Origin of the sequence: Posidoniimonas polymericola (assembly GCF_007859935.1) — a bacterium.
GTDB classification, from domain to species: domain Bacteria; phylum Planctomycetota; class Planctomycetia; order Pirellulales; family Lacipirellulaceae; genus Posidoniimonas; species Posidoniimonas polymericola.
This window is the reverse complement of the sequence record NZ_SJPO01000002.1, coordinates 1-115,343: the sequence shown is the minus strand read 5'-3', so window position 1 is coordinate 115,343 and position 115,343 is coordinate 1. Positions and strand designations below refer to the sequence as shown.

Below are 115,343 nucleotides of genomic sequence, written 5' to 3'. Positions count from 1 at the left end.
ACCTCGTACGCGATGTGTACCTGGACGGCAGTCATTGGGGCTCCACCGGCGACACCTTCGACGTGCTGTTCGACCTTCGAACGGGCGTCGTGCGTCAGGTCTTTGACGAGGTTCTTGCACTGGGTCCCGGCCCAATGGGCCGGGAGTCACGGCTCTACGCGCGTCAGGGAAACTCGATCATCGTCTACGATGAGGTGCTTACGTTCCAGGCACCGCAATTCAATCCGGCAACACAATTCAATCCGATAGCATCCTACCCGTTCCCCGCGAACACGCGAGAACTCGAACTCGCAAACGATGGCTTCTTCTACTTCGTGGGTCCCGAGTACGACGAGAATACCCAGCAAAGCATTCCGGATTCCGCGGCCATTCGTCGCATGGATCCGCTGACTGGAGAAGACCTTGGGGTGTTCGCTGTGAAGTCGCAGTTCGATCAAATTGAGATCAAGTACCCCTCCTTTAGCATCCCTACTTTGAGTAGCGTTCGCACTTCTACAGACGGGTTCCTATACGTGCAGCATGGGAGCATTGAGGGGGCCATCGAAGTCGGAACCGCATTCACGAAGTTCGATCTCACGACCGGTGAAAAGGTAGGCGGTTTCGTCGCTCCAAAGTTCAACTCGTACATCAGAAGCTGGGAGATCGTTGAGGGCATTCCCGAGCCGAGCAGCGTTCTGCTGTTAGCCTGCGGCGGCGTTACTGTGTTGGGCCAGTTGACTAATCGGCGGCGCAGTGTGACAACAGCCTAACTGGCATATCCCGCAACTCTCGAATGCCATGTTGCGCAAACCAAGGCCAATCCACTCTCGCAACCCCCGCGAGGAGAGATCCCCCTCATGACCCGACGGTCCTCGATGATCGCCGAAACAGCCGGCATCTTCGGCTTGGCGTTGATCCTGCTACAGGCGTCGCCCAGCACCGGGTTTGAACTCTTCCTGCCCGGTTTCTACGGAGAACGCATCTACCTGCTGGACGACAACGGCGAGGTTGTCCGCTACTACCCGCCAGGGCAGACCCAGCCCAACGACGCGATCAAGAGCTTGACAGACCTGAGCGACGACCAGACCTACTTCACAACCTGGGCCGCCTACGGGTCTTTTTCCTGGGGCTATGAGTACGACCTCGCTACGAGTGATTTCTTGGGGAAAACCCCGGACCGCTACCACCACCACTACGGAGTCGCGGCCGACCAGCCTCTCTACAACGCGTCGAGTGTGAGTGAGTTCGCGCCGCTAGACGCCCAGTCGGTGATGCTCCCGCATATTGACATCTCTCAACGGAGCTCGGCCCCCGCCGGCGGTGCCGACTACCTGGTGCGCGGGGTGTACGAGGACCCGGGCAATCTTGGTTCTTTCCGCGCGCCCCGGCACGATGTGCTCTTTGACAGCCAGACCGGCCTCGTGAGTCAGGCGTTCGACCAGATCTTCACCTTCGGGCCTGGGCTGCTGGGACCGCAGTCGCGCGTTTACGAGAAGAGCAATAGAACCGTGAATGTCTACGAAGAAGAGTACGACGGAGCAACCACCTTCTTCGACCCGATTGGATCTTACCCACTTCCGGAGAACTCGTTCGAGCACCGCCTCGGGCCCGACAACATCCTGTACTACGTGCAGACCGAATACGACAGCAACTCTGTTTTCAACCCGAGCAAGCAGACAATCCGAAAGATGGACGCGCTGACCGGCGAGGACCTGGGGGTCTTCGCCGAGCAGCCAGAGTTCAACTACCTCCACTTCCCGAGCGCGAGTACGAGCCTGCGGATCACCAGTACCGGAAAGCTATTCGTGCAGCACGGTATCGAAGAGGAAAACGGATTTACCTGGTTCGACCTCCACACCGGCGAGAAACTTGGTGCGATCTTTAACTCGTTTGAAGATCCGGCCCCCGGCACGATCCATTCCTACTACCAACTCTGGGACGTTGTAGAGACCGTTCCCGAACCGGGCGCCTTGCTGCTGCTCACTTGCGGCATCGTTGCGGCTGGCGGTATGCGTCGGCGGACAGGGGGCGTGTGAGCCTTCAACTCGCCGTTACGCGACCGCCGATTCAGAACGAACCGAGCCCCTAGCCGCACCGCGGCCTGAGCCACGGTGCGGCGTGCTGACTACACCCGCAGAACTAATCCTTGGTGCGGCGCCGCGTGGCGCCGACCATCGCCCCGCCGAATACACACAGCACGGCGCCCGCCGGTTCGGGGACCGGGGTCGTGAAGCTGAAGTCGTCGAAGAAGTTCTTGCCCCCTACGCCCGCGGACAGGCCGTCCTCTAGCTGCCAGCGGATGTGCGTGAAGTCGCCCATGGGCTGGCCCATCGCCGTGCCGGCTGGGACCAGGTTGGTCCACGTGTTGGCCGAGACGTCGTAGTAGTCCATCGAGAACGTGTCGGCGGTCAGGTCGAGGTCGAACTGCACGCCGTCCCAGTTGGTCTGGTCGGCGATAAACGAGGTGATGTTCCAGGCGCTCGTGGGACCATCACGCCAGGTGACCGAGTTGTCGCGGCCGTAGCCCCACTCCAGGCCGATGTTGCCGCCGCCGTCGACCAGCGACATCGTGAACTTCTCCCGCGGCGCCGTGCCGGGCTGCGGCGTGTCGCCCGGGTTCGGGCAGAAGTACAGGCCCATCTGCACCACGCCGCCGTTGATGGTCGAAGGCGTGACGCCGTTGAAGTCGAACGCGTCGAGGTCGTAGTTGTAGACGAGCGGGCCGGTGACGCCGAGCGGCGTGTCGTTGCGGATGGCGAGGCTGCTGGAGTCGGTCCGGCCGGGCGAGTGGTTGCCGACCACGTAGGCCGCCAGGGCGTTCGCGCCGGTGACCGGGTAGGGGGGCGTCGCCGCGGTGTAGTTCGCGCGGTCGGCGAGGGTGCTGAAGTAGCCGCCCACGGGGCTCGCTACCGACCACAGCCCCGAATCGGCCGCGATCTGATTCGGCCCCGCGCCGCCGCCGGCGTTGGCGCCGTACTGGCCGGCGTCGTAGTAGCTGACGTCGCCGTAGACGAGTCCGGACTGCACGTCGTAGCCGTCGGACGGCGAGAAGCTCCCAAGGTAGGCGCGGGCCGGGGAGACGAAAGACAAGACCGCGCACGCGCACACAAAACCCACCGATGTCGTTTTCACGAGACAGACCCCTTGTAGAAAAGGAACCCTTTGCCGCCCCCCATCTCCGGCGCCAAGAATCGCCTGATTGGTAGGAGGGGTGCATCGACCTGAATGGAAGAGCTCTTGGCGCAGCGCAGTAGATCAGTTCGCGACGCGTTTACAATAGCCCTTGAATCCGCGGCGAGCAGAATCCGCCAAATCGATTGTGCCTAGCGGTTTCTGGCAACAGGGCGGCGCCGGCGTTGGCAGAGGGTGTAGCCGCCCGATTTGCGTCCCGCGCCCCGCTCTGCGACCATAGCGGGCATGAACCTCTTCCAAGTCTTGCCGGCATCCGCCGCGTTGCTGTTGCTTGCCTCTCCTGCTACCGCGGCTAGCAGTGACCGACCGCCCAACATTTTGTTCCTGCTGGTCGACGACCTCGGCTGGGGGGCGCTCAGTTCGTACGGCGCCGAGCTGCACGACACGCCCAACTTCGACGCGCTCGCCGCCCGCGGGATGCGGTTCGACAACGCCTACGCGGCGTGCACGGTCTGCTCGCCGAGTCGGGCGGCGATCCTCACCGGCCGCTACCCGGCGCGGCTCCACCTGACCGACTGGATCCCGGGCCACGGGCGCCCCGAGGCGCCGCTGGCCGTGCCGGACTGGTCGCGGGAGATCGACCCGGGCCTGGTGACCCTGCCCGAGGCGCTGGGCGACCACGGCTACCGCACGTGGTTTCTCGGCAAGTGGCACCTGATGCCGATCTACGACGAGTGGTCCGACCAGCGGACGCGTCTCGAGCAGGCGAAGCACACGCCCCAGGCGCACGGGTTCGACGTCAACATCGCCGGCCGCGAGTGGGGCCAGCCGAAGGGCCGCGGGCGGTACTTCTACCCGTTCGACATGCCGGGCATCCGCTCGGGCGAAGAGGGCGAGTACCTGACCGACCGGCTGACCGACGAGGCGCTCAAGCTGCTCGACACAGCAGAGCAAGGGGAGAACGCGAAACCGTTCCTGCTGTACCTGTCCTACTACACGGTGCACACGCCGCTGATGGGCAAGCCGGCCGATGTCGAGCACTACCGCAGGGTGCTCGCCGACCGCGACAACCCGCCGACCGAGAACGAGCTGAGGACGCTGGCCAACTACGCGGCGATGCACCGCAGCCTCGACCAGAGCATCGGCCGGATCGTCGCCAAGCTCGACGAGGTCGGCTTGGCGGACGACACGATCATCGTGTTCACCGGCGACAACGGCGGCGACCGCCACGACGCGTGCGGCGGCCTCCGCGGCCGCAAGGGGACCGAGTTCGAGGGGGGCGTCCGCGAGCCGGCCTGCGTCGTATGGCCCGGCCGCATCGGCGCCGGCTCCAAGTCGTCGACGCCGATCATCGGCATGGACTTCTACCCGACGCTGCTGTCGCTGGCCGGGTTGCCGCTGCGGCCCGATCAGCACGCCGACGGCGTCGACTTGTCGCCGGTGCTAACCGGCAACGGCGGCATCGACCGCGAGGCGCTGTACTGGCACTACCCGCACTACCACCGCACGACGCCCTACAGCGCCGTGCGACGCGGCGACTGGAAGCTGATCCACATGCACGAGGACGACCGGCGGCTGCTGTTCGACCTGGCAGCCGACCCGCACGAGCAGCACGACCTGGCCGCCGCGCGTCCCGAGCGTGCGGCGGAACTGTTCGACGATCTCGAGGCGTGGAAGCGGCAGGTCAACGCGCAGATGCCGACGCCGCGGCCTGTGCTTGATCCAGGTGCCTCCAACACGTCGGACCAAGCCGCCGGCGTCGGGCGTTAGACACGGCGCCGCTGTGGATGGCGAGCAAGCGGTTCAGCCGCTAGCCAAACAGCTTCACGACTGCCGGCTTCTTGACTTTGCCCATCGCGTTGCGGGGGAGGCTGTCGACGCCACGCAGCAGCCGCGGGACCTTGTACGAAGAAATCCGCTGTTCGCTCCACTCGCGGAGCGAATCGAGCGAGAGCTCCGCGCCGTCGACCAGCACCACCGCGGCGGCGACGCGCTCGCCCCACTTGTCGTCCGGCACGCCGACGACGGCGCACTCGGCGATGGCGGGGTGGTTCAGCAGGCAGGCCTCGATCTCGAGTGCCGAAAGCTTGTAGCCGCCGCTCTTGATGATGTCGACGCTGCTGCGTCCCATAATCCGGTAGTAGCCGTCCTCGACCACCGCGATGTCCCCGGTGCGGAACCAGCCGTCCACAAACGCGGCGGCGGTCGCCTCGGGGCGGTTCCAGTACTCGCGGAACACGTTCGGCCCCCGCACGTGGATCTCGCCCGGGCTGCCTTCCTGGGCCACCACCACGTTGGACTCGTCCTGCAGCCGGACCTCGACGCCGGGCAGCGGCCGACCGACCGCGCCGGGACGGCGTTCGCCATCGTACGGGTTGGACAGCGCCATGCCGATCTCGGTCATGCCGTAGCGTTCCAGCAGCGGCTGGCCGGTGAGCTCGGCCCACTGGGCGTGCACGCTGCTGGGCAGCGCGGCCGAGCCAGAGACCATTAGCCGCATGCCCGCGAAGCCGCCCAGCACGGCGTCGCGCTGGTCGGCGGGCGCGTTCTCGAGCCAGTCGATCAGCTTGACATAGATGGTCGGCACCGCCATGAACAGCGTGTAGGCTCCGCCCGCAACCCGCTGCAGCACGGCTTCGCGGATGAACCACGCGAAGGCCTCGACCTGGGCGCCCGCCCACAGGGCGCACGACAGGATATTGATGATGCCGTGGATGTGGTGCAGCGGGAGGAACAGCGGGATGCGGTCGTCGGCGCTCCACCTCCAGGCCTGGATGAGCGACTCGACCTGGGCCTGGATGCACGCGTGCGTGGTGATCACCCCCTTTGGCCTGCTGGTGGTGCCGCTGGTGTAGAGGATCATCGCCCGGCGGTCGGTCGCCACCGTTGGGAGCGTCGCGGCCGGCCCGACGATTGCGGACTCGGCGGCGGCGGGCGACAGGCGCCGCAACCCCAACCGCTCGCACAGCGGCGCCACGCGTTCGGCGAGGTCGTCCGCAACCACGACCGCCTCGACGCCCGCGTCGGTCAGTGTGTACTCGAGCTCGTGCTTGGTGGCGGACAGACTCAACGGCGCCGCGACGCCGCCGGCCCGCCAGATCGCCCACAGTGAGGCAACATAGCCGGCGCCGGGAGGAACCAGGAACGCAACCCGCGCCTCCCCGAGGTCGTCACGGCCGTCGAGCAGCCGCAACGCCAGCCCCTCGGATTGGTCGAGCAGTTGCTGGTAGGTCGTGTTCTGGGCGGCACAAGAAACGGCGGTTCGCCCCGCGTGTGTCGACGCACGAGCGATAATAGGCAGCAGCGGACTCAGGGGAACCTCCAACGTTGACTCACGATCCAACAACAGCGCGGACTGCAATATACGCTACCGAGGGCCCCAGCAAGCAGCCCAAACCGGTGTAGAAGGTTGCGGTCATCGCACCGTAGGGGACGAGCCGCTCGTCGGTGGCGGCGAGCCCCCCCGCCACGCCGCTCGTGGTGCCGAGCAGGCCGCCGTAGATCATCGCAGCCCGCGGGTTGTCGAGACCGATCCAGCGCGCTGCCAAGGGGGTCAGCGTCATCACCAGCACCGACTTCACCAGGCCGGCGCCGACGCTCAGAGCGATGATGTCGCTCGAGGCCCCTAGCGCCGTGCCGGTGACTGGTCCGACGATGTAGGTGGCGGCTCCCCCGCCGATCGTGACCAGCGCGACGGGGTCGCGGAAACCGAACGCGTAGGCCACCGTGGCGCCAAATAAGAACGCCGAGAACACCCCCAGCAGCAGGCTTACCACACCGCTGAGGCCGGTCTTGATGAACTCTTCGAGCCGCACGCCGTACGCCGTGGCGACGATCGCCAGGTCGCGGAGCATGGCGCCCCCCATCAGCCCCACGCCCGCCAGCCAGCCGATGTCGGCGACCCCTTTGGCTCCCCCGGTGAACGAGCCCGCCACGTACGCCGCCGCGAGCCCCATCAGGATCGCGATCGCCGAGCCGTGCAGGCGACCGCCGGCGAGCCGACCCGCGATCGCGTAGGCCACCCACACCACCGCCCCGACGAGCGTGAAGGCAGTGACGAGCGAGTACTTGGTGAGCACCGCTTCGATGGATGGCCAGATGGCGTTCACCGCGGGTCCCCCGGCGGGGTCGGACCGGCCGGCCAGGACTCGTCGCTGTCCGATCGACCGAGCAGGGCGACCAGCGGGAGCATCGCCAGGCCGATGACCACGGCGCCCGCGCCGGCTACAATCGCGACCGCTCCGCTGCTAATCGCCGCGTAGACGTTCTGGGTGGCGGCCATCGCCACGACGATGGGAATGTAGATCGCGCTCCAGTACAACACCCCACGCTGCGTCGGCTCGGCCAGCACCCCGGCGGCCCGCAGCCGGTCCGACAACACGATCAGCAGCAGCATGGCAAAACCGACGCCCCCGACGTTGGCGTCGACGCCGATCGCCAAACCAATCAGCTTGCCAACGACCAGCCCGCAGATCAGGCAGAACGACAGCAGCGCGGTACCGTAGATGGCCATGGTCTTCGGCGGGCCCTAGGGGCGGCTTGCGGGGCGGCCCGCGGTGCGGTTGGCGTGGGCTTCGGCGCCGATCATGGCCACAAAGTCGGCGAAGCGTTCGCCCTGGATCAGCACATGGTTCTTGGCGTGCCGCTCGGCCCGACCGCCGTCGCCGGCCAGGATGGCGTCGACGATTTCCTGATGCTCGCCCACCGAGTCGTTGATGCGGCGCGGGAAACGCAGCTGCATCCGCCGGTACGCCTGCAGCCGACGGCGGAGGAGCCGCGCCTGCTCCACCAGGAATGTGTTCTGGCAGCCGCGGTAGATCACGTCGTGGAAGGCCTCGTTGCAGTAGTAGTAGTCGTCGGCCTCCTCCTGCTGCTGGCTGGCGTCGCCGCAGGCTTGGTGGGCGGCCTGCAGTTCCTTGGCAAGCTGCGGGGTGAGCCGCCGAGCACACAGCCGGGCGGACATCCCCTCGAGTTCGGCCATCACCTCGAACATTTCGACGAGCTCGGGCACGGTCATCTCCGCGACGAACGCGCCCCGGTTGCGGATCAGCCGGACCATGCCCCGCTCGGAGAGGAAGCGGAGGGCCTCACGGACTGGGGTGCGAGAAATCTCGAATCGCTGGCTCAGGCCCGCCTCGTCCAGCTTGGCTCCCGGCGCCAGCTTTCCGGTGACGATGTCGTCCTCGATAGCATCGCTGATTTGTCGAGAGCTGCGTGCTGGGGCGTCATTCATTGATTGGCAATTCCGTGAAAAGTCCGTCAGAAAGAGGTCCCTGACGACATTGTATACATAATGCTTGCAATTGCACGCGATCATTGCATACAATTGCTAATACCTGGCATGCAATTTCGACCCCATTCTTTTCTTACTGCTGCTTTCAACTGCTGTGAATCACGGCGATTTGCGTTGCTTCTCTAGCCGGTTCTCACGGATTTCCAACAACTGATAACGCTTCCGCATTCTCTTTTTCTGTCCCCGCGTCCGCGCGGGGGGTCTCCTTCGCCTCGTAGCATCTAGGATCCTGAACTAATGAAAACTACCACAACTGCGCTGCTCATGCTGGCACTCGCCGCGCCGGTCCTGCCCGCGAACGCCGCCCGCTACCTCGTCGACTTCGGTCGCAATGACGTCGCTACCGGCGGAGGCCAGGGCGCCATCACGCCGAGCCCCGATGTGAATGGCTACTACTGGAACAACTTCGACAAAGAGGCCTACAACTCGAACACCGGCAGCCTCGACGTGCCCGACGACGCGCTGCTCAGCGGCCTGGTCGACGACGCCAACAACGCGAGCACCATCGGCATCCAGCTGCTCGACTCTACCGGCAACAACGAGTGGGAAGCCAACGGCGCCCAGAACGGCGGCCTGCTCGGCCCCGACTCTGGGCTTCTTGGCGACTTCGCCATCGAGACCGCCACCCGCGACTACTTCTTCACCACCCAGTCTTCGGCCAGCTTCAGCCTTACCGGCCTGAACCCCACGTCGACCTACGACCTCGAGTTCTTCGCCACCCGCGACACTGGCGGCGCCCGTCGCACCCAGTACCGAGCGACGGACGCCAACGGCAGCGTGCTCTCGGCGATCCTGCAGACCTCGGGCGGCGGCGCCGGTTCTGCGGCCCACCCCAATGGCAACGACGACGACACCGTGTCGCTGCTGGGCCTCGTTCCCGGCGGCGGCAATTCGATCATGATCGACATGCTCACCAACGAGGGCGGCTTCTCGTACGTCGGCATCCTCGGCATCACCGAGCACTCGGTCCCCGAGCCGACCTCGGCGATGCTGCTCTCGCTCGGCGGCGTGCTCGCCGCCCGGATCCGTCGTCGCCGCTAGTCGGCGCCGCGTCCGGATTGCAGCTGGTTTTTCTCACGCCACTGGCGGCGCGTCCCGATCGGACCGCCGCCGGCGGCCCTCTTTCTTGCTCGAGGGTCTCATGTCCGTCACCTCCGCGGCGCGCGGCTGCGCCGCCTGTTTTTCGCTCCTCGTGCTCGGCGCCTGCCTCTCCCCGGCGGCCGCGCAGTACAACGCCGAGATCGCCCGCTGGAACGCCCAGGACGCGCTCGATCCCGTTTCAGACAACGGGTTGGTTTTTGTCGGCAGCTCCAGCATCCGCCGCTGGGAGCAGCTCACCCACGACTTCGCCGACTACAACGTTGTCCAGCGCGGCATCGGCGGCGCCCTGTTCGACGATGTGGTGGCCCAGGTCAACGACCTCGTGCTCGACTACTCCCCGCGCGGCGTCGTGGTGTGGGCCGGCACCAACGACCTCGCCTCCGGCAGTAATGGCGCCGAGGTGGCGGCCGACTACCAGAACTTCGTGTCGGCGGTGCACAACTCGCTGCCCAACACGCACATCTTCTACCTCGGCGTGATGCCCACGCCGGGCCGCCAGGGCAACCGCCCGCAGGAAGACATCGCCAACAGCACGATTGCGGCGGCCGCGGCCGGCGATTCGCGGCTGCACTACATCGACCTGCCCGCCGCGTTCGAAACGCTCAACCCCTACGGCGGCGCCGGCTTCACGTCGAAGTTCGTCGACAGCATCCACCTCAACCGCGACGGCTACGACTTTTGGACCACGATCATCCGCCCCCAAATCGAGGCCGCCTTCGCGCCCGACAAGCCGCTGGCGGTCAACCCGAACTCGCTGGCGATCGGCGAGAGCCTGCTGATGGACTTCGGCCCGACCGACAGCAGCAACGGCCTCCCCACCGCCAGCCCCGACTCCCGCGGCAACCACTGGAACAACTGGACCAGCCGCGCCTCCGGCGGCCTGACGGTGAACGCGGGCGAGCACATCGGCGGCCTGGTGACCACGTCCGGCGACGCCACGGAGATCGGCCTCGTGCTGACCGCGGGCTTCCAGCTGAACGGTTTTAACCACGGCGGCCTGCTCAACCCCGACGAGAACCTGCTCGGCGACTTTGCTGATCACAACGCCACCGGTGACTTCTTCTTCAGCACCGCCGACGGCCTGCAGGGGGGCGGCGACGACGACACCGGCGGCGGGTTCATGCTGACCGGACTGAATCCCGATTACCTGTACGAGTTCGAGTTCTTCGGCTCCCGCAACACCTCCGAGCAACGGATCACCGAGTACCGAGTGCATGGCGCCAACGAGTCGGTGATCCAGCTGGCGACCTCCGGCAACAACATCGGCGCCGACGGCATGTATGACGGCAACGACGACCAGACCGCAGTGCTGGTCGATGTGCAGCCGGACGAGTTCGGCCAGGTGTTTGTCGACCTGACCCTGATCCAGGGGCAGTTCGCCTACATCAACGCGATGCAGGTCACCGCCACTGGCTCTGTGGTCCCCGAGCCCTCGGCCGCCGCGGCGTTGCTGGGCTTGCTCGGCGGCGCATCCCGACGCTCTAGGCGCTAGCGCCTTCCGCCCGGCGGCCCACAACCCGATGGCAGGGGCACAGCAGGCGCCGAGCCGCAAGAAGCGGCCGGCGCCGCTCCTCCCGGCCGACCGCCCGCCGGCCAGCCTGGGGGAATTTCGACCAGCCTCGACCGTGCCACTGGGTCACCACATCGGCGATCTGCCTCACCGACGCATTGGCACGCTCTTTGCCATTCCCTTTCTCGAACGGGATGTTCCGAACAGCTGGAGGAGCCAGCGCATCGCTGCCGCTCGGAGGCCGGTGCGATTAGTTTATTTGCAAAGGGATTGATAAGACCGCGGCGACTACCCTCGCCGCGACTATCTAAGACAAAGTGTTTGGAGGACGAAAATGCGTTACTTGATCGTTAAGAAGATGTCGGCTGGCATGCTCACCGCCGCTTGCTGTATTGGCCTCGCGGGTTGCGACGTCGACGTGGAAGACTCTGGAGAACTGCCAGAAGTCGAAGTGCAAGAAGGTGAGATGCCCGAAGTCGACGTCACCGGTCCGGACGTGGACGTCAGCACCGAAAAGCAGAAGGTGACAGTTCCGGATGTGGACCTGGAAGAGACGGAGGTCTCCGTCCCCGATGTCGACGTTGACTTCCCCGCGGAAGACGAAAACTAAACCGGCTGGCGTACCACGCCCGCAGGATTCGATACAGCGTCAGCGCCAGCCACCGGCGCTGACGCTTTTCTTGTCGACCGCGCCGGTGCGTCCAGCCGCGGTTGGCGCCCGTGGTTCGGGATCGGATAGAATTGGGTCGCGCCCTTGAACCCCCGCGAGCCTCTCTATGCGACTGCCGACACTGCTACTCTTGCTCATTTGCTGCCCTCCCATCACCGCGGCGCCCACCACACCGGCGCCGTCCCACACGTACGACATCGTTGTTTACGGCGGGACCTCCGGCGGGATCGCTGCCGCTGTCGCGGCCCGTCGGCACGGCAAGTCGGTCGTGCTGATTGCTCCCGACCGGCGGATCGGCGGGCTGACCACCAACGGCCTGGGGCTCACCGACATCGGCAACAAGCACGTGGTGGGCGGGATCGCGCTGGAGTTCTACCAGGCCATCCACCAGTACTACCAGTCGCCCGACGCGTGGCGGCAGCAGCGGGCCGACGACTACAACTACACCGGCCAGGGCGTGAAACAGTCGGACGGCCGGGCGATGTGGACCTTCGAGCCGAGCGCCGCGCTCGCCGTGTACGAGCAGTGGCTCGCGCGGGACGGCGTCCCCGTGCTGCGTGACGAACGGCTCGTCCGGCCCGACGGGGTCGAGAAGTCCGGGGGGCGGATCCGCTCGATCCGGCTCGAGTCGGGCGCGGTCGTCTCTGGCCGCGCGTTCATCGACGCCACCTACGAGGGCGACCTGCTCGCCGCCGCCGGCGTCACCTACATCGTCGGCCGCGAGGCCAACGCCACCTACGACGAGACCCTCAACGGAGTCCAGACCAGCCACGCGGTTAAGCATCAACTCCTCCCCGACGTCAGCGCCTACGTCAAACCTGGCGACCCTGCCAGCGGATTGCTGCCCGGCGTCGACCCCACCGGCCCAGGCGACGAAGGCGCCCGCGACCACCGCGTGCAGGCGTACTGCTACCGCATGTGCCTGACCAACCACCCGGACAACCGCGTGCCGGTCGCAAAGCCCGCCGGTTTCGAACCGGCCACCTACGAACTGCTGCTGCGGAACTTTGAGGCCGGCCTCGCCAAGGCGCCGCTCACGCTCTCTCCGATGCCCAACCACAAGACCGACAGCAACAACAACACAGGCGTATCGACCGACTTCATCGGCCACAGCTACGACTACCCCGAAGCGAGCTACGACCGCCGCGACGAGATCCGCCGCGAGCACCTCGCCTACCAGCAGGGTCTGATGTGGGTGCTCGCCAACGACCCTCGCGTTCCCGACAAGGTACGCAGCCAGATGTCGCAGTGGGGCGTCTGCCGCGACGAGTTCACCGACACCGAGGGCTGGCCCCCCGAGCTCTACGTCCGCGAGGCCCGCCGGATGGTCGGAGCCACGGTCATGACGCAGCACCACTGCCAAGGCCGCGAAGTCGCCCGCGACTCGGTCGGCATGGCGGCCTACACGATGGACTCCCACAACGTGCAGCGCTACGCCGACGCCAACGGCCACGCCCGCAACGAGGGGGACGTGCAGGTCGGCGGCTTCCCCCCGTACCCGATCTCGTACCGTGCGCTCGTGCCCAAGCAGCAGGAGTGCACCAACCTGTGGGCGCCGTTCTGCTTGTCGGCGTCACACATCGCGTTCGGTTCGATCCGCATGGAGCCGGTGTTTATGGTGCTCTCGCAGTCGTCGGTCGCGGCCGCGTCGATCGCTATCGACCGCGACGTCGACGCCCTCGCGGTGCCGTACGCCGAGCTCGAGCAGGTGCTGCTCGACGAACAGCAGGTATTGACTCGTTAGCGGGCCCGCTCGCTCCTCTCCTCGGGCTGCGAATCGATCAGATTCTCGCCGTCGCTCAGCGGCCGGGCGCCGGCGGCCTGCTGCTGGATCTCGTGCTTCTCGGAAACCAGGTTGCCCTCGGCCTCGGTGGCCTCGAGCTCCGGCTCGCCCTCGTCGGCCGGCTCGGCCGCTTGGTCAGCGGCCGCCGCGTTGCTCTCGGTCGTCGCCGAGGCAGGACGGCCCGGGCCGCCCTCCTCCTGGATCAACCGCACCGGCACGCCCTGCGGGAAGATCATCTCACGCGACTCGTCCGGCAGCGTGAAGCCGCCCTGCTGCAGCCGGCGTTTCACCAGCCGCATCACCGCCGAACGGACCTTGATGTGGCTGTAGTGCGACGCGTCGACCCAGAAGTAGATCGCCAGGTTGACCGTCGACGCGGCGAGGGCGTCGACCAGCACCAGCGGCTCCGGGTCGGCGAGCACCGCGTCGTGGTCGCGGAGGGTCTGCAGCACCGCCTGCTGCGCCGCCGCGGCCGAGTCGCTGTAGTCGATGCCGACCGTGAAGCTGAGCCGCACGTTCGGGTTGGCGGTCTGGTTCTCGATCACGCTCTTGTACACCAGCGAGTTGGGGATCTGCACGTGGTTGCCCTCGAGCGTCATGATCTGCGTTCCGCGCGAGGTGACCGTCTGCACAAAGCCCTTGTGGTCGCCGATGGTCACCAGGTCGCCGATCTCGAACGGGCGCCGCATGCTGATCAGGATGCTCGCCAGGTAGTTCTCCGCGATGTCGCGGAACGCAAACCCCACCACGATGCCCAGCAGGCCCGTGCCGCCCAGCACGGTCGCCGCCAGCCGCGTCAGCCCCGCCACGTGGAGCGCCATGTACGCCCCCAGCAGCAGCACCGGCACGGCCGCGAACCGCCCGACCATGCCGCGGAGCAGCACGTTCTCGACACGACTCTGGGCCACGTGCTTGCCGATCCGCGCCGCGATTCCCGCGGCCCACCAGGTCAAGAGCAGCAGCAACGCCGCCACCAGGAAGGTCGGGGTCGCCTGGATGAACGACCGCACCATCCCGTCGAGCTGACTGGTGGCGGGCGAGAAGTCGAGCATGCTCGGCGTCACCACGCCCATCTGGTTCACCACCGCCACGACGTCCTCGGTCCGGCCGGCGAGCCGCTCGGCCCACGCCCGGTGCTCCTCGCTGTCGGCCACGCCGGACAGGAACGCCACGCCCTCCTCGACTCGTATCTCCGGAGACTCGAACCAGTCGGTCGCCCGCAGGATGCCGGTCAGCCGCTCGGCGATGTCGTCGTCCTCGGCGGTCGGCGCGACGCTCACCTCCTTGGTTTCGGCGGGGTCGGACTTGGGCTTGGCCTCCGCGGCGTCAGCGGGAGGCGAGCTCGCGTCCTCCTGCGCTACCGCCAGTGGAGCCGCACCAACAACCACCGAAACCAGAAGCAATCGACGCAACGTATCAAGCAGGGGCATAGCAGTCCGCGGGGTATTGGTTCGAAGCGAGTCGGCTCGACGCTGACTGCCGCACGACCAATCTGACCATCAACCAGTCAGGTCGATGAATCCAAATCAATAGTTGGCGGCTCGCTGGCGAGCAGCGTGCCTCAAACGCAAACACCGGGCCTAATCAAACCGCTACCGCGCTACTCGACAATATCCACAATCACCCGCTGGTAACGCGTCAGCGGCGGCACGCCCTGGTCGGTCACCTGCAGGATCACGTGCAGCGTCCCCACGCCGGGCGGCATCACCCGGCCCGCGGGCACGAGCAGCGTCGCCCGTGGCTGGTCGGCCGTCTCAATGGCGACCGGCTGGCCGCTGCTGCCGCTGGACGTGCAGAACGTGCCGGTCTCGTTGTAGGCGAACCACTGGTAGGTGAGCTCATCGCCGTCCGGGTCCGAAGAAGCGGTCGCGGCAAGCTCGACGCGATCCCCTTTTTTGGCGGTGAGCTTGGCGTCGTGGTCAAGCTTCACGACCGGCGGGTGGTTGGCCTCGGCCGGCGGCCTGATGGTCCAGTCCATCCGCGCCGAGAAATCGTTCTGGTACGCCGAGCGCCACCGCCAGATCGTGGCGTGGTTGCCGGTGTGCCACGCGCCGTCGACCCCCAGGACCTCGTCCTGCGCGGTCGCCCAGAACGGACGCGTCTCCTCCTGGGCGAACCACTTCTGCATCGGCGGCGTGTAGAACTCGTACCGCCCGCCCCAGCCGCCCCAGTTCGGGTGCTCGGGGTCGGCCAGCCCGTTGTCGATCAAATTGAGGAACGACGGCGTGTCCCCCTCCATCAGGAACTCCCACTCCGGGTACTCGCCGCCAAGCGGCCCCTTGCTGCGGACGTGCTCCTCCAGCCACTCGTTGGTCACCAGGCCAAAGTCGGCGCCGGTAAAGCGGCCGTGGAAGCGGTCGCCGCTGATGCCGCTCCAGGTGGCGTGGTGGTACGCGCCGCCCGCGTGGTAGCCGGGGCTGCAGACATAGAACAGATTCGGAAACTGCTCACGCAGCCACGGCCCGGCGTCGTCCTGGTCGGAGATCGTGTACACCCGCAGCTTGCTGACGAACTTCTCGAGCTCCTCTGCTGAGCGCGTCGCGCGGACCTTCCACAACGCCTGACCGAGCACGCTCGCGCCGCCCCACGCCGTGACCCACAGCGGCCGCGGGTCGTCACGGTCGACGGCCTTGATCAATTCCTCGGACCCCTCGGAGTCTTTTCCTTCGCCGACACCCTGCATGCCAAACACCGGCAGGCCGGTGTAGATCAGCTTGCGGAGCTCGTCGGCCGCCGGGTACCGATCGTCATGCTTCAGGAGGTTCGGCTGGACCTGGCCGTACGCGTCAACAATCCGCCGGATCCGCTCCGGCGCAACGCGGTTCTGCTGGTGCACCGAGGTAGTCGCCGTCAGGCCCTCGATGTCGATCTCGTTGGCGTAGACCAGCAGCCGCACCATCGACATCGCGTCGTCCGGCTCGTTCTCGATATCGGTCAGCACAAACAGCCGGTGCCGCTCGCCCGCCGAGGCCAGCGAGGCCGCCGCCACGATCACCAACAAACCTAAGCAACCGAAAAAGCGATGCATCACAGTTCCTACTAAAGCAAGACAAGAAGAGCCAACACGCCCGAACGGGCAGCCCCGATTCTATTCCAACGAGCCCACGGCGAGGCCGCATTCGGACCCCGCCCGCTTGCACCGCCCCCCCCTCGCTGGGGCCGCCGCGTTAAGTCCGAAATATCGATCGGAGGGGACAAAACCCCCGGCACGCCTAGCTCCAAGCCACCGCAAACCGCCATCAGCAAACAACTTACGACCACCGCAAGCAGCCACCCCGCCGGGTTTTGTCCGCCACGCCCCGCCCGGCAGAAACCGCCCCACGCTGCCTGCCCCACCGCAGCAACCTCCGGCGGAAGTCGGAGGGTCTCCGGCCAACTACGCGAATCGAGCCGACACTACGCCAACCCAAGACCGTGCGCAGACCCCTCATTGGACCATGAGGGGTGGGTGGTTTCTACAAGGAAATGGGAAGAAGGGCAGGGTGGCAGGCGAAGATGTCTCCGCGGAGTCAGCAAGGATCGCAGCGTCGGCGGATGATGCCGCCGCCCAGTTGCCGTACCGAGTGCTAACCGAGTTTGAGACAACCTCAGCGCGCTAGCTGCCTGCCCGATTGCCGCAGGAGATTGCCATCGCTGTCGAGAAGCAGGAAGCTTGAGAAGGCGCGCGGTAGCCCGCTAGAATGGCAGTCTGCTTACTGAAGGTCTCCTTCAATATGCCGGGCATACTGAAGAAGTTTCTGTCTAATAACAAGTTATGTGTCTAATCCAATGTCCGAAGACGATTCGAAATACGATGGGCTCTACCAACTGACGACACACGCAGATCATCTCAATTCAATCGACACACCCAATCCTTCTGCCACTGCAACGTACGAACTGATGTCGGGCGCGCTGATCTGGTCGGATGAAACCAATGCTGAAACTCCGGTTTATGTAATCTGGGCGCTCCGGCAACTATTCGCGTACCGCACGCGATTGATGCTCGATGACACCGATCCGGACAATGAATTCTGGGATCAATGTGTTAAACTATTTCCCAACTGGGTCGGATTCCTGCCTCAACGTCGTAAACCAACTCCGGAATTGCTTGCCGAATACCGACGGGGCGACATTTCCACAAAAGCATGTATTCGCAAACTTGAACGTGAGATGGACGCAAACGACACATAACAACCGGGTAAGGGCCACCGTTGCCGGTGACCCTCCCCACACCACCTAGCATGCGGGTCCGCACTAGGCGGTTCGACGAAGGGGAGCAAGCTCTGCCCAGAGTGTCTTGATGCTGAGGAGTCCCTGTTCTGCAAGCCACGCATTGTTGAGCCCCACGCCGCTGGCGATGGTTTTGGACATGTGCCAGTAGCCTTGGCGACTGCGTGCGTGGCGAATCGCTTGACGTCGCGGAACGCCGAGCCGAATGAGCATTTCGCGTCGGCGTTTCGGCCGACGCCACTGTTTCCAGTGACACATTCGAATGCGACGACGTATCCACTGGTCGAGTCTGTCGAACAGCTTCAACTGAGACGCCAAGCCGAAGTAGCCCATCCAGCCGCGAACGTATCGTCGCAGTCTGCCCAAGCGATCCTCCATCGAGATGCCCCGGCTGCGGCCGGTAATCTCGCGGATACGCTGCTTGAACTTCCGGACGGACTTCGCCGCTACGTTGATCGTCGCGCGCGATTTGACGAATGCGAATCCAAGGAACTCGAATTCTGTGCTGGCGACAACCTGGCTCTTCTCTTGGTTCACCACCAAGCGAAGGGCGCCAGTCAAGTAGCGCGAGACCGATGTCATGATTCGCTCGGCACTACGTTTCGATTTCGCAAAGACGGCGAAATCATCCGCGTACCGCACGAACGGCAGCCCTCGGCGTTCCAACTCCTTGTCCAGATCGTCAAGCAGGATGTTGCTTAAGATCGGGCTGAGTGGACCGCCTTGGGGCGTGCCAATATCGGTTGGTTGCAGAGCTCCATCGACCATCACGCCCGCTCGCAGGTAGCGGCCGATCAATCGCAGCAGCAGCTTGTCGTCGACTCGACGAGCGACACGCGTCAGCAGGACGTCGTGCTGAACTCGGTCGAAGAACTTCGACAGATCGATGTCGGCGGCATAGCGATGACCACGACGGATCGTACGCCCGACCTGCTTGGCTGCTCCATGAGCAGAGCGTTGGGGCCGAAAACCGAAGCTCGACTCGCTGAAATGCGGGTCGAAGATCGGCGTCAGGACCTGGACGATGGCTTGCTGAATCAGTCGGTCGAGCACGTTTGGGATACCGAGCAACCGCTGGCCGCCATCGGGTTTGTCGATGGTTTTGCGCCGCACCGGTCCTGGCCGGTACGTCCCACCGAGGAGCTGCTGTCGGACCTGCGGCCACCGTGTTCGGAACCAGTCGGGGAACTTCGTGATCGTGATCCCATCGGGGCCGGGGGCTCCGCGGTTCGCTTTCACGTTTCTCCAGGCGGTTTCGAGGTTGGCCTGGTCGACAACGGCCTCCATCAAAGACATCGGGAATAAGCTCAAGGCTGGCTGCTCGGCCCGCGCCGCTACGGTTCGTCCCGGTCGGGATAGTGAACGTGTGGTCTCGTCGCCTCGGCCAGCAGGGTGGTCCTGCTGGGTTGGCGCCGAGGGGTTCCCTCGTAGCGAGTTGGTCGATGGCTCCTCCTTGTTCTTCATCGTTCGGTCCTTCCCGTCTCGATTGGTTTTCGAGGGTCGGTACTACGACCTCGGCTGACTCCTGCCTCGCCCGCCGTGGATGGCTCCGCGGCGTTCCAGCCTTTCAGGCAAGCCTTACTCGCTGGAGCGACCGACGGCTCGCAGGCCGTCGGGCAGGTCTCCCCGGATAAGAGCGTGATGCTTCGCTGCGCAAGCTCGCCATTTACCTGAGCGACCGACTGGGAACGGCTTCGTGATGTTGTGCTCACTCGCCTGGTCGAACCGGCCTTGTATGGCGTTTCTGTTCGTAGCCTCGCAGCTTTGACGAGAATGCGACCGGCGGCGAAATCAGGCCGGTGCTTACGCACGCATTCGCAGGCTTCCTCCCCACGGTCGGTCGCCCTTCCGCAGTTGCCCTCGTCTAGTACTTTGTCGATCGGAGCCGGCATTTGGTAGACTGATCTCCGTGAGACTCCCAGTCTCGTACAGGGGACTTGCACCCCACAACAATCACGCCCGTGCCGGGCGTACACAATGCGATGCACAACGAGCGGCGAAGTCGCGTTGTTTAAAGTGGAAGATCGTTTGTCGCCGCCGTGTGATCGCCGGCGTTATCCCTCCTCAGCTTCATCATTCGACGCATTCTAGCCGATGTCCGTACGTGCACAGGTGTGGAACTCCTGAGCACCGAAGGCCGCCTGCCCAACCTGCATCGTCCTTCGCAGATTCCGCTGCTCGGAATGGGTGTCAGAATGCCCCGATGACTCCCCGTCCTCTACCGATTGAATGAACGGAGATGTTCGTCACAAAGCAGGCGCGAAAGGGCGCAAGAAGAGCACGGCCGCACGCTCCATCCCCTTGGGTGCTTTTTTGCTTGCCCCCTCCCGGCCGCCTAGTCCAGCACCGAGCCGCCGACCTCGTCGGCCCACTCGCTCTCGCCGGCGTCGATCACATCGACGAAGGTGGTGAGCTCGGCTTCGCTGAGCGTTCCCTTGGCGACCAGCAGCCGCAGCAGGGCCGCGAGGTAGAGCTTGAGCTGGGCGTTCTCTTCTTCCAGCCGGTCGAGGCGGTCGTCCTGTGCGTCGTCGACGCGTGACTGCGACCGCAGGCGGCGGCGGAGGTGGTTGATGTCGCGCTCGGTGTCGGCGATGTCGAGTCGGTTGCCGATGTCGCCTAGCAAGAGGGTGCGTCCCCAGCCCATGTTTAGTGCTCCAAATGAACTTGTGGTTGCGCGGGTATTCGCCGGGGCGGTAAGGATCTTGCTCTGGATCCCAGCGGTTGAAGAGGAGGGCGGGGCTTGCTGGGCCCAGGTGGGCGCGCAGGCTGGTTGGCCTGCTGGCGATTTCGTGGTAGAGAAGCGCCGCCGAGCGTGGTCCAATGAAGGGGCTGGCTGGGGTTCTTGCAGGCGTCGGAATCGGCTCTGGTGGCAGCGATTGGCGCCAACGGCTTCCGCCCATGGTTGCTGGATACTTGGGCGGGGGCGACCGTGAGTTTTGTCCATGCCAACGAGCAGAAAGGGACACAAGTCGGGGTTCCAACTGGGAGACAAAACCCGCGGAGACTGAAATAGCAGCGTGAAACGGCCCTCGCGGCCGCCAGTGGGGCCCGACTTTTGTCCCTATGAATCGATGTGCGAATTGGGGACAAAAGTCGGCTCGCAAGAACGGTCGTAGGAGTGGAGGAGCAGCGCTCCGCAGTTTCTTTGCCCCCTCACCTAACCTAATCTCTCTCCCCTTCGGGGAGAGGCATTGAATGAGGAAGCAACGCTGAGTCCTTCCCTAGATCCACCTGCGCACGCGGCGTTGGTAGTCGTGGTAGTCGTCGCCGAAGGCGGCGGTGAGCATCTGCTCTTCGACGCGGATCACGTTGTGGGTGATCCAGAGCATGAACAGCGGGACCACCACCAGCGGGCCGAGGCTGCCGAGCACCGCAGCGACGCCCAAGAGCACCACCACCATCGAGACGTAGATCGGGTTGCGGGTGCGGCGGAACAGGCCGCCGGTCACCAGCACCGACGACTCGCGGAACGGGAAGACCGTGGTGCCGCGGCGTTTGAACGAGAGCGCGATCGCGCTGTTGACTGTCAGCGCGGCGACGATGGCAGCCCAGCCAAGCCAGCGGAGCCACGCATCCCACGGCGAGGCGGCCGGCAGCTCCACGATCGGCAGCCAAGCGTCGAGGGCGATCATTGCGGCGATCGAGAGCAGCAGCGCCACCGGCGGCAGCAGCCGCTTCGGGCGAGCATGCGGTTCGGTATTCGGCTGAGGTTCCATACCGTCGGGTTCGCCCTGCGTCAGCCGATCTTGGGGACGACCAGCGTGCGGCCGAAGTGCTTGGAGGCGAGCATCGACTCGATCTGCTGCGGGAGCTGGTCGAGGGTGACCTCGCAGATGAACTGGTCGGGCAGGTCGACCTGCCAGTCGCCCGATAAGTGGCGCCACATCTCCATGCGGGGGCCGCGGGGGCACTTGGCGGAGTCGATGCCGGCCAGGTTCACGCCGCGGAGGATGAACGGGTGGACGGTGAGCGGCAGCTGTTCGCCGGCGGTCAGACCGCAGGCGGCGACGCAGCCGCGGTGCGTAGTGGAGCGGATCAGCGTGGCGAGCGGCACGCCGCCGACCGTGTCGACCACGCCGGCCCAGCGGGACTTGAGCAGCGGCCGATCGGCGTCGGCGGACAGCAGCTCGCGGCCGGCGACCTCGGCCGCGCCGAGCTCGCGCAGCGCGTCGTGTCGGTCGGCCTTGCCAGAGACAGCGGTCACTTCGTAGCCGAGCTTGGCGAGGATCGCGACCGACAGCGTGCCGACCCCGCCGGTGGCGCCGGAGACCACCACCGGGCCGGAGGAGGGCTCGACGCCGTGGTGGATGAGGGCGGCGACGCACTGGGCGGCGGTGAAGCCGGCCGTGCCGTAGATCATCGCCTGGCGGGGCGTCAGGCCCGCGGGCATCGCGACGACCCACTCGGCAGGCACGCGGACGTACTGGCTGTAGCCGCCCCAGCCGGGGCTGCCCAGCTCGTAGCCGGTGACGAGCACGGCGTCGCCGGGTTGGTAGTCGTCCGAGGTGCTGTCGACCACCCGGCCGGCGCAGTCGATGCCGGGGACGTGCGGCAGCTGGCGGACCACACCCGGGTGGCCCTGCGAGGCGAGGGCGTCCTTGTAGTTGAGCGAGGAGTACTCGACTTCGATCACCACCTCGCCGGGGGGGAGGTCGGCGAGCGTAAGATTCTCGACAGACGCGGCGGCCGAGTCGCCGGCCGAGCGGACCACGAGGGCGGGGAAGGGTTGTTGAAGGTTCATAAGCGCGCTTGTTGTTCAATCGTCTCGCAGTCGCCGCCCAAGCAATGGGCGCCACCACTGCTGGCGGCGGCGGAAGCCGGGCGGGCCGGAATCGAAAAACCACGGCGGTCGAGGGCCCGTCGAGGGCGCCCTGCCCACGGCCGCCACAACGGAGTCGTTCGGCACACGTTATGCACCGAGCCTGCCGGGGAAAGTGATCTTCCCAATGCCGCCTACTTTCTAACACAATCTCCCCTGGGGTGGGGAGTCAACCCTGCATTGCCGAGGACCGCGATGTCATTCGAAGAACGAGTCGAACTCACCGCCACCGAGAAGCTGGAACACAGCTCGCACCTGTTCCGCCGGTCGGTTTCGTGCCGCTTCCGCGAAGGGGTGCTGCGGCTCGACGGGCGGGTTCCGACGTTCCACCTGAAGCAGATTGCGCAGTCGCTGCTCGACAACATCGACGGCGTCAGCCGGATCGAGAACGCCCTGGTCGTGGTCAACCCGACCGGCATCAGCAGCGAGCCGGCGTACAGCTAGCCGACTGCTTGCGAACGCGATTTCGATTCTCGCTTCGCTGCGAAGCCAGCTTGGCTACTTTAGATCGATCGGAAGCTGGTCGATCTTCGCGGCGAGGATGAAGTCGTTCTCTGAGAGCCCGCCAATCGCGTGGGTCCAGAGCTCTACCGCCACGTTGCGGTAGCCTTCGAGGTGCAGGTCGGGGTGGTGCCCGTCTGCTTCAGCGACCTGCGCGCAGGCCTCGAAGAACTTCATGCCGGCCGTGAAGTTCTTGACTACCCACTCTTTGCGGATCCGCTTGCCCTCGTGCGTAATCCGCCAGCCGGGGAACTCCTCGAGCTGCTCAGCCGCCTGCTCAGGGGAGATCGGATCGACGCCGCCCTCGCACGGCAGGCACTTCTTCTTGGCGAGCGTGTCGCAGGATTGAACCGGCATCGCGGAGCTCCTGAGCTGTAGTACTGAGTTGAATTTCCAAGGGCCGGTCTGTCAGCAGGCCGCCCTGCACTGCGATTTTAGCACTGGAAGCCCGACAGACAACGCCGCGGCGGCTGGTGCGAATTCTGTAAACACAAGCGTTGGTGAGTGACACCGGCGTGTCACCTACCGCGGGGTGAGTCCGACAGTTCACGCACGCAAGTGCTGGCGCTGCCTTGCTTACCGGCCGGAAGGACGCTGCCCACGACACCGGTGGAGCCGAGTGCGGAGCGTTTGGCGTTGGAGGACGGCTTCGGTATAGCAATGCCGTGGACCACCTCACCGACGCGCTCCGATGATCTGCGAAACCGAGCCAGAACAACCGCGAAGTGAACCGCAACGCGCCGCGTCGGCTCGGGTCGTGGTGGAGCTCTCGCTCCCGCTAGTACAGGAGGCGGTCTGCGTGCTGATAGACCAAGACCTCCGCTTCGAACGCGTCGAGCCGCCGCTTCACACAGGGGCGACGATCGCGCTGCTCGACGGCGTCCAAGTTGACGGCGAGCGGCGGCCGCTGTTGTCGAGCGCCCACTTGGCGGGGTACGTGCTGCTCACTCGACTCCCCAGCAACGAAACGATCGGCCACGACGGCCACGGGAACCTGGCGCGGCTCGAAGCGCCACGGCACGCGTCGTGGCGACAGGTAGCCGAGGCGCTGCTGCGTCTGTGGGCCACCACGCCGCACACGCCCGCCACGACACCCCACCGGCTGGGGGCAGACTGGCAGGGCCTCCGCGTGGCGATCGGCTCGCTTACCCCACGCGAGCACGAGGTCCTCCGGCTGATCGCTAGCGGGCTGTCGGTTCCCGAGATGGCCCGCCGGCTGCACCTGGCTGATAGCACCGTCGAGAACCACCGCACCCGACTGATGAGCAAGCTCGGCGTCAACAAGTCGGTCGACGCGGCCCGAATCGCCTACCGGACCGGACTGGTTGCGCCGTAGGTTCGCCGGCCGCAGCAGGAATCAGCCCCGCGGCCAAAACGCTTGCCTATGGCGCAGGCCAGCCGCGCGGTATACTCGGGTCAGCACGCACTCTCCTCGGTCCCCGCTCTGCCAGGCTGATATGCCTCGATATGTCCTCCGCTACGGCGCCATGCGTCGGCTGGGCGTCTTTTCGACGCGCGGCGGTGATCGGTTTGCGCGGGGACACCAGGTAATCGCGCGGACGAGCCGGGGGCAAGAATCGGGTGAGGTCCTGTGCGAGGCGACCGACCACGTCATCTCGCAGATGAAAGAAACCCGCGGCGGGCACATTTTGCGGCTCTCCACACATGACGACGAGGTCGAGCTGCGGAAGCTGCAAGAGCAGCAGGCCAGGGAGCTTGCGACCTGCCGCCAGCGGGTTTCCGAGCTCGGGCTCGAAATGGAGCTGGTGGACGTTGAACACCTTTACGGCGGCGAGCGGGTAATATTCTATTATTTAGCAGAGGACCGCGTTGATTTCCGTGAGCTTGTGAAGGTGCTGGCGAAAGATCTGCAGACCCGCATCGAGATGCGACAGATCGGCGTCCGCGACGAGGCCAAGCTGCTCGCCGACTACGGCGACTGCGGCAAGCCCGTCTGCTGCAACACCCACCTCTCAGAGATGCCGCCGGTGTCGATGAAGATGGCCAAGCTGCAGAAGGCGACCCTCGACCCAACCAAGATCTCCGGAAGGTGTGGTCGGCTGAAGTGCTGCCTGCGATACGAGTACGACGTCTACCGAGAGATTCAGCGAGAGCTGCCCCGCGTCGGCTCCGAGGTCGTGACCCTCGAGGGCAAGGGCCGGGTGCTCTCGCAGGAGATCCTGGCCGGACAGCTGTTGATCGAGACCGAGGACTCGCGGCGGATCGTGATCGACCAGAGTCAGGTGCTGTCGGTGATCAGCCGCTCGGCGCCAACCGAAAAGAATCAAGACGACGGCAAGCAGCAAGACTCCGGCCCGCGCGAAGAACGCAGGCCGAGAAAGCGATCGGGCGATTCGGGCCCGCCGCGGCCCCGCGAGCCTGCCAATGCTGAACCGGCCGATGCTGAACCGGCCAACGCTGAGCGAGTCGACGCTGAGCCGGCCGACGCCAAACCGGCCACTACCGAGCAGACCGACACCGAGCCGGCCGACATCGAGCAGACCCAGAAGCCCGAACCAGAGCAGCCCCCCGCGGCCTCGGACACCCCTCCCAAGTCCAACCCGACCGACTGACAGCGCTCCCCATGCTGGACTCAACCCACCCCCTCGCCGAACTGCTGCGCCGCGACAAGCGCTACCACTTCGACTCGTACGTCTTCGTGTTCGACGCGCTGAAGTACGGGCAGGACCAGATGAACCTGGGCCGCCCGCAGCCATCGGACCCGACCGATGAGTTCGACGAAGACGAGGACGAAGACGACCGCCACGTCACGGGGCAGGAGCTCTGCGAGGCAATCCGCCGCTACGCCCTGGAGCAGTACGGCCTGTTGGCACGCAGCGTGCTGGAGCACTGGGGCATCACCTCGACGGGTGACTTTGGTGAGATCGTCTTCAACCTGATCGATATTGGTCAGATGCGGAAGACGGAGTCGGACCGCCGCGAAGACTTTGTGGACGTGTTCGATTTCGAAACCGGCTTCGCCACGCAGACCGTGTTCAAGACGCTTCAATCAAGCAACGAAAAGTCGCAGTGACCGACGCGCCCTCCCCTGTCCGCCCGGCGCCGCCGCGTCGGCGACCGGTGATGCTGGCGGTCGCGGCCCTGGCTTGGCTGGGGTGGATCCTCTTGCTCGCCTGGATTGCCTACGGTGGCTGACGTGTCGCATCGCGCGGCGCAGGCGTGTCGCGAAACGCGACACCCCGAACACGCGCCGCCGCGGTAGTCGACGCCCGTCGCGGTGTTGAGTCTTCTGCCGGCGCGACTGGCCGCACCGACTCCCCGAAACTGATCAAACCTCCCCAGAATGAGGCCCCCTATGCGTCTTCGAGCCCTTTCCGCCTGCGTTGCCCTGCTGTGCCTCGTGACCGCGGCGCCGGCGGCCGACCTGCCCAACGACGCCGCCAGCAAGTACGAATCGATTGTCGGCCAGGGAACGGAGTACCTCATCGGCGCGCAGGCCGAGGACGGCTCTTGGAGCGGCTATGCAGGCCCGGCGGTTACCGCCCTGGCCGCCGAGGCGTTGATGGCCAACGGCCGCACGCCGAGTGACCCGGTCGTGAAGAAGGCCTTGGCGTATGTCGTCGGCTTCGCCAAGCCCGACGGCGGCGTCTACGGCGAAGGCTCCAACCACCGCAACTACGAGACCTGCCTGGCCGTGATGTGCCTGAGCCGGGCGAACAAAGATGGCCGCTACGACGCGCTGCTGAAGAAGGCCGACGGGTTCCTCAAGGGGCTGCAGTGGGACGACGGCGAGGGGCACGACGCGTCGAGCCTGAGCTACGGCGGCGCCGGCTACGGCAGCCACGAGCGTCCCGACCTGTCGAACACAGGCTTCTTTATCGAGGCCCTGAAGGAACTCGGCGCCGGCCCCGACGACCCGGCCATGCAGCGGGCGCTGCAGTTTGTCAGCCGCTGCCAGAACCTCGAGACCGAGCACAACCCGACTGAATTCGCCGCTAAAGTCAACGACGGCGGCTTCTACTACACGGTCGCCGCCGGCGGCTCGAGCCAGGCGGGCGAGACCCCCGAGGGCGGACTGCGGAGCTACGGCTCGATGACCTACGCCGGCCTCAAGAGCATGCTGTTCGCCGGCGTCGACAAGGACGACCCGCGGGTCAAGGCGGCCTACACGTGGATCACCAAGCACTACACGCTTGACGAAAACCCCGGCATGGGCTCGTCGGGCCAGTACTACTACTACCACATCTTTGCCAAGGCGCTCGCCGCCATGGGCGTCGAGAAGCTCGACGCTAGCTCGGGCGAGCACGACTGGCGGGTCGACCTGATCGAGCAGCTCGCCTCGACCCAGCGGGCCGACGGGTCCTGGGTGAACGCCGACGAGCGGTGGATGGAGAGCGACCCCAACCTGGTTACCGCGTACAGCCTGATGGCGCTCTCGTACGCACGCTAGCGGCGACAGCACCGGCCCGGTATCCCGAATGGCGGCGTGCGATCTAGGCCGCCGGGTTCGTGGCCGGTGAATCGCCCTTTGCGGGCGGACCCGGTTTTGGTATTCACCCGCTGGCCATCGGCGTGCGCGGTCCCTGACCTGCGCCCCGGCCAGACCCCACGGCGGCAAGAAGCCGCCCGAATACCGAACCCGTGACAGGTCGAAAGACTCACCATGTCGCAACGCATGAAGCGTTTCCGTCCGCTCGCGAAAGTCCTGCTCGCCACTGGCGTGCTCGGTGGAGGCGGCTATGGCGCCTACACGGTGATGGACCCGGCAGCCGACCAAGCAGAGCCCCAGGTCGAGGCCGCCACCCTCGACGCCGCCGCCGAGGCCTGGGCCCAGGACGCCCCGCAGGCGCCGAGATCCGAACCGATGGCCTTGGCGAATGGCACGCCGCTCGGGCTGCCGCCGGCGCCGCTGCCGCCGCAAGAAGATATGCCAGCGCCGTACGCGCCGGTCGCCAGCGACCGCTACGCGGTGGCCACGCCGCCGCTGCCGCTGCTGAACGGCAGCGTGGACGAAGAACCCATCGCCCGCGGTCAGAACCCCTCGCTCGACGACCTGGACGACGAGCCGTTCGCTTCCGCGCCCAACGCGCTGCCCGAGGGCAACCCGCTCCGCCCGGCACGGGGGAGCGACGAGAACGGCTCGGCGCCGGCCCGCGACGCGTTCGCCGACAGCGGGGATGACGCGATCGGCCCGCCGCCGGCCGCCGTGGCCGCGTTCGGAGCCGGCCCTGTCGACTCGCAGGTGACGCAGGTCGCCGCCGCTGAGCCGCTCGAAGAACTGCCGCTGGACGAAATCCCGCCCGCCCCGCTTGGCCTGCCGATGGCCGACCAGGCTCCGCTGCCCGAGCCGTCGTTTGACGCGCTGCCAGTGGCCGACGAGCCGATGGCGCCGCTGCCGATGGCGGACCACCAGCCGCCGGCCTCGTTCCCCCCAAGCCCGGCGCCCCACAACAACTTTGACTCCCTGCCGGCCGAGCCGAACCCGCTGCGTCAGTCGGCGGAGCCCGCGGCCCCGGTCGCGTCCGAACCCGAGCAGCGCTCGGTCCTTGCCGAGCCGGCCCGCGTCGCGGCCGCCCAGCCGTTCTCGGTCCCGATGGCCGACGCGCCCCCGGCGAGGATGATGGTCGAAGAGCCGCGTGCGATGCTCCCCTCGGCCGATGCCTCCGGCGGCGGCGTGGCCGCTGTTGGCTCGGGCCGCCCCGGCGAGCACGCCCTCGAGGGCCAGCAGCAGCCGAGCCTCGCGATCCAGAAGTTCGCCCCCGCCGAGATCCAGGTCGGCAAGCCGTGCAAGTTCCTGATCAAGGTCCGCAACGTCGGCCAGCGTCCCGCACTCAATGTGGTGGTGCACGACCAGGCGCCCGCCGGCGTGCAGCTCACCGCGACCAACCCGCCCGCCCAGGCCAACGGCGACGAGCTCCGCTGGGAGCTCGGCCAGATGTCGCCCGGCGAGGAGAAGACCCTCTCAATGGAACTAACTCCCGTCGAGGAGGGCCCGATCGGCAGCGTCGCGACCGTCAGCTTCGCCGCCGAGGCGTCGGTCCAGACCAACTGCACGCGCCCCCAGTTGGCGATCCGCATGACCGCCCCCAGCAGCGTGCTGGTCGGGCAGGAGCAGCAGATCCAGATCGAGATCAAGAACCCCGGCACCGGCGACGCCACCGGCGTGATGATCTTGGAGAACGTCCCCGAGAACCTCCGCCACTCGGCCGGGCCCACGCTCGAGTTCGAGGTCGGCACGCTCCGCGCCGGCGAGACCCGCCGCCTGCAGCTCAACATGGTCGCCGAGACGCCCGGCAAGGTCGTCAACGTGCTGACCGCCCAGGCGGACGGCAACCTGCAGGTTGACCAGCAGGTCGAGTTCGAGGTCGTGGCCCCCGGTTTGGAGGTCGCGGTCGACGGCCCGTCCAAGCGGTACCTCGAACGCCCGGCGACCTACACCGTCAAGATCGGCAACCCCGGCACGGCGCCGGCCCACAACCTGCGTCTGGTGACTCAGCTCCCCCGCGGCATGAAGTTCGTGAAGGCCAACAACATGGGCGAGTACGACCCCGCTTCGCACGCGGTGGTCTGGTCGCTGGCGGAGCTCCCCTCGGGCGAGAGCGGCGCCGTTGAGCTGACCGCGGTGCCCGTTGTCGCCGGCGAGCAGAAGCTGCAGGTCCGGGGCGAGGCCCAGGAGGGCCTGCGGGACGAGACCTCCCACGCCACCCAGGTCGAGGGCATCGCCGCGCTCAAGTTCACCGTGCTCGACCTCGAAGACCCGATCGAGGTCGGCGGCGAGACCGAGTACGAGATCCGCGTCGCCAACCAGGGCACCAAGGCCGCTACGAACGTCCAAGTTCGTGCCGCCGCGCCGGCCGGCATGCGGATCCTCTCCGCCGCCGGCGACGCCCGGCACCGCATCCAGGCGGGCTCGGTACAGTTCGAACCAATCCGCCAGCTCCCGCCGCAGACCGAGATGACCTTCAAGGTCCGCGTGCAGGGCGCCCAGCCCGGCGACCACCGCCTGGTGGTCGAGGTCGGCTCCGACGACCTGGCCCAGCCGGTCCGCAAGGAAGAGAGCACCCGCGTCTTCGGCGACGAGTAGCCCTCTCCGGAAAGGTTTTGTCCGAAGGTCTTTGGGAACACTGATACGCGCTAATTTCTGGGGCGAGCCCCGCCAGCGTGCATCAGCGAAGATTAGTGTTCCTCCTACTGCCCAGTTGCCCGGAACGGGTTTTGTCCGAATATCCAGCGGAGGGGACAAAACCCTGCCTCGCGGACAGCCCCAATCGCCGCAAGGTGTATTTTCATAACGACTTACAACCCGCGTCGCCCCTCGGGCGGCGTGGGTTTTGTCCATTGAGCTCCACCCAAACGGCCCTCAGCCGGACAAAACGCTCGGCGGCCACCGCCTCAGACCCTCGCTGCATGGCGTTGCCTCCCCCATTAGAGCCGACGCGGTGGCATGTCTCTACAACAAACCGCCAATACGGATGGATCGCCAAGTACCCGCAGGCAACGCCTTCCATCAATCCCTCTCCCCAAGGGGGGAGAGGCCAGGTGAGGGCGTAAGAGCAACACAGCGGAAGCCCCGCTTACGTCCTTCCCTGACAACCACCTCGGATGCCAGGACAGACCAGGCGAGCTTGAAACGGGGACTGGCTCGCGACCGCACAGCGACTCCCAGCCGTGGGATCAGCGCAACTGCGGTCGTGTGCCTGTCCCCCTTTCAAGCGGGAGCAGCTCGCAGAACTCTGCCCTGCAGTCCGTCGAAAAGGGGGACTGGCACGACGCCGCGCCCAAGGCAACTCATTCCACCAATCCCTCTCCCCCAAGGGGGAGAGGTTAGGTGAGGGGGTAACAAGAAACACAGCGGAAGCTCCGCTTCCGTCCTTCCTCTCCTCCCGGGCGCCGAGGCGGAACCAGCTCAAAAGAATCTATCCTGGGGTCCGTCGAAAAACGGGGACAGGCACGGCGCCGCTACGTCTGCCGTGGGGTCCAACCATATTGCCGCGTCGAGCCAGTCCCCGATTTTCGACTCCCCCTTCAGTCCCTCTCCCCGGCAGGGGGAGAGGTTAGGTGAGGGGGTCCCAGAAGTCCTGCGGAAGCTCCGCTTCCGTCCTTCCTCTCTTTCTCGGCGCCGGCGCGCCCGATGGTGTACGCTGACCCCAGTCTCCTCGCACCTCTAGCCGATGCCTGCCATGCCCCGACTGCTCGCCCTGCTGCTCTTCGTTGCCGCTCTCCCCCACTCGGCTCAGGCCCAGCCGCCCGCGCGTGAGCCGAACGCCGACGGGCCGCTTGAGATGACCGAGCTCCCCGCGGGCCACCTCCCGCCGGTCGACGCAATCGGCAACTACACGATCGGCCCCGAGTACCAGGTCGACCCGTCGACCGAGCCGCAGCCGGGCGTCCCCCGCGGCGAGGTCACCAAGCTGACGATGCGGTCGGAGGACAGCAAGCTCTACCCCGGCATCGCCCGCGAGCAGGGGACGTTCGGCACGCCCGACCCCGACAACCCGGCCAAGCTGATCGTCACGACCAGCGGCCCGGCGCCCTACACGCGGCGGGTCGAGGTCTACGTGCCGCAGCAGCTCGACCGCAGCCAGCCCGCGCCGCTGATCGTCGGCGCCGACGGGCCCGACCCACTGCTGTTCGCCACGCTCGACAACCTGATCGCCGAGGGGCGCGTGCCGCCGATGGTCGCGGTGTCGATCGCCAACGGCTCGGGCGACGCCCAGGGGAGCCAGCGCGGCCTCGAGTACGACACCCTCTCGCCCAAGTACGCCGAGTTCGTCGAGACCGAGGTGCTGCCGCTGGTCGAGCGCGAGTGCGGCGTCACGATCACCAAGGACCCGGACGCCCGCGCGACCATGGGCTGCAGCTCCGGCGCGGCGTGCGCGCTGACGATGGCGTGGTACCGCCCCGACCTGTACCACCGCGTGCTGAGCTACTCCGGCACGTACGTCAACCAGCAGTGGCCCTGGAACCCCGACACGCCGGGCGGCGCGTGGGACTACCACGAACGGATCATCCCCAACTCCCCGCGGAAGCCGCTGCGGATCTGGCTGCACGTCAGCGACCGCGACCTGCTGAACCCCAACGTGATGCGCGACGGCATGCACGACTGGGTCATCGCCAACCAACGCATGGCCCGCGTGCTGGCCGCCAAGGAGTACGACTACCAGTTCGTTTTTTCACGGGGCTCGAAGCACTGCGACGGGGCGGTTAAGCGGCAGACGCTGGCGGGGGCGTTGGAGTGGTTGTGGGGGGATTTTTGAGGGTGCGAATCTAGGCGTGGGAAGAGGCTCTAAGCAATCAGCAGAGAGATTTCACCTTGTACTGAATTCTTTTGGTGCCACTGCCAGCTCGCTGGCAGTGCGAACACCGCAAGAGCATGCCTGTAGAAGCTGTGTCTCTCCGATCGCTGCGGATTCAATTGCAGCGGTGCGTAATCAGAAACGACAGAACGATTGAGTTGATTGCCCCACGCCCAAGTCGGGCCCAAGGGACCATCCGGCGTCGGCGCACAGCACTGCCAGCAAGCTGGACAGTGGCACCGAATAGCTATGTCACCGGCCGGATCAGTAGGTCAGGCTGTGCCTGACGGCCCTCCCTGCCCGACACGGGCTCACAAGCAATTCAGTCTTGCGTCTCTCTCCCCGGCGTGAAATAACCGCATCGACGCGTGCGTGGACAAACCAGCGGCAGCAGCGCAAACCGAACGCGAAGACTCTGACACAGGCTCATGATCCGAACAACGCTCTCGCTTGCGATCTTGTTGGTAGCATGCCCGGTGGCCAGCGGCGCCATCATGTTTAGCCCGGGGCACTACTACACGGTGGAACGCAGCTCAAGGGTCATCACACAGCACTCTCCGGCGGGAGAGGTCGTGGGTTCGATTGACATGGGGCGGGAGGTGCGCGGCATGGCCTTCGGTCCCGACGGGCTGCTCTACATGACTACGGTTCCCAGGACAGGGGCAGGATTTGATGTCCGTGCGGTGACGGAAGACGGTGTCGTGCAGGTGTCCTACGAGCTGCGACTCCCCTACGGTCAGGACCTGCCCTACATGCATGGCGACGATGGCTACGGCACGATTGCCGTCGACGACAAGCACATCTATGTCGCGGGAGATGGAGAACTGACGCGATTTGAGATAGGCGAGCCGGATTCGGGCAAGATCATCTACAGCGGTTCGTACGGCACTTACGTATACGACGTCAAGATCCTCCCAGACGACGGACTCCTAGTCGCGGTGCGAGACGATATTCTGGAACTCTCACCTTCTGGGTGGGTTAGGCGCAGCGTCCGGTCGAGCAGTCTCAGGTACAGTGGGGTGGTCGGCGTCGAGTACAACCCAGACAACAGCACGGTCTACGTAACTCAACTGAATGGCAAGAACCTGCTGAGCGTCGATTGGGAGTGGGGCTACGTCAAAGAGAGCGAGTACTTTTCCTACGCCGCAGACATGTTCGTCACTTCGTCTGGCGATCTACTGGTAGGCAGTCGGAGTGAGAACCCTCGCCATTACAGCGCCGACCTTGAGTTGCTTGGGGAACTCTCTACCGCAGATCACATGTTTGTGACTCAGTATCCGGTGCCGGAACCCTCGTGCTTGGGCCCGCTAATCACTGCGGCGTTGGCGTTCGGTTTTGGTTCCAGGCAATGCAGCCGGTGAACTTCGGAGCGGCGAACGACGGAAGGCGGGCCTGCCAGAGGGCCGTTCTCTTACCGGGTGGGAAATTCGTCAGGCACAGCCTGACCTACGGGATCGAGGGGCTGAGCTAATACCGCTTGCCCCCACCCCGGCCCGCCCCCGGAGGGGGAGGGAGTGTGCTTGGCTTACCCGTCCAATAGCTCTTCAAGGTGCAGCGCGACGCACTCGGCTAGGACGGGGGCGTTGTAGCCCCCTTCGAGCAGGCTCACCAGCCGGCCTTCGCAATGCGTGGCGGCCACGTCCTTGACCGTTTGCGTCAGGCTGACGAAGTCTTCGCTCTCGAGGCCGAGCGAGCCGACCGGGTCCTCTCGATGCGCATCGAAGCCGGCGCTGAGCAGCACCAACTGCGGCTGGATCTTGTCGGCGAACGCTTCGAGCTCCCGCGCGAAGTACGACAGGTAGCGGTCGCGCGACGTGCCCATCTCGATTGGCAGGTTGAGGTTGGCGCCGAGGCCGTCGCCGGCGCCGGTCTCGTCGGTCGCGCCGCTGCCGGGCCAGAACGGGTAGCGGTGGATGCTGAAGAAGCCGACGTTCGACTCGCCGTAGAACACCTCCTGCGTGCCGTTGCCGTGGTGCACGTCCCAGTCGACGATCAGCACGCGGTCGAGGTCGAGCTCTTGGATCGCCGCCCGGGCGGCGACCGCCACGTTGTTGATCAGGCAGAAGCCCATGGCGCGGTCGCCCGAGGCGTGGTGGCCGGGCGGACGGATCAGGCAGAGGGCCCGCCGGTCCTCGCCGGCGACCACCCGCCGGACGGCGTCGGTCGCGGCGCCGGCGGCCAGCCGCGCGACGTCCATGCTGGCCGGGCTCACGATCGTGTCGGCGTCGACCTGACCGCCGCCGCGGTGGGCCAGCGCGTCGAGCGTGTCGAGGTGCCCCGGCGTGTGCACCCGCAGCAGGTCCGCCAGGCTGGCGGGACCCCAGTCCGGCGACTGGCATCGGGCGGGCAGGTCCGTTGCGTCGAGCCGCTGGTCGATCGCCCGCAGCCGGCCGGGGTTCTCGGGGTGGCTGCCCGTGTCGCGCTGGAGGCCCGTGTCGTGCTGGAGGCCCGTGTCGTGCTGGAGGAATTGGGGGTGTCGGTAGAGCAGGGTCACGGTGGTTCTGTCCGGGTTGTAGGGAAGAATCGTGCAGGTCTGCTATTGGAAGCTTGACATTTTTCGCAACCCCTTGCTAGTGTGGAGGTTACTTGCGCCCACAAAGCACGCCCGCCGGAACCGGAGCGGGGCCGCAATACTCCTCCGCGGGGGTGACGAACCCTTGCGTGGCCTCCCCGTTGCCGACGCCAAACGCCCGACGCCTGGCCGCCCCGAATCGCGGCCGCGTCCCCTGGAACAACCCCCAACTCCTCGCGGAGCTCGACCGTGCATTTCCTCAGCTGCCTGCGTTCTCTGTTTTGCCTGACTGTGGCGTGGGTGCTCGCCGCCCCCGGCCTGGCCGCCGCGCAGGAAGACGAGATCAATCTGCGGCAGCTCGCCCTCAAGCGCACCGCCGTGCAGCGGATGATCAAGTCGCCGGTCAGCGGCGCCGACCGCGAGCTGTTCGAGCAGTACTTCGACCGCTACTACTTCCCGACCATGCAGCAGACCGACCCCGAGTCGCTCGGCGAGCTGGCGGGCATGCGGGACGACTTGCTCAACCGCTACATCTACGACGCGCACCCGACGGTGCAGAAGGAGCTGACCGAGAAGGCGTACAATTGGGCGTCGAAGGTATTCGCCGCTAGCCGGGCCCCCGCGCCGATGCGTTACAACGCGGCGTTGATCCTCGGCTCGCTCGACGAGAAGTACGCCACCAAGAACGACCCCAGCGTCGTGCCGCTGGGCAAGGCCAACGTGATGCTGTGCAAGGTGGTCAAGTTCCGCGCGAAGCTGCCGACCTACATCGAGGTCGCCGCGTTGGTCGGGCTCGAACGCCACACCAAGTACTTCGCCGCGCTGGGCGCCAACGAGCAGAAGGCGACCGCCATCGTGCTGCTCGAGGCGGCCGGCCAAGAGGACTTCCGCCCCGGCACCGGCCGAGAAGTGCAGGACTGGATCAAGCTGCAGGCCGCCAACGCCATCGCCAACATGGGCGTGGCCGGCAAGGACGGCGTGTTTGCCCAGGCGGTCGCCAAGCTGGTGACCGACCCGGACGTCGACCTGGCGACCCGCAGCACCGCGGCGATGCTGCTGGAGCGGATGACGCTGGACGACATGCCGCCGGCCGTGGCCAACGAGGTGGTCGGCGGCGTCAAGAACCTGGCGTGCGCGGTCGCCGCGTCGGAGCGTGAAGCGGCCGAGAAGTTTGTTGAGGTCCAGCGCCGCCGCGGCGGGCTCGGCTCGGCGCTCGAGAAGTCCAACCGGTTCCACGCCGACGAGAAGGGCTGGGTGTACGAGCGGGCCGGGCTGGCGTCGCAGCTGGAGCAGCTCAAGAAGGGCCTCGCGGCGGTCAAGCCGCTGGCGGGCCAGGACGCCGAGTCGCTCAAGACGATCGAGTCCGCGGTGCAGAACGCCATCGACACCGCCAACAAAACCTCGAACATCGATCTGGACGTGACCGACAGCGTGCGGTCGATGGCCGATCAGATCGACCGCGTCGCCGGCTGCCAGGCGAGCGGAGAGGGCGAAGAAGACGCCGCGGACCTGCTCGGCGCCAACTGAGCGCCGCCCGCGCTAGCAACTCGCTTCTGACCGCGGTCGGCGGGTGGCGCCGCGGCGAACCATCCCGCACGCGCCGAGCAGCAGGAGCGTGGCCGCGGCGGGCTCGGGCGCCGATGTCGGGCCGGCCAGCGGCTGGTGGTAGGAACCGCCATAGCTGGCACGCCAGAGATCATAGTCGCCCTGATTGACGACCCCGTCGCCGTTGCCGTCGGCGAACAGGTTGGCCGTGCCGACGCTCGACCGCCACTCGGTGTAGTCGGCCGCGTCGACGCGGCCGTCGAGGTTGTAGTCGCCGGGCGAGCCCTCCCAAACCGCCAGGTTGTCGAAGAAGGCGGCAGCGGTCTGGCGCTGCGAGGCCTGGTCGGCGGCGGCGGCGTACGCGGCCAGGTCGGCGTCGCCAAAGGTGTCGGAGGGGCCGTCGACGAACGCGATCGGATCGTCCGCCAGCAGCACGCCGTCGGCCAGCACGGCGAACTGGTCGTGCAGGTAGTCGAGCCGGATCTGGTAGTGGCGCCACTGCTCGTCGGCCGTGACGCCAGTCTCGACGAATGCCCCGGTGGCGGGCTCGTGGTAGAGCAGGTCGCGTGTCGCGGCGTCGACGCCCAGCGAGCCGAGCAGCTGCGGGTAGAACGAGTCGTCGTACACCTCGACGCCGATAAACGGACCCTCGACGCCGGCCGCCGCGCCCGGGTCCTCGACCCGCATGTCCCACTCGACCACCACGAACCGGCTGGTGGGGAAGTTGAACCCGCTGTACGGCGCCGCCCACCAGTCGTCGGAGCGGTCGCCCCGCTCGACACGCAGACCGCGTGTGCCGCCGATGCCGACGGCGTCCTCGACCAGGGCCGAGCCGCCGCCCCCCCCGACAGTGGTCCAGGTGCTGAGCCCGCCGAACTGCCCCACGACCGGGCCCGGGCTGTAGCCCTCGAACCCGGCCGTGTCGAGGATCTCAAACGCGGCGGCGCTGCCACCGCAGACGCTCAGCACGGCGCCAACGGTCATGAGGAAACAGACCACGCGGCGACCGGCGGTGGCGGCAGGCGAGTTGGCGGCAGTCATGGTGGAGTCATCCCGCGGAGTTGTTCGGAGATTCCGACGAAACAGCAGCGGCTGGGCAACCTCGACCCAGCCAAGCAGCCGGGATCGGCGCCGCTAGTCGTCAAAGTGGTGCTCAAACTTCGATCCCGGCCGCGTGGTGTGGCAGACGGTGCACTCGTTCAGGGGGCCCGCGTGGCCCTGCAGTGCAATCGCCTGGACGTTGTCCTGCGGGGTGACCGCCGGACCCACCGCGTGGGGGCTGCCGTGGCACGACGCGCACAGCACTCCGCCGTGGCCGCGCGACTCCTTGAACAGCTTGCCGGGCTCCTCGTAGTGGAACTCGGGCTGCATCGCCTTGTGGCAGCCGCCGCAGGTCGGCTCGTCGACCCACGGGATCCGCGTCGGATCGCCGACGGCGGCCATGTCCCCGTGGCAGCTGTCGCAGAAGATGCCCTTGGCGAAGTGCACGTCGCGTTGGCAGTTGGTCTCGAAGCCGGGGTGGCAGGCGTAGCACTCGTTGGTCAGTCCCATGTCGAACACCGGCTGCATGCGGCCAGCGTGCGAGGCGTGCATCGCCTCGCTGAGCGACGACACGCCGGGCACACCGGGCGTGCCGAGCGCCGGGTCGAAGTGGCACGACGCGCACAGCACCGACGGGCCGCCCAGCAGCTGCGTGTTGTGCTTGGCGTCGTGCTTGGCGAGGATGTCGGCGTCAACCATCGGGCCGGGCATGCCGGGCTCGTGGCAGAGGTTGCAGCTGATCTCCCACGAGACCGGCGCCACGGCGTGCGTGATCGCCAGCACCTGGCCCTGCGACTCGACCGAGATCTCGGCCAGCTTGTAGGCGTTCAGGGCCCCGCTGTCGGTGATCGGCGTGAGCGGCACGCCGACGACCGACCAGTCGTTGTCGCCGGTGGGGGTCATCGAGCCCTCGAGCGTCGACCCGGTCAGCCCAACGTCGGCCGGCATGTCGACGCCAAACAGGTCGACATCGTGCTCCCAGAAGTTGGTCTTGGTGACCGAGGTGGTGTTGCCCGGGATGCGGTACTTCACCTCGACGCCCGCGTCGATGATGCGGGGCTCGCGGCGGCGCTGGATCACCTGCGCGTGCAGCGTGTTGAACGGCGGCAGGATGCAGAGCTGCGAGAAGTCCTCGTTCATGCAGTGCATGCCGAGGTCGTTGAACCCGAGGATGACGTAGGCGTCCCGCTGCGGGAAGCGGGGCCGCCGGGCGGGCCGGAAGGACCGGGTGCGGCTGGCCTCGGCGGGCTGCAGCGACTGGACGGCCTGTTGTTGCTGCTGCGTCTGCTGTTGCTGGGCCTGCTGCTGGGTTTGCTGCCCTTGCGATTGCAGCTGGGCTTGCAGATTCGCTTGCAGCTGGGTTGGCAGCTGCTGGGCCTGTTGGCGTTGCTGCAGCGGCGCCGTCGCGGCGAGCTGGGGCCGCCGGCCGCTGGCCTGACGCGGCTGGTTCGGTTCTGCGGCGGCGGAATCGAACCCCGCGATTAACTCTAACCCCGCGACCGCGGCTAGCAACAGCAGAAACAGGGGAGCACGGCGGCGCCGCCGGGCGGCCGGCTGCTTGTCCGAGGGCATGGCGGATTGCTCGGGAAGAGGTCCTCGATCGGGGCGCCAGCTGGTCGCGTCCCGATGGCCGCGGCGTTCGTCACCCGACGAGAGTTGCGCAGCGGCCGAATAGAGGGGCCGGAAACGCCGTCCACACCCGCCACAAAAACAGGAATTTTCCGTCGCGGCTGTGTCCATCCGCGGCAGCGGCCGGCGGTGGAGCCCGAGTCCGCAAAGACGGCTGGCAGAAGGCGCCCTTCTTTGCAGACTGGCCGTGCGTCTGAAAATAGGGGGACTCCAAGCCCACTCCGTTGGCGAACGGCGCGATAATGAACGGCTCCCTCGCAGTGGGTTGTTCCCACCGCCCCGCAGCCGCTCCTTGCCAGACTGCCGATGACCGCCTTCACTCCTGCCTGCTCACCCCTCGTGCTCCTCCGCAGCGCCGCCCGGCCGCTCCTGCTGGCTGCCGCCGCGATACCCCTGCTGGCGGCCGCTGCGGCGGCCCAACCGCTGCCTGCCTTCCCCGGCGCCGACGGGGCCGGGGCGTACGCGGTCGGCGGCCGTGGCGGCATTGTGTACCACGTCACGAAGCTCAACTCCGCGATCGACGACTCCCAGCGGTTCGACTTCGGCACGCTCCGCTACGGGCTCAACAACAGCAACTTCCCGGCGGGCGTGCCGCGGACCATCGTGTTCGACGTCGGCGGCGTGTTCAACCTCGGCCGGCTGCCGCAGACCGGCTGGGATCCGAACGGCAACGGCTGGGACGCGCAGTCGCGGCTGTCGATCGGCGGCACGAACATCACGCTGGCCGGGCAGACCGCGCCGGGCGCCGGCGTGATCTTCATGGGGGGCGGGCTCAAGCCGCAGGGCGACAACAACGTCATCCGCAACATCACGGTCGCCTCGGGCTACGGCACACGCGGCTGGTGGAAGCCGGGCGAGGCGTTCCCCGACAACCCGACGCCGACGCCCTCTTCGCTCGGCCCCGGCCTCTACCCGGACGCCACCGTCTACGACGCGATGGACATCGCTGGCACGAACCTGATGATCGACCACGTCACGACGCTGTACGCCACCGACGAAACGATCTCCATGAACGAGGTCGCGAGCAACGTCACGATCCAGTACAGCAACATCTCACAGAGCCAGAACTACCCGCAGTGGGACGCCGAGGGGGGCGGCTTCACCGGGCACGCGCTCGGCTCGCTGCTGGAGGCCGGCAACAACGCCGCGATCAGCTTCCACCACAACCTCTACGCGCACCACAAGAGCCGCGTGCCACAGATGCAGGGGGGCGCCGGCTACTACGACTTCCGCAACAACGTGTTCTACAACTGGATGGGCACGGCCGGCGCGATCCGCGGCTCGGCCAGGGCCAACTTGGTTGGCAACTTCTACTTGGCGGGCAACGGCGGCGACAACCCGGTGGGCGGCAACAACACCGCGATCACCACCCAAGGGGGCGGGACCAGCGTGTTCAGCAGCTCTAGCCTGTACCGCTCCGGCAACCGCATCGACACCAACAAGGACGGCGACGCCGACGACAGCGTCGCGATCTCCCTCAGCGGCCTGGCCCCGTTCTGGTCCGGCGGCGTCGTGACCTACAACGGCGCTACCGAATCGGCCGAGGACGCCTACAGCCGCGTGCTCGACTACGTCGGCGCCAACTGGTGGAACCGCGACGACGTCATCGACACGCCCGACGAGCGGATCGTCCACGAGACCCGCACCGGAACCGGTCAGATTGTCGCCTGGGCTGACGACCCCTGGGACAACGACCCCAGCGAGGGCCAGGAGTGGCGGGCCCTGAAGAACACGCCGCAGACCAGCCGCGCCGCCGGCTGGGACACGGAGGCCGACATCGGCTACGGCGTTGGCGACGGCATGCCGACCGCGTGGGAGCTGAAGCACGGACTCGACCCCAACGCCCGGGACGACGCCGACGACTTCGACTCCGACGGCTACACGAACCTCGAGGAGTACCTCAACGAGATCGCCGCCTGGCCGGCGCCGGGCGCGATCGTGTTCAACAACGCCCACGGCGACGGCCGCTTCGCCCACATCCTCAACTGGGATGCCAACCCCGACGCCGCGGCCGTGCACCCGTGGCAGCCCTCACGGTTCGACACCGCCGTGATCGACGCCGGCACGGTGGCGGTCGACGCGGTCGGCCAGCACGCCGGCAACCTGCTGCTGGGCACGCTGCCGGGCGGCGACGCGACGCTCAACATCACCGCGGGCTGGCTGGAGGTCGAGGACGCGCCGCACGGCCTCAGCGACGGCGCAACGGTCATCGGCGACGACCCGGCCGCCACTGCCACGCTGAACCTTTCCGGCGGGGCGCTCCGCACCGGGACCCTGCTCAAGGGCGCCGGCGGCGTGTTCAACTTCACCGGCGGGGTGCTCAGCGCCGACACGGTCGGCTTCTCGTTGACCAACGACGGCGGCACGCTGTCGCCCGGCGAGTCGATCGGCGTGACCGAGGTGCTGGGCGACCTGACCTTGAACGACGGCGTCCTCGCGATCGACCTGGCGTCGCCGACGCTAGGGGACGCGGTCTTTGTGGGCGGGACGCTGACGCTAGGAGGCGAGCTGGCGGTCGCGCTGCTCGACGGCTTCGACCCGGCGAGTGGTTCGTGGGTGATCGCTACTGCGAGCGGCTTTGCGGGCGCATTCGACTCGATCACGCCCGGCTTCACCCTGGCGCAGCAGGGGGGCGAGCTGGTGCTCTCGGCAGGCGGCCTGGCGGGCGACTTCAACGCCGATGGCGTGGTCGACGCGGCCGACTACACCGTGTGGCGGGCCGGCCTTGGCTCGCAGTACCAGCAGAGCGACTACGACCTGTGGCGCAACAACTACGGCGCCTCGCAGCTTGTGGCGAGCGGCAACTCGAGCGAGAGGAGTGTGCCCGAGCCGCTAGCCGCAACGCTTGGGATGGTGCTGGCAGCAGCGGCCGCGGGTTGGCGGCGCCGCTAATCCTTAGCAGGTCTGGTCCGGCAGCGGCCGGGCCACGGGTGGTTGGGCCACGGGTGGTTGGGCCACGGGCGGTTGAGCCTTGGGCGGTTGGGCGTTAGGCCGCCGCGCGTTGCTTCGCGGTGTCGCCAGCGGCGACCAGCATCGCGCCAAACAGCAGAGCGGTGAACGCCATGTCGCCGGCGAGCATCCGGCCGTAGAACGGCGCCGCCATCGCGTAGCACTGCACCAAGCCGGCGAGCGTCTTCTCGTAGTAGGGCTGCGCCGACCAGGCCCAGACGGCCAGGTTGCTGACGAGGAAGAACAGCGTCGCGGGGAGCAGCGAGCTGGCGGCCAGCTTGGCGGCCCAGCGGGCGCCCTCGCCGCGGCGGAGCCAGCGGCCCAGCAGCACCGGGGCGGCCATCGCGGCGTACACGGCGAGCATCACGCCGAAGTTCTGGTAGCCGTCGAGCGCGGCGTCGCTGATCAGCATCGTGCTCAGCGGGACCAGGGCGGCAATCGACGACCGGCCGAACCAGTAGCCGGCCAGCAGCGAGGTCGCGGCGATCGGGGTGATGCACCAGTCGGGTTGACCCCAGCGGCCCGCCACGCCAATCGCCACGAGCAGCATGAAGATGACCGAATCCCTAATCGTCTGTTCCCGCACGGTCCCAAGCTCCTGTAGATAGTTGCGCAGTGGATGAGTCCCTGACTCAGGGCCACCCACTGCGAGTGTCGGCGCGAGGCTCAATAGAGCGTTTCGCAAGGCCCGGCCCACTCAAGCGGCCGCGGCGTCTCCCCAGATCCTACTCGGGCGGGGCGAACTTCCACAAGACGCGGTCGCCGTCTTTGACTGGAGTGATTGCCGCGCTGCGGTCGGCCGGCCGGCCGTTGACCTCGAACGTCCAATTGCGTCCCCCGAAGCCCTCATTTCCGACCCCCCCGACAGCCTCCACAAACGCCGAAGACCCGCTCCCGCTGACGTCTGGCCGGAACGCGTCGGACGCCTCTCCGGCGGCCTGGAGCGCCGACAGGGCGTTGCCGCCAACCGGGGGAACTGCCCGTTCGAGCGGCGGCTGACCCTCGACGTTCAACTCGACCACAACCTCGCCCTCAACTGGGCCATTTGTGGGGGCAGGCTTGACGTTGGGGCTGCTCCGGATTGTGTTCCACAGCACCACGGCCCCCAGCACCGCCATCAGCAGCAGCGGGAACGCCCAGCCACGGGCAGGACTGGCCATCGGGCCGGTGGGACCGTCTTGTTCAGGAGAATCGCTCATGTCGCCGTAGGATGACCCGTCGCGGCGGTGGGTGTCAACGCTCGCCCTGCGCCGGCCGGCCAGACGCCGGCCAATCGGACTGCGCCGGTCAGCCGGGCACGGGGGACCGCTCGCTGCTGTATTGGACGCGGCACGCGGTAGCCCGGCGGGCGTCAGCGGTGTATTCTTCCGGTATGGCAGGCTCTTTTCACACGTCGCTCGCTGTCCAGGAAGATGGGTTGGCGGTGCTCACGCTCGATCGGCAGGGGAGCAGCGCCAACCTGCTCTCTAGCGGCGTGCTCGACGAGATCGAGGCCCACCTCGACGCGCTCGACAAGCAATCCGACGCCCCGGGGCAGTCGGGCGTCACCGGGCTGGTGTTCCTGTCGGCCAAGCCGGGCATCTTCATCGCCGGCGCCGACCTGACCGAATTCGCCGCCGGCATCGACCAATCCGACGAACAGGTCCAGCAGGTTGCGCGGCGGGGCCAGCTGCTGCTCGGCCGGCTGGCCAAGAGCGACTACATCACGGTCGCCGCGATCGACGGCGTCTGCGTCGGCGGCGGGGCCGAGCTGGCCGTGTGGTGCGACCGCCGCATCCTGACGACCAGCGACAAGACCCAACTCGGCTTCCCCGAGGTCAAGCTCGGCCTGTTCCCCGGCTGGGGCGGCACCGCCCGCACGCCGCGGATGATCGGCCTGTCGAACGGGGTCGAGCTGGTCACCAGCGGCGAATCGGTCTCGGCCCACGAGGCCGCGAAGCTCGGCCTAGCGGACGACCTGGTCGGCGACGCTACGCAGCTGCTCGACGCGGCCCGGCGGATGATTGCCGCCGAACGCGCCAGCGGAGCCTACCTGGCAGACCGGGCCAAGTGGTCGGAGCCGATCGCGATCAACCCGACCGAGCTTGGGTTCCTCGGCGCCACCGCCAGTGCGTACATCCAGGGCCAGACCGGCGGCCACTACCCTGCCCCGCTGGCGGCGCTCGAGCTGATGCTCGAGGCCTCGCAGGTCGACCTCGACGCCGCGTGCCAAATGGAGGCCGCGCGGTTCGCCCCGCTGTTCGGCTCGCCCGTCAACCGCGCGTTGCTCAACGTGTTCTTCCTGCAGGACCGCGCGAAGAAGACCGATGTCGGCTCGCGGCAGTCGCCCGACGAGAGCTCCGAGCACTGGCAGCACGCCAACCGCGTGTCGGTGATCGGCGCGGGCATTATGGGCCAGGGGATCGCCGCGGCCAACGTCAAACGGGGCATCGCGGTGTCGATGTCGGACATGCGTGAGGAGGCCCTGCAGGCGGGGATCTCTGGCGTGGTCCGCGAGGCCTCGTACAACAAGCAGATCAAGGGGGTCGACCCGGAGCTGGCGGTCGAGCGGTCGGCGTTGATCGACGCCGCGCTATCGGACGCCGAGCTCGGCTGGGCCGACATCGTCATCGAGGCGGTCATCGAGAACCTCGAGGCCAAGCGTCAGCTGTTCGAGCGGCTCGAGCGGCACCTGGGCGAGCGGACCATCCTCTGCTCCAACACGTCGACGATCCCAATCAGCCAACTGGCCGAGGGGCTGGCCCACCCCGACCGGTTCTGCGGCCTGCACTTCTTCAATCCGGTGCGGAAGATGCCGCTGGTCGAGGTAATCCGCGGCAAGCGGACCAGCGACGCGACCATCTCCGCGATGGCGCACTACGCCCGCCGACTCGGCAAGACGCCGGTCATCGTCAACGACGGCCCCGGGTTCTTGGTGAACCGGCTGCTGCTGCCGTACATGAACGAGGCCGCCCTGCTGGTCAGTGAGGGGCATCCAATCAAGGAGATCGAGCGGGCCGCCAAAGATTTTGGCATGCCGATGGGCCCGATCACGCTGTACGACGTCGTGGGCCTGGACACCTGCCTGCACGCCGGCGGCGTGATGCTCGAGGCGTTCCCAGACCGCGTCGTGCCGGCGGGGATCGTCGAGCAGCTGGTCGAGCACCAACGCCTGGGCCAGAAGAACGGCCGCGGGTTCTTCGACTACCCGCCCACCAAGCCGGGCAAGCCGCCCCGCGGCGTGCCGAGCGACGAGGTCGCGAAGCTGATCGCGCAGTCGCCGGCCGAACGCACGGTCGATGCGCCGCCAACCCCAGAGACGCTCGTCGACCGGCTGATGCTGCCGATGCTGCTCGAGGCGACCCGCACCCTCGAGGACGGCGTGGCGGCCGACGTCCGTGACGTCGACCTGGCGTTGATCCTCGGGATTGGCTTCCCGCCGCACAAGGGCGGGCTGTTCCACTGGGCCGACACGATCGGCGCCGCGGCGATCCTGGAGCGCCTCAAACCACTGGAGCCGCTCGGCAAGCGGTTCGAGCCGACCGACATGCTCAAGCAGGTCGCCGCCGAGGGGGGCAAGTTCTACGACGTGACCCAGAACGCCGGCCCGAGTTCGAAAGAGACCATCCTGTAGCCGCCACCCTATCGACACCAGCCACCAGAACTAACCACTAGCCACCGACCGCCTCCTTCATGTCCGCTGTCATCATCGACGCCTGCCGCACCGCGATTGGCCGCGCTCACCCCGAGCGTGGGGCCTTCCGCGACGTGCGCAGCGACGACCTCGCGGTCCAGGTCATCAAGACGCTGGTCGCGCGGACCGGGGTCGACCCGGCGGCGATCGAGGACGTCATCCTCGGCTGCACGCAGCAGCAGGGCGAGCAGGGCCTGAACGTCGGCCGGCTGGTGGCGATCATGGCCGGCCTGCCGTTCACTACGGCCGGCGCGTCGGTCAATCGGTTGTGCGGCAGCAGCCTGCAGGCGCTCAACCAGGCGGCGCACGCCATCGCCGCCGGCGCCGAGGACGTGCAGATCGTCGGCGGGCTGGAGCACATGCAACACTTCCCGATGGACGCCGGCATCGACATCAACCCGGCGCTGTTCCACCGGACCAGCAAGGCCGCGTTGATGATGGGCGTCACGGCCGAGTTCCTCGCCCAGACGAACGGCATCAGCCGCGCGGACCAGGACGCCTTTGCCCTGGCGAGCCACCAGAACGCGGTCGCCGCGTACGACGCCGGCCGCTTCACGGCCGAGATCGTCCCCGTGTGGGGCCGCGACGAGGCCGGCGCCCGCACCCTGATCGAACGCGATCAGTGCGTGCGGGCCGACACCAGCCTCGAGGCGCTCGGCGCGCTCAAGCCGGCCTTCATGCCCAAGATCGGCACAGTCACCGCCGGCAACAGCAGCCCGCTGAACGACGGAGCCGCCGCCCTGCTGATCATGTCCGAGCAGCGGGCCCGCGACCTCGGCCTGCGGCCGATGGCGCGGGTGCTCTCGACCGCGGTCGCCGGGGTCGAGCCGTGCGTGATGGGGACCGGCCCTGTCCCCGCGACGCGTAAGGCGCTCAAGCGGGCCGGGCTCAAGCTGTCCGACATCGAGCTCGTGGAGCTCAACGAGGCGTTCGCCGCCCAGGCGCTCGCCTGCGTGCGGGCGCTCGACCTGAAACCCGAGCGGGTGAACGTCAACGGCGGGTCGATCGCGATTGGCCACCCGCTGGGCGCCAGTGGGGCCCGGATCGCCACGACCCTGCTGCACGCGATGGTCGACCGCGACGCGTCGCTCGGCCTGGCCACGATGTGCATCGGCGCCGGCCAGGGCGTCGCGACCGTTTTCGAGCGGGTATAATCGCCTCGCACGCGTTATCCGACCGGTTAATGCTGGCGTCCGCCAACCGCGGGCGCTATACTCGCAGAAATTCACCATGACGCCTGGTCTCAAAGCTGTTCGGGTGCTGCCCATGCAAAACTTCTCGAGATACCTCTTTGTCGTCGCGTTGGTCACCGCCCCGGCGGTGGCCTCGGCGCAGTACTACTACGGCGGCGGCCAGCCCTACTACAACGGCTACGGGGGCGGCTACCACGCCTCGACTGCGGGCGAGAGCTACGCACGAGGCATGGCCGATGCGGTCCGCGCCCAGGGCGAGAAGAACCTGGCCGACTCCCAGGCCGCCATGAACATCGAGGATGCCCGCAGCGCCAATATCGACAACCGCACCAAGGCGACCAACGCCTACTGGGAGCGGAAGAAGATCTACGAGGAGAACACAGCCGAGCAGCGGTACAAGGATGCTCAGGAGCGGGCCAAGGTCCGCGACCGCAACATGCTCAAGAGTATCTCCGCCAACGAGCTCGACCCCACAACCGGGCAGGTGAGCTGGCCGGCGCTGCTCAAGCAGGAGACGTTCGACGAGTTCCGCAAGCCGTTGGACGACACGTTCGCCAAGAAGGGAGCCGACGGCGTGCTCTCGAGCGATGACTACCTTGAGGCCAAGAGCCTTATCAAGCAATTCCGCACAGCGGTGACAGCGCAACGTGGTGAGTTCGCCGACGACATCATCAGCCCTTCACTCCGGTTCCTGCTGAAGCTCGACCGTGAGCTAGACGCCGACTTCTCATAACCGCGCCCGGTCCGACGGCCGCCCCGACTCGATCAATCCACCCGGAAGGGTCTCCCATGATGCGTCCCCTGTTGATTGCTATCGCCGCCTGTGCCTGCCTGGTTTGCGTTCCGTTGCGGGCAGCGAATTCAACCTACGAAACCATTGACGACCTCGGCTTCAGCCAGCAGGACGCGGCCGGCGAGAAGCTGGTCGGGTACCTCGATAGCGAGGACTCCCAGCAGCGTTGGCGGGCCGCCCGGGCGCTCGGCAACCTCGGCTACAAGCCGGCCGTCGACCAGCTTGCGGGGCTGCTCGGCGATGACGATCCTGTGGTGCAGGTGCACGCCATGATCGCGCTGACGCGGATCGGCGACGTCTCGCCCGGCGTGGTCGAAGCGATTATGGAGAAGGTCGCCTCGTCCGACGAGCGGGTCGCCCGCACGGCGTTGCAGACCCTCAAGCGGCTGAAGCCCGGTCCGGAAAAGCTCGCCGCGGCGCTCGAGAAGGTGCTGGAGTCCGACGACCAGGCGGTGATGTCGCACGCCCTGGACGCGTTGATCGAGGCCGGCGGCGCCGCGACGCCGCTGCTCGAGCGGGCCCTCGAGAACGAAAAATCGGCCTACTGGGCCGCGCTGGCGATTGAGCAGATCGGCCCGGACTGCGCCGGCGCGTGCAACGGCCTGACCAAGGTGCTGCTCCGCTCGCAGGACGACGCGACCCTGCAGCAGGCGCTGTTGGCCCTGGCCGCGCTCGGCGAGTCGGCCCACCAAGCCGCGCCGGCCGTCCAGAAGGTGGCCGCCGAAACCAAGTCGGACGCGGTCCGCATCGCCGCCTGCTACGCCCTGGGCAACCTGGGCGACTCGTCGGCGACCGACCTGCTCCGCAGGCTCGCTAGCCAGGGGGGCGAGTTCCAGCAGCTCGTCGCGACCTGGTCGATCGCGAAGCTGCACCCGGATGATCCGGCCGCCGAGAAGCAGGCCGTCGGCCTGCTGACCAAGGCCCTCGCCAGCGACCGCCCCGAGGTCCGCGAGGCGGCCGCCACCGGCCTGAGCAAGCTCGACGCCCCGGTGGAGGTGGTCGCGCCGGCCCTGCTGAGCGCCCTGGAGAGCGCCGACGCCGCGCAGCAGTCGAACATCGCCGCCGCCCTGGCGAGCCTTGGCCCGAAAGCGCTCGACCGGGCGATCGCCGCGCTCGACAAACCCCAGTTCACCGACATCGCCATCGAGGTCCTCGGCCGCATGGGCCCCGACGCCGAGCCGGCCGCCGAAGCCCTGGCCGCCAAGCTGGAGGGCGCCTCGAACGAGCAGCGGACCCGCGTCCAGTTCGCCCTCGGCGCTATAGGCCCCGGGGCCGAGTCGGCCGCGGCCCAGATCGCAGCCGGCCTTGCCAGTGATGACCCTGCGGTCCGGCAGAGCGCGCTCTTCGCCCTCCGCCAGACCGGCGGCGGAGCCGACGCCCGTGACCAGGTCGCCGCGTTCATGAAGTCCTCTTCGGACGACTTCGAGAAGCTCGCTGCCGCGTGGACCCTGGCCCGCCTGGAGCCGTCCGGCGAGCAGCTCGCAACGCTGGCGAGCGTGCTGAAGGAAGGGCTCGGCAATTCCGAGCCGCAGGCCCGAATCGAGACGATCGACGCCATCGCCAGCCTCGGCCCGGCGGCCTTGCCGCTGAAGGCCGCGGTCGAGAAGGCCGCCGAGTCGGACTCGAACAGCGATGTTCGCGAAGCGGCCGAGGGTGTAGCGGCGGGGCTGTAACACGCAAGGCAAGCCCAGCGATTCCGCCATCAGCCGCGGGGCGTTAGCCCCCGGTTTGAATCACCAATTGACCGGGGGCTAACGCCCCCCAGCTGATGCTGACGAACGCCCGGCTCGAGACCTAGCCCTTCGCCAGCCACTGGCCGGTGAAGCTCTCCACGCAGGCCGCAATGTCTTCCGGCGTGCCGGTGGCGACCACTTGGCCCCCTTCCTCGCCCCCCTCGGGGCCGAGGTCGATGATCCAATCGGCGGCCCGCATGACGTCTAGGTCGTGCTCGATGACGAGCACCGAGTTGCCGGCGTCGACCAGCTTCTGCAGCACGCCCAGCAGGCGGCCGACGTCGTACGCGTGCAGGCCGGTGGTCGGTTCGTCAAGCAGGTAGAGGGTGTGGGTGTGGGGCGCGCCCTCGGCGCTGGCGGTGGCCAGGGCGTCGGCCAGCTTGATGCGTTGGGCCTCGCCGCCGGAGAGCGTGGTGGAGGGCTGCCCCAGCGGCAGGTAGCCGAGCCCGACGTCGTGCAGCGCGCCGACGATGCGTGAGATGGCCGGGTGCTCGCTGAAGAACTCCCGCGCCTCGTCGACCGGCATCGCGAGGACCTCGGCGATCGACCGGTCCTTGTACTTCACGGCGAGCGTCTGGCGGTTGAAGCGGGCCCCGTTGCACTCGTCGCAGGTGACGTACATGTCGGGCAGGAAGTTCATCTCAATCTTCTTCTGCCCCTGACCCTGGCAGGCCTCGCAGCGGCCCCCCTTCACATTGAAGCTGAAGCGGCCGACCTTGTAGCCGCGTTGCCGGGCGAGCTTGGTCTTGGTGAAGACACGCCGCACCTCGTCGAACAGCCCGGTGTAGGTGGCGGCGTTGCTGCGCGGGGTGCGGCCGATGGGCGACTGGTCGACCTCCACCACGCGGTCCAGCAGGGCCGCGCCACGCAGCGAGGCGTACGGCCCCGGCTTGCGGACCGCGCCGTGCAGCTTCTTGGCGAGCGCCGGCGCGAGGGTGTCGACAATCAGCGAGCTCTTGCCGCTGCCGCTGACGCCGGTCACACATACCAGCGACCCCAGCGGGATGTCGACGCTGACGTCGCGGAGGTTGTTGAGCGTCGCGCCCTCGAGGTGCAGCGAGCGGGTCTTGGCGGTCTTGCGGCGACTGGTCGGCTGCTCGGCCATCGACTCGCCGGCCAGGTAGCGGCCGGTGATCGAGCCGCCGGCGGCGGCGAGCTGGTCGGGCGTCCCCTCGGCGACGATCGTGCCGCCGCGGTCGCCGGCCCCGGGGCCAACGTCGATGATCCAGTCGGCGGCGCGCATCAGCGCGCGGTCGTGCTCGACAACGATCACGGTGTTGCCCAGCCGCTGCAGCTCGCGGAGCGTGGCGAGCAGGCGGTCGTTGTCGCGGGGGTGCAGGCCGACCGACGGCTCGTCGAGCAGGTACATCACCCCGACCAGACCGCTGCCGAGCCCCGACGCCAGTCGGACGCGCTGCAGCTCGCCGCCCGACAGCGTGCCGGCCGATCGGGCGAGCGTCAGGTACCCCGCGCCGGCCTTGTCGAGGAACGCCAGGCGGCGGGAGATCTCGCGGACCAGCGGGGCGGCGACCTGGGCCGTTTCGTCGTCAAAGGTGAGCTGCTCGAAGAACGCGAGCGAGTCGCGGATCGGCATCGCGACCACCTCGTGGATGCCCCTGCCGCCGACCCGGGCGGCCAGGGCCTCGGGCCGCAGCCGGGCGCCGCCGCAGTCGGCGCAGGTCACCGCGCCGCGGAAGGTCGCCAGCTTGTCGCGGGTGGCGGCCCGCTTGGTGGTGGCGAACTCCTCCTCCAGCATCATCAGCAGCCCAGGGAACTGGTCGCCGTCGCCGGTCCAGAGGGTCTGCATGGCGCCGTCGGGCCACTTCTCGAGCGGCTTGTCGGCGCCGACGCCGCGGGCGGCGAGCAGCGGCTCGAGCGCCGCGGCGTGCTTCTTGGCCGCGGCGGCGGTCGCCCCCCGCCACGGCGCGACCGCGCCCGCGTCGAGCGACAGCGTCAGGTCGGGCAGCACCAGCTCTGGGTCGAACCCCTCGTCGACGCCCATGCCGTGGCAGGCGGGGCACGCGCCGTACGGGCTGTTGAAGCTGAACGTGCGGGGCTCGACCTCCAGCACGCCGCTCTTGCAGTCGGGACAGGCGAAGCGGGTGTTGAAGACCCGCTCCAGCCACTTGTCGGGGTCCTGCTGCTTGCTCTCGGGCGTCTGGTACACCAGCAGCACGACGCCGTCGCCGTTCTTGATCGCCAGCCGGACCGACTCTTCGAGCCGGGCGGTGATGCCCTCGCGGATCACGACCCTGTCGATCACCGCCTGGATGTCGTGGGACTTGCCGGCGGCCAGCTCGGGGGCGTCCTCGATCGGGTAGGTGACGCCGTCGACCCGGACCCGCACAAAGCCCGCCTTGCGGACGCGGTCGAGCACGTCGGCGTGCTTCCCCTTGCGGCCGCGGACCAGCGGCGAGAGGATCATCACCCGCGACTGCTCCGGCATGGCCTCGATGACCTGCTGGATCTCTTCGGGCTCCTGCTGCGAAATCGCGGCGCCGCAGTCGGCGCAAACCAAGTCGGCGGCTCTCGCGTACAGCAGCCGGAGGTAGTCGTAGACCTCGGTCACGGTGCCGACCGTGCTGCGTGGGCCGTGGTTGGCGCCCCCCTGGTCGATGGCGACCGCCGGCTGCAGCCCCTCGATCAGGTCGACCTCGGGGCGCTGCATCTGGTCGAAGAACTGCCGGCTGTAGACGCTCAGCGAGTCGATGTACTGCCGCTGCCCCTCGGCCAGCAGCGTGTCGAACGCCAGCGACGACTTGCCGCTGCCGCTGACGCCGGTGATCACCACCAGCTGGTTGCGGGGGATGTCGACGCTGACGTCGCGCAGGTTGTGGGTGCGGGCGCCGAGGATCCGGATCACGGGCTCGGCGAGCGCGGCGCGACGGGTTTCGGGATTGGCGAGCGACGTCATGCGGTGCGGGGCGCCATCAGGACTGGCATTACCGGGCGATCGGGGGGCAGCGCGCAATCGCTTAGCGTAACCCAGACCGACCGGAAAACCAATGGCGGCGGGCCCGGGAGAGGATCGCCCCGGCCGCCGGGGATGGCTAGAATAGTGGGCTGCCGGACCGGGTGGTCGCGGCCTGAGATGCAGGATTTAGAGGCGAATGGCCAAAGATTACTACGAAACCCTCGGCGTTAAGCGTTCTGCTAGCGCCGACGAACTCAGCAAGGCCTACCGGGACCTCGCGCGCAAGTACCACCCGGACCTCAACCCCAAGGACGCCTCGGCCAAGGAGAAATTCCAGGAAGTCCAGCAGGCGTTCGACGTGCTGAGCGACCCAAAGAAACGCGAGCAGTACGACCGGTTCGGGCCGAATTTCGCCTCGATGGGCGGCGGGCCCCAAGGCTGGTCGGGCGGAGGCCCACGAACCTGGTCGGGGGGCGGGCCGGGGGGGCCCGGCAACGTCGAGGTCGACCTCAACGACATCTTCGGCGGCGCCGGCGGGGGCGGTTTCTCCGACCTGTTCAAGCACTTCGGCGGCGCCGGAGCGGCGGGCGGCCCCCGCGGCGGACGGACCGGGCCCCGCAAGGGAGCCGACCTCGAGCACGAGCTCACCGTGCCGTTCTCCTCGGCCGTGAAGGGGGGCGAGGCCTCGCTGAGCGTCCGCCGCGCTAACGGCAAGACCGAGTCGATCAGCGTCAAGATCCCGGCCGGCATCGAGGACGGCAAGAAGATCCGCCTCCGCGGCCAGGGCGAGCCGGGCCCCGGCGGCGGCACGGACGGCGACATCCTGCTGACTATCCACGTGGCGCCGCACCCCGAGTTCACCCGTCACGGGAGCCGACTCGACGTGGTCGCGCCGATCACCCTCGCCGAGGCGGTCGAGGGAGCCAAAATCGACGTCCCCACCCCCCACGGAGCGGTCACCGTGAGTGTGCCTGCCGGCGCTTCGAGCGGCAAGAAGCTGCGGCTCAAGGGGCAGGGGGTCCGCCCCGCCGATAAGCCGGCCGGCGACCTGTACGTCGAGCTGCAGGTCGTGCTGCCCGAGGGCCTGACCGACGACGAGAAGCGACAGATTGCCGAGATCGCCGAGCGTCACCCACAGAACGTCCGCAGCAGCCTGCGCTGGTAAGCCCCCGGGGAGGCGATGGTGAACAACCTGGCCTGGACGCTTGCGCAGGCGAAGGAAAAGGCGACTCCGCTCGAGCAGCTCGACCCGCAGTCGCGGCTGGTCGTGGTGATAAGCCTGCTGGCCCTGGTGCTGACCGGCCTGGGACTGATCGCGCTGACGATGATCGGCGGCCGCTGGGTCCGCCGCGTCGTCCGGGAACGGCGTCCCCCGCGTGCCTGGCCCGACCACCGATTCGCCGCCGGCGACGCGCCCGACGATCCGGACGCGCCGGTCGCCGACCCGTACAACGCTTCCGAGACCCTGCACGACCGCCGCAGCTCGTCCGACACCGAGAGCTAGCCACCATGCCCGAACCACCGCCACACCGGTTGACCTTCCCCAAGGAGTCCCGGCTGCTGAAGAGCTCGGACTTCGACGCCGTGTTCGCCGCGCGGCAGAGCGTCGCGGACCAGACGCTGGTGCTCTACGGGCTCGCCAACGCCGACGGGCGGCCCCGCTTGGGGCTGGTGGTGTCACGCAAGGTGGGGAACGCCGTCGCCCGCAACCGCTGGAAGCGGACCCTCCGCGAGGCGTTCCGGCAGTCGCAGCACGAGCTGCCGCCGCTCAACTACGTCTGCCTGCCGCGGGCCGGCCAGACGCCGACCACGCAAGCACTGCAGGCATCGCTCCGGCGGCTAGCGGCCAAGGTCGCTCGCAAGGCGCGGCCCAACCCGTCATGAGGCCGCTGTGGCTCTTCCTGACGGCCGCTTTCGGCCCCCTGCCCTCGATGGCGTTAGTCGCGTTGGCGCGCGTCTACCAGCTGCTGGTGAGCCCCTGGATCGGCGCCAACTGCCGCTTCACCCCGACCTGCAGCAGCTACTTCATTCAGGCGGTCGAGAAGTACGGCGCACTCCGCGGCAGCTACCGGGGGCTGCGACGCGTCGCCCGCTGTCACCCCTGGAACCCGGGCGGGCACGACCCGCCGTGACAGCAGTGCCTTCACCCGCCTGGCCCGCGTCCTAGCAGACGCGTCTTGCTCCGGTTGGGGTAACTCGCTACCTTCCGCCCGCTTGCCGAGGCGTGCGCGGAGTCCGTGCGCCCCCTGGCCCGCCCGCGAAGCAGGAAGCAGCGCGGACCCAACCGTCATAAAAACGAGCCGGAGCGCCGAGCATGATGCGCCGCGCAGCGGAGACCCGATCGATCCTACTCTTCACCCTGCTAGGTGTCGGCCTCACGGGCTGCGCCGGCAGCTGGATGCGTCCGAAGGAGCAGCACACCTCGCTCGAGGAGCTGGTCGACGAAGAGGAGGCCAACTACGTCTCGGCCTTCACGTTCCCGTCGGGGGTCAGCTTCGTAAAGATCGAGGCGATCTCGCTCTGCACCGGCCTGGCCGGCACCGGCGGCGACCCACCGGTCACCGCCCAACGCGCCGCGCTGATGGACGAGATGAAGCGGCGGCAGATCCCCAGCCCGAACGAGGTGATGTCGTCTTCCGACACGGCGCTCGTGCTGCTGCGGGGCCTGATCCCGCCCGGCATCCAAGAGGGCGACCGCTTTGACATCGAGGTCCGCACCCCCACCCGCACCGAGGCGACCAGCCTGTCCGGCGGCTGGGTGCTGCCCGCCCGCATGTCCGAGATGGCCGTCTTGGGCGACTCGATCCGCACCGGGCACGAGCTGGCCACCTGCGAGGGCCCAATCCTGGTGGACGGCGTCGCGACCGACAACGCGGACGAGAACGTGATGACCCGCGGCCGCATCCTCGGCGGCGGCGTCGCGCTCAAGTCCCGCCCGATGGGTCTGATGATCGACCGCAGCCACCAGTCGGTGCGGCTCAGCACGGCGATCGCCAAGACCATCAACGACCGCTTCTACGCCTACCGCGACGGCCAGCGCAAGGGGGTCGCCACCGCCAAGACCGACGAGTACGTCGAGCTGGTGCTGCACCCCCGCTACAAAGAAAACGTCGGCCGCTTCATCAAGGTGGTCCGCAACTGCACGATCAGCGAGTCGCCCACCGAGCTGCAGGAGCGGACGACGCGGCTCGGCGCCCAGCTGCTCGACCCGATGACCGCCGGCAAGGCCGCCCTGCGGCTCGAGGCCATCGGCGGCGACAAGGCGGTGGAGCTGCTCGAACAAGGACTCAAGTCCGACGACGTCGAAGTGCGTTTCTACTCCGCCGAGGCCCTCGCCTACCTCGACAAGACCACCGCGGTCGAGCCGCTGGCCGACGCCGCCCGCAACGAGCCGGCGCTCCGCGTCAATTCGCTCGCCGCGCTCAGCGCCATGGAAGACATCGTCGCGTACGACGCCCTCCGCTCGCTGCTGGGCGTCAACAGCGCCGAGACCCGCTACGGCGCCTTCCGGGCGTTGTGGTCGATGAACTCCAACGACCCGCTCGTGCGTGGCGAGCGGCTGAGCGAAAAGTTCAGCTACCACGTGCTGGACGTCGGCGGCCCGCCGATGGTGCACGTCACCCGCAGCTACCGCCCCGAGGTGGTGCTGTTCGGCGCCAACCAGCGGCTGCAGACGCCGCTCGTGCTCGACGCCGGCAAGAACATCCTGATCAACGGCATGTACGGCGACGAGATCATCGTGTCGCGGATCGCTGCCGGCGAGCCGGAACAGAAGCGGGTGATCGAGCCGACCGTCGACGCCCTGGTGCGGACAATCGTCGAGCTCGGCGGGGCCTACCCCGACGTGGTGCAGGCGCTGCGGCAGGCCAAGCGCGACGGCGCGCTCGCCAGCCGGTTCCGCGTCGACGCGTTGCCGGAGACCGGCCGCGAGCTCCACCCCGGCGACGAGCAGCTGTCGCCCGAAGAAGCAGGCGCCGCGCCGTACAAAGTCGCCACCCCGATGCCGGACCTGTTCGGGAAGAAGTAGCTGCCGCGGCCGGCCCCGGGCGCCCCGCCTGCCACGACCGGCACGGCGCCGCCGGCCCGCACCACGCCCAGCGCCCAACGATCAACCACTCGCATGCTCAAAGCCCTCGAACTCTACGGCTTCAAGAGCTTTGCGGACAAGACGCGGCTCGACTTCCACGCCGGCGTGACCTGCGTGGTAGGGCCGAACGGCTCGGGCAAGTCGAACGTGGTGGACGCCATCAAGTGGGTCACCGGCACGCAGAGCGCCAAGTCGCTCCGCGGCAAGGAGATGACCGACGTCATCTTCAACGGCGCCGCGCACCGCAAGCCGATGAACGCGGCCGAGGTGACGCTCGAGTTCGACAACTCCGAAAACCTGTTCGACCTGCAGTCGCCCACCGTCCGGGTGACCCGCCGGGTCTACCGCAGCGGCGAGGGCGAGTACCTGATCAACGGCTCACCGAGCCGACTGAAGGACATCCGCGGCCTGCTGGCCGGCACCGGCGTTGGGGCCGAGGCCTACAGCATCATCGAGCAGGGCCGCGTCGACGCGATGCTGAGGGCGTCGCCCAGGGAACGCCGCGGGATCTTCGAGGAGGCCGCCGGCGTCAGCCGCTTCCGACTCAAGAAGCAGGAGGCCGCCAAGCGGCTCGCCCGGGTCGAGCAGAACCTGCTCCGCCTGTCCGACATCGTGGACGAGGTCGAGGGCCGGCTCCGCCGCGTCAAGAAGCAGGCCGGCCGGGCCCAGAAGTACCGCGACTCGGCCGAGCGGCTCAAGCACCTGCGGACCATGCTCGGCATGACCGACTGGCGCTCGCTGGCCAGCCGCGAGGAACGACTGCAGCGTGAGATCACGAGCCTCCGCGAGGAGTCCGAGCAGGGCGCCGAGACCCTCGAGGAGGCAGGCGCCGAGCTGCAGCGGCTCGAGGCCCAAGGCCAACAAGCCACCCAGGCCGCGTCCGACGCCGACCGCCAGCTCGCCGACGCGCGCGAGCGGATGGGCGCCGCCCGCGCGACGATCTCGGCCGAGTCGAGCCGCGTCGCCGAGCTGCTCGGGGAGCTGACGCACAAACGCAACCGCCTGACCGGCATCCTCGCCGAGTCGGCCCAGAGCAGCGAACCCGCCTCAGTCGACCTCACCCAGCAGCTCGCCGCGGCGCGTCAGTCGCTCGCCAAGCTCTCCGCGGACCTGACGCAGCTCGAATCGAACGCGGCCGAGGCTGGCGCCCATTGGGACGAACGGCGGGCCTCGCTGACGGCGGTGCAGCAGGAGCTTCAGGCCAAGCAGTCGGAGGCAGGCGAAGTCGCCGCCGACCTCCAGAAGAGCCAGGACGAGCTCGACGCCACGGAGCGCGAACTCGAGCAGGCCACGACCGAGCTGCAGCGACTCTCCGAGCAGCTCACTACGACCACTTCCGAAAAGCAGCAGGCCGACCAGCAGGCCGCCGACACCCAGACCGACCAGGCGGCCCACGACGCCGCCCACGCCGAGCAGCAGGCGGCCACCGACGACCTGCGGCGCCGCCTCGTCGAACAGCAGCGCGCCGCGGCCGCCGGCGAGGCCCACGCCGTGAGCCTGCGGCACCAGATCCAAACCATCGAGCAGCTCGAGACCGACCTCCAGACGCTCCGCTCGAGCGTCGCCCCCCAGGCGGGCGACGCCGCGCCGCGGTGGAGCGTCGCCGGGATTGTCGCCGACCTGCTGCACGTCGACTACGACTCCGCTCCGATGGTCGAGGCCGCCCTCGGCGAGCGGGCCCACCACCTGGTGGTCGACTCCGGCGCCGAACTCCTCGCCGAGCTCGCCAGCGGCGCCGGCGCGCTGAACCGCCGGACCTCGCTCGAGCGGCTCGACTCGCTGCCGACCGCCAGCGTCGTCGACCGCATCGACCTCTCCGGCGAGCCCGGCGTGATGGGTCGCGCCGACCAGTTTGTCGAGTGCGAACCGGCCCACGCGCCGCTGGTCCGTCGGCTGCTCGGCCGGGTGTGGTTTGTCGACAACCTGGCCACCGCCGAGCGGCTCGCGGCCGGGCCGGGCCGCGGCCTGAGCTTCGTCACCTACTCGGGCGAGTCGATCACCGCCGACGGCGCGATGTGCGTCGGCCCCCGCGACGAACTCGGCAGCGGCGGCCGGGGCCTGCTGACCCGCAAGACACGGGGCGAGGAGCTCCGCGCGGAGCTCTCCGAGGTTGAGGCCGCGGTGGCCGCGGCCCACCTCGCGTCGGAGGAACTCGAGCAGGCGATCGTCGAGAGCCAGGCCGCCGAGCGGACCGCCCTCGAGCTCCGCAACCAGGCGGCCGACGCCAACGCCGAGGCCCGCCACGCGGCCCGCCGCTTCTCCGAACGCGTCGAGTCGCTGGCCGAGAAGCAGCACAAACGGCAGGCGGCCGCCGCGGCCCTCGGCCAAACCCAGGAAGCAACCAAGAGCCGACTCGCCGACCTGCGGCAAAAAGCCGACCAGATCTCCGCGGCGACAACGGAACTCACCGGGCGTGAGGCGTCGCTCAAGGCGAGTGAGGCCGAGGCGGGCAAGGCTCGCGCGACGCTCGAGCAGCAGCTGGTCGAACGCCGCGTGGAACTTGCGCGGGCCGAACAGCGGGTCGAGATCCTGCAGTCGCAGCACCAGCAGACCTCCGGCAGCCAGATCGACCGCGGCCGCGCCCGCACCGAGGCGACCGACGACGTCCGCGAGTGCCGGGCGCGGCTGGCCGAGCGCGAGCTGCGTGTGCTCGACGCAATGTCGTCGCTCAACCTGCTGACGCTGCGGGCCGAGACGCTAACCGTCACCCGCAACCGCGTGCACGCCGAGTCGGCGGACGTGAACCACCGGCGGCGGCTGATCGACAACGCCGTGCGGCAGCGGCGCGAGCAGCTCGACCAGTTCCAGGCCGAGCGTCAACGGCACGAGATCGAGCTGGCCGAGGTCCGCCACGAGCAGAACACGCTGGCCGGCCGCATGCGTGACGACTACGGCATCGACCTCTCGGCGGTCGAGCTGGACGAGGCCGACCTCGAAGAGCTCGCGGACCGCGACGCGGTGGAGCGCGAGATCGCCGCGCTCCGCGACGACGTACGCGAGGTCGGCGCGATCAACCTCGAGTCGATCGAGGAGCTCGACGACCTCGAGGCCCGCTTCAACGAGCTGTCGGCCCAGTACACGGACCTCTCCGAGGCGAAGAACTCGCTCGAGCGGCTCACGCAGCGGATCAACGTCGAGACCCGCAAAATGTTCCTGGCTACGGTCGAGGCCGTGCGGGGTGAGTTCCGCGAGCTGTTCCGCCAATTGTTCGGCGGCGGCGAGGCCGACATCGTGCTGGTCGACGGCGAGGGCGCCGACCCGCTGGACGCCGGCGTCGAGATCGCGGCCCAACCGCCCGGCAAGGAGCTGAGCAGCATCTCGCTGCTGTCGGGCGGCGAGAAGACGATGACCTGTGTGGCGCTGCTGCTCTCGCTGTTCCGCACCAAGCCGAGCCCGTTCTGCGTGCTCGACGAGGTCGACGCCGCGCTCGACGAGGCCAACATCGGCCGCTTCACCGGGGTGCTCTCGGAATTCCTCTCGTCGACGCAGTTCATTGTCATCACGCACTCCAAGAAGACGATGACCGACGCCAGCACGATGTACGGCATCACGATGCAGGAGTCGGGCGTGTCGAAGCAGGTCGCCGTCCGCTTCGAGGAGGTCGACGAAGAGGGCAACATCCGCCCGCAGCAGGCGATGGGCGGGGAGCGCAAGGCGGCTTAGGTGGCGTAGATCTGCGGAGGTCGAGTCTCTCGCAGGACGATGAAGCCTGTGCAGGGCCGGGGGTCACAAATCTGATCGCGGTTATGACAACCTCAGCGAGTCAGTTGGGTGTGAAAACGCGGCAGGAAAGCCCCTTCGACGGTAGCTGGAGGAAGCTGCTCAGCGCATATCGAAGGCTCCTTTTGCTGCCAACGCGTTCAATTCTGTATACCCCGCCGATTCTCTCCCAGTCGAGTTCGCAAACCTTGCAGGCGGCTGGTGTTACGCCGACAATGGAGCCGACTGCTTAATGGGTTAGGCAGAATCGCTTCTGTCCATTTATTGTTAGGCCAACAAGTGAAGCCCGAAGACCTAATCGATCAAGTGAACGACCGCGATTCCTTCATTGCGTTCGTCAACGCACTGGCCGAAGAACGTGAAGACGCCGCGCGTATCGAAAAGGAGAACCCGGATACATACGTCTTGGACGGCGCTCACAACTGGAAGAACGCAGACATCGCGTCCTATCTTTGGGCGTGTTTAGACTACTTCACTGACAAGCCGCTTCACAAACCCGATGCAGAGCCGAATTGGCGTATGTTCGCAGAGTTCCTCTGGTGCGGCAAAATCATCGAATAGGCAGGCCTAACCACCGGCTGCAGTTGACCGGCGACGCCCGCGAGTAGAATGGTGGGGTCGGTTTGGAGCCTGCTCTCCGCGGGCGGCCGGCAACTGAGCCTTTTACGTTAGCCCGACATGGCAACTCCATCGCTCCGAAAGCTATGGGCTCAAATCGAGGGTGATTTGAGACGAGCGGAACAACTACTCCCCTCGTCCGCGGCGAACCACAATTCAGTTGTTGAGTACCGGACTTACCTCGATCATAATGAGCTCGAACTGGCTTGCGACATGCTGGAACACTACGCCGAAGAGCATCAGGTCAACGATGCTTTTTGGCTAGCTCTAGCCGATGCCGCTGATAAGATGGAGCTCACTGATCGCGCCGCTTACTATCGCTCAGAGGCGGGTGCGGGCTAACCAACCGCTGCAATTGACGAGCGACGCCCGCGACTGAATGATCCCATCGAGCCGTCGGTCTCCCCCGCGGGCGGCTCGCAACTGAGCGGGGAGACGGTTACCCGACAGGATTGGCTCGCGATCGTGAAACCCGGTGACATCATCACGGCCATTGCAACAGAGGTCACGGTTTACGGCATCCACTGCGTCACCGAGGAAGCGAAGCCTGGACTGCTCCTGATTCCATACATTTCGTGGATTCCCTGCTTTAATTCGTGCGAACAGTTCGCCGACCCCGGTGACAAAATTGAAGCTGCCGTTCGATTCGTCGATAATCAATCCGGCAAGATTGCGTTGACGCATTGCGAAATGTTCGACGACCCCTGGGCATCCAATCAAATCACCATTGGCTCACGCTTTGATGCAACCGCTATTCGCCACGTCGAATCGTCCGACCGTTGCGGCGACAAACCGGCATTGCTGGTGCGGCTCATCCCCGGTTCGTATGCTATGCTGTGTGGTGAGCATTCGGAAATAAACCTCGGTGCCGTGGTTCCGGTTACTGTGTCCGAAGTGAACGAACAGACACGCTCAATATCCCTGTCACAAACAAAGAGCGGGTAACAATGCCGTGCAGCGGAGTACGGCATCAGGCGTTTTGAAATGGAAAATCAATCGGCCGTACCCGCTGACGGCAGGCGTTAGGCGGATCGTCGACAGCCCGTCAACTAACTGCGGTGTGCCCAACCTCGGCGACTTTGAGCCAGTTCTTTGACGCACCGGCCTGATACTCCTGCACACCGTTGCGACGCCGAGGTCCGCTGCGACTCGCTCGCCTCTTGTCGCAAGCGACCCCGACTATCGCCCGATTGATTTCGCCCAGCAGGCCGAATCTATCGCGGGCGAAAGTCGCTGCCACACGCGGCTCCGCTTCCCACGCCGCCGGCTGTTCGGCTCGTAGCCCCCCGCTCTGCGGGGGGATCGGTTTGCCTCGGCAGCGCGGTCCGCGTCGCTGTCGAGCTAGACTCGGAAGATCATCCGGCGGAGCCGGGGGCTACGAGGTGAATCTAGATTCGAGGCCCTCCCAGCGTTCTACGGGGTTCGTCGACGTAAAACTCATACGCCCACACGGGTAGCGGCGACAGTCGTTCGCAGGGCGGCTTGGCAGCGTGCGTGCTCGTTCGAACGATTGTCGGCGGGCGTAGCCCAAGAGGCGTTGCCGGACCGGAGTTCGCTTGGGCGTCGATCGCCTGTAATCGCAAGCGACACCGACTATCGCACGATGGATGCTCGTTAGCGGGCGAGCGGTTCGCGTGCGACTGTCGGGGCTACGCGCTCAACGCCGAGCGAGCATGCAGAAGGTTCGTGCCTTGTAGGGCATGCCGATCCGCTGACTTGCGTAGTCATTTAGCACGGCTGGCTACACAGGGGGGGGTGCCGGGGGCGCTCCGCGGTAGCGGAAGCCCCCGACGGTCCGCCAGCCGCGGGCGGTACGTCGTCGGGGGCTTCCCTGCGGGAGCGCCCCCGGCGCCCGCGTTGCGTCTCAGTAGCCGATGGATTGCATCCATCGGAGGCCACTGTCTAAGGGTCTGCCGTTTGGGCTTGCTCAACACCGGGTTCTTCCGACGGATGTAATCCGTCGGCTATGGAGGGCAGGCCCTGGCCCGCTGATTTCTTGCTTTTGCTCCAAGATTGTGGTGGCAAACGGCCCGTCGGCACGATCTAATCGGGTAGTGTTCATTCGTTCACACCCACCCCCGGCCTGCGCTACCGGTGCGCGCGGGCCGCGGTGGCGCTGGCGGGCGGGTGGAGGCCCCGCCGGAAAACGCCCGGGACAAAACCCCGCCCCGTATTCGCAGGACGTTGCGGCAATGAGTTGGCAGCAAAGCACTTAGCGGAAACAGGGCGGAGATGCGCCTGGGGTTTTGTCCCCTCCAATCGTTTTTTCGGACTTAACGAACCGGACGTCATCTAAAGGAGCCTGGATGGCAACCACGCGCTGGCTCTACCTCGACATGAACGCGTTCTTCGCTTCGGCGGAGCAGCACCTGCAGCCGGAGCTGCGCGGCAGGCCGGTGGCCGTGGTCCCGACGATGACCGACCGCACCTGCTGCATTGCCGTCAGCTACGAGGCGCGGCAGTACGGCATCCGCACCGGCACCAACGTCGGGCTGGCCAAGCAGCTCTGCCCTGCCCTGCGGCTGGTCGAGGGCCGGCACGAGCAGTACGTGCAGCTGCACCACCAGATTGTCGCGGCCATTGAAACCGTGCTGCCGATCGAACGCGCGTGGTCGATCGACGAGTTTGCCTGCCGGCTCTCGCTGCATCACCGTGAGCGGGAGGCGGCGCTCGAGGTGGCCCACCGGGTGAAGGAGGCCGTGGCCACGCGGGTGGGCCCCTGCCTGCGGTGCTCGGTCGGCTTGGCGCCGAACCGTTTTCTGGCCAAGGTGGCGGCCGGGATGCGCAAGCCGGACGGCCTGACGCACCTCGGCCTGGACGACCTGCCGCACATCCTGCACCCGCTGGACCTGGGCGACCTGCCGGGCATCGGCCGCCAGATGCGGCGGCGGCTCGAGCGGTACGGGGTGCAGACGGTGCGGCAGCTCTGCGCGACGCCGCCGGAAACCATGCGGCTCATCTGGCGCAGCAAGGTAGGCGATCAGTGGGCCCAGTGGCTGCGGGGCGAGGATGTCGCCGACCGGCCCACGAGCCGGGGCAGTGTCGGGCACTCGCACGTGCTGCCGCCGGAGCTGCGGACCGACGACGGCGCGCGGGCGGTGATGATCCGGCTGCTGCACAAGGCGGCGGCGCGGCTGCGTCGGCTTGGGTACACGGCCGGGCGGATCGACGTTGGGGTCAGCCAGACCGGCGACGGCCCTGACTGGCGCGGCGGGGTCAAGCTGGGCCGCGTGCAGGACACGCCGACACTGCTCAGGGCGTTCGAGACCGTGTGGGCCTCCCGCCCGCGGGACATGCAGCCGCTGAAGGCCTCGATCACGCTGCACGGCCTGACCGCTGAGCAGGGGGTTTCGATGCCGCTGTTCGCCGACCACCAGCAGGCGGTGCGGGCCTCGCGGGTGATGGACGCCGTGAACGCCGAGCTCGGGCCGACCGCGCTGTACTTCGCGGGCATGCACGAGATCCGCAACGCGGCGCCGCTGCGGATTGCCTTCACGAATATCCCGGACGTCGCGGCCGAGGGCTCGCGCGACCCCGGGCCGGTCGCGGCCCCGCGCGGCGACCTTCCGTAGCCGCCCCTGGCAGGCGGGCCCGCGTCGCGGCGTGGGCGCCGGCTGGGCCCGCTCAATCCGTAGAATTACTGCTGAAAGACTCACGCTCGCGTCACGCGCAACCGTGGCGATCGGAACAACCGGTCGACTCCCCCCCACTCGAGAAACTTTCTCAAGTGGGCCCCCCCGGAATAACGAAACTAGGTATCGGACGGGTGGCTCCGGACAGACACCTTGCGTCGAAGACGCGGGGCGTCCCGAAAGAGCCGCTCGCAGGGGGGAGCCTGCCAAACCGTCCCACCGGTAACGCTACCGCTGCTAGTGCGCACCCCGCGCCACAGTGGAGTGTCTGTAAGGTTCCTTCATTTGTTTCCCGACTCGGCTGGAGCTGCGCCGCCACGGCGCGACCCACAGCAGGGTGGGGTTGGGCGTCTTGGAGGGATTGCCCGGCGCTGACTGCGTCGAGTCTTCCTTCCGCGACGGTTTTTCCCAATCCTCCGTGCTGGCGCCTGCCGAATCGTGATAGAGAGAGGTTGTGGATCAGAAGGACCTGTCCCCACCTGAAGCGGCTTCAACATTGTGTAACAGCCCCGACCCAGACACGTGCGACCGGCTGGCGCTAGCCGCCGGAGCAGGGATTGCTCGCGAATAAGCGGGTGCGCACGTGAGGGGCGATAGACGGCTCTGGACTTTGACGCCCACAAAGCGTTCAGAGCCGAGCGAACAAACAGCAAGACGAGAATTGGAGAGCCCGATGAAGGTCTTCACTACTGGTCAGGTCGCAAAGATCTGTAAAGTGGCCCCCCGCACGGTCAGTAAATGGTTTGATTCGGGTCGCCTTAAGGGCTACCGGATCCCCGGTTCACAGGACCGCCGCATCCCCCGCGAGTATTTGATTAAGTTCCTCAAGGAGCACGGCATGCCGCTGGGCGACCTTGAGGACGAGGCGATGGCCAAGGTGCTCATCGTCGCTCAGGACCAGGTCCTGATCGAGAACCTCAAGCGTGAGCTGCCCGCCGAAAGGTCGTTCCGCACCTCCACCGCCGCCAGCGGTTTCGAGGCCGGGATCCAGTCCGAGAGCTTCCACCCGGACTGCATCATCGTCGACTTCTCGATCGGTCATGTCGAGGCGCTGCAGATCTGCCAGAACCTGCGTCGCAACACCGACTTCAGCGAGACGATCTTGATCGCCCTGCTGCCGGACGACGGTTCGTCGATGAGCTTCGACCGCTCGACCATCAACGAGACCTTCAAGAAGCCGTTCGACGCGGCCCTCTTGGCGGAGCGTCTGCGGACCCTGATCGGGGCCCGCAAAGAGTTGGTCTAAGCCTCACGAGCTTGACGTTCAGCCCGCTTCCTGAACTCAACTCGGGGCGGATTACATAGAACAGGGACGGCCGAAGGACTCGGCCGGCTGACCTCCCGACGGGGTCCCGTCTGTCGGGTTGTGCAGTTCCCAAACGAAAAGGCCCGGTCGTATGACCGGGCCTTTTTGTGTTGGGGGGGCTCTTTGCGCTGCTCGGCGGTTGCTCTGGGCGGGCGTCCTGGCGGGCGCCGTCCACAGGGCGGTCCTGCAGCTGCTCCAGGCGTTAACGCTTGGAGAACTGGGTGCCGCGGCGGGCGCCGTGCAGACCGGGCTTCTTGCGTTCCTTCATGCGGCTGTCGCGGGTCAGGTACGCGCCCTCACGCAGCTTCTCGTTGAGGTCGGAGTCGTACTTGAGCAGCGCCCGGGCGATGCCCTGCATGCAGGCCCCGGCCTGGCCGGTGTTGCCGCCGCCGTGGCAGAGGATGATCACGTCGACCGAGTCCTTCAGCTCGCACTGGGTCAGCGGAGCAAGCACCGCGTTGCGGTCCTGCTGGACCGGGAAGTACTCTTCCATCTCGCGCTTGTTGATGGTGATCTTCCCAGAGCCGGGGCGGATGCGGACGCGGGCCACGCTGGTCTTGCGGCGGCCGGTTCCCAGGGCGTCCTTCTCGGTGGCGGTGCTCATGTGCTGGTAGCTAGTTGGTGGTGTGTGGTGGAGTGGTCAGCCGTCAGGCTGTCGCGGTGTGTTAGCTGTCGGACTTGCCGCAGCGGCTCGCGCCCTTGCCGCCAAGGACCACCTTCTCGGGGGCCTGGGCTTGGTGCGGGTGATCGGGGCCGGCGTAGACCTTCAGCTTCGCCAGCATCTTCGAGGCGAGCTTGTTCTTCGGCAGCATGCGACGCACCGCCTCGGTGAGGATCATCTCCGGCTTGCGGTCCAACCTGTCGCCCGCGGTGATCGACCGCTGGCGGGTGTAGCCCGTGTACCAGGTGTACTTCTTCTGGTCCCACTTGTTGCCGGTGAACTTGATCTTCTCGGCGTTCACCACGACGACAAAGTCGCCGGTGTCGCAGTGCGGGGTGTACGTGGGGCGGTGCTTGCCCATCAGGATCACGGCGATATCGCTCGCCAGACGGCCCACAATCTGGTCCTCGGCGTCGACGAGCAGCCACTTCCGCTCGATCTCGCCCGATTCCAGGAGTCCGGCGTTGGCCATGAACGTCTTTTGCATCGGTATGTCCGTCTTCGTCAGCACGGGTTCGTCGGTCTCAAGCCCGCCAGGGGTGAATCCCCTCCTGCGGACCTCGTGTACACGAGAATTCGGCAGTTTACTGGTCACGAGCGGCCCGCACAAGGCCTAAGCCCCCGCTGGCCGCCGGTATTTGCGACCGCCGGATAGCCGCGTGATTCGGTTCTCCGGGATGGCCCGGCCTGCGCTATTGAGTAAATGATGCGCAGACCGCGCCGGGCCGCCTTACCCGCCTGTCGGGGTGGTCTTAGAATCGCAGGATCCCCCGCCAAACCCGCCCCCTGCCTGGAGTTAGCCGCCATGATCATTGGCGTCCCCCGCGAGATCAAGAAAGACGAGTACCGCATCGCCATGCTGCCGGTCGGAGCCGAGGAGCTGACCCGACGCGGCCATCAGGTGCTGATCGAGTCGGGCGGCGGCCTCGGGTCCGGCCTGCCGGACGAGGCCTACCTCGCCGCCGGGGCCGAGATGGTGGAGAACCGCGAGGAGATCTTCGCCCGCGCGGACATGATCGTGAAGGTCAAGGAGCCCCAGCCGGACGAGTGGCCGCTGATCCGCCCGGGGCAGATCGTCTTCACCTACTTCCACTTCGCCGCCAGCCGCGAGCTGACCGAGGCGATGGTCCATTCCAAGTCGACCTGCGTCGCCTACGAGACGCTCCGCGACCGCGAGGGCCGGCTGCCGCTGCTGACCCCGATGAGCGAGGTCGCCGGCCGGATGAGCGTCCAAGAAGGCGCCAAGTACCTCGAGAAGCCGCAGATGGGCCGCGGCATCCTGCTCGGCGGCGTGCCGGGCGTTGCGCCGGCGTGGATCACGATCCTCGGCGGCGGCGTGGTCGGGGCGAACGCCGCCAAGATCGCCGCCGGTTTTGGGGCGAACGTCTCGCTGCTGGACATCAACATGGACCGGCTACGGTACCTCGACGACATCATGCCGCCGAACGTCGACGTCTTGTTCAGTGATCGCCACACCATCCGCAAGCAGCTCGAGCGGGCCGACCTGGTGGTTGGCGCGGTGCTGATCCCCGGCGCCAAGGCGCCGATGCTGGTCGAGGAGGAGGACCTCAAGATTATGCAGCCCGGCGCGGTGATCTGCGACGTCGCGATCGACCAGGGCGGCTGCATCGCCACCAGCAAACCGACCACCCACAGCGAGCCGACCTACATGGTCAATGACGTGCTGCACTACTGCGTCGCGAACATGCCGGGCGCGGTCGGCCGTACCAGCACGTTCGCCCTCTGCAACGTCACGCTGCCGTGGGCGATCAAGATCGCCGAGCACGGCGTCGAGACCGCCGCGGTGAAGAGCCCCGAGCTGGCCAGCGCCGTCAACATCTTTAACGGCGAGGTCACCAACCGCCCGGTCGCCGATACCTTCGACCTCGAGTACTCGACCCGGTTTGACCAGTAGGGCCCAGCGATCCGCCCGCCGACCCGTTATATTGCCCCGATGGCCAACACTATCGAATGGATCGGCGACGCCGGCGGCTTCCTGCGGCTGCTCGACCAGACCAAACTCCCTACGGAAACCACGTACCTCGACTGCCGCACCGTCGAGGACGTGTGGCAGGCGATCAAGCGGCTGAGCGTCCGCGGCGCGCCGGCGATTGGTGTGTCGGCGGCATACGGGGTTTGCCTGGATGCTGGTTCCAAAGAGTCGGCGCTGGCGGCGTGCGACTACTTGGCGACCAGCCGCCCGACCGCGGTCAACCTGTTCTGGGCCCTCGACCGAATCCGGCACGCGATTGAGAAGCATGAAGCGTCGCGACTTGTCGCGTCCCTGCTCGAAGAAGCCAAGGCGATCCACGCCGAGGATCACGACCTCTGCGCCGCGATCGGCCGCCACGGCGCCGACGCGTTGGCGGACCTGCCCACCGGCGCCGGCGTCCTGACGCACTGCAACACCGGCGCGCTCGCCACTGGCGGCGACGGCACCGCGCTGGCCGTGATCCTCGAGCTGCACCGCCGCGGCCACGAGCCCAAGGTCTACGCCGACGAGACCCGCCCCCTGCTGCAGGGCGCCCGGCTCACGATGTGGGAGCTGATGGAGCGCGGCGTCGACGCCACGCTGATCACCGACTCGATGAACGCCCAGGTGATGCGGGAGGGCAGGGTAGGGGCCGTGATCGTCGGCGCCGACCGGATCGCCGCCAACGGCGACGCCGCCAACAAGATCGGCACCTACGCGGCCGCTATCGCCGCCCGCTACCACAAGGTGCCGTTCTATGTCGCCGCGCCGTCGACGACGTTCGACCTGACGCTCACCTCGGGCGACCAGATCCCGATCGAGCAGCGCGCCGACGAGGAGATCACCTGCGGCTTCGGCAAACAAACCGCCCCCGTCGGCGCCAAGACCTACAACCCCGCCTTCGACGTCACGCCGGCCGAGCTGATCACCGGCATCGTCACCGAACGGGGCGTGTTCAAGCCGGGCGAGGTCGCGGCGGCCTTGTCGTCAGCGCAAGCCAAATAGCCGACGGATTACATCCGTCGGAGAATCACTAGTCGGTACTCCCAGTACCTCGTTTACCTCCGCGCCGAATGGCTGACACCCCCGAACCGCCGAATGGTCTCGAGCAGTTGCGACGCGTGCTCCTACGCTTCGCAACCGACGAGCCATTTGCGGCGACAATCGATGGGATATCCGGCATGGCGTCGCCGTTCGGCGGTGCTTCGGTCGCGGACGACGCCGAGCGGGCCATGGCCGTGATCGACGCAATGACGACGGAGGAGCGTCGGTCACCGGAAATAGCGACTCAGCGACGGCGTGGAGAGATTGCCGTAACCGCGGGAGTGGCGGTCGATCTTGTCGACTCGGTGCTGGAGTTCGCTGCTCGGCTTTCGGATCAGGCCGACAGCCTTCGGACGACTCGATGGGGGTCGTGCGAGCCGAGAGATCTGTTCTCGCCTCCTCCCGAGCCGCCTGCCCCCTGGAATCCGCGGGGCTAAGTGCTCCAGCAGTTTCTCCGGCGGCCGTAGGCCGCCGACTATTGTCCTCCCTGTGCTTGCAGCGGCTTCGCTGAGGGCCTTCTCCTGTCGACTCCCGCGGGAATCGGCTACATTGGAGGTTTCGCGGCACGCCCCTCGTCTCACCTAAGCTCCCTGCGTTTAACGACTTATGTTCGAAAACCTGCAAGACGGCCTCTCATCTGCCCTGAAATCTCTCAGCGGCAAAGGGAAGCTTTCCGAATCGAACATGCGGGACGGCCTGAAGCTGGTCGAGCGCTCGCTGCTGGAAGCCGACGTCAGCTACGAGGTGGTCCGCACGTTCATGAAGAACGTGACCGAGGTCGCGGTCGGCGAGAAGGTGCTCAAGTCGCTCAACCCGAGCCAGCAGATCGTCGGCACCGTGCACCAGGAGCTCATCAACCTGATGGGCCCGGTCGACCACTCGCTGCACCTCAAGGGGCCGGGCGAGGTGACCGTGCTGATGATGTGCGGCCTGCAGGGCTCCGGCAAGACGACCAGCTGCGGCAAGCTCGGTCGGATGCTCAAGCAGCGGGGGCGCAAGCCGCTGCTGGTGGCGGCCGACCTGCAGCGTCCCGCGGCGATCGACCAGCTGCACGTGCTGGGCGAGCAGCTCGACATCCCGGTGTACTCCGAGCGCGGCGAGCAGGACCCGGTCAAGGTCTGCAACAACGCGGTGAAGCAGGCCAAGAAGCTCGGCGCCGACACCGTCATCCTCGACACGGCGGGCCGGCTGCACATCGACGACGAGCTGATGGGCCAGCTCGAGCGGATCGATAAGCAGTGCAACCCTGAGCAGATCTACCTGGTCTGCGACGGCATGACCGGCCAGGACGCGGTGAACAGCGCCCAGGCGTTCAACCAGGCGCTCGAGATCGACGGCGTCATCATGACCAAGCTCGACGGCGACGCCCGCGGCGGCGCGGCGCTCTCGGTCAAGCAGGTGACCGGCGTGCCGATCAAGTTCATCGGCACCGGCGAGCACCTCGACGCGCTCGAAGAGTTCCACCCCGACCGGATGGCGGGTCGGATCCTCGGCCAGGGCGACATCCTCTCGCTGGTCGAGAAGGCGCAGGCCGAGTTCGACGAAGACGAGATGAAGGCCCAGGAGGAGCGGCTCGCCAAGGGCGAGTTCACCCTCGACGACTTCAAGAAGCAGCTCAAGCAGATCACACGGCTCGGCCCGCTGCGCAAGGTGATGGGCATGATCCCCGGCATGGGGGGCATGCTCGACAGCCTCGGCGACGTCGACCCCGAGAACGACATGAAGCAGCTGTTCGGCATCATCGACTCGATGACGCCGGCCGAGAAACGCGACCCGAAGCTCATCGACCAGAGCCGCCGCCGCCGCATCGCGGCCGGCTCGGGCGTCGAGCCCCATCAGGTGAACGAGCTGGTCAAGATGTTCGAGCCCATGAGCCAGATGATGAAGGCCATGGCGGGCAAGGGCATGAAGGACCGCATGAAGATGTTCAACCAGATCAAGGGCGACATGATGCAGAACCCGGCCGGCGCCCTGACGCGGAAGAAGCAGGGCACCGGCAAGCGGCTGTCGGCCAAGGACAAGGCGACCGCCAAGAAGGAGCGTGAGAAGATGCTCAAGAAGCTCCGCAAGCAGAAGAAGAAGCGTTAGCCAGCCATGCCCGCCCGCCCCTACGTCCTGGCCGAGTGCACGCTGCCGATGGTCCGCGAGGCGGGCTTCCGGGTGGCCGTGCTGCCGTGGGGCGCGACCGAGCCCCATAACTACCATCTCCCCTACGCGACCGACAACTACGAGGCCGGCGCCCTCGCCACCGAGTCGGCCCGCCGCGCGTGGGAGCGGGGCGCCAGGGTCGCCGTGCTGCCCGGCGTGCCGTTCGGCGTTAACACGCAGCAGCTCGACCTGCCGCTGACCATCAACATGAACCCGTCGACCCAGGCGCTGGTTCTCCGCGATGTGGTCGACAGCCTGGCGGGGCAGGGCATAGCGAACCTGGTGGTGCTGAACTTCCACGGCGGCAACCACTTCAACCAGATGATCCGGGAGCTGCAGGCCAGGACCGAGGTCTTCCTGTGCGTGGTGAACGGCTTCGCGGTTGTGCCCCGCGACGGGTACTTCGACCAGCCGGGCGACCACGCCGACGAGCTCGAGACCAGCCTCATGCTGCACCTCGAATCGGAGTTGGTGCGGCCGCTTGCCGAGGCCGGGGACGGCGCCGCCCGCCAGTGGCGCCTCACCGCCTTCCGCGAGAAATGGGCCTGGGCACCGCGGCAGTGGACCGAGGTCACCGCCGACACCGGCGTCGGCGACCCCGCGGCCGCAACCGCCGACAAGGGCGCCCGCTACTTCGACGCCGTCGCGGCCAAGGTTGCCGACTTCTTGGTTGACTTGGCCGCCGCCGACCCGAAGGATAGATACGAGTAGCTCGTTTCGACTCCTCTTCGTCCCGCTCAATCCACGCTGGAGTCCGCCGTGCCTGTGACTAGGTTGCTCGCCGCCACCCAGCTCCTCGCGCTGACCGCCGTCATCCCCATCGGCGCCGCCGAGCCCAGCGCCACAGAAGGGCCCAGCACCACAACCGTCTACCGCGCCGGGCAAGACGGCTATCACACCTACCGGATCCCGACGCTGATCCGGGCCACGAACGGCGATCTGCTCGCCTTCGCCGAAGGCCGCAAGAACGGCCAGGCCGACGACGGCGACATCGACATCGTCCTCAAACGCAGCTCCGATGGCGGCACTTCCTGGAGCGACCAGCAGGTGCTCCAGGACGAGTGGGACGCCCCCACCTCGGACGTGTTCTTTGGCAACCCTACGCCGGTTGTTGATTCTTCCGACCCAGACCACCCCGGCCGGGTCTGGTTGGTTTTCACCCGCAACGCCCAACGCTTCTTCACCAGTCATTCCGACGACCACGGCAGGACGTGGTCCGACCGCTTCGAGATCACGCCGCAGGTCGCCGACCCCGACTGGAAATGGTGTGTCCCCGGTCCGGTGCACGCCATCCAGCTGACCAGCGGCCCGCGTGCCGGCCGGCTGGTCATCCCCTGCGACCACCGCAGCCGCTCCACCGACGGCTGGGGGTCCCACCTGATTTACAGCGACGACCACGGCCAGTCGTGGCAGATCGGCGCCCGCGAGACGACCGAACTCTCCTCGCCTCTGCACCCCAACGAGTGCTTCGCCCTCGAACTCCCCGACGGCCGCCTGTACATCAATACGCGCGACCAGCACGGCTCCGACCCGGCCACCCGGGCTGTGACCTACAGCGAAGACGCCGGCGATTCCTTTGTCGGCCCCTTCCAACCCGATCGCTTACTCCGCTCGCCGGTCGTGCAGAACTCGGCGATCACGCTCCAGGATGACGACGGGCCGCTGATCCTGTACTCCGGCCCATCCCACGCCAATAAACGCGTCGGGCTGATGCTGCGCATCAGCCGCGACAACGGGGCGAGTTGGAGCCGGCACTGCGTTATCTCCCCCGGCACGGCCGCTTACTCGGACCTCACGCCGCTCGACAACAACCGCGTCGGCCTCATCTACGAGACCGGCGAGTCGCTCTACGACGAGATCGTCTTCTGCTCGTTCGAACTCTCCGAATTGGAGTGGGCGGACGGGGCGTACTAGCCACCTACACCGGCCGAAAAACCGCATGGACGAATCCTCCGAGCCGCAGCTCCCCGCCCGCCAGCTCCCGACGCACCAGCTCCCGGACTACGTGCTCAAGGAGCTCGCCGAGGCCCGCGAGATCCTCGAGCACCGCGGCATCGCCGACCGGCTGACCGAGATGCTTGGCGCGCCGATCACCGCGTCGATCAAGATGCTGCCCGACTCGGCCGAGAAGGCGATCTACGGGGCGGTCGACAAGTCGCTCTCGCTGGCGCTCGACTTCGCGGTCAACACGCTCGGCGACAAGGACCCCGTGGCACCGAAGCCACGACTGTTCTCCCACAAACTGATGGCCGGCCTCAGCGGAGCCGCGGGCGGTGCGTTCGGCGGCGCGACCATCGCCGCCGAGCTGCCGTTCTCGACCGTGCTGATCCTCCGCAGCGTCGCGGACATCGCCAGGAGCCTCGGCGAGGACCTCACCGACATGGAGTCCCGCCTGGCCTGCCTCGAGGTGTTCGCCCTCGACCCGGGCCACTCGCCCGGCAAGTCCAGCAACGTCGAGGACGACACCGAGATCGGCTACCTGGCGGTCCGCCTGGCGATGGGCCGGCAGATCCACGAGGCGTCGCAGCACGTCGTGAAGCACGGCCTGACGAACAAGGCGGCGCCGCCGTTGGTGCAGTTCATCTCTACTATCGGCAAGCGGTTCGGCGTGGTGGTGAGCGAGAAGCTCGCCGCCCAGGCGATCCCGGTCATCGGCGCGGTAGGCGGCGCGCTGATCAACACCTACTTCATCGACCACTACCAGAACCTGGCCCGTGCGCATTTCACGATCCGCCGACTCGAGCGCGAGCACGGCGCCGCGTTGATCCAGGCCGCCTACCGCTCGCTGCCGCGGAAGTAGCAGCGGCCGTCGCTACGGCCCTCTGCCGCGTGGACTCCGGAGCGCCCCGCCCCGCAAAGATTGGCGCGTGCGTGCGTCCAGCTTAACATAGAAGTCTGCGACCCTCACCTGCCACCGGCCCCATCGAAGACGTGTCTCATGAACCGCACCCTATCGCTCTCCGTGCTCTCGTCGCTCCTGTCTGCCACGGCGGTGGTCGCCTCCGCTGCCGCGGCGCCCGTCTACCTCAACCAAGACAATATGACCGTAGTGGTCGGGCCCGGGACATCGAGCGGGACTTTTCACAACACGTTCAACAGCGGCGCGACCATCACCAAGGTGATCGACGCCCCGTCGGCCGATGCAGAAGAATTCCACGATCAATCGACCCACATCTGGTTCACTGCCGATGACGTCGGCGGCGGGCTGGAGCTGGTCTTCGAATTCGACGCCTCCTACGACATCGACACGCTGCACTTCTGGAACTACACCAGCGAGGGCTACGACGTCGACAACGTCGATTTCTTCTTCTTCAACGCCGGCGGCGCACAGGTCGGCGCCTTGTCGGTGCAGCCCGACCTCGGTTCAAGCGGTGGCATCGAGGCCCAAGACATCGCGCTCGCAGCGCCGCTGAACGTCAAGTCGGTCACGGCATTCTTAACCGGCAGCAACCGTGAGGTCGATTTCCAGAACATCGGCTTCTCGGCGGAGCTGTCGCAGGTCCCGAGCCCCGCCGCTAGCGGTCTGCTGCTTGCCGGGTTGATCACCGCCACGGGCCGCCGTCGGTCGCGTGGCTGACGTGAACGGCCAACGAGCGACAACGCACGCCACCGCGACCTCGCTGGCGTTGCTCGCCGCCTGGCTTGTCTGCCAGACGACCGTGCGGATCGTGCTTGGCTACGGCGACTACTTCCCGCCGAACTTCCGCAGCGACTTCCTGCTGGGGCGTGAGGGCACGTTCTTCGGCGGCTATCAGTGGGCGTTCTACGCGCACATCGTGTCGGGCCCATTCTGCCTGTCGAGCGGGCTGGCGTTGCTCTTCGAACGAGCATGGGCTCCGCGGCGTCGGCTGCACCGGCTAGTCGGCAAGGCCCATATGATTGGGTTGCTCTTCGTCATGGCGCCGAGCGGCCTGTGGATGTCGGCCTACGCCGCGACCGGCCGCGTCGCGGGCTTCGCGTTTGCGGTGCAAGCGGTGCTGACGGCGGCGTTCGCTCTGCTCGGCTGGCGGTCGGCGGTGCGGCGTGAGTTCAGTACGCACCGGATTTGGATGCAGCGGACCTTCGCGATGCTCACCGCGGCGGTCGTGCTGCGGCTGATCGGCGGGGCGAGCGAGGTGCTCGGCCTCGAGGGGGTGTACCCCTACTCGGCCTGGGCGAGCTGGCTGCTGCCGCTGGGCAGCCTCGAGATCGCCCGCTGGGTATCGAGTCCAATGGCGCCCGGGACGCTCCGCGCCAGCGGGAGCCCACGAAAAACAGCTATTTCGGGCAGTACGTCTCGGGGGATTCATTGACGGGCACGCCTTCGGCGCCCTGCCACTACTCTTCGACCTGTTCACCGCCGGCGATGGTTAGCATCGATCGCAACGCCTCGCGGGTGGACGACGCGTCGAGCATCGAAGCGTGACCATCGGCAAAGCCGACTTGCATGCCGCTAGGGTGGTTGAACTCTTGCTCGACAAACTGCTGGTAGACCGCTTCAAGGGTCGAGTCCTGCGGCGCCATCCACTCGACCGCGTAATCCGCAGCGACATCGACGACCAGTAGGGTTCGCTCTGGACCATCGGTGATGTCGTAGAACTCCATGGGTTTTGCACCGTCGAACACGTAGCCAGCGCCGGCAACCACCTGGTAGGTTGTCCGGCTTGCCTCGTGATCGGCGCTCGGGCAGAGGTAGGCGTCTACTACCGCCTCGCGGGCATGGGCGTTGACCGGGTCGTCCCACGGCTTGGTGAGGTCGATCGAGTCGTACAAATCCCCTTGCTCGACGTAGGGCAAGATTAGTGTCCGCCAGCTGTGCAGCGGGCGGCCTTCATCGTCGACCGTGTAGGCGGGCGGGAGCTTGCCGTGCGCGGCGTCGTAATTGAGCAGGGCCAGCGTGATCTGCTTCATCTGGTTCTGACATCGCATGCGTCGCGCAGCCCTATTCGCCCCCCCACGGTTGAGCGGCATCAGCATCGCCGCCACGATCAGCAGCACTACGCAAGCCAGAAAAAGCTTACCGAGGATCACCAGCGCCGGGTTGCCCGACGCAACTGTTGGCGTCGACTTGGTGCTCTCGTAGGGGTTCTCGTCTGCCATGGTCATCCTGGTCGTTGAGTAGACGTTTGCCGCGAATAGACTCGCCGACGGCGGTCGCCTCTATTTCGCCCGCCGCCCGATTGCCCTCGCAGGCGACTCTGCTAGACTGCCCTAAACTGCGGCGAACTGCAACCCCCGATCTCACCTGGAGACGTGCGATGTTCCCCATTGCTGGCGGCTCGAAACGGCTGATCCTGGCGTTTGCCCTGCTCTGCCAGCTAGCGAGTAGCGGCCTCGCCTACGAAGGACACACTGCTGTCGGCGAAACCGGCCTGGCAATCGTCGACTTCGTTCGTCAGGCGCACGACGACCTCGGCTTCCAGGGGGCGGTGCTCGTCGGGCGGCGTGGCGAGGTGATCGCCGCGGTCGGGGTCGGCCAGACCGGCGAGAAGAAGTCGCAACCGATCGCCGTCGACACGGTGTTCGAGATCGCCTCGTGCACCAAGCCGTTCACCGCCATCGCCGTGATGAAACTGGCCGAGGAAGGGAAGTTGAGCCTCGACGACCCCATTTCCAAGCACCTGCCGGGCGTGCCCGAACACTCCCAGGCCATCACTGTGCGGCACCTGCTGCAGCAAACCTCGGGCATTCCCCGCAACAACTCCCGCGGCGCGGGGACCGACCTGGCTGCCGTGCTGCCGACGTTTCTCGAGGGCGGTCCTAAGTCGCCACCGGGCACGCGGCACGAGTACTGGAACCAGGGCTACTCGCTGCTGAGCGAGGTGATCGCCCAGGCGAGCGGCAAGCCCTACACCCGCTACCTGCGCGACGCAATCCTCAAGCCGGCCGGCATGGGCAGCAGCCGCTTCACCGGACAAAGGGCGCCGCGCGGGGCCACGGTCGCGGTTGGCGCCGCGACGCGTGGTGCCGACCGCTCGGCACTCGACCACCCGTACGGCGCGTACGGATTCCAGTACCGCGGCATGGGCGGGCTAGTGACGAACCTGATCGACCTCTGGAAGTGGGACCGCGCGCTGGCCGCCGGAAAGTTGCTGAGCGAGGAGTCGTACCGCCAGATGACCACGCCGGGCGACGCCGGCTACGCGCTCGGCTGGCGGGTCCGCACGCTCGAGTCTGGCGCCACCGTGCACGAGCACACCGGCAGCGTCCGCGGGTTCCTCGCTTCGATCCGCCGCGACCCGGCCGACGACGGCTGCCTGTTCGTGCTCGCGAGCAGCGACTCGTCGGCGCCTTTCAACGTGGTGAAGACGAGCTGCGAGAACCTGCTGGCAGGCAAGCCGCCGGCCCGGTACGAGAAGCCGAAGGCCGACGCCGAGCTCGACCCCGACGCCGACCTGCTCGAGTCGCTCATCGGCGAGTACACCGACTCGCAGGGCCGCGTCCTGACGGTCAAACGCGATGGCCCGCACGCCAGGGCGTTGATCAACTGGCACGGGCCGATCACCTACGGCTACCTCGGCCTCAGCGAGGGCGATAACCTCCGCTTCGCGACAACGCCCGCATGGAACGCCTCCGCCTTCGCCGAGACCGACGCCATACAGGTCGAGCGTGATGGGGAACGCATCACCGGGCTAACGCTGGTGATTAGCCAGAACAACAAGTCGGTGCGGTTCGAACGCCAGTAGCATGAGTCCCGTGGGTGCCCGGGGCGCTCCGCGGCAGCGGAAGCCCCGGACGAGCAGCGATCCCGGTGAGTACCTCTCGGGGGCTTCCCTGGCGGGAGCGCCCCCGGCACCCGGAGTAAATTGACTAGCACGACGGGTGGCACGCCCTCAAAGGGCGTGGTGAACTCGGCGCCGGGGCCGCCCCCCTCCCTAGCCCTCCCCACGAGGGGGAGGGGACTCACAAGAAAAACTTGACACGGGCGGCCGCCTGCCGCTACTGTACAACCGTGCTAGAACACTAGCTCACCTCGTCCGCTGCTCCACTCCAGGGAGACAAGCCGTGTTTATCCAGGTCAACGCCTCGAACGGCGTGCCCGTCTACGACCAGATCGCCCGGCAGGTGACGTTCGCCGTCGCCGACGGGGCGCTGGCTGCCGGCGACCTGATCCCCAGCGTCCGCGAGCTCGCCAAGGAGCTCGCCGTGAACCCCAACACGGTCGCCCGCGCGTACCGCGAGCTGCAGTCGCAGGAGGTCGTCGAACCGACGCCCGGCGTCGGGCTGGCGGTCCGGTCGGGCGCCAGGGCCGCCTGCCGCAAGTCCCGCCGCGACCTGATGCGGCGGCGCGTCAGCGAGTCGCTCAGCGAGGCGCTGGCCGCCGGCCTCTCGCCCGACGAGGTCGAGACCCTCTTCACATCCGAGCTCAAGAAGCTCCGCAAGAACCACCCCGCCGCCGGAGAACAGGCATGACCAACGTGATCGAGATCGACCGAGTCACCAAACGCTACGGCCGGTTCACCGCCGTCGACGACGCGACGCTGCGGGTGCCGGCGGGCTGCGTGTTCGCCCTGTTGGGTGAGAACGGCGCCGGCAAGACAACGCTCGTCCGCATGCTGCTCGGGCTGCTGTCGCCCGACGCCGGGTCGATCTCGGTCTTCGGACGCAACAGCACGACGCACGGCGAGGAAGTGCGGCGGCTGCTCGGCTACGTGCCGGAACGGCCGACGCTGTACGAGTGGATGACCGCCGCCGAGATCGGCTGGTTTACCGCCGGCTTCTACGGCGACGGCTTCGAGCAGCACTACCGCAACCTGCTCGACCGCTTCCGCGTGCCGACCTCGCGCAAGATCGGCAAGATGTCCAAGGGCATGCGGGCGAAGGTGTCATTGTCGCTCGCCATGGCGCACCAGCCGCGGCTATTGGTGCTCGACGAGCCGACCTCGGGCCTCGACACTCTGGTGCGGCGGGAGTTCCTCGAGAGCATGGTCGACCTGGCGGCCGAGGGGCACACGGTCCTGCTCTCGAGCCACCTAATCGGCGAGGTCGAACGCGTGGCGGACCAGGTGGCGGTGGTGCGCGAGGGCAAGATCCTGGCGGTCGACCCGCTCGACCGGCTGAAGCTCGGCGCGTACGAGATCACCGCCACGATGCACGGCTCGGCCGCCGCCCCGCCGCCGGTCCCCGGCACGCTGCTCACCAGCAGCCGCCGCGGCAAGCAGTGGCGGCTCTTGGTGCGCGACGTCGAGGACGAGGGCGCCATCGACCGCCTGGCCGACCTCGACTCGGTGGCCGTGGTCGACCGCCGCACGCCGAGCCTCGAGGAGATTTTCGTGGCGTACATGACCGAGAACCATCCGCCCTCGGCCAACGGTCAACCCGGCGTGCTGCAAGAGGTTTAAGCAATACTCCCTCCCCCTCTGGGGGAGGGCCGGGGTGGGGGTGAAGTGAGTACCCGGCGCACCCCACCCCTCCCCCAAGGGGGGAGGGGAATTATTGCCCTCCTGTTCAAATCCACCCCACCGGACAAGAGCCCACCACTATGAACGCCGCCCTCGCCAACCCAATCGCCCCCGCCGCCCCCGACACGCTGCGACTGGCCAAGCGGTTCTTCTGGAAAGAGCTGCGGATGCAGAGCGGGCTGGCGGTTGGGACCGCGGTGTCAACGCTGTTGGTAATGCTGATCTACCGCGCGAGCAGCCCAATAAGCGGGCGGCCCGACGCGATGGCAGTGCTTGCACTGGGCGCTGCGGCGCTGTTCTGTGTCGCCGCGGCGGTCACGCTGTTCTCGGTCGAACGCGAAGAGGGCACCATGCTGTACCTGCAGTCACTGCCCGAGAACCGCTGGGCGACGCTGCTCGGCAAGCTAACGTCGGCCATCGTGCTGACGCCGCTGCTCTTCGGCGTATTGCTCGCTGTGGGAGCGGTGGTTGCTGGCGGCGTCGGGCCGTCAGAGCGGACATGGCTTGTGCTTGGCACAACCGGCGTCGTGGTACTGCTCGAGCTGCTTGTGTGGAGCTTACTCGCATCACTGCTCGTGCCGAAACCGCTGCTGGCGGCCTGCCTTGGAATCGCTGGGGCGTCGTTTTGCTCGTTCGCAACGATCGCCGCCACCGGGGGCAACGTCGACCTGTTCGAGTTGGGCGACTCGCAGGCGTTGCCTGCCCGGTTGGTCGTCGCGCTGTTAATCGGCGCGCTCGACGTGTGGCTCGGCCTGAACTGGCTGCCGCGGGGTGAACAGCATGTGACGATCAAAACCACCAACAGAGCTAAAGAAAAGCCCGCCGCACGGGCCAACGTCGGCTGGCTCGGCTCGTTCGGCCGGCTGGCGTGGCAGACGCACCGGCAGTCGTGGAAGTCGGCGTTTGCGGCGACGGTGATCGGCGGGTGCCTGACTCTCGCGTGGCCGCTGGTCCTCGGGATGGCAATGGGAATGGATAACTTGGTCCGCGAGACTCCCCGGCCTGCAATCCTCCTAGGCGCCTTATTCGTGCCCGCGCTGATGGGCGCCCTGGTGTTCCGCGAGGACCAGCGGCGGCGGCAGCACCGCTTCTTGGCGGAGCACGCGGCGCCGCCGCGGCGGGTCTGGCTAGCCAGGCAGGTAGTGGGGCTGGGCTACTTGACGCTGATGTACTGCGGCATTGCGATCACCCTTTTCGCAGCAGCAGCCATCTATTGGCGTCGCAACGTGTTCGGCACTTGGATCGACCTCGACCAGCAGGACCATGCTGGCTGGACCTCCGGGTTCCTCGAGCAAGTCGCCTTAACTCAGCAGTACGACACCACGGTCGCGGTGCTGGTGGGCGTGGCCGCCGCCGCATTTGCCGCCTACGCCGTTGGGCAGTTCTTCTCGCTGACGTTGCGGAGCGAGATCTTCGCCGGGCTACTCGCGTTCGGGGCGGCGTGGCTGTTGGCGGGCTGGGCGATGCTCGTGTTCTACTGGATGCTGTCGCCGCTGTGGGCGGTCGCGCCGTTCGGACTCGCCGCCCTACTGGCGACCTGGCTGCGGGCGCCGGCCTGGCTGTTCGAACGCGGCGGCGTAAAACCGTGGCTCCTGCCGGCGGTCGTGCTGACGGCGCCACTGGCGTTTGTCATGCTGGCCGTGCCCGCGGCCCGCGACGCGCAGCTCGCCCCGCGGTACCAGACCCACAACCTGCCCAACGGCGAGGCGGCGATTGCCGCCATGGCAGCCAACGCCCGAGCAGAGCGTTCGCGGGGCCGCGAGGTCGCCGACGGCTACACGCTACTCAAGAGCGGCGGCACCATGGACAGCGACGCGCTCCAAGAGTTCATCCGCCTGAGCAAGATCGACTGCCGCCTGCCGCCCTCGCCGCTCAAGAAGACCGGCAGGACCGAACCGCTCGATGAATTGATCCAGCAGGCCCTTCGGCTCAGCGAACCTGGCCGGCGCCTGGAAGTCTTGCTCGCCTGCCGGCGGGCGAACGTTCAGCGTCTGAGGGGCAGGCCCGGCTACGCGATCAGCTGGGATCCGCCGCGCGTCGGATATCGACCAGGCAATCGCTGCCTGGGCAGCGACCGAAGGGCGAACCAGTCAAGAGATCCTCGCGGTGCGAGACCAGCTCCGTATGATCGATTGGCCGGCAAACGACCCGACAGATGTGACGATGAACGCCTACCTTGAGTCAGCAGACGAGATCAGCGGCGCCTCGCGTGGAACGGCTAAGATAGGCAGCCTCGTAAAGTGGACAGCCTACCTGCTGCCGAGCCGCACTAGCCAGCAGCGGGCGGAACGCGCGCTCAATACCCTTGCTCTGAGTGAGATCGACTACTTGACCGCCTGTGTGATCGATGCGAACCGCACCAAACCGGCACAGGGCAGGGACATCCTTTATCACGCGGTGAGGGGAAACGATATCAGCACGGCCGAGATGGTCGCCACCGCCAGCGCCGTCGGGGGGCTCAACGTAGACCAGGCCTTGGCAAACTTGGCGTTGGTGAGAAACGCCGAAACGTCTTCCGTGGGCGCCTGGAGGTTTGAAAACCGTTGGATGCTCAACACCCGGGTACGGATGTGGTTGACGCAGTACGCTTGGAGGAAGGCAGAGTTGGTGCGGTTGGCGCTGCTCGCCTACCGGGCTGATCATGGCGAGTACCCCGCGACGCTGGAGGAACTGTCGCCCGACTACATCACCTACGACGACACACAACTCGACCTGCTCGACCCGTGGAATGGGCTACCGTTTGGGTACGAACCGGAAGGCTTCGAACACACAGCGACAGTCGACCTCTATGCGCCGTTCGTTGCAGCGGGGACGCCCGTCCTGTGGGGTGGCGGCACACATCCCGAGAATCTTGTCGAGTCCGAGGAGCAATTCGAACTCGACGAGGAGGGTAAGATCGTCGAGGTTTCGCACCTCCACGAGGAAGAGCAGGATGAGCTATCACCGGGCCACACGCTAGAAACGCGGACCGTAGTTGGGCTCGGGGGAACAGGCATCCGCTTCTTCATGCCGCTACCGACCGACTCCGCGGAGCAACTAGAGCAGAGTGAACGGCCCACCTTCGGAGATCCCGAGCCCCGTGAAGAGGACGACGGGGAAGAAGAGTAGCTTTGCGAACGCCCCGCAGCCAGCGGCCCGCCGCAGCTCACCCCCGCACCACCCGCACAGGCGCTACCGTCCCCCTCCTCTGGGCCCCCGCGGCGGCCTATACTTTGGGTATGTGATCGGCCCCGCCCAACCGGGGCTGCCTACCTAACCGTGCGGGCCTCTTCCCTCCTGGGCCCTGCAAATGCCCCCAAAGAGCTTGCTCCCATGCGTCTGGCGCCGATTCTCTGCTGTGTTGTGTCGTTCTCGATTGGCATGCTGTCCTCGCTGGCGTTCGCCACCCGCGACGGCGATCGGCCAACGCCGGTTCGCACCCTGGCGACCGAGGGCGTCCAGGAAGACGCGAGCCGGTACACAGCCGCCAAGCCGGTTGTGAAAGAGGCCAACGCCGAAGAGCCGGGCGCCGCCGAGTAGCGGCCGCTGGGTGGCACGCCCTATAAGGGCGTGGTGAATCACCACTGGCGCGACCACGCCCTTTCAGGGCGTGCCACCTATTTCTCTAAGCTACGCAATCAGCGCGTCGATGACGTGCCCTTTGACGTCGGTCAGGCGCATGTCGCGGCCGCCGAAGCGGTAGGTGCTGCGGGTGTGGTCGACGCCCAACAGGTGCAGCATCGTGGCGTGCAGGTCGTGCACCTCGACGCGGTTCTCGACCGCGTGGTAACCAAACTCGTCGGTCGCGCCGTAGACCATCCCGCCGCGGACGCCGCCGCCGGCCATCCAGATCGTGAAGCCGTGCGGGTTGTGGTCGCGGCCGTCCGAGCCCTGGGCGAACGGCGTGCGGCCGAACTCCCCGGCCCAGACGACCAGGGTCTCGTCCAGCAGGCCGCGTTGCTTGAGGTCTGCGATCAGCGCGGCGATTGGCTGGTCGACCGCCAGGGCGTTCTGCTCGTGGCCGTACTTCAGGTTCGAGTGCTGGTCCCAGCGGTCGGTGTCGAGCCGCGGGCAGGTGAGCTCGACGAACCTCACGCCGCGTTCGACCAGCCGCCGCGCGACCAGGCACTCGGCGGCGTAGATCTGTGTGCCGCGGTGCTTGGAGTCGAGGCCGTACGAGCGGCGTGTGTGCTCCGGCTCGTCGGCTAGGTCCATCAGCCCCGGCACGGCGGTCTGCATGCGGTAGGCGAGCTCGTAGTTCTCGACCGCCGACTCGATGGCGTCGTGCTGGCGGAACCCGGCCGAGGCGAGCGAGTCGAGTTGCTCCATCAGCCGCAGCTTGCGGCGCTGGTCGGCGGCGGTCGCCTCGCGGCGCGAGATGTTGGCGACCGCCGAGCCCGAGGGCTTGAACATCGAGCCCTGGTAGCTGGCGGGCAGGAAGCCGTTGCCGAAGCAGTCGATCCCCCCAGGCGGGATCAGTCCGCCGTCCATCACGACAAAGCCGGGCAGGTCCTGGCTCTCGCTCCCCAGGCCGTACGACAGCCACGCCCCCATGCTGGGCCGGCCCTGCAGGCCGCTGCCGGAATGCAGGAAGTAGTTGGCCGAGGTGTGCTCCGGGAACTCCGACACCATCGACCGCACCACCGCCAGCTCGTCGACCACTCCGGCGACGTGCGGGAACAGCTCGCTGACTTCGATGCCGGACTGCCCGTGGCGGCGGAACTTCCACTGGCTGCCGAGCAGCGCGCCGTTGTTGTTGAACTGCGTCGGCGCGACCTTGAAGAACTGGCCCGGGGAGGCGCCGCTGTGCTTGGCGAGCAGCGGCTTTGGGTCGAACGTGTCGACCTGCGAGGGGCCGCCGTCCATGTACAGGAAGATGACGTTCTTCGCGCGGGGGGTGTGGTGCAGGCCGTGGGCGCCGCTGGCGAACGACCCGTTGCAGAAGGCCTTGTCGGCCAGCAACGCCGTTAGCGACACCGCGCCGAAACCGTTGGCGCAGCGGCAGAGGAAGTCACGTCGGGAGGTTGTGTAGCGCTGGTGCGTCATGGCAGGTACAGGAACTCCTTGGCGTTCACCAGCGCGTGCGCGGCGTCGGCCCACACGGCCGGGTCGTCGGTCGAGGCGCCGCGGTCGGCGGCCTCCTGAGTGACGAATTCCGCCAGGCGGGCGCGCTCGTTCTCGGTCGGGGCTCGGCAGAGGCCGCTCTGGTACAGGTACTCGATGCGGCCGTCGACGCCCTCGGACTGCGCGACCGCGGTCTGGGCCCAGGCGGCGGACTGCTGCTGCACGAACGGGCTGTTGAGCAGCATCAGCGCCTGGGCGGGCACGTTGGACCGCGTGCGGAGGCCCATCGAGCTGAACGGCGCCGGGAAGTCGAACGCCAACGCCATCGGCGACAGGAAGTTGCGCCGCACTTCGAGGTAGATCGAGCGGCGGCGGTCGCCGTCGAGTGGGCCGCTCTGCTTGGGCCGTCCGCGACCCTGCATGAAACTCGTGAGGTGCAGCGGAACCGACGGCCCGCCCATCTGCGGGCTGAGGTTGCCCGCGAGCGCCAGCAGCGCGTCGCGGATTGCCTCGGCCTCAAGCCGTTTCAGCGGAACGTACGACCACAGCCGGTTCTGCGGGTCGCGTTCGGCCGCTCCCAGCGATTGGTCGCAGCTCATTGCGTAGGTGCTCGAGAGCACGATGCGGCGGATCATCCGCTTGAGCGACTGACCGTCGGCGCTGAACTCCGAGGCCAGGTAGTCGAGCAGCTCGGGGTGCGTGGGCACTTGCCCCAGCACGCCGAAGTTGTCCGGCGTGGGGACGATGCCGTCGCCGAGCAGGTGCTGCCACAGGCGGTTGACGATCACCCGCGTGGTGAGCGGGTTATCGGGCGCAGTGACCCGGCGGGCGAGCTCTAGCCGGCCGCTGCCACTGGGGACTTTTAGCGGGCGGCCGCCATCAATCGCCGCCAGGAACCGCCGCGGCACGACCTCCGCCGGCGAACCCGAGCCGCCGCGGATCAGCCGGTGGTCGTCCTCGCCGCTGAGGTCCATCGAGGTCATCGCGAGGTGCGAGCGGCGCTGCACGTCGGACTCGAGGCCGCGCCTCGACAGTGACCACTCTGCAACAAGCGAAGTCATCTGCTCAACGACCCCGCTCGGCAAGTGGGCGGCGGGGTCGGCCAGCACAGCATTGAGCCGCGCAGACAACTGCTGAGCAACGGCGGCAGGGAGCGGCTCGTTGTCGCGCCATCGTCGCAGGGCCTCGGCCTCCTGACCGGCGAGCTGCGTCTCATCGCCGGCGGCGTCCGACGCTCCCCGCTCTACGACCCGCAGCACCTCGAGGGCGCCATCGTCGACCGGGCAGAACTCGAAGTGCACGCTCGAGCCGGCGTACCTCCCAAGCCGCATCGCCACCCAGTGGGGCGTGTCCGAGCCTTCTGGTTGGCCGAACGCGACGAGGGTCTCTTGGTGCAGTGGGCCAGCGAGCGTGCGGTGGGTGTCGACGCAAGCGAACACGTTCCCGCCGCCACGGACCAGCACGTAGACCTCGCCGCTCTGCAGTTTGACCGTGGGGGTGCGGAGCGTGCGTCCGCCCCACACGCTTGGGTCGAGTTTGCCGGGCGAGTTGACGTACGGCTGGCTGACGTTTTCAAGGTCGAGCCAGAACGGGTCGAACGCGGCGCTGGCGTGCCCCGCAGCGCAGAGGGTCGACTCGCCGGCGCCCGCCAGGTAGAGCTCCGCGGCGTCGCGGACGGAGGGCCCGAAGCCGTAGCCGTCCTGCCGGAACTCGCCTGCTGGCAACGCGGCAAAATCGACCAGCGTCCGAGCAGTGACAGGGCAGGGCGGTGTGGGGGATCGCTCTGCGCTAGCAGCGGCGGGCAGGGCCTGGTCGGCCGCAAGCAGCGCGTCGCCGATGAGGGTCCGCAAACGTCGGCGGTGAAGCTCGTCAAGTCTCGCCAGCCGCGCGGCGACGCCGCGGTTGTGCTCCATCGATTCGAACCGTGTCTGGCGGAAGTCGGAGCTCTGGAGGAACCCGCACAACGCGTAGTAGTCGGCGCTCGAGATCGCGTCGAACTTGTGGTCGTGGCACCGCGCGCACGAGACTGTCATCGCCAGCATCGACTTGCTCATCACGTCGACCATGTTGTCGAAGCGGTCGGTCTCGTCCTTGCGGGTGTCGACCGGCGAGTGCACCCACTCGCCAAGGTGCCAGAAGCCGGTCCCGAGCACCGACTCGTTTTGGCCGTGGGTGGGGTGCAGCCGCGGCGGATCGATCAGGTCGCCGGCCAGGTGCTCGGTGAGGAACTGGTCGTAGGGCACGTCGGCGTTTAGCGCGCGGATGACGTAGTCGCGGTACTGGTAGGCGTTGGGCGCGTCGTACTCGTATTCGTGGCCGCGGGACTCGGCGTAGCGCACCAAGTCGAGCCAGTGCCGCGCCCAGCGCTCGCCGAAATGCCGCGAGGCGAGCAGCGCCTCGACCACCCGCTCGGTCGCCTGGGGCGATTCGTCTGCCAGGTACGCCTGTATTTCCGTGGGGCTCGGCGGCAGCCCGATGAGGTCGAAGTAGAGCCGGCGGAGCAACGCCGACCGCGACTTGGGCGCAGCCGGCCGGAGGCCGCTCTCTTCGAGCCCGGCGAGCACAAACCGGTCGAGTGGGTCCGAGGGCCACGCCTGATCCCGGACCTCCGGCGGCGCGGGGTGTTGGACAGGCCGCCACGCCCAATGGTTGTCGCGTCGCTGTTCCAGGTCGAACACCTCGGCAGCCCCTTCGGCCGTCGGCACGGGCTCGTCGGGCCACGGCGCGCCGAGTGAAACCCAGCGTTCGAGCGTGGCGATGTCGGCGGCCGGCAGCTTGCCACTGGGGGGCATCTGCAGCGTCTCGAAGCGGACCGCCTCGAGCAGCAGGCTGGCCTGGGGATCGTCGATCGCGACCGCCGGGCCCGTGTCGCCGCCGGCGAGGATCGTTTGCCGGTGGTCGAGTCGCAGTCCGGCGCTGGCGTCGCCGGCCGCGGCGCTGTGGCACTCGTAGCAGTGCTCCGCCAGCAGCGGTCGCACCTTCGATTCGAAGAACTCGAGGTCGGCTGGCGAGGCTGCGAGCAGCACTGGACCGCCGGATAGCATCCACGCGAGCAACGCAGCGACAAGTAGCCGAATCGTCATGCTAGGCCTGCTGATGGATGGGCGACCGCGGAACGATCAGCACAGGAAACAACCGACGCCGAGTCGACGTGGGGAGAACCAACTGCGACGCAAGTATACCTGAGCAGCGAACGGCGAACAAACAAGTGCGCTACAATCTGGGCACACGCCGTTCACTTCAAAACGCCAGATTTTCTCCAGGAAACTGTGCTTGGCTTCCTTGTCCCCTGCGTTGCCAATACACTTTCCTGGCAGGCGTTCCGTTCGAGCGGCGGGGCCGCGAACAACGCCGCCGCAACGGACGCTACCACTGTTAGCGCGACGAACAGCCAGATCGACGGCCCGTAGCCGCCGGTCAGGTCGAACGTGACGCCCATAATGAACGGGCCGGCGCTGCACGCAGCGACCGTCGAGGTCCAGACCGAGCTGCGGATCGAGCCGAGGTGCCGGCGGCCGAAGTAGCGGGGCCACAGGGTGTTGCTGGTCACGGCCAGCAGGCCTTGACCTCCCCCCAATAGGGCGGCGCCGAATTGGGTCATCCACAGCGTCGAGGTAGTGCCCAGCACCAGCACGCCGCCGCCGAGGCCGGCCATCGCCGCCGCCATCAGCACGCGGAGCGGCAGGTAGTCGGCCAGCAGGCCCCCCTTGATCTGCAGCAGCGCCATCGAGATGGCGACCGTCGGGAAGATGGCGGCCGCCTGCGCGGCGGTGAAGCCCTGCAGCTCAAACAAGCGCACAAGGTTGAAGAATACGCCCGTGGCGATCAGCCCCGACATCGCGGAGCAGCTCGCCGCGATCCAGTAGGCCGGCGTCCGCATCGCGGCGCGGAGGTCGAGCGACGGCCCTGCCGCCGCCAGGCTGTGGTTCGACTGGTCCCCGTCGGGCGTGGGGATGTTGCGGTAGAGCAGGGCCAGCAGCGGCAGCAGCGTGCCCCAGGTCACCAGGCCGATCGCGAGGTAGGCATTGCGCCAGCCGAAGCGGTCGATCAGCTCAAAGTACGCCAGCGGCAGCACCGCGATGGCGGCCGACATGCCGACCCCGGCTAGGCCGGACGCCAGGCCCAACCGCCGCACGAACCACATGCCAAGCGTGTTGCTGGCCGCCAGTGACAAGCCGCCCTGGCCGAACGCCCGCAGCATAAAAAAAGCCACAGTCAATCCGACAACACCCTGCACGCGGGAGATCACGAGGCAGGCGACCCCGACCAGCGCGACCAGCACCAGCGACACCCGCCGCAGCCCGTGCAGGTCCATCCGGCGGCCGATGGTCATCAGCGGCACGGCGGCCAGCAGGCTGGCGATCATGTACGAGCCGGTCAGCAGCGTGTCGCTCAACCCGAGGTCCCGGCGGATCGACTCGTTGAACAGCGACACGCCGAACGTCTGGCCCGGGCTGGTGCCGATCTGCATGAGCATCGCTAGCGGCAGCATCACCCAGGCGTAGCGGGGGTCGTCGAGTTGCGCAGCGTTGTCGCCGCGCTCGGTAGGACGGGCCATGGCAGGGGAGGGCAGGGTTTGGGGGAGGGCCGCCGGTGGGGGGCGGGCGGCGAAGCCGCGTGGGGCGTGGCCGCTCGTGCATTCTGGCGGAGCAGCAGGCGGCTGTCACCGGCAAATCGCCCCGCTACATGCATCCGCAGCAGCGCAACGCATCCGCAGCGGCTCAACGTGTCCGCAGCGGCGCACGCTACCCCAACGACCGCCGTGACCGGCTAGGGGTTCGCCACACCGATGCCGAGCCGCGCTACAGGAAACCGAGCCGCGGGCTAGATGTGGTCGTGCTCGCCCAGCTCGCCGGCGCGCTGCGCCAGCAGCTTCTTGCGGTAGCGTCCCTGCACGATGTCGATCACCACGAGCACCGCGAGTGTGAAGTAGAAGGTCGACTTGGCCATCGGCTCGACGTGGTAGGAGAACAGCGTCAGGTGGGCCAGGTGGCCCCCTTCGCCGAGCAGCATGACGCCGACGATGAACAGGATGAACAGGCCGAGGACCTCGTACATTCGGTTCTTCTTCAGGAAGTCCGAGACCGTGTCGGCCAGGTAGATCATCAGCACGCCCGACAGCACCACGGCGACCGCCATCAGCCAGAACGCCGGCGCGCGGCTGAAGTGGCTCGTAAGCGCCATCGCCGAGAGGATCGAGTCGAACGAGAAGACCAGGTTCATGATCACGATCATGGTGACCACCATCGCGACCGACTTGCTGTCCTTGCCTCCGGCGCCGTGCTCGATGTGCTCGACCGCCAGCAGGTGAAGCACTTCCTTGACCGCCGTGTAGAGGATGAACGCCCCGCCGAACAGCGTGATTATGCTGTGCAGGGTGAACTCGCCAAAGAACAGGTACGACGCGCCGCCCGGCCGGTCGCCGTCATGGGCGTCGTGCGCCGCCTGGGCCATTGAGGTGGCGGGCGTGCGGCTGGTGTGCGGGGCCTCTTCCGCTTGCCCCGCGACGGCCGCCGCTTCGGTTGGGTCTTCGGCTGGCCCGCCCGACTCTGCGGATGCCGACGCGAACGGGTTGGGTAGTTGCAGCTTGAACAACGGCTCCTTGACCTTGTCGATCAACAGCATGATCACCAGCAACAGCGCAATCCGCAAGAAGATCGCCATCACAATGCCGACCCGCCGGACCCAGGACTGCTGGTCCTCGGGCGCGCGTTTCGACTCGATCGAGATGTACAGCAGGTTGTCGAAGCCGAGCACCGCCTGCAGCAGCACGAGCATCGCCAGTGTGGTGAGGCCTTGGATCGAGAAGAATTCTTGCATCGAAACTCTTGCGGGGTCGCGAAACTCGGGAATACTACGGACCTCAAGAGGTTAACCCATGCCGGCCCCGGTGGCGAGACTAGACCGGGACCCTCCCCACACACGGATCCCCGATGGACCTTTCGCTCACCGACCTCTGGCTGCCGATCTTGCTGTCGGGCGTGGCGACGCACATCGCCAGCACGGTCGCCTGGACCGTGCTGCCGCACCACAAGCCGGAGTTCAAGGGCCTCGGCGCGACCGAGGAGAAGCTGGTCGACCTGCTGCAGGCCGACCAGGTCGGGCCGGGACAGTACATGCTGCCCTACTGCAACGACATGAAGGAGGCCGGCGAGCCGGCGTTCCAGGAGAAGCAGCGGCGCTGCACCGGCATGCTCTCGGTCTACGACCGTCCGGTCAACATGGGCGCGGCGATCTTCAAAACGCTCGCGTTCTTCCTTGTCGCCGCGTTCGTGATCGGCTACCTGGCGTCGATCGGACTGCCACGCGGGGCCGCGTCGATTGACGTGCTGCGTTTCGTGACCACCGCGGGGCTGCTCGCCCACTGCTTCGCCAGGTTCCCCGCCGTATACTGGTTCCCCCAGAAGACCGCGATGTCGCTGCTCGACGGCGCCGCCTACGCGGCAGTGACCGGGCTCCTGTTCACCGTGCTGTGGCCGGCCGCGGTCGGCGCATAAAAAAAGCCAGCCGCCTGAGATCGCATCCGTGCGCAGGCGGCCGGCTTGGGCGTGCTTCCCTGCACGCCGTTTCTCTCGTCGAGCTACCCCTAGTAGGGGCAGTTCGGGCTGTAGGCGCCCGGACCGATGCTCGGCGGGTTGGCCATCAGGAAGTCCCGCGGGCCACGCGTCGTGTAGTACGGGTAGGCGGTCTGGGCGACGGCCGGGCCCTGGTTGAAGTTGTAGGAGGCGTCGGTCTGGGCGCAGTCGAGCATGCCGCTGACCGCCTTGTTGATCAGGCCGTTGCCGCCACAGCAACCGTTGTTGCAACCGCCGCCGCCACAGCAGCCGCCGTTGCACCCACGTCCACCCCGGCAGCCGCCGAAGTCGCACGCCCCGCCACCGCAACTGGCGGCCCCGCACGATTCGCCGCATCCGACGTCACAGCCGCAGCCTGCGCCGGCGCCGCACTCGTAGCCACAACGCTGGAACAGCCCGGTCTCGGGCACGTGCACGGCGCTCGCCAACCCCTGTGACTGCACCGGGCCGGAGCGGAACAGCGTCGGGCGCGGCGCCCGCTGCGACTGGGTGACGTGCGACGGGCTGGCCAGCATGTTCCGCTGCCCAAGGCCGTTCATAGATTGGCAGCCGACGCTCGGGATCAAGAGCGCAGCCGCAACGACGGCGTACAAAGACTTCATGGTTTTCCCCCCTTTGGAACCACCGCTGAGTTGATTTCGCTGCCCGGAACGCGCAATGAGCGCGCCGGACCGCGGCGGGTATCTGTGGTTGGAGTATCGGCGGTACAATCGGTGGAATTGAACCTTTCGGCACATCCCGTGCGACCCGCTCGCGGCGGGCGTGCTAGCACCGCCGCGTCCCGTCCCCGCCGATGGCCGATCGCCCCCGACTCAAGACCCCCTTCGACACGCCCGCCAAGCCTCCCCGGCCGGTTGCCGAGGCCGCCGATCCGGCGACGCCCGCGTTGCCCGGCCCCCGACGAAGCCGGTTCCGGTTCACCACCCGCACGTTCTTCGCTCTGACATTTGTGCTGGGCTTCGCCGCGGCGGGTTTCAACGCCGTGTCGGCGGCGGGCGAGAGGAAGGCCTACTACGTGTTCTTCTCGCTGATGGCGCCCGTGGTGGCCGTGATCATCGCCGGGGCGGCGCACCGGCTGATGCGGCGGTTCCGCCAACCGCCAACCGACGGCCGCGGCCCATTCGACTGCTAGCACCGCGGGCGGGCACGGCTGGCAGCCGGTCGATCTTCCGCGCTCCCGAGGGTTCTGCTAGAACGCGAACCCGATACAACTCTCCCTAGCCGCCCCGCGACTCCGCTGCACCCGCTACCCCTTAGGCACCCATGAGTAATTTCTCCCGAGCGCTCAGCATCGCGCTGCGAATGCGGGTGAACGTCGCGGCCTGCGTAGCAACAAGCCTGCTGGTGGCGTCGTTCTGGGCGCTGAACCTGGCGGCGGTGTGGCCGATTGTCGACGCGGTGATGCAGAACATGTCGGTGCCGCAGTGGGTCGATTCCCAGGCGGCAGAGATCCAGCTCGAGATCGCCGGCCACGAGTCCGACCGCCGCGATTTGTGGCGGCGGGCGGCGCTGACCTCGCCGGAAAACTACGAGTCGCTCCGCTGGTCGATCTACGCGACGAACGAGAAACTCGCGGGCGCCCGGCGGCGGCTGGCCCGCATCGACTGGGTGCGGCCGTACGCCGAGAAATTCCCGGACACGCCGTTCAAGACCCTCGGCGTCGTGTGCGCGGCGGTGCTGATCGGCACGCTGGTCAAGAACGTGTTCCGCGTGCTCAACGTCGTGCTGGTGGCCCGCCTGGCGGGCCGCACGGCGCTCGAGCTCCGCAACGAGTTCTACCGCCGTGTGCTGCGGCTCGACATGGCCGACTTTGGCGATTCCAGCCGAGGCGACCTGATGACCCGCTGCACCTCGGACCTCGACGGCCTGCAGCTCGGCATCCAGGTGATGCTGGGCGACGCGCTGCGCGAGCCGCTCAAGATGATCGCCTGCTTCATCGGCGCCGCGTTCATCAGCTGGCGGCTGCTGCTGCTGACAATCGTTGTGGCCCCGGTCGCCGGCCTGGCGATCAGCTACCTCTCCAAGGCGCTCAAGCGGGCCAACCGCCGCGCCATGGAAGAACTCTCCAGCATCTACGAGACCCTCACCGAGACCCTCGGCGCCATCCGCGTCATCAAGGCGTTCACCAACGAGCCGGCCGAGCGGGCGCGGTTCAACGCCTCGGCCCAGACCTTCTACCGCCGCCAGATGAAGATCGCCTGGTACAGCTCGCTCGTCAGCCCGACCACCGAGAACCTGGGCGTGATGATGGTAGTGCTGGCCGCGGTCTCCGGCGGCTACCTGGTGCTGAACGAGCAGACCGACCTGCTCGGCGTGCCGATCAGCAACGCCCCGCTGACCCACGGTCAGATGAGCACGTTCTTTGCCATGCTGGTCGGCATGTCCGACCCCGCGCGACGGCTGTCGGGCCTGTTCAACGCCGTCCAGCGGGCCAGCGCGTCCGCCGACCGCGTGTACGAGATCATGGACCGCGAGCCGCGGATCATCGACCCGCCCAAGCCGCAGCCTATCAAGTCGCCGATCGGCGTGATTGAATTCCAAAATATCTCCTTCCGGTACGACCCCGAGAAGCCCGTGCTGACCGACGTCAGCCTCACCGTGCGGCGCGGCGAGACCATCGCCATCGTCGGCCCCAACGGCTGCGGCAAAAGCACGCTGCTGAACCTGCTGCCGCGGTTCTACGACGTCGATTCCGGAGCCATCCTGCTGGACGGCGTCGACCTGCGGGACGTCCGGCTGCGGGATCTCCGCAAGCGGATCGGCATCGTGTCGCAGCAGGCGATGGTGTTCAACGAGAGCGTGTCGGCCAACATCAGCTACGGGGCCCCGGCGGCCACCCAAGAACAGATCGAAGAAGCCGCCCGCCAGGCGTACGCCGACGGGTTCATCATCAACAAGCTGGCCCACGGTTACGACACCGTCATCGGCCCCGGCGGCAACCGCCTGTCGGGCGGGCAGCGCCAGCGGATCACCCTCGCCCGGGCGATCCTCCGCGACCCCGAGATCCTGATCCTCGACGAAGCGACCAGCCAGATCGACGTCGAGAGCGAGCGGCTGATTCACCAGGTGCTGGAGAAGTTCACCCGCACGCGGACTACGTTCCTCATCACCCACCGGCCCAGCACGCTGACGCTGGCCGACCGCGTCGTGGTGATGGACCGCGGCGTCATCGACGACATTGGGACACCGGACGAGCTGCTCGCCCGCAACGAACTGTTCCGCAGCTTCTGCCACATCAGCTACCGTGAGAGCGCTTGAGTCGCGGCCGCTGGCCGGCCGGTTGGTCTCGCACGCCGCCCGCGGCCTGGCCCGGGTCGTCGCGTTGGCGGGTTTGTTCGCGGTGCTGCTGACGGTCTGCGGGCAGCTGCTGGCCCGGCTCTGGTGGCCGCTAGAACTCGCCAGCCACTTTGCCGCGTACTACGCCCTGGCGGCCGCGTTGGCGGCGCCGGTGCTGCTCCGCGGCCCGCAGCGTCGCCCATGGCTTGCCGCCGCTGTCATCGTGGTGCTGCTAGTGAACCTCGGGCTGATCGCGCCGTACGCCGCGCCCAGCTCGGCGCCGGCGGCGGACGGCGAGCCGCTGCGGGCGATGACGCTCAACGTGCTGACCAGCAACCGGCGGCACGACGATGTGCTGCGGCTCATCGAGCAGGTAGACCCAGACGTGCTCGCCCTGATCGAGGTCGACCGCAGCTGGATCGACGGCCTCAAACCATTGTTCGAGCGATACCCAACCGCGCACACCTTGCCACGATCGGACAACTTCGGCGTGGCGCTATTCAGCCGGCTGCCGGCACAGTCGATCGATACGATCGTGCTGGCGGACTCCGAGGTCCCCTCGATCGTGGCGGAGCTTGATTCCCCCGTGGGTCGGGTGACCGTGCTCGCCACCCACCCGATGCCGCCGATCGGCGCCGCCAACGCCCGGTTGCGCAACAACCACCTGGCCGCGGTCGCCGCCTGGTCCCAGCAGCAACGGGGCGAACGCCTCGTCATGGGCGACCTAAACATCACGCCGTGGTCGCCCTACTTCCGGTCGCTCCTGGCCGACGTCCGCCTGCTCGACTCTGGCGTCGGGCAAGGGCTGCACGCCACTTGGTTCATCGGCGAGAAGAGGCTCGGCGCGCACCTCATCGGCATCCCCATCGACCACGTGCTGCACACCCGCGGGCTGCGGGTGATCCGCCGCGAAGTCGGTTCGGACGTTGGCTCGGACCACCGGGCGGTGGTGGTCGATTTCGTGGCGCCGGCCACGGGCGACTAGCCCGGCGGCTTACTCGCCAATCGCCGCCTTGAGCATCGGGAACTTCTCCAGGACCTGCTCGATGACGTCGTCGCCCAGGTACTGCTTGAGGTAGCCGATTAGGGTAGTGACAAACGGGCCGAGCTTCTCGATTGGCAGCCCGGTGCTCGCGAGCGCCGCGGACAGTTCCAGACCGCTGCCGGCGTCGCCGCCCAGCGCGCTCGACGCCATGCTGGCGAGCGATCCCATCAGCCCGCCGGCGGGCTTCGCGCTCGCCTGGTCGGCCATCTGCGAGGCGTCAGGAACCGCGGCGTTGATCTTCCCAAACAGGTCGTCGCCGACGTGCTCACGCAGCATCGACATCGCCTTGCCTGTCGCCGCGGCGGCCGTCGACTCGTCAATGCCCAGCTGCTTGGAGATCTGCTGGATTAGTTCGTTCATCACGAGGTTCCTGGGGTAGCCGCGGCCGAGTGAAAAGATACGCCAGCGCCCGTCAGGCTACCGGCGCGGCCCCCCGCTGACAATGTTCCCGGCCGCGCAGGCCGGTCATCCGCCTACAGGAACGGCTGGTCCTCGATGATGATATTGGGAACCGGCGAGCTCGACCGGCGGTCGTTGGGTGTCATCAGTGCGCGGAAGACGTTGTAGTCGACGTTTTCCCGCATGAAGATGGCCCTGCCGCCTGCGAACGACACGTTTACCCCCCCGGTGTGGTTGCTGGTCGGCCGGGCGTTGATTGCCTGGGTTTTCGCGTAATCGATGCCAGTGCCGCTGCCAACTTCCAGCTCGGTGGTCTGGCTCAGTCCGCAGTCCCCACCTTCGCAGTAGAAGTCCTCGCCGTTGATGAAGGAGGACTTTGGTGGGACCGTGTGCCAGAGGAAAACCGGCGACCACTGCAGGTCCTTCCCCTCCTCGTCGACGTGCTTGCCGTCGATGCGGTCGCCGGCGGTATCGCCGCTCTGGAACCCCGACCACCCGACCAAGTCGTAGCGTTTCGCCGACAGGTTCTCGCTGAAGACCAGCGTGTACTCGCGCCCGTCCCGCCAGTGGCCCTCGAGCATCGTGCGCTTCGGGCTATGAGCCCGGTTGAGGAACGGCCCGTCGGCCGTGGTCTGCGAGCGGACCGAGCCGTACTTGCCGGCGTTCGCGACGTAGCTGTTGGCCGCGTCGGCGCGTGTTTTGACGTCGTCGCTGGGGCACATCAGCACGTCGAGGTAGGTGCCCGACACGAGCCCCTTGGCGTAGATGTCGTAGACCTGCTGGCGTTCTAGGTCGGGCATCAGCATCACGGCCCAGGTGGCGAACATCTCGCCGTTGCCAGAATCGAGCTGGTTGGTCACGAGCCGGTCGAACGCCCCCGGCCAGCGCTTCATGCGGATCTCGTACTGCTGGGCGGCCAGCGCGAGTTGGCGCAGGCTGTTGAGGCAGGTGCTGCGTCGGCTCGCCTCGCGTGCGCTCTGCACCGCGGGCAGCAACAGCGCGATTAGCGTACCGATAATCGCGATGACTACTAACAATTCAACCAGCGTAAATGCTTGCTTCTGACGTGTGTTCATACCCATCCTGCTCCTCTGCTCCGGTTTGCGGTGTTCCGACCGTGCAGAAGAATCGGGCCAGCGGCGCGATGTATTGCATCGGCCTGTAAGAATCCTCTCGCTTCGCGTGCTCGCCGATAACGCTATCGCTATCGCTTTCGCGTGCAATAACGTTGGCCTCGCGCAAAAGGCCCCAGCGCGCAGGCTGCACAGTTGTGAATCCGGTCCGTGCGTGGCCCGGCGGCGGCGCGGCATAACCGCTAGACGCCTCGCCGCTGGGCGCGGGCGGGGCAGGCGCGGGCCCAATTTGCCGTGAGAAGGGCCTCCATCGCCCGCGCAGTTGCGACAAAAAAAGTACGCTTTTGCGAGTCTTGTTCGTTCCGTGAGTCGCAAGTATACACGAATAAAGGGGGCCAACTTGCGGCTCCCGAGGGGACCGATGCCGGCCGTGATCAAGGCGGGCCAACCGATCCTGTTTTTACCGCTGCAGCGAGAGGGCTCCGATGGGCATTGATGAATTCTTCGCCAACCTGTGGTCCGACTACGTCGCCTCGACCCCACAGGCAGAGAAAATCAAACAGGCGTTCGAGGCCAAGGGCGAGCGGGTCGTGAACGACCACGTCGCGTTCCGCACGCTGGCGCTCGAGCCGATCCGACTCAAGGCGCTCGAGCCGCACCTGCTGGCGGTCGGCTACACGCCGTACGAGCCGTACGACTTCGCCGCAAAGAAGCTCAGCGCCTACGGCTACCTGCCGCCCGAGCCCGACATGCCGCGGGTGTTTCTCTCTGAGCTGCGCGTCGACGAGCTGTCGGACGCGTCGGCCAAGATCCTCCGCGGCCTGGCCGAGCAGGTCGACGCCGAGCGGGTAAAGGACCCGAGCATCCTCTGGTCCGGCCGCTTGTGGGACCCGGTGAGCTGGGAAGACTACCAAACCCTGCTAGCCGAGAGCGAGTACGCGGCCTGGGTGGCGACCATCGGCATCCGCCCGAACCACTTCACGATCGCCGTTAATTACCTCGAGCAGCACGCCGGCGTCGAAGAGGTGCTGCAGACGGTCGAGGGGTTGGGCTACAAGGTCAACGACTCCGGTGGTCGGGTAAAGGGCTCGCCCGACGTGCTGCTCGAGCAGGGCTCGACGCTGGCCGACCGGATGATGGCGCCGTTCGCCGATGGGCAAGAGCGCGAGGTGCCCACCTGCTACTACGAGTTTGCCAAGCGGTACCCAACGCCGTCCGGCGAGCTGTACCCGGGCTTCGTCGCCCAGAGCGCGGACAAGATCTTCGAGTCGACCAACGTCGCGAAGAGCGGTTCGTAGGGCAACCCCCTCGCCAACCAGCCCTCCCGTAGCCCCCCGGCGGAAGCCCGGGGGGCTCCACTGAAAACGCGCATTGCGACCCAGGACCCACGGCTTCCGCCGTCGTCCGTGGGCTCGATCCACGGCCGCACTGTCAAAAATTCGATCGCAGCATCAAGCACGAGAACGAGAGTAACTGCATGAGTGAGTCCAAGCACCCGGTCACGATCCTCGGAGCCGGCAAAATCGGCCGCGGCATCGCCCGCATCCTGCACCTTTCCGGCCGGTACGAGGTGTACGTGGCGGACATCTCCGCCGACGCGCTGGCGTCGCTCAAGGAGGAGACCCCGGTCGCGACCGGCGAGCTGGACGTCAACAACCACGCCGAGATGGTGTCGACCCTCAAGGCGCACGGCTCGGTGATCTCCGCCCTGCCCTTCGACCAGAATGTCACGGTCGCCCGAGCGGCGCTTGAGGCGGGCGTCAGCTACTTTGACCTGACGGAGGATGTCGCCACGACGCAGGCGATCCGCTCCATCGCCGAAGAGGCGGCCGAGGGCCAGATCTTCATGCCGCAGTGCGGGCTCGCGCCGGGCTACATCGGCATCCTCGCGCACGACCTTTGCCAGCAGTTCGACCGGCTCGACCGGGTGATGCTGCGTGTCGGCGCGTTGCCGCTCTACCCGACCAACATGCTGAAGTACAACCTCACCTGGTCGATCGACGGACTGATCAACGAGTACTGCAACCCGTGCGAGGCGATCTACAGCGGCGAGCCGTGCGACCTGCAGCCGCTCGAGGGCCTGGAGTCGTTCGCGCTGGACGGCGTCGACTACGAGGCGTTCAACACCTCCGGCGGACTCGGCACCCTGTGCGAGACCCTGTCCGGCAAGGTCAACACGCTCGACTACAAAACCGTCCGCTACGCCGGCCACCGCGACCTGATGATGTTCCTGCTGCACGGCCTGCGGATGATCGACCGCCGCGAGCTGCTCAAGGAGCTGATGGAGGACGCGATCCCCTGCACCAACCAGGACGTGGTGCTGATCTTCAGCACCGTGACCGGCTGGCGCAAGCACCGCTTCGAGCAGATCGCCTGCGCCCGCAAGGTGTACCACGATCAGGTGCACGGGCTGGACGCCAGCTCGATTCAGATCACCACCGCTTCGAGCGTTTGCGTGGTGGTCGACCTGCACTTCGCCGGCAAGCTCCCCGGCAAGGGATTTGTCCGGCAGGAGGACGTCCGGCTGTCGGACTTCGAGTCGAACGAGTTCGGCCTGCCCTACGCCAAGGCGACTACCGTCAAGACGCCGACCACGCCGCACGCCGCCTCGCACCCGATGGGCACGTAGGCTAGCATCAACGTTCAGTGGCCCGGAGGGCCGAACCACACTACTCAGACGGAAACGCTTTAAGTCGATTCATGGATATCCCTGCCCAACTGCTCCCCCAACAGATCCACGCCTGCTACCCGGGCGTCGCGATCGGCAACAAGTACGAACTCGGCAGCGGAGCGAAGTTCTCGCCCAGCTCGCCGATCAATGGTGAGTCCCTCTGCCAGAGCGGCGCCGCGACCGCCGACGAGGTCGCCGCCGCCGTGGCCGCCGCGCACGAGGCCTTCAAGGCGTGGCGGGTCGTGCCGGCGCCGGTCCGCGGCGAGTTGGTCCGCCGCATCGGCGACGAGGTCCGCGCGAACAAGTCGGAACTCGCCAAGCTGATCACCCTCGAGGCCGGCAAGATCCCCGCCGAGGCCGAGGGCGAGATCCAGGAGTGGATCGACGTTTGCGACTTCGCGGTCGGACTGTCGCGGCAGCTCTACGGCCTGACGATCGCCAGCGAGCGGCCCGAGCACCAGCTCATCGAGCAGTGGCACCCGCTCGGACCAGTCGGCGTGATCTCGGCGTTCAACTTCCCGTGCGCGGTCTGGGCGTGGAACTCGATGATCGGCCTGGTCTGCGGCGACCCCATCATCTGGAAACCTTCGGAGCAGACGCCGCTGATCTCGCTGGCGTGCCACGAGATGGTAGTCCGCGCCGCCAAGACCATGGACGAGGCGCCCGCCGCGCTGTCGTGCGTGGTGCAGGGCAAGGCCGATGCCGGCGAGGCGCTCGCCAAGAGCGAGCTAGTGCCGCTAGTCTCCGCGACCGGCTCGGTTCCGATGGGCCGCGAGGTCGCCAAGACAGTCGCCGGCCGGCTCGGCAAGTGCCTGCTGGAGCTGTCGGGCAACAACGCGATGATCGTCACCGAGACCGCCGACCTCGAGCTGGCGGTCCGGGCGATTGTGTTCGCGGCGGTCGGCACCGCCGGCCAGCGGTGCACTAGCCTGCGGCGGCTGATCGTGCACCCCGACATCGTCGACGGGCTGTGCGAGCGGCTGGTCAAGGCGTACGCCACGCTGCCGATCGGCGACCCGTCGAGGCCCGGCACGCTGGTCGGCCCGCTGGTGGGCAAGCCGTCGCTCGAGCGGTTCCTGGCCAGCATCAAGACCGCTCAGGCCCAAGGCGGCACGCTGCTGTGCGGCGGCGACCAGGTGACCGAGGGGGTCCCCGGCGGCTGCTACGTGCACCCCGCCCTCGTCCGCATGCCGGAGCAGACTGAGGTGATGCGAGAGGAGACCTTCGCTCCGCTAACCTACATCACCACGTACGACTCGATCGAGCACGCCATCGAGCTGCAGAACGGCGTGGCCCAGGGCCTGTCGTCGGCGATCTTCACGTCGGACGTGCGTGAGGCAGGGCGGTTCCTGAGCCCGGCCGGCAGCGACTGCGGCATCGCCAACGTCAACATCGGCACCAGCGGCGCCGAGATCGGCGGCGCGTTCGGCGGCGAGAAGGAGACCGGCGGCGGACGCGAGTCGGGCTCCGACTCGTGGAAGCAGTACATGCGCCGCAGCACCAACACGATCAACTACGGGTCGGCCCTGCCGCTGGCGCAGGGGATCAAGTTTGACGTGTAGCCGGCGAGGCGTCACGATGCCTGCATGTCTGCACGCCCCGCTGCCGCGACCTTCGCAACCGAACCCGACCTGGCTCCCGGCGAGTTCGTCGACCTGCTGCGGCGGTCGACCCTCGCCGAGCGCCGCCCGGCCGACGACGCCGAGCGGATCGCCGGCATGCTGGCGGGCGCCGACGTCATTATCACGGCCCGCGACGAGTCGGGCCTGCTGGTCGGCGTGAGCCGCGCGATCACCGACTTCCATTACTGCACGTACCTCTCCGACCTGGCGGTCGACCAATCAGTGCAGCGGCAGGGGATCGGCAAACGCCTGATCGCCGAGACCCACCGGGCCGCCGGCCTGCAAACGATGCTGATCCTGCTCTCGGCGCCCGCCGCGCGGGAGTACTACCCGCACATCGGCATGGAGCCGCACGACTCGTGCTGGATTATCCGGCCAGAGTAGCACGGCTCTCCGAGCCGTGAAGACTTGTGGCGTTGCTCAAACGCCATCCGCCCAAACCAACAGCGCTGCTATTTCACGGTTCGGAGAACCGTCGATACATCGTCTTGCTCTTCGAGCCACTCGTGGACGTGCTCCTCCAGCACGTCCAGCGGGACGGCGCCGGTCTCGAGCACGGCGTTGTGGAACGCACGGACGTCGAAGCGGTCGCCCAGCCGCTGCTCGGCCTCGGCGCGGAGGTCGCGGATCTTGAGCTCGCCGATCTTGTAGCCGAGCGCCTGGCCGGGCCAGCCGATGTAGCGGTCGACCTCGGCGCGGATGTTGTGCTCCGACAACGCCGAGTTGTCGACCATGTAGTCGATCGCCTGCTGACGGGTCCAGCCCTTGTAGTGCATGCCTGTGTCGACCACCAAGCGGCAGGCCCGCCACATCTCCATCGACAGGCGGCCGAAGTCGCTGTAGGGGTCCTCGTAGCACCCGATCTCCTTGCCGAGCCGCTCGGCGTACAGCGCCCAGCCCTCAACATACGCGGTGAACCCGCTGTACTTGCGGAACTCAGGCAGCCCCTCCAGCTCCTGCTGCAGGGCGATCTGCAGGTGGTGACCCGGCACCGATTCGTGCAGTGCGAGCGACTCGAGCGCGTACAGCGGGCGGCTCGGCAGGTTGTAGGTGTTCAGGCAGAAGAACCCCGCCTGCGACCCGTCGCCGGCCGGCGGCTGGTAGTACGCCGAGGTCGTCTTGGGGGCGATGTAGTCGGGGATCTCGCGCAGGCCGTACGGCGTCCGCGGGAGCTTGCCGAACAGCTTGGGGAGCTGCCCGTCGATCCGCTTGAGCAAGAACGAGCACTCGGCCAGCAGCTCCTTGGGGGTCTTGGCGTAGTACTTGGGGTCGGTCCGCAGGTGCGTGAAGAACGCCGGCAGATCGCCATCAAACTCGACCCGCTCGACGATCGCCTGCATCTCGCCGCGGATGCGGGCGACCTCGGCCAGTCCGCGCTGATGGACCTCGTCGGGCGTCAGGTCGAGCGTGGTGAAGTGCCGCACGCGGTGGCGGTAAAAGTCACGCCCGCCGGGCAGGGCCGACGCGCCGATGTCGGTGCGGCAGTTGGGCACATACTCGTCGGCCATGAACTGCTTGAACCGGGCGTAGGCGGGCGACACGACCTGAGCGATCGCGTCGCGGCCGGCGGCGCGGAGCCGCTCCTGGTCGGCCGTTGAGAACGACTCGGGGAACTCCTCAAACGGCTTGTAGAGCAGGCTGTCCACCGGGTCGTCGACAACGTGCGGGTCGACCGACTCCTGCCACCCCTCTAGTATCACCGCCGGCATCGTGACGCCTTGGCGGACGCCCTCGCGCATCAGGGCGATGTTGCCGGCAGTATGCCGCCCGAACGCGCGGAGCCTGGCGCTATAGTTCTCGTAGTCTTTCACCGTCTTCAGCGGCGCCTTCTCGGGCAGCTCGGGGAATTCGATGTGGAACCCGCTGCGGTTGCTGACCGGCGTGAGGTGGGTGTGGAAGCGGTGCTCCTGGGCCTCGTCGGACAGCTCCCGCTTGAACAGCGCCAGGTTGATCCGCTCGACCGGTTCAAGCTGATCGGCGGCGATCGCCTCGGCCCGCTTCAGGAACTCGGCCTGGGCGGCGGCGCGGCGGTTCGCGTCGGCCAGCGAGACCTCGGTCAGGCGGTCGTTGTAGCGGTGGTCGCCGGCGTGCGTGGCGAACTCGGGGTACTCCTGCATCGAGAACTGCCACGCGTCGTCGAGCAGCGTCTGGAGCCGCGCGGACGCGTCGCTCGCAGCAGAGGCCGCCGGAACCACGGCTACCAACAGCGTAAACCAAACCAGCAGCAGTAGCACGTGACGCCCCATTGCGTGTAACCTCATTGTTGCGTGATCCGTTTTCATCTCTTTGCCGCCGCAGTGCGGTGACTCTCGAGGATGCAGACTAACTTCCCACCGGACGAACCGCCAGCACTGACGCCGGGCGACTGGCTGCGGCGGGGGCTCGTCGTTGCGCTGCCCGTGACGTGCCTGGTCGGCGCGATCGCGATGCTCGTACAGATCGAGGTGCTTGTGGGCTTCTTTCCCGTCTGCGGACTCTTGGGGTTGGCTCTCGCAGTAGCTGCCGCCCCGCTAGGCGTCCGGCCGGTGGCCCGCTTTGGACAGTCGGCTCCGATCGCCGCTTCGGCATGCGCCGCGGCAATCGCTGGCTTTCGCCTCTCGCCCGGCGAGGCCTATCTCCCAATCAATGTTGCATGGTCGCTCTACACAGCTGGCATGTTGATTTGTTGCTGGTGGCCGATCCGGATTATCTGGTCGCGGCCGAACGGCTCGCCTGAGGCTGCCCGCTCCGCCTGGCGATTCAGCCTGCGAGGGATGCTAATACTGACCAGTGTGGTCGCGGTGGCGTTAACTCTCGCCAAACTCTTCGGCATACCGGTTCTGGAGGCGATCGCCCACAGCGGTGGCTACTCAGCATTCGCATTCTTCGCCGTTGTGGGAATTGTCCTAGCGGGCTTGGCAATCTCCAACAGCGCATCGTACCGCCGGCGAGGCGTAGGACTGTTCCGCCGAGCCTCCCCCGCACCAGATACCGACCGCGGCGAATCGCAACGCTACCTCTACGGCGAGAAAATCCCCACCGAAACGCCACCGCCCGACCAAATCCGGGGTTAGATACGTGAATCCGGCTTTCGTCGCGTAAGCTATTCTTGACTGTCTGGAGCCTGGCCGATGCCGTTCTGCCCCCCAGCCCCGACCCTGGTGCTTGCTGCGCTGCTGGTGGGCGTCCTGCCCGCCGCGGCCCGGACCCCGGCTGAGAAACTCGCCCAACAGGCCGACCGACTGCTCGCCGAGGAGTTGGGCGCGTCGCCCGGCGAGCTGGCGCCCCGCTGCGACGACGCCACGTTCCTCCGCCGCGCGTACCTCGACATCGTCGGCGACATCCCCTCGCCCGAGCACGTCACAGCGTTCCTGCTCGACCCGGCCGAGGACAAGCGGGCCGAGCTGGTTCGCGCGCTGCTCGACCAACCGCAGTACGGGCAGAACTGGTCCCGCTACTGGCGCGATGTGATCCTGTACCGGCGGATCGAGGACCGCTCGGTGATTGTCGCCGCCGCGCTGGTGCCGCAGCTCGCCGAGATGCTCAACGTCGGCGTCGGCTGGGACCGCATCGCGGACAAATTCATTACCGCCACCGGCGACATCCAGGAGAACGGCGCCACCGCGATCATCGCCGCCCAGGAGGGCCGCACCGAGGAGGTCGCCGCGGAGGTGTCGCGGGTGTTCCTGGGCATCCAGATCCAGTGTGCCCAGTGCCACGACCACCCGTGGGACAGCTGGCAGCGTGAGCAGTTCCACGAGCTGGCGGCCTACTTCCCAAGGGTGTCGCTGCAGCAGGTCCGCTCGCCGGTGCGGCGGAGCTTCGAGGTCGCCGTGACCGACCGCGAAGCGCCCCGCCGCCGCCAGAACGACAACCGCGGCTCGACGGAGCACTTCATGCCCGACATGGACGACCCGCAGGCCGAGGGGACGCGGATGCAGCCCAAGTTCTTCCTGACCAGCGCGACCACGCCGCTGGGAACACGCGACGCCGAGCGGCGGGCGACCATCTCCGAGTACATCACCGAGTCGCCGTGGTTCGCCAAGGCGATGGTCAACCGGATGTGGGCCGAGCTGGTCGGCGAGCCGTTCTTCGAGACCATCGACGACATCGGGCCCGAACGCGCGGCCAAGGCGCCGCAGACACTCGAAGTCCTCTCGCAGGGGTTCGCCGATAGCGGCTACGACGTCAAGTGGCTGATGCGGGCCGTGATGGCAACCGACGCCTACCAGCGTGAGTGCCGCCCCCGCCGCACACCCGACGCCACGCCGATGACCGCCAACGTGGCCCAGCGACTGCGGGGCGACCAGCTCTACAACGCCCTGCTGACCGCGCTCGGCATCGAGGAGGAGCTCGAGACCAACCGCGGCCGCGGCGGCCGACGCCAGCTCAACCAGCGGGCGCAGTTCAACGTGGCGTTCGGCTTCGACCCGAGCGTCGACCGCGAGGGCGTTTCGGCGTCGATCCCGCAGGCGCTGGCGATGATGAACACCCCCCGGTTCAACAACGCGGTCCGCGCCCGCCGCGGCACGATGCTCGGCGAGCTGACCACCGAGATCCAGGATGACGGCGCCCTGGTCGACGAGCTGTACCTCCGCTGCCTGTCGCGCGAGCCGACCGCCGAAGAACGCGACGCGGCACTCGCCTACCGCGTGTCGGTCGACAAACGCGAAACGGCGTTCGAGGACCTGCTGTGGGCGCTGGTCAATTCGGCCGAGTTCGCCCACCGGCGATAGATTGGAAGGATTTGGGGGAACACTAATTGACACTAATGAATCTTCCTTGTGGGTAGACTTCCTCCCGCTTCCGAGATGGGTTTGTAGATCCGCCCCGCCTTTATTGAGTTCAAGCAGCATAGTGAAACGGGCGCCAGTGCGATGGCCAGAGAGTGCACGCCGACGCACCGTCAGTCGGCGTTGATTCGACGAATGTGTATTAGCGGCCATCAGTGTTCCAATAATTTTCTCGCTGTTACCCTGAGGACCGTGTGATGCCCCTGCAGCACCAGATTGACGTTGGTCTCCGCGGCGGCCGGGTCGCCTCGCGGCGTGACTTCCTGCGGAACGTCGGCGCGGCGGCCACGGCGGCCACGGCGGCCGGCGTGCTGAGCTGGACCGACCGCGTGGCGCTGGCCGCCAGCGACCTCCGCCGGCGCGGCAAGCGGTGCATCCTGCTCTGGATGGCCGGCGGCCCCTCCCAGTTCGAGACCTTCAACCCCAAGCCGGGCCACGAGAACGGCGGCCCTACCAAGGCGATCTCGACCTCCGTTTCTGGAATACAAATCTCCGAGAACCTGCCGCGGCTCGCCAAGGTGATGAACGAACTGGCCGTCATCCGCTCGATGGCCAGCAAGGAGGGGAGCCACCCCCGCGCCAGCTTCCTGATGCACCACGGCTACCTCCCGATGGGCGGCGTCAAGTTCCCCACGCTCGGCGCCAACGTGGCCCACCAGATCGGCGACGCCAGCAGCGAGCTGCCGAGCTTTGTCCGCATCGGCCGCGGCGGACAGAACCCCGGCAACGGCGGCTTCCTTGGCGTCGACTACGACCCGCTGATCCTGGCCAGCGCCGACCGCCCGCCGGAGAACTCCCGCCCCACCACCGACCGCGCCCGGTACGAGCGGCGGCTCGGCCTGCTCAAAAACCTCGAGACCAGCTTCGGGGCCGTCGAGGGCGCCGACGTCGTGGCCGACCACAAGAAACTGATTGAAGCCTCCAGCGAGATGATCCTCAGCCCCCGCATGGAGGCCTTCGACCTCGACCGCGAGGACCAACGCACCCGCGACGCCTACGGCGAGGGGCAGTTCGCTTCCGGGTGTTTGTTGGCCCGGCGGCTGCTCGACTTCGGCGTCACGTTTGTCGAGGTCACCCTCAACGGCTGGGACACGCACAACGACAACGCCGCCCGCACCGCCGAGCTCTGCGGCCAGTTCGACCAGCCGATGGCCGCCCTCATCAGCGACCTCAAGCAGCGTGGCCAGCTCGACGACACGCTCGTCATCTGGATGGGCGAGTTCGGCCGCACGCCCCGCATCAACGGCCGCGCCGGCCGCGACCACTACCCGCGCGCGTTCAACGTCGCGATGGCGGGCTGCGGCGTCCGCGGCGGCCAGGTGATCGGCCAGACCAGCCCCGGCGGAGAGCAGGTCACCGACCGCCCGGTCTCACCGAAAGACCTCTACCAATCGATCTACACCGCCCTGGGCATCAACCCCGACCACGAAAACATGAGCCTCAGCGGCCGCCCGATCCGCCTGGTGGATGAGGGGGCGCCGGTGGATGAGCTGTTTGGTTAGTTGCGTCGAGCAGCCCCCTCCCGTAGCCGACGGATTACATCCGTCGGAGGCCCCTAAGTAGCGTTCTCCATGGCAGGAGAACGTCCCCTAGGCCTCCGATGGCCGTAGGCCCTCGGCTATTGCTACACGTTCCTGTAACCCCCTGTGTGGTGGCGTCATCAACTACCGCGGCCACCGCGCGTAGACCCCGCTCTCTAGCGGCCGGCCGTCCCGCGCGACCAGGAAGTGCTCGCCCGTGCTGGCGGGCTGGGCGCACGTGCCGAACACGCCGTCGGCCAGGTAGCCGCCGATCTCTGCCGGACCGATGCCGGGCGTGTGGCAGGTGGCCAGCAGGAACTTGGGCCGCCCCTCGACCAACTCGGCGATCACCCCCAACAGGCCCGGCAGGTCGCGGGTCAGCTTCCACTGCTCCCCCTTCGGCCCGTGGCCAAACGACGGCGGGTCGAGCACCACGGCGTCGTACCTGTTGCCGCGTTTGACTTCCCGCTGGCAGTACCGCACCGCGTCCTCGACGATCCACCGGATCGGCGCGTCGGCCAGCCCGCTCGCCTCGGCGTTTTTCCGCGCCAACGCGACCGACGGCTTTGATGCGTCGACGTGCGTCACCGCCGCCCCCGCGGCCGCCGCCGCCAGCGTGCTGCCGCCGGCGTAGCCAAACAGGTTGAGGACCCTCAACTGCTCACCCCGCCCGACCCAGTCCGCAATCCACCGCCAGTTCTCAAACTGCTCTGGGAACAGCCCCACCTGCCCCGCCGGCGTGTACTCGAGCTGCATCTGGAACGCGCACCCGTCGGCGAGCGGCGCGTGCACCGTCGCGTCGGACGGCGGGCCGCCGGCGGCGAACTTCCACTTGCCATCGCCAACCCGCGCGCCGGTGTAGACGCCGACCGCCTGCGTCCACGCGGCCGGATCCGATTTGCGGCCGCCCTCGGCCGCCGGCGCAGGCCGGTCGACCACGACCTGGCCAAAACGTTCCAGCTTGCGGCCGTCGCCAAAGTCAATCAGTTCGTAGTCGGGCCAGGGGTGCTTCACGGGTGAGGGTCGATTCCGGTGGTTGTGGGCGTCAGGTGTTTTGTCCGATTATTCGATCGGAGGGGACAAAACCCCTCTCAAGGCGGCGCCAAGCAACCCACCAGGCCTTTAGCAGCAACCCCTTACGGCAAACCCAACAAGTCTGGCCGCAGGGGTTTTGTCCGCCAAATGGGTCCAAAGGGGCGTGCATCGGACGATTAAGCCAGGGCCGGCCGCCCCAGCCGGCAAGGCTCCAGTTAGCAAAGAATGACGCCGGCCAACCCTCTATTAGAACCGTCGCACAGCCACTTTTCCACAACGAACTTGCCGAGCCCCCGATCGCCGTCGAGGCGTAGCTCGCCGGCTCATCTCTCCACGGAGGGCGCGAATCCGCTAGGATAGCTGCTCGTGCCTCTCCTCCCGTGCCGGAGCTCTGCGGATGCGATTCGACCTGCTCACGCTGCTCTGGGCGACCGCCGTATTGGCGGTCGGGGTCGGGGCGTTTGGCGGCTGGGGGATCGCCGCGTTCGGCTGCACGATCTACTTCTGGATCTTCTTGTTCGCCACCCGGCAGCAGGCGTCGTACAACCCGTCGGGCGACACGCTCTTGTACGTGTTGCTGATGGGGTTTGTGTTCATGTCGACCGCCGCGGTCGTCGAAACCTTCCGCGTCCTGAGTGACGGGCCCGCCCAGTGGTCGGCGTGGCTGCTCATGCCGCTGGCGTTCGTCGCGTTGTCGCTCGCCCCCCTCCCCCGCTACCGCCGAGCGGTCGCCGATCTGACAAGCAGACAAGCCCGTTAGCCGGCGAGCTACGCCTCGCCGGAGCACGGCAATGATTGGGGGCTGATTTGGCGATACAACAGGGAGGGAACACTAGTGAGCACTAGTCCCAGCCGCACGCCGCCCCCACCGCGGTGGCATTGGCGGCCATCAGCGTTCCCCACCGCCCCCCGGCGAGGCGTAGCTCGCCGGCTACCTGAAAGAGAGTTTATCGTTTGCCACGCTTCTCGATTACTGCCCTGCTCTGGTTGTTTGCGCTGGTCGCCGCCGGTATGACGACCTTTGGCCCAGTTCTCGGCGCAATCTGCTCAGCCGTGGTGTTGATTCAGGCCGTCAACTTGAAGAACAAAAAGGTTCATCTGGGTTGGAAGGTGCTAGCCATGCTCTCCCCCCTGTGGGTCGGACCCTTCTTCACCGGCGTGTTCGATCGCAATCTCCAAGTCGACCATCGTACCTGCGAACAGCGCGTCGGCACGATAGTTAACGCGATGCTGAGCTACGCGGACGACCACGGTGCCCTGCCCCCGCCAGTCGTGCGCAACGCCGACGGCGACGCCCTGCACAGTTGGCGGGTGCTGTTGCTGCCCTACCTGGGTGAGCAAGAGCTCTACGACGCATACGACTTTAGCCAACCATGGGACAGCCCCCACAACCTCGCCCTCGCCGAACGCATCCCAGACGTCTACCGGTGCCCCGGCAACGAGGCGCTCGATCACCTTCCCACTACCTACCTCGGCGCTCCGGGAATGTTGGCGTCGAACTACTTTGTGGTAGTCGGTCCCCACACCGCCTTCCCCGAGGGCGACGGCCGCCCGCTTTCCGAATTGACCGACGGTCTCGCCGCAACGGCACTCGTTGTCGAGACCGCTGACCGCAATCGGTGCTGGCTCGATCCCGACTACCTAACCGTTTCTGAAGCCGTTCGTTTGCTCACCACTCCCACAGAATTCCGGCACCTCCACGTGCGCGAGCACTCGTGGAGCACAACGTTCGAAACATGGGGCGGCGAAGTCGGGTTTGCTGATGGTCACACCGCAGACGTACGTGCCGAACCCAATGGCGTCTATGCTCGAGCGATTCTAACCGCAGACCAAGACGACGACAGACGCGTCCGCTATCGCCGAGGTTGGGACATGAACCACAGGGAACGACTCATCCGTTGGGACCGTGTGCTGGGCTTCTGCTTGTTCGCCACAGTTTCTCTCTTGCCGGAATTGAAGTCTACCGAGAAGCAATCGGCCGACGGCACAGAATAGCCGGCGAGCCACACCTTGCCGGAGAACGGCAATGAATCTGCTTGGGATCCGCGATAGAATTCTCCGGGGGAACACTAATCGACACTAACCATCGCTAATACCGGTCAGCGACACCTCCTCTGATTAGCGTCAATCAGCGGCCATTAGTGTTCCCTCACCGCACACCGGCGAGGCGTAGCTCGCCGGCTACCTTTGCAGAGAGAACCCGTTGCCACGCTTCACCATCGCCACGCTGCTCTGGCTCACGGCGTTGTTCGCCACCGGGATGGGGACGTTTGAGCCGGCCCTGGGGATTGTGCTCGCCTCGTTCGTTTGCGTGCTGCACATTGTGCGCTGGAGCTGGCCGACGCTTCTGCAGTGGCTGTTCATCGTCGGCGCGATCGCGACATTGATCGCCCTGCTGCTGCCGTCAGTCGGGTCTTTGCCTGCATCCCGACGCAACCAGAGCATCAGCCAGATGAAGCAACTGGTCCTCGCGCTGCACAACTACTACGACACGCACGGCTCCTTCCCGCCGGCCTACTCTACTGACGTCGAGGGCGCCCCGCTACACAGTTGGCGCACCCTGATCCTGCCCTACGTCGAAGAGTTGCCGCTCTACAAGGCGATTCATCTCGACGAGCCGTGGGACAGCCCTGCGAACGCGACCCTCGTCGATGGCCTTCAACTCTTTCTCTACAAGAACCCGCGGAGGCCTGCCCGGCAGAGCCTGCCGGACGAGACGCACTACCTGGCAGTCGTCGACGACGAGGCGGTCTTCCGCCCCGGCAAACCGGTCCGGTTCCAAGACATTGCCGACGGCACGTCCAACACGATTGTCGTCATTGAGGTCGCGAGCCGCGGCGTCCGTTGGTACGAACCGCGAGACCTGAACATGGACGAGGCGATCGACCTGCTCACCCGCGCCTCCGACGTACACCACGAGTGGGTGGAACCTGGATTGTTTGCCTCTACCCGCTACCGCGGCGACGGGCTGTACCCCCGCTGCGTCGGCTTCGCCGACGGCCGCGTGCGGTCAATCGGCTTCGTGCCGACACGAGAGCTCGCCCGGGCACTGTTGACCCGTGGAGGCGGCGAAGAGATCCCCGAAGACTTTGACGGAGGGGTTTACGATCTGGAGGATGCCGTCATCGGCCACATCATCCATTGGCGGCGGGTGCTGTCGACGGCCCTGTTCATCGGGCTGGCGATCGCGCCGCTGTATCGGCGGCGGACGGCGAGCGACAAGGCGACCTCGGAAGAAATAAACCACGACGGCACAACGACACAAAGCGAAGACTAGGCCGTGCCATTCAGCTTCTTTGTGACCTTCGTGTCTTTGTGGTTCTAACCGCTCACACCGCAGGGACATTAGCGGTGATTAGTATTCCCCTACCGCACACCGGCGAGGCGTAGCTCGCCGGCTACTATGAGCGCGTCACTTCGCGAGTCAGTTGGGCGCGCTACTTCACTTCGAGCATCCGTTCGAGGGCCACGAGGCTCCACTTGGAGGTTTCTTCGTCGACCTCCACGGTGTTCACGGGGCTGCCGTCGCGGAGGTTTTCGAGGGTCCAGCAGAGGTGCGCCAGGTCGATGCGGTACATCGTCGCGCACATGCAGACCACCGGGCTGAGGAAGTGGACCTCCTGCTCCGGGTGCTCCTGCTTCAGGCGGTTCACCAGGTGCAGCTCGGTGCCGATCGCCCACTTGGTCCCGGCGGGGGCATTCTTCACGGTGTTGATGATCTTGCCCGTGCTGCCGTACTCGTCGGCCAGCTCGAACACGTCCTGCGGGCACTCGGGGTGGACCAGGATCTTGATGCCGGGGTGCTGCTCGCGGAACATCGCGACGTGCTCGGGCTTGAACATCTGGTGCACGCTGCAGTGGCCCTTCCAGAGGATCACCTTCGAGTTTTCCAGCTGCTCTTCGGTGTTGCCGCCGAGGTCGGTCTCGTAGGGGTCCCAGACCGGCATCTGGTCGTTCTTGATGTCCATGCCGAGGGCCGTGTTGCGGCCGAGGTGCTGGTCGGGGAAGAACATCACGCGGTCGCCCCCCTTCCCATCGTTGGACTTGTGGAAGGCCCACTCGATGGCGGCCTTGGCGTTGGAGCTGGTGCAGACGATGCCGCCGTGGCGGCCGACGAACGCCTTGAGGCTGGCGGCCGAGTTGATGTACGTGACCGGGATCAGCCGCTCGGTGTCGACCACCTCGCCGAGCTGGCTCCAGGCGTCCTCGATCTGACCGATGGCGGCCATGTCGGCCATGCTGCAGCCGGCGGCCATGTCGGGCAGGATCACGCGGACCAGCTCGCCGTTGCGCTCGGCCAGCTTTTCGGGCCGGTTGGCGAGGATGTCGGCGGTCTCGGCCATGAAGTGCACGCCGCAGAACGCGATCGCCCGGCAGTCGCTGCTGTCGGCCGCCATCTGGCTGAGCTGGTAGCTGTCGCCGCTGAGGTCCGCGTGGGCGATTACCTCGTCTTGCTGGTAGTGGTGACCGAGGATCAGGAGCCGCGGGCCGAGCTCGGCGCGGACCGCCTCGATCCGGGCGGACAGCTCGTCGTTCGAGAGCGACTTGTACGGTTTGACGTCGGGAAACGCGGGTTCGGCGGCAGTAGGCATAAAGCAATCGCAAGCAGAAGGTTTGTAAGCGTGGACGGCTCCCCCCCACGAACCAGCGTCACCCAACGGCAGCCCACCCCGCCAGGGGTGGGACCAAACCCAGGATCGGCTACGCACGCTAGCACCGCGATGAGGCCGGGCCATTATACGCATCGCCGCCGCCAGCAAACAGCGCGGCGGCCTGGGCAAAGATTAACGGCTGGGCGGCCGATACTGAGGGAGAAGGCCTCGCGCCCTCGCTGCAACCTGCTCCCACGACTGCTAGCACCCCGGCCGCCCCTTGTCCGAGCTCACGCCAGAAATCGCCGCCGATGTCGTCGCCGCCTCGCAGGCCGGGGCGGAGGAGGCAGCCGGTGCGCTGTCCCGGGCGCTCGATCGTGAATTCACGCTCGAGGTCGGCGAGTCGATCACCTTCGACCCGGCTGCCCCGCCCGAGGGATTCGGCGGACCGAGCCTGGCGGTGCTGATGGCTTTCGAGGGCGAGGGGGCGGTGGCGATGCTCGCCGAGTCGAGTGGCCTGACGCCCGACTGGGCTCCGGCGCCCGACCCGACCGGCGAGAGCAAGCTAGCGACGCTGGCGCAGGAACTGAGCATGCTGCTCGTTCCCGAAACCCTGATGGCCGACGTCTTCGAGGCGTCGTGGGTGACCGACGCCGGCGAGGCGCTCGGACGTGGCGGCCTGGCCGACGGCGCGGCCGCCGTGCCGATCACGCTCAAGTCGGGCGATGACCAAGGCGTGCTGTGGCTGGTGTGGCCGCTGAGCTCGCCGGGCGAGGTGCTCAAGGGCGGAGCGGCCGGGGAGGAAGCGGCGCCCGAGCAGGCCGACGACCAAGCAAGCGACGAGGCGGGCAAAGAGGGGTCGGCCGCACCCTCCGAACCGACCCCAGCGAGCGGGGCGGCCGGCGAGCCTGTCCGCCCGCGGATCTTCGACTTCTCTCAGCTGCCCCCGTACAGCAAGAGCCTGCTGAAGGTGCGGGTGCCGCTGATGGTGACCCTCGCCGAGAAGCGGCAGACCGTGCACGAGATCATGGCGCTCGGGCCGGGCTCGATCCTGTCCTTTGAGAAGCCGTGCGACGCGCCGATCGAGATCTCGATCGGCGGCCAGCCGATCGCCACCGGCGAGACCGTCAAGGTGGGCGAGAAGTTTGGCGTGAAGATCAGCCAGATGATCCTGCCGGCCGAGGACTTCAAGCCGATCCTCCCGCGGCAGGCCGGCTAGCGGCACTCAGCTGCGCTCACTCACGGGTTCACCCTCACGCAAGCATGCGGTGGATGCCGCTGGTTCTAGCAATCTTCTCCCGACGCCCCAGCAACCTGCGGCGGCAGCCGTAGGGTAGCCGGTTCGCGAGCTGGCAACGCGGAGCCCCTTTGGCGCTCGCCATTGGTGAATGGACCTACCAGTCGGCGCAAAAAAAAACCTGCCCCAGGCCGAAGCCTGGGGCAGGTCACAAAAGGGGGACTCAATTGTCCGCTGTCGTGTCGACCGGTTCGCGATTAGCGAGCGAAGGCGGCACGGACGACGTCACGCTGACGACCAACCGAAGCGTTCGGGTCGGACATCGGGGCGGGCGGAACCGGGGTCGGCTCGTTGACCTGAACCGGCGCCGGGGCCGAGACAGGGCTGCTGCCACAACCGCAGCTCGGGGCGCCACAGCTCGGAGCGGCACAGCACGACGGGTCGGCACAGCACGAGGGCTCGCAGCAGCTCGAGCAGCACTTCTTCTTGCCGAACAGCTTGTCCAGCAGGCAAGGCTTCTTCGAGCAGCAGCTGCCGCACGAGTCGCAGCCGCAGGACGGCTCGCAGCAGCTGTCAGAGGCACAGCACGACGGCTCGCCACAGCAGCTGTCCGAAGCACAGCACGACGGGTCGGCACAGCACGAGGGCTCGCAGCAGCTCGAGCAGCTCTTCTTCTTG

At 67.2% G+C, this 115,343-nt stretch carries 96 protein-coding genes (1 of these 96 running past the window's edge); 65 read left to right on the top strand and 31 right to left on the bottom strand.

All coding sequences use genetic code 11. The features are described 5' to 3' along the window. Together Pla123a_RS04570 and Pla123a_RS04565 are read left to right on the top strand one after the other, a co-directional pair. Positions 1–749 carry the 3' portion of a hypothetical protein gene (locus Pla123a_RS04570; protein WP_146584369.1) on the top strand. It extends 460 nt beyond the left edge of the window, so the window shows 749 of its 1,209 coding nt (coding positions 461–1,209); its start codon lies beyond the left edge, outside the window; its stop codon occupies positions 747–749. An 87-nt stretch (positions 750–836) separates the two neighbouring features. Beyond that, entirely contained in the window at positions 837–2,015 is a 1,179-nt protein-coding gene (locus Pla123a_RS04565; protein WP_146584368.1) for a PEP-CTERM sorting domain-containing protein, read from the top strand. Between the two features lie 103 nt (positions 2,016–2,118). Here the strand turns inward: Pla123a_RS04565 and Pla123a_RS04560 are convergent, their stop codons facing one another. Further along, the gene (locus Pla123a_RS04560; RefSeq protein ID WP_146584367.1) at positions 2,119–3,111 is read right to left on the bottom strand and encodes a hypothetical protein; all 993 of its coding nucleotides are present in this window, start codon (positions 3,109–3,111) and stop codon (positions 2,119–2,121) included. A gap of 285 nt (positions 3,112–3,396) precedes the next feature. Between Pla123a_RS04560 and Pla123a_RS04555 the strand changes: the two genes are divergently transcribed. Beyond that, positions 3,397–4,881 carry a sulfatase gene (locus Pla123a_RS04555; protein WP_146584366.1) on the top strand — a complete coding sequence of 495 codons (1,485 nt, stop codon included), beginning with the start codon at positions 3,397–3,399 and terminating at the stop codon, positions 4,879–4,881. A 40-nt stretch (positions 4,882–4,921) separates the two neighbouring features. On the opposite strand, the gene Pla123a_RS04550 is transcribed toward Pla123a_RS04555, so the two are convergent. The 4 genes from Pla123a_RS04550 to Pla123a_RS04535 are packed head-to-tail and all read right to left on the bottom strand — an operon-like array spanning position 4,922 to position 8,344. After that, the gene (locus Pla123a_RS04550; protein ID WP_197527674.1) at positions 4,922–6,436 is read right to left on the bottom strand and encodes an acyl-CoA synthetase; all 1,515 of its coding nucleotides are present in this window, start codon (positions 6,434–6,436) and stop codon (positions 4,922–4,924) included. Between the two features lie 7 nt (positions 6,437–6,443). After that, on the bottom strand, positions 6,444–7,220 hold the full coding sequence (gene madM / locus Pla123a_RS04545) for a malonate transporter subunit MadM (RefSeq protein WP_197527673.1): 777 nt from the start codon (positions 7,218–7,220) through the stop codon (positions 6,444–6,446). Continuing rightward, positions 7,217–7,624, bottom strand: a complete 408-nt coding sequence (gene madL, locus Pla123a_RS04540) for a malonate transporter subunit MadL (RefSeq protein WP_146584365.1) — start codon at positions 7,622–7,624, stop codon at positions 7,217–7,219. Before madL ends, madM begins: the two co-directional genes overlap by 4 nt. A 15-nt stretch (positions 7,625–7,639) precedes the next feature. Further along, positions 7,640–8,344 carry a GntR family transcriptional regulator gene (locus tag Pla123a_RS04535; RefSeq protein ID WP_146584364.1) on the bottom strand — a complete coding sequence of 235 codons (705 nt, stop codon included), beginning with the start codon at positions 8,342–8,344 and terminating at the stop codon, positions 7,640–7,642. A gap of 297 nt (positions 8,345–8,641) precedes the next feature. Between Pla123a_RS04535 and Pla123a_RS04530 the strand changes: the two genes are divergently transcribed. The 4 genes from Pla123a_RS04530 to Pla123a_RS04515 all read left to right on the top strand — a co-directional run bounded on the left by Pla123a_RS04530 (position 8,642) and on the right by Pla123a_RS04515 (position 13,429). Then, complete coding sequence (locus tag Pla123a_RS04530) at positions 8,642–9,445, top strand: PEP-CTERM sorting domain-containing protein (protein WP_146584363.1); 804 nt, start codon at positions 8,642–8,644, stop codon at positions 9,443–9,445. A gap of 100 nt (positions 9,446–9,545) precedes the next feature. Further along, positions 9,546–10,997: a GDSL-type esterase/lipase family protein gene (locus tag Pla123a_RS04525; protein ID WP_146584362.1), complete on the top strand. Its 1,452-nt coding sequence runs from the start codon at positions 9,546–9,548 to the stop codon at positions 10,995–10,997. A gap of 352 nt (positions 10,998–11,349) precedes the next feature. Then, positions 11,350–11,625, top strand: a complete 276-nt coding sequence (locus tag Pla123a_RS04520) for a hypothetical protein (RefSeq protein WP_231956323.1) — start codon at positions 11,350–11,352, stop codon at positions 11,623–11,625. Positions 11,626–11,791: 166 nt separating this feature from the next. Continuing rightward, on the top strand, positions 11,792–13,429 hold the full coding sequence (locus Pla123a_RS04515) for an FAD-dependent oxidoreductase (RefSeq protein WP_146584361.1): 1,638 nt from the start codon (positions 11,792–11,794) through the stop codon (positions 13,427–13,429). Here Pla123a_RS04515 and Pla123a_RS04510 read toward each other — a convergent pair. Both Pla123a_RS04510 and Pla123a_RS04505 read right to left on the bottom strand, forming a co-directional pair. Next, on the bottom strand, positions 13,426–14,880 hold the full coding sequence (locus Pla123a_RS04510) for a mechanosensitive ion channel family protein (protein ID WP_197527672.1): 1,455 nt from the start codon (positions 14,878–14,880) through the stop codon (positions 13,426–13,428). The two genes, Pla123a_RS04515 and Pla123a_RS04510, sit on opposite strands and share 4 nt — an antisense overlap. 188 nt (positions 14,881–15,068) lie before the next feature. Beyond that, positions 15,069–16,496, bottom strand: coding sequence for a DUF1593 domain-containing protein (locus Pla123a_RS04505; protein ID WP_197527671.1), 1,428 nt, complete (start codon positions 16,494–16,496; stop codon positions 15,069–15,071). A 740-nt stretch (positions 16,497–17,236) separates the two neighbouring features. Here Pla123a_RS04505 and Pla123a_RS04500 point away from each other — a divergent pair. Then, on the top strand, positions 17,237–17,638 hold the full coding sequence (locus Pla123a_RS04500) for a hypothetical protein (RefSeq protein ID WP_146584359.1): 402 nt from the start codon (positions 17,237–17,239) through the stop codon (positions 17,636–17,638). Between the two features lie 63 nt (positions 17,639–17,701). Here the strand turns inward: Pla123a_RS04500 and ltrA are convergent, their stop codons facing one another. The 4 genes from ltrA to Pla123a_RS04480 form a co-directional block, all read right to left on the bottom strand. Beyond that, complete coding sequence (gene ltrA / locus Pla123a_RS04495) at positions 17,702–18,973, bottom strand: group II intron reverse transcriptase/maturase (protein ID WP_197527670.1); 1,272 nt, start codon at positions 18,971–18,973, stop codon at positions 17,702–17,704. A gap of 1,039 nt (positions 18,974–20,012) precedes the next feature. After that, positions 20,013–20,321, bottom strand: coding sequence for a hypothetical protein (locus Pla123a_RS04490; RefSeq protein ID WP_146584358.1), 309 nt, complete (start codon positions 20,319–20,321; stop codon positions 20,013–20,015). Between the two features lie 577 nt (positions 20,322–20,898). After that, complete coding sequence (locus tag Pla123a_RS04485) at positions 20,899–21,393, bottom strand: methyltransferase family protein (protein WP_146584357.1); 495 nt, start codon at positions 21,391–21,393, stop codon at positions 20,899–20,901. Between the two features lie 20 nt (positions 21,394–21,413). Beyond that, on the bottom strand, positions 21,414–22,418 hold the full coding sequence (locus Pla123a_RS04480) for a YhdH/YhfP family quinone oxidoreductase (protein WP_146584356.1): 1,005 nt from the start codon (positions 22,416–22,418) through the stop codon (positions 21,414–21,416). 273 nt (positions 22,419–22,691) lie between these two features. Here Pla123a_RS04480 and Pla123a_RS04475 point away from each other — a divergent pair, with 273 nt between their 5' ends. Continuing rightward, positions 22,692–22,940 carry a BON domain-containing protein gene (locus tag Pla123a_RS04475; protein ID WP_146584355.1) on the top strand — a complete coding sequence of 83 codons (249 nt, stop codon included), beginning with the start codon at positions 22,692–22,694 and terminating at the stop codon, positions 22,938–22,940. A gap of 54 nt (positions 22,941–22,994) precedes the next feature. On the opposite strand, the gene Pla123a_RS04470 is transcribed toward Pla123a_RS04475, so the two are convergent. After that, positions 22,995–23,354, bottom strand: coding sequence for a 4a-hydroxytetrahydrobiopterin dehydratase (locus Pla123a_RS04470; RefSeq protein ID WP_146584354.1), 360 nt, complete (start codon positions 23,352–23,354; stop codon positions 22,995–22,997). A gap of 442 nt (positions 23,355–23,796) precedes the next feature. On the opposite strand from Pla123a_RS04470, the gene Pla123a_RS04465 reads away from it, so the two are divergent. From Pla123a_RS04465 to Pla123a_RS04435, 8 genes are all read left to right on the top strand, one after another. Beyond that, positions 23,797–24,333, top strand: a complete 537-nt coding sequence (locus Pla123a_RS04465; RefSeq protein WP_231956322.1) for a helix-turn-helix transcriptional regulator — start codon at positions 23,797–23,799, stop codon at positions 24,331–24,333. A 121-nt stretch (positions 24,334–24,454) separates the two neighbouring features. Beyond that, positions 24,455–25,570, top strand: a complete 1,116-nt coding sequence (ricT, locus tag Pla123a_RS04460) for a regulatory iron-sulfur-containing complex subunit RicT (RefSeq protein ID WP_146584352.1) — start codon at positions 24,455–24,457, stop codon at positions 25,568–25,570. A gap of 11 nt (positions 25,571–25,581) precedes the next feature. Continuing rightward, on the top strand, positions 25,582–26,031 hold the full coding sequence (locus tag Pla123a_RS04455) for a Minf_1886 family protein (RefSeq protein WP_146584351.1): 450 nt from the start codon (positions 25,582–25,584) through the stop codon (positions 26,029–26,031). Beyond that, positions 26,028–26,153, top strand: a complete 126-nt coding sequence (locus tag Pla123a_RS25150; protein WP_261342746.1) for a hypothetical protein — start codon at positions 26,028–26,030, stop codon at positions 26,151–26,153. Before Pla123a_RS04455 ends, Pla123a_RS25150 begins: the two co-directional genes overlap by 4 nt. Positions 26,154–26,313: 160 nt before the next feature. Next, a complete protein-coding gene (locus Pla123a_RS04450) occupies positions 26,314–27,408 on the top strand; it encodes a prenyltransferase/squalene oxidase repeat-containing protein (protein WP_146584350.1) in 1,095 nt (364 codons plus the stop codon). A 225-nt stretch (positions 27,409–27,633) separates the two neighbouring features. Further along, positions 27,634–30,042, top strand: coding sequence for a CARDB domain-containing protein (locus Pla123a_RS04445; RefSeq protein ID WP_197527669.1), 2,409 nt, complete (start codon positions 27,634–27,636; stop codon positions 30,040–30,042). Positions 30,043–31,138: 1,096 nt separating this feature from the next. Continuing rightward, a complete protein-coding gene (locus tag Pla123a_RS04440; protein ID WP_146584348.1) occupies positions 31,139–32,215 on the top strand; it encodes an alpha/beta hydrolase in 1,077 nt (358 codons plus the stop codon). A gap of 467 nt (positions 32,216–32,682) precedes the next feature. Further along, entirely contained in the window at positions 32,683–33,615 is a 933-nt protein-coding gene (locus Pla123a_RS04435; protein WP_146584347.1) for a hypothetical protein, read from the top strand. Between the two features lie 164 nt (positions 33,616–33,779). Here Pla123a_RS04435 and Pla123a_RS04430 read toward each other — a convergent pair whose 3' ends face one another. Next, positions 33,780–34,748, bottom strand: coding sequence for a histone deacetylase family protein (locus Pla123a_RS04430; RefSeq protein ID WP_231956321.1), 969 nt, complete (start codon positions 34,746–34,748; stop codon positions 33,780–33,782). Between the two features lie 267 nt (positions 34,749–35,015). Here Pla123a_RS04430 and Pla123a_RS04425 point away from each other — a divergent pair, with 267 nt between their 5' ends. Then, positions 35,016–36,293: a hypothetical protein gene (locus tag Pla123a_RS04425; protein ID WP_146584346.1), complete on the top strand. Its 1,278-nt coding sequence runs from the start codon at positions 35,016–35,018 to the stop codon at positions 36,291–36,293. Between the two features lie 12 nt (positions 36,294–36,305). Here the strand turns inward: Pla123a_RS04425 and Pla123a_RS04420 are convergent, their stop codons facing one another. Further along, a complete protein-coding gene (locus Pla123a_RS04420; protein ID WP_146584345.1) occupies positions 36,306–37,352 on the bottom strand; it encodes a hypothetical protein in 1,047 nt (348 codons plus the stop codon). Between the two features lie 93 nt (positions 37,353–37,445). Beyond that, positions 37,446–38,924 (bottom strand): hypothetical protein, encoded by a 1,479-nt coding sequence (locus tag Pla123a_RS04415; RefSeq protein WP_197527668.1) that lies wholly within the window; start codon positions 38,922–38,924, stop codon positions 37,446–37,448. 363 nt (positions 38,925–39,287) lie between these two features. Here Pla123a_RS04415 and Pla123a_RS04405 point away from each other — a divergent pair, with 363 nt between their 5' ends. Further along, positions 39,288–41,873, top strand: coding sequence for a hypothetical protein (locus Pla123a_RS04405; RefSeq protein WP_146584342.1), 2,586 nt, complete (start codon positions 39,288–39,290; stop codon positions 41,871–41,873). Positions 41,874–41,967: 94 nt separating this feature from the next. Here the strand turns inward: Pla123a_RS04405 and Pla123a_RS04400 are convergent, their stop codons facing one another. Both Pla123a_RS04400 and Pla123a_RS04395 read right to left on the bottom strand, forming a co-directional pair. Then, positions 41,968–42,516 (bottom strand): DUF6580 family putative transport protein, encoded by a 549-nt coding sequence (locus Pla123a_RS04400; protein ID WP_146584341.1) that lies wholly within the window; start codon positions 42,514–42,516, stop codon positions 41,968–41,970. A gap of 139 nt (positions 42,517–42,655) precedes the next feature. Then, entirely contained in the window at positions 42,656–43,090 is a 435-nt protein-coding gene (locus tag Pla123a_RS04395; RefSeq protein ID WP_197527667.1) for a DUF4430 domain-containing protein, read from the bottom strand. Positions 43,091–43,302: 212 nt separating this feature from the next. Between Pla123a_RS04395 and Pla123a_RS04390 the strand changes: the two genes are divergently transcribed. From Pla123a_RS04390 to Pla123a_RS04375, 4 genes are all read left to right on the top strand, one after another. Next, positions 43,303–45,543, top strand: a complete 2,241-nt coding sequence (locus Pla123a_RS04390; protein ID WP_146584339.1) for a 3-hydroxyacyl-CoA dehydrogenase NAD-binding domain-containing protein — start codon at positions 43,303–43,305, stop codon at positions 45,541–45,543. A 59-nt stretch (positions 45,544–45,602) separates the two neighbouring features. Further along, positions 45,603–46,757 (top strand): acetyl-CoA C-acyltransferase FadA, encoded by a 1,155-nt coding sequence (gene fadA, locus Pla123a_RS04385; protein WP_146584338.1) that lies wholly within the window; start codon positions 45,603–45,605, stop codon positions 46,755–46,757. Between the two features lie 112 nt (positions 46,758–46,869). Continuing rightward, a complete protein-coding gene (locus Pla123a_RS04380; RefSeq protein WP_146584337.1) occupies positions 46,870–47,529 on the top strand; it encodes a hypothetical protein in 660 nt (219 codons plus the stop codon). A gap of 56 nt (positions 47,530–47,585) precedes the next feature. Next, complete coding sequence (locus tag Pla123a_RS04375; RefSeq protein ID WP_146584336.1) at positions 47,586–49,262, top strand: HEAT repeat domain-containing protein; 1,677 nt, start codon at positions 47,586–47,588, stop codon at positions 49,260–49,262. Positions 49,263–49,383: 121 nt separating this feature from the next. Here the strand turns inward: Pla123a_RS04375 and uvrA are convergent, their stop codons facing one another. After that, positions 49,384–52,236 (bottom strand): excinuclease ABC subunit UvrA, encoded by a 2,853-nt coding sequence (gene uvrA / locus Pla123a_RS04370; RefSeq protein WP_146584335.1) that lies wholly within the window; start codon positions 52,234–52,236, stop codon positions 49,384–49,386. A 196-nt stretch (positions 52,237–52,432) separates the two neighbouring features. Between uvrA and Pla123a_RS04365 the strand changes: the two genes are divergently transcribed. The 11 genes from Pla123a_RS04365 to Pla123a_RS04315 all read left to right on the top strand — a co-directional run bounded on the left by Pla123a_RS04365 (position 52,433) and on the right by Pla123a_RS04315 (position 65,539). Then, entirely contained in the window at positions 52,433–53,401 is a 969-nt protein-coding gene (locus Pla123a_RS04365; protein WP_146584334.1) for a DnaJ C-terminal domain-containing protein, read from the top strand. A 15-nt stretch (positions 53,402–53,416) separates the two neighbouring features. After that, the gene (locus Pla123a_RS04360) at positions 53,417–53,740 is read left to right on the top strand and encodes a hypothetical protein (RefSeq protein WP_146584333.1); all 324 of its coding nucleotides are present in this window, start codon (positions 53,417–53,419) and stop codon (positions 53,738–53,740) included. Positions 53,741–53,745: 5 nt separating this feature from the next. Beyond that, a complete protein-coding gene (rnpA, locus tag Pla123a_RS04355; protein WP_146584332.1) occupies positions 53,746–54,120 on the top strand; it encodes a ribonuclease P protein component in 375 nt (124 codons plus the stop codon). Continuing rightward, positions 54,117–54,368, top strand: a complete 252-nt coding sequence (yidD, locus tag Pla123a_RS04350) for a membrane protein insertion efficiency factor YidD (protein WP_231956320.1) — start codon at positions 54,117–54,119, stop codon at positions 54,366–54,368. Before rnpA ends, yidD begins: the two co-directional genes overlap by 4 nt. 182 nt (positions 54,369–54,550) lie before the next feature. Continuing rightward, the gene (locus Pla123a_RS04345) at positions 54,551–56,263 is read left to right on the top strand and encodes a HEAT repeat domain-containing protein (protein ID WP_146584331.1); all 1,713 of its coding nucleotides are present in this window, start codon (positions 54,551–54,553) and stop codon (positions 56,261–56,263) included. 93 nt (positions 56,264–56,356) lie between these two features. Further along, positions 56,357–59,986, top strand: coding sequence for a chromosome segregation protein SMC (smc, locus tag Pla123a_RS04340; protein WP_146584330.1), 3,630 nt, complete (start codon positions 56,357–56,359; stop codon positions 59,984–59,986). A 336-nt stretch (positions 59,987–60,322) separates the two neighbouring features. After that, positions 60,323–60,604, top strand: coding sequence for a hypothetical protein (locus Pla123a_RS04335; RefSeq protein ID WP_146584329.1), 282 nt, complete (start codon positions 60,323–60,325; stop codon positions 60,602–60,604). Positions 60,605–60,721: 117 nt separating this feature from the next. Continuing rightward, positions 60,722–61,003, top strand: coding sequence for a hypothetical protein (locus Pla123a_RS04330; protein WP_146584328.1), 282 nt, complete (start codon positions 60,722–60,724; stop codon positions 61,001–61,003). Between the two features lie 123 nt (positions 61,004–61,126). Then, positions 61,127–61,606, top strand: coding sequence for a hypothetical protein (locus tag Pla123a_RS04325; protein ID WP_146584327.1), 480 nt, complete (start codon positions 61,127–61,129; stop codon positions 61,604–61,606). A 1,361-nt stretch (positions 61,607–62,967) separates the two neighbouring features. Further along, positions 62,968–64,233: a Y-family DNA polymerase gene (locus tag Pla123a_RS04320; protein ID WP_146584326.1), complete on the top strand. Its 1,266-nt coding sequence runs from the start codon at positions 62,968–62,970 to the stop codon at positions 64,231–64,233. Between the two features lie 733 nt (positions 64,234–64,966). After that, the gene (locus tag Pla123a_RS04315) at positions 64,967–65,539 is read left to right on the top strand and encodes a helix-turn-helix domain-containing protein (RefSeq protein WP_146584325.1); all 573 of its coding nucleotides are present in this window, start codon (positions 64,967–64,969) and stop codon (positions 65,537–65,539) included. A gap of 262 nt (positions 65,540–65,801) precedes the next feature. Here the strand turns inward: Pla123a_RS04315 and rpsI are convergent, their stop codons facing one another. Continuing rightward, positions 65,802–66,203 carry a 30S ribosomal protein S9 gene (rpsI, locus tag Pla123a_RS04310; protein ID WP_146584324.1) on the bottom strand — a complete coding sequence of 134 codons (402 nt, stop codon included), beginning with the start codon at positions 66,201–66,203 and terminating at the stop codon, positions 65,802–65,804. Between the two features lie 61 nt (positions 66,204–66,264). Beyond that, positions 66,265–66,747, bottom strand: a complete 483-nt coding sequence (rplM, locus tag Pla123a_RS04305) for a 50S ribosomal protein L13 (protein ID WP_146584323.1) — start codon at positions 66,745–66,747, stop codon at positions 66,265–66,267. Positions 66,748–67,065: 318 nt separating this feature from the next. On the opposite strand from rplM, the gene ald reads away from it, so the two are divergent. From ald to Pla123a_RS04260, 9 genes are all read left to right on the top strand, one after another. Further along, positions 67,066–68,175, top strand: a complete 1,110-nt coding sequence (gene ald / locus Pla123a_RS04300; protein WP_146584322.1) for an alanine dehydrogenase — start codon at positions 67,066–67,068, stop codon at positions 68,173–68,175. Between the two features lie 39 nt (positions 68,176–68,214). Then, on the top strand, positions 68,215–69,237 hold the full coding sequence (mtnA, locus tag Pla123a_RS04295) for an S-methyl-5-thioribose-1-phosphate isomerase (RefSeq protein WP_146584321.1): 1,023 nt from the start codon (positions 68,215–68,217) through the stop codon (positions 69,235–69,237). A gap of 68 nt (positions 69,238–69,305) precedes the next feature. Beyond that, complete coding sequence (locus Pla123a_RS04290) at positions 69,306–69,713, top strand: hypothetical protein (protein ID WP_146584320.1); 408 nt, start codon at positions 69,306–69,308, stop codon at positions 69,711–69,713. Positions 69,714–69,882: 169 nt separating this feature from the next. Further along, positions 69,883–71,364 carry a signal recognition particle protein gene (gene ffh / locus Pla123a_RS04285; RefSeq protein ID WP_146584319.1) on the top strand — a complete coding sequence of 494 codons (1,482 nt, stop codon included), beginning with the start codon at positions 69,883–69,885 and terminating at the stop codon, positions 71,362–71,364. A 6-nt stretch (positions 71,365–71,370) separates the two neighbouring features. Then, positions 71,371–72,135: a creatininase family protein gene (locus Pla123a_RS04280; protein WP_146584318.1), complete on the top strand. Its 765-nt coding sequence runs from the start codon at positions 71,371–71,373 to the stop codon at positions 72,133–72,135. A 48-nt stretch (positions 72,136–72,183) separates the two neighbouring features. After that, positions 72,184–73,338 carry a sialidase family protein gene (locus Pla123a_RS04275; protein ID WP_197527665.1) on the top strand — a complete coding sequence of 385 codons (1,155 nt, stop codon included), beginning with the start codon at positions 72,184–72,186 and terminating at the stop codon, positions 73,336–73,338. A gap of 25 nt (positions 73,339–73,363) precedes the next feature. Further along, a complete protein-coding gene (locus tag Pla123a_RS04270; RefSeq protein ID WP_146584316.1) occupies positions 73,364–74,224 on the top strand; it encodes an EcsC family protein in 861 nt (286 codons plus the stop codon). A 138-nt stretch (positions 74,225–74,362) separates the two neighbouring features. Then, the gene (locus Pla123a_RS04265; RefSeq protein WP_146584315.1) at positions 74,363–75,001 is read left to right on the top strand and encodes a VPLPA-CTERM sorting domain-containing protein; all 639 of its coding nucleotides are present in this window, start codon (positions 74,363–74,365) and stop codon (positions 74,999–75,001) included. A 1-nt stretch (position 75,002) separates the two neighbouring features. Then, entirely contained in the window at positions 75,003–75,716 is a 714-nt protein-coding gene (locus tag Pla123a_RS04260; protein ID WP_197527664.1) for a DUF2306 domain-containing protein, read from the top strand. A 25-nt stretch (positions 75,717–75,741) separates the two neighbouring features. Here Pla123a_RS04260 and Pla123a_RS04255 read toward each other — a convergent pair whose 3' ends face one another. Then, positions 75,742–76,503 carry a DUF1559 family PulG-like putative transporter gene (locus tag Pla123a_RS04255; RefSeq protein WP_197527663.1) on the bottom strand — a complete coding sequence of 254 codons (762 nt, stop codon included), beginning with the start codon at positions 76,501–76,503 and terminating at the stop codon, positions 75,742–75,744. A gap of 158 nt (positions 76,504–76,661) precedes the next feature. On the opposite strand from Pla123a_RS04255, the gene Pla123a_RS04250 reads away from it, so the two are divergent. From Pla123a_RS04250 to Pla123a_RS04225, 6 genes are all read left to right on the top strand, one after another. Next, positions 76,662–78,089: a serine hydrolase domain-containing protein gene (locus Pla123a_RS04250; RefSeq protein WP_146584312.1), complete on the top strand. Its 1,428-nt coding sequence runs from the start codon at positions 76,662–76,664 to the stop codon at positions 78,087–78,089. A gap of 319 nt (positions 78,090–78,408) precedes the next feature. Beyond that, complete coding sequence (locus Pla123a_RS04245) at positions 78,409–78,816, top strand: GntR family transcriptional regulator (RefSeq protein ID WP_231956319.1); 408 nt, start codon at positions 78,409–78,411, stop codon at positions 78,814–78,816. Further along, positions 78,813–79,745 (top strand): ABC transporter ATP-binding protein, encoded by a 933-nt coding sequence (locus Pla123a_RS04240; RefSeq protein ID WP_146584311.1) that lies wholly within the window; start codon positions 78,813–78,815, stop codon positions 79,743–79,745. Before Pla123a_RS04245 ends, Pla123a_RS04240 begins: the two co-directional genes overlap by 4 nt. A gap of 140 nt (positions 79,746–79,885) precedes the next feature. Beyond that, positions 79,886–81,985, top strand: a complete 2,100-nt coding sequence (locus Pla123a_RS04235) for an ABC transporter permease subunit (protein ID WP_146584310.1) — start codon at positions 79,886–79,888, stop codon at positions 81,983–81,985. Beyond that, positions 81,969–82,913: a type II secretion system protein gene (locus Pla123a_RS04230; protein ID WP_146584309.1), complete on the top strand. Its 945-nt coding sequence runs from the start codon at positions 81,969–81,971 to the stop codon at positions 82,911–82,913. The genes Pla123a_RS04235 and Pla123a_RS04230 overlap by 17 nt, the downstream gene beginning before the upstream one ends. 204 nt (positions 82,914–83,117) lie before the next feature. After that, entirely contained in the window at positions 83,118–83,324 is a 207-nt protein-coding gene (locus Pla123a_RS04225) for a hypothetical protein (RefSeq protein WP_146584308.1), read from the top strand. A gap of 90 nt (positions 83,325–83,414) precedes the next feature. On the opposite strand, the gene Pla123a_RS04220 is transcribed toward Pla123a_RS04225, so the two are convergent. From Pla123a_RS04220 to Pla123a_RS04205, 4 genes are all read right to left on the bottom strand, one after another. Next, positions 83,415–84,830: a DUF1501 domain-containing protein gene (locus Pla123a_RS04220; RefSeq protein ID WP_146584307.1), complete on the bottom strand. Its 1,416-nt coding sequence runs from the start codon at positions 84,828–84,830 to the stop codon at positions 83,415–83,417. Beyond that, positions 84,827–87,931, bottom strand: coding sequence for a PSD1 and planctomycete cytochrome C domain-containing protein (locus Pla123a_RS04215; RefSeq protein WP_231956318.1), 3,105 nt, complete (start codon positions 87,929–87,931; stop codon positions 84,827–84,829). The genes Pla123a_RS04220 and Pla123a_RS04215 overlap by 4 nt, the downstream gene beginning before the upstream one ends. Positions 87,932–88,083: 152 nt before the next feature. Beyond that, positions 88,084–89,406 (bottom strand): MFS transporter, encoded by a 1,323-nt coding sequence (locus Pla123a_RS04210; protein ID WP_146584306.1) that lies wholly within the window; start codon positions 89,404–89,406, stop codon positions 88,084–88,086. Between the two features lie 266 nt (positions 89,407–89,672). Continuing rightward, entirely contained in the window at positions 89,673–90,668 is a 996-nt protein-coding gene (locus Pla123a_RS04205; protein ID WP_146584305.1) for a TerC family protein, read from the bottom strand. Positions 90,669–90,781: 113 nt separating this feature from the next. Between Pla123a_RS04205 and Pla123a_RS04200 the strand changes: the two genes are divergently transcribed. Beyond that, entirely contained in the window at positions 90,782–91,345 is a 564-nt protein-coding gene (locus Pla123a_RS04200) for a hypothetical protein (protein ID WP_146584304.1), read from the top strand. An 89-nt stretch (positions 91,346–91,434) separates the two neighbouring features. Here Pla123a_RS04200 and Pla123a_RS04195 read toward each other — a convergent pair whose 3' ends face one another. Next, complete coding sequence (locus tag Pla123a_RS04195) at positions 91,435–92,025, bottom strand: hypothetical protein (RefSeq protein WP_146584303.1); 591 nt, start codon at positions 92,023–92,025, stop codon at positions 91,435–91,437. A 191-nt stretch (positions 92,026–92,216) separates the two neighbouring features. Here Pla123a_RS04195 and Pla123a_RS04190 point away from each other — a divergent pair, with 191 nt between their 5' ends. From Pla123a_RS04190 to Pla123a_RS04180, 3 genes are all read left to right on the top strand, one after another. Beyond that, the gene (locus Pla123a_RS04190; protein ID WP_146584302.1) at positions 92,217–92,555 is read left to right on the top strand and encodes a hypothetical protein; all 339 of its coding nucleotides are present in this window, start codon (positions 92,217–92,219) and stop codon (positions 92,553–92,555) included. A 131-nt stretch (positions 92,556–92,686) separates the two neighbouring features. Then, positions 92,687–94,681 (top strand): ABC transporter ATP-binding protein, encoded by a 1,995-nt coding sequence (locus tag Pla123a_RS04185; protein ID WP_146584301.1) that lies wholly within the window; start codon positions 92,687–92,689, stop codon positions 94,679–94,681. Continuing rightward, positions 94,668–95,684 (top strand): endonuclease/exonuclease/phosphatase family protein, encoded by a 1,017-nt coding sequence (locus Pla123a_RS04180; protein ID WP_146584300.1) that lies wholly within the window; start codon positions 94,668–94,670, stop codon positions 95,682–95,684. Before Pla123a_RS04185 ends, Pla123a_RS04180 begins: the two co-directional genes overlap by 14 nt. 9 nt (positions 95,685–95,693) lie before the next feature. On the opposite strand, the gene Pla123a_RS04175 is transcribed toward Pla123a_RS04180, so the two are convergent. Further along, on the bottom strand, positions 95,694–96,104 hold the full coding sequence (locus tag Pla123a_RS04175) for a DUF2780 domain-containing protein (RefSeq protein ID WP_146584299.1): 411 nt from the start codon (positions 96,102–96,104) through the stop codon (positions 95,694–95,696). A gap of 113 nt (positions 96,105–96,217) precedes the next feature. Beyond that, positions 96,218–97,219: a DUF1559 family PulG-like putative transporter gene (locus Pla123a_RS04170; RefSeq protein WP_197527662.1), complete on the bottom strand. Its 1,002-nt coding sequence runs from the start codon at positions 97,217–97,219 to the stop codon at positions 96,218–96,220. Positions 97,220–97,701: 482 nt separating this feature from the next. Here Pla123a_RS04170 and Pla123a_RS04165 point away from each other — a divergent pair, with 482 nt between their 5' ends. From Pla123a_RS04165 to Pla123a_RS04150, 4 genes are all read left to right on the top strand, one after another. After that, the gene (locus Pla123a_RS04165) at positions 97,702–98,514 is read left to right on the top strand and encodes a DUF1338 domain-containing protein (RefSeq protein WP_146584297.1); all 813 of its coding nucleotides are present in this window, start codon (positions 97,702–97,704) and stop codon (positions 98,512–98,514) included. A gap of 179 nt (positions 98,515–98,693) precedes the next feature. Further along, positions 98,694–99,845 carry a saccharopine dehydrogenase NADP-binding domain-containing protein gene (locus Pla123a_RS04160; protein WP_146584296.1) on the top strand — a complete coding sequence of 384 codons (1,152 nt, stop codon included), beginning with the start codon at positions 98,694–98,696 and terminating at the stop codon, positions 99,843–99,845. 71 nt (positions 99,846–99,916) lie between these two features. Further along, a complete protein-coding gene (amaB, locus tag Pla123a_RS04155; protein WP_146584295.1) occupies positions 99,917–101,449 on the top strand; it encodes an L-piperidine-6-carboxylate dehydrogenase in 1,533 nt (510 codons plus the stop codon). Positions 101,450–101,473: 24 nt separating this feature from the next. Further along, positions 101,474–101,893: a GNAT family N-acetyltransferase gene (locus Pla123a_RS04150; RefSeq protein WP_146584294.1), complete on the top strand. Its 420-nt coding sequence runs from the start codon at positions 101,474–101,476 to the stop codon at positions 101,891–101,893. 68 nt (positions 101,894–101,961) lie between these two features. On the opposite strand, the gene Pla123a_RS04145 is transcribed toward Pla123a_RS04150, so the two are convergent. Beyond that, positions 101,962–103,770 (bottom strand): DUF885 domain-containing protein, encoded by a 1,809-nt coding sequence (locus tag Pla123a_RS04145; protein WP_197527661.1) that lies wholly within the window; start codon positions 103,768–103,770, stop codon positions 101,962–101,964. A gap of 54 nt (positions 103,771–103,824) precedes the next feature. Between Pla123a_RS04145 and Pla123a_RS04140 the strand changes: the two genes are divergently transcribed. From Pla123a_RS04140 to Pla123a_RS04130, 3 genes are all read left to right on the top strand, one after another. Then, complete coding sequence (locus tag Pla123a_RS04140; RefSeq protein WP_146584292.1) at positions 103,825–104,562, top strand: hypothetical protein; 738 nt, start codon at positions 103,825–103,827, stop codon at positions 104,560–104,562. Positions 104,563–104,619: 57 nt separating this feature from the next. After that, on the top strand, positions 104,620–106,224 hold the full coding sequence (locus Pla123a_RS04135) for a DUF1549 domain-containing protein (protein ID WP_146584291.1): 1,605 nt from the start codon (positions 104,620–104,622) through the stop codon (positions 106,222–106,224). A gap of 254 nt (positions 106,225–106,478) precedes the next feature. Next, on the top strand, positions 106,479–107,783 hold the full coding sequence (locus Pla123a_RS04130) for a DUF1501 domain-containing protein (RefSeq protein WP_146584290.1): 1,305 nt from the start codon (positions 106,479–106,481) through the stop codon (positions 107,781–107,783). Between the two features lie 162 nt (positions 107,784–107,945). On the opposite strand, the gene Pla123a_RS04125 is transcribed toward Pla123a_RS04130, so the two are convergent. Further along, positions 107,946–108,815, bottom strand: coding sequence for a class I SAM-dependent methyltransferase (locus Pla123a_RS04125; protein WP_146584289.1), 870 nt, complete (start codon positions 108,813–108,815; stop codon positions 107,946–107,948). A gap of 418 nt (positions 108,816–109,233) precedes the next feature. Here Pla123a_RS04125 and Pla123a_RS04120 point away from each other — a divergent pair, with 418 nt between their 5' ends. The 3 genes from Pla123a_RS04120 (at position 109,234) to Pla123a_RS04110 (ending at position 112,113) form a co-directional block, all read left to right on the top strand. Next, on the top strand, positions 109,234–109,596 hold the full coding sequence (locus tag Pla123a_RS04120; protein WP_146584288.1) for a hypothetical protein: 363 nt from the start codon (positions 109,234–109,236) through the stop codon (positions 109,594–109,596). Positions 109,597–109,790: 194 nt separating this feature from the next. After that, on the top strand, positions 109,791–110,831 hold the full coding sequence (locus Pla123a_RS04115) for a DUF1559 family PulG-like putative transporter (RefSeq protein WP_146584287.1): 1,041 nt from the start codon (positions 109,791–109,793) through the stop codon (positions 110,829–110,831). Between the two features lie 208 nt (positions 110,832–111,039). Further along, a complete protein-coding gene (locus tag Pla123a_RS04110) occupies positions 111,040–112,113 on the top strand; it encodes a DUF1559 family PulG-like putative transporter (protein WP_146584286.1) in 1,074 nt (357 codons plus the stop codon). Positions 112,114–112,273: 160 nt separating this feature from the next. On the opposite strand, the gene nadA is transcribed toward Pla123a_RS04110, so the two are convergent. Further along, entirely contained in the window at positions 112,274–113,428 is a 1,155-nt protein-coding gene (gene nadA, locus Pla123a_RS04105; protein WP_146584285.1) for a quinolinate synthase NadA, read from the bottom strand. A 280-nt stretch (positions 113,429–113,708) separates the two neighbouring features. On the opposite strand from nadA, the gene Pla123a_RS04100 reads away from it, so the two are divergent. Together Pla123a_RS04100 and Pla123a_RS04095 are read left to right on the top strand one after the other, a co-directional pair. Then, a complete protein-coding gene (locus tag Pla123a_RS04100; RefSeq protein ID WP_146584284.1) occupies positions 113,709–114,647 on the top strand; it encodes a FliM/FliN family flagellar motor switch protein in 939 nt (312 codons plus the stop codon). A 516-nt stretch (positions 114,648–115,163) separates the two neighbouring features. Beyond that, positions 115,164–115,343 (top strand): hypothetical protein (locus Pla123a_RS04095; RefSeq protein ID WP_146584283.1); only part of this gene is annotated, 180 nt, incomplete at its 3' end.

What these genes read in the sequence shown, in the direction of transcription:
- Pla123a_RS04565 (WP_146584368.1), top strand. Translation starts at nt 837, where the DNA reads ATGACCCGACGGTCCTCGATGATCGCCGAAACAGCCGGCATCTTCGGC.
- Pla123a_RS04555 (WP_146584366.1), top strand. Translation starts at nt 3,397, where the DNA reads ATGAACCTCTTCCAAGTCTTGCCGGCATCCGCCGCGTTGCTGTTGCTT.
- madL (WP_146584365.1), bottom strand. Translation starts at nt 7,624, where the DNA reads ATGGCCATCTACGGTACCGCGCTGCTGTCGTTCTGCCTGATCTGCGGG.
- Pla123a_RS04535 (WP_146584364.1), bottom strand. Translation starts at nt 8,344, where the DNA reads ATGAATGACGCCCCAGCACGCAGCTCTCGACAAATCAGCGATGCTATC.
- Pla123a_RS04530 (WP_146584363.1), top strand. Translation starts at nt 8,642, where the DNA reads ATGAAAACTACCACAACTGCGCTGCTCATGCTGGCACTCGCCGCGCCG.
- Pla123a_RS04525 (WP_146584362.1), top strand. Translation starts at nt 9,546, where the DNA reads ATGTCCGTCACCTCCGCGGCGCGCGGCTGCGCCGCCTGTTTTTCGCTC.
- Pla123a_RS04520 (WP_231956323.1), top strand. Translation starts at nt 11,350, where the DNA reads ATGCGTTACTTGATCGTTAAGAAGATGTCGGCTGGCATGCTCACCGCC.
- Pla123a_RS04515 (WP_146584361.1), top strand. Translation starts at nt 11,792, where the DNA reads ATGCGACTGCCGACACTGCTACTCTTGCTCATTTGCTGCCCTCCCATC.
- Pla123a_RS04505 (WP_197527671.1), bottom strand. Translation starts at nt 16,496, where the DNA reads ATGCATCGCTTTTTCGGTTGCTTAGGTTTGTTGGTGATCGTGGCGGCG.
- Pla123a_RS04500 (WP_146584359.1), top strand. Translation starts at nt 17,237, where the DNA reads ATGTCCGAAGACGATTCGAAATACGATGGGCTCTACCAACTGACGACA.
- ltrA (WP_197527670.1), bottom strand. Translation starts at nt 18,973, where the DNA reads ATGTCTTTGATGGAGGCCGTTGTCGACCAGGCCAACCTCGAAACCGCC.
- Pla123a_RS04490 (WP_146584358.1), bottom strand. Translation starts at nt 20,321, where the DNA reads ATGGGCTGGGGACGCACCCTCTTGCTAGGCGACATCGGCAACCGACTC.
- Pla123a_RS04485 (WP_146584357.1), bottom strand. Translation starts at nt 21,393, where the DNA reads ATGGAACCTCAGCCGAATACCGAACCGCATGCTCGCCCGAAGCGGCTG.
- Pla123a_RS04480 (WP_146584356.1), bottom strand. Translation starts at nt 22,418, where the DNA reads ATGAACCTTCAACAACCCTTCCCCGCCCTCGTGGTCCGCTCGGCCGGC.
- Pla123a_RS04475 (WP_146584355.1), top strand. Translation starts at nt 22,692, where the DNA reads ATGTCATTCGAAGAACGAGTCGAACTCACCGCCACCGAGAAGCTGGAA.
- Pla123a_RS04470 (WP_146584354.1), bottom strand. Translation starts at nt 23,354, where the DNA reads ATGCCGGTTCAATCCTGCGACACGCTCGCCAAGAAGAAGTGCCTGCCG.
- ricT (WP_146584352.1), top strand. Translation starts at nt 24,455, where the DNA reads ATGCCTCGATATGTCCTCCGCTACGGCGCCATGCGTCGGCTGGGCGTC.
- Pla123a_RS04455 (WP_146584351.1), top strand. Translation starts at nt 25,582, where the DNA reads ATGCTGGACTCAACCCACCCCCTCGCCGAACTGCTGCGCCGCGACAAG.
- Pla123a_RS04450 (WP_146584350.1), top strand. Translation starts at nt 26,314, where the DNA reads ATGCGTCTTCGAGCCCTTTCCGCCTGCGTTGCCCTGCTGTGCCTCGTG.
- Pla123a_RS04445 (WP_197527669.1), top strand. Translation starts at nt 27,634, where the DNA reads ATGAAGCGTTTCCGTCCGCTCGCGAAAGTCCTGCTCGCCACTGGCGTG.
- Pla123a_RS04440 (WP_146584348.1), top strand. Translation starts at nt 31,139, where the DNA reads ATGCCCCGACTGCTCGCCCTGCTGCTCTTCGTTGCCGCTCTCCCCCAC.
- Pla123a_RS04435 (WP_146584347.1), top strand. Translation starts at nt 32,683, where the DNA reads ATGATCCGAACAACGCTCTCGCTTGCGATCTTGTTGGTAGCATGCCCG.
- Pla123a_RS04420 (WP_146584345.1), bottom strand. Translation starts at nt 37,352, where the DNA reads ATGACTGCCGCCAACTCGCCTGCCGCCACCGCCGGTCGCCGCGTGGTC.
- Pla123a_RS04415 (WP_197527668.1), bottom strand. Translation starts at nt 38,924, where the DNA reads ATGCCCTCGGACAAGCAGCCGGCCGCCCGGCGGCGCCGCCGTGCTCCC.
- Pla123a_RS04405 (WP_146584342.1), top strand. Translation starts at nt 39,288, where the DNA reads ATGACCGCCTTCACTCCTGCCTGCTCACCCCTCGTGCTCCTCCGCAGC.
- Pla123a_RS04395 (WP_197527667.1), bottom strand. Translation starts at nt 43,090, where the DNA reads ATGGCCAGTCCTGCCCGTGGCTGGGCGTTCCCGCTGCTGCTGATGGCG.
- Pla123a_RS04390 (WP_146584339.1), top strand. Translation starts at nt 43,303, where the DNA reads ATGGCAGGCTCTTTTCACACGTCGCTCGCTGTCCAGGAAGATGGGTTG.
- fadA (WP_146584338.1), top strand. Translation starts at nt 45,603, where the DNA reads ATGTCCGCTGTCATCATCGACGCCTGCCGCACCGCGATTGGCCGCGCT.
- Pla123a_RS04380 (WP_146584337.1), top strand. Translation starts at nt 46,870, where the DNA reads ATGCAAAACTTCTCGAGATACCTCTTTGTCGTCGCGTTGGTCACCGCC.
- Pla123a_RS04375 (WP_146584336.1), top strand. Translation starts at nt 47,586, where the DNA reads ATGATGCGTCCCCTGTTGATTGCTATCGCCGCCTGTGCCTGCCTGGTT.
- uvrA (WP_146584335.1), bottom strand. Translation starts at nt 52,236, where the DNA reads ATGACGTCGCTCGCCAATCCCGAAACCCGTCGCGCCGCGCTCGCCGAG.
- Pla123a_RS04365 (WP_146584334.1), top strand. Translation starts at nt 52,433, where the DNA reads ATGGCCAAAGATTACTACGAAACCCTCGGCGTTAAGCGTTCTGCTAGC.
- Pla123a_RS04360 (WP_146584333.1), top strand. Translation starts at nt 53,417, where the DNA reads ATGGTGAACAACCTGGCCTGGACGCTTGCGCAGGCGAAGGAAAAGGCG.
- rnpA (WP_146584332.1), top strand. Translation starts at nt 53,746, where the DNA reads ATGCCCGAACCACCGCCACACCGGTTGACCTTCCCCAAGGAGTCCCGG.
- yidD (WP_231956320.1), top strand. Translation starts at nt 54,117, where the DNA reads ATGAGGCCGCTGTGGCTCTTCCTGACGGCCGCTTTCGGCCCCCTGCCC.
- Pla123a_RS04345 (WP_146584331.1), top strand. Translation starts at nt 54,551, where the DNA reads ATGATGCGCCGCGCAGCGGAGACCCGATCGATCCTACTCTTCACCCTG.
- smc (WP_146584330.1), top strand. Translation starts at nt 56,357, where the DNA reads ATGCTCAAAGCCCTCGAACTCTACGGCTTCAAGAGCTTTGCGGACAAG.
- Pla123a_RS04330 (WP_146584328.1), top strand. Translation starts at nt 60,722, where the DNA reads ATGGCAACTCCATCGCTCCGAAAGCTATGGGCTCAAATCGAGGGTGAT.
- Pla123a_RS04320 (WP_146584326.1), top strand. Translation starts at nt 62,968, where the DNA reads ATGGCAACCACGCGCTGGCTCTACCTCGACATGAACGCGTTCTTCGCT.
- Pla123a_RS04315 (WP_146584325.1), top strand. Translation starts at nt 64,967, where the DNA reads ATGAAGGTCTTCACTACTGGTCAGGTCGCAAAGATCTGTAAAGTGGCC.
- rpsI (WP_146584324.1), bottom strand. Translation starts at nt 66,203, where the DNA reads ATGAGCACCGCCACCGAGAAGGACGCCCTGGGAACCGGCCGCCGCAAG.
- rplM (WP_146584323.1), bottom strand. Translation starts at nt 66,747, where the DNA reads ATGCAAAAGACGTTCATGGCCAACGCCGGACTCCTGGAATCGGGCGAG.
- ald (WP_146584322.1), top strand. Translation starts at nt 67,066, where the DNA reads ATGATCATTGGCGTCCCCCGCGAGATCAAGAAAGACGAGTACCGCATC.
- mtnA (WP_146584321.1), top strand. Translation starts at nt 68,215, where the DNA reads ATGGCCAACACTATCGAATGGATCGGCGACGCCGGCGGCTTCCTGCGG.
- Pla123a_RS04290 (WP_146584320.1), top strand. Translation starts at nt 69,306, where the DNA reads ATGGCTGACACCCCCGAACCGCCGAATGGTCTCGAGCAGTTGCGACGC.
- ffh (WP_146584319.1), top strand. Translation starts at nt 69,883, where the DNA reads ATGTTCGAAAACCTGCAAGACGGCCTCTCATCTGCCCTGAAATCTCTC.
- Pla123a_RS04280 (WP_146584318.1), top strand. Translation starts at nt 71,371, where the DNA reads ATGCCCGCCCGCCCCTACGTCCTGGCCGAGTGCACGCTGCCGATGGTC.
- Pla123a_RS04270 (WP_146584316.1), top strand. Translation starts at nt 73,364, where the DNA reads ATGGACGAATCCTCCGAGCCGCAGCTCCCCGCCCGCCAGCTCCCGACG.
- Pla123a_RS04265 (WP_146584315.1), top strand. Translation starts at nt 74,363, where the DNA reads ATGAACCGCACCCTATCGCTCTCCGTGCTCTCGTCGCTCCTGTCTGCC.
- Pla123a_RS04255 (WP_197527663.1), bottom strand. Translation starts at nt 76,503, where the DNA reads ATGGCAGACGAGAACCCCTACGAGAGCACCAAGTCGACGCCAACAGTT.
- Pla123a_RS04250 (WP_146584312.1), top strand. Translation starts at nt 76,662, where the DNA reads ATGTTCCCCATTGCTGGCGGCTCGAAACGGCTGATCCTGGCGTTTGCC.
- Pla123a_RS04240 (WP_146584311.1), top strand. Translation starts at nt 78,813, where the DNA reads ATGACCAACGTGATCGAGATCGACCGAGTCACCAAACGCTACGGCCGG.
- Pla123a_RS04235 (WP_146584310.1), top strand. Translation starts at nt 79,886, where the DNA reads ATGAACGCCGCCCTCGCCAACCCAATCGCCCCCGCCGCCCCCGACACG.
- Pla123a_RS04230 (WP_146584309.1), top strand. Translation starts at nt 81,969, where the DNA reads ATGAACGCCTACCTTGAGTCAGCAGACGAGATCAGCGGCGCCTCGCGT.
- Pla123a_RS04225 (WP_146584308.1), top strand. Translation starts at nt 83,118, where the DNA reads ATGCGTCTGGCGCCGATTCTCTGCTGTGTTGTGTCGTTCTCGATTGGC.
- Pla123a_RS04220 (WP_146584307.1), bottom strand. Translation starts at nt 84,830, where the DNA reads ATGACGCACCAGCGCTACACAACCTCCCGACGTGACTTCCTCTGCCGC.
- Pla123a_RS04215 (WP_231956318.1), bottom strand. Translation starts at nt 87,931, where the DNA reads ATGACGATTCGGCTACTTGTCGCTGCGTTGCTCGCGTGGATGCTATCC.
- Pla123a_RS04210 (WP_146584306.1), bottom strand. Translation starts at nt 89,406, where the DNA reads ATGGCCCGTCCTACCGAGCGCGGCGACAACGCTGCGCAACTCGACGAC.
- Pla123a_RS04205 (WP_146584305.1), bottom strand. Translation starts at nt 90,668, where the DNA reads ATGCAAGAATTCTTCTCGATCCAAGGCCTCACCACACTGGCGATGCTC.
- Pla123a_RS04200 (WP_146584304.1), top strand. Translation starts at nt 90,782, where the DNA reads ATGGACCTTTCGCTCACCGACCTCTGGCTGCCGATCTTGCTGTCGGGC.
- Pla123a_RS04195 (WP_146584303.1), bottom strand. Translation starts at nt 92,025, where the DNA reads ATGAAGTCTTTGTACGCCGTCGTTGCGGCTGCGCTCTTGATCCCGAGC.
- Pla123a_RS04190 (WP_146584302.1), top strand. Translation starts at nt 92,217, where the DNA reads ATGGCCGATCGCCCCCGACTCAAGACCCCCTTCGACACGCCCGCCAAG.
- Pla123a_RS04185 (WP_146584301.1), top strand. Translation starts at nt 92,687, where the DNA reads ATGAGTAATTTCTCCCGAGCGCTCAGCATCGCGCTGCGAATGCGGGTG.
- Pla123a_RS04175 (WP_146584299.1), bottom strand. Translation starts at nt 96,104, where the DNA reads ATGAACGAACTAATCCAGCAGATCTCCAAGCAGCTGGGCATTGACGAG.
- Pla123a_RS04170 (WP_197527662.1), bottom strand. Translation starts at nt 97,219, where the DNA reads ATGAACACACGTCAGAAGCAAGCATTTACGCTGGTTGAATTGTTAGTA.
- Pla123a_RS04165 (WP_146584297.1), top strand. Translation starts at nt 97,702, where the DNA reads ATGGGCATTGATGAATTCTTCGCCAACCTGTGGTCCGACTACGTCGCC.
- Pla123a_RS04160 (WP_146584296.1), top strand. Translation starts at nt 98,694, where the DNA reads ATGAGTGAGTCCAAGCACCCGGTCACGATCCTCGGAGCCGGCAAAATC.
- amaB (WP_146584295.1), top strand. Translation starts at nt 99,917, where the DNA reads ATGGATATCCCTGCCCAACTGCTCCCCCAACAGATCCACGCCTGCTAC.
- Pla123a_RS04150 (WP_146584294.1), top strand. Translation starts at nt 101,474, where the DNA reads ATGTCTGCACGCCCCGCTGCCGCGACCTTCGCAACCGAACCCGACCTG.
- Pla123a_RS04145 (WP_197527661.1), bottom strand. Translation starts at nt 103,770, where the DNA reads ATGAGGTTACACGCAATGGGGCGTCACGTGCTACTGCTGCTGGTTTGG.
- Pla123a_RS04140 (WP_146584292.1), top strand. Translation starts at nt 103,825, where the DNA reads ATGCAGACTAACTTCCCACCGGACGAACCGCCAGCACTGACGCCGGGC.
- Pla123a_RS04135 (WP_146584291.1), top strand. Translation starts at nt 104,620, where the DNA reads ATGCCGTTCTGCCCCCCAGCCCCGACCCTGGTGCTTGCTGCGCTGCTG.
- Pla123a_RS04130 (WP_146584290.1), top strand. Translation starts at nt 106,479, where the DNA reads ATGCCCCTGCAGCACCAGATTGACGTTGGTCTCCGCGGCGGCCGGGTC.
- Pla123a_RS04120 (WP_146584288.1), top strand. Translation starts at nt 109,234, where the DNA reads ATGCGATTCGACCTGCTCACGCTGCTCTGGGCGACCGCCGTATTGGCG.
- nadA (WP_146584285.1), bottom strand. Translation starts at nt 113,428, where the DNA reads ATGCCTACTGCCGCCGAACCCGCGTTTCCCGACGTCAAACCGTACAAG.